At 48.5% G+C, this 103,972-nt stretch carries 75 protein-coding genes, 5 tRNA genes and 3 riboswitches (1 of these 83 running past the window's edge); of the genes, 63 read left to right on the top strand and 17 right to left on the bottom strand.

Annotated features, from left to right (window positions below; all coding sequences use genetic code 11):
* The first annotated feature begins 105 nt into the window (after positions 1 to 105).
* The 3 genes from SPSPH_RS14125 to SPSPH_RS14115 all read left to right on the top strand — a co-directional run bounded on the left by SPSPH_RS14125 (position 106) and on the right by SPSPH_RS14115 (position 453).
* Positions 106 to 181 (top strand) — tRNA-Asn (locus tag SPSPH_RS14125).
* A 114-nt stretch (positions 182 to 295) separates the two neighbouring features.
* Positions 296 to 371 (top strand) — tRNA-Met (locus tag SPSPH_RS14120).
* A gap of 6 nt (positions 372 to 377) precedes the next feature.
* Positions 378 to 453: transfer RNA gene (locus SPSPH_RS14115), tRNA-His, on the top strand.
* A 202-nt stretch (positions 454 to 655) separates the two neighbouring features.
* Here the strand turns inward: SPSPH_RS14115 and SPSPH_RS14110 are convergent.
* A complete protein-coding gene (locus SPSPH_RS14110; RefSeq protein ID WP_075756570.1) occupies positions 656 to 1,372 on the bottom strand; it encodes a response regulator transcription factor in 717 nt (238 codons plus the stop codon).
* 127 nt (positions 1,373 to 1,499) lie between these two features.
* On the opposite strand from SPSPH_RS14110, the gene SPSPH_RS14105 reads away from it, so the two are divergent.
* From SPSPH_RS14105 to SPSPH_RS14055, 11 genes are all read left to right on the top strand, one after another.
* Positions 1,500 to 3,140, top strand: coding sequence for an ATP-binding protein (locus tag SPSPH_RS14105; RefSeq protein WP_075756571.1), 1,641 nt, complete (start codon positions 1,500 to 1,502; stop codon positions 3,138 to 3,140).
* 328 nt (positions 3,141 to 3,468) lie between these two features.
* Positions 3,469 to 3,849: a hypothetical protein gene (locus SPSPH_RS14100; RefSeq protein ID WP_083945604.1), complete on the top strand. Its 381-nt coding sequence runs from the start codon at positions 3,469 to 3,471 to the stop codon at positions 3,847 to 3,849.
* Positions 3,850 to 3,894: 45 nt separating this feature from the next.
* Positions 3,895 to 4,875 (top strand): helix-turn-helix transcriptional regulator, encoded by a 981-nt coding sequence (locus tag SPSPH_RS14095; protein WP_075756572.1) that lies wholly within the window; start codon positions 3,895 to 3,897, stop codon positions 4,873 to 4,875.
* Positions 4,876 to 5,165: 290 nt separating this feature from the next.
* On the top strand, positions 5,166 to 6,806 hold the full coding sequence (locus tag SPSPH_RS14090; protein ID WP_075756574.1) for a ShlB/FhaC/HecB family hemolysin secretion/activation protein: 1,641 nt from the start codon (positions 5,166 to 5,168) through the stop codon (positions 6,804 to 6,806).
* 21 nt (positions 6,807 to 6,827) lie between these two features.
* Complete coding sequence (locus SPSPH_RS14085) at positions 6,828 to 22,259, top strand: leukotoxin LktA family filamentous adhesin (protein ID WP_075756575.1); 15,432 nt, start codon at positions 6,828 to 6,830, stop codon at positions 22,257 to 22,259.
* A 74-nt stretch (positions 22,260 to 22,333) separates the two neighbouring features.
* Positions 22,334 to 22,765: a YbjN domain-containing protein gene (locus SPSPH_RS14080; RefSeq protein WP_075756576.1), complete on the top strand. Its 432-nt coding sequence runs from the start codon at positions 22,334 to 22,336 to the stop codon at positions 22,763 to 22,765.
* Positions 22,766 to 22,943: 178 nt separating this feature from the next.
* Entirely contained in the window at positions 22,944 to 23,150 is a 207-nt protein-coding gene (locus tag SPSPH_RS14075; protein WP_075756577.1) for a hypothetical protein, read from the top strand.
* Positions 23,151 to 23,230: 80 nt separating this feature from the next.
* Positions 23,231 to 24,385 (top strand): acyltransferase family protein, encoded by a 1,155-nt coding sequence (locus SPSPH_RS14070; RefSeq protein ID WP_075756578.1) that lies wholly within the window; start codon positions 23,231 to 23,233, stop codon positions 24,383 to 24,385.
* A 44-nt stretch (positions 24,386 to 24,429) separates the two neighbouring features.
* Positions 24,430 to 24,604: riboswitch (Lysine riboswitch) on the top strand.
* A 183-nt stretch (positions 24,605 to 24,787) separates the two neighbouring features.
* Complete coding sequence (gene lysA / locus SPSPH_RS14065) at positions 24,788 to 26,047, top strand: diaminopimelate decarboxylase (RefSeq protein WP_075756579.1); 1,260 nt, start codon at positions 24,788 to 24,790, stop codon at positions 26,045 to 26,047.
* A 101-nt stretch (positions 26,048 to 26,148) separates the two neighbouring features.
* The gene (locus SPSPH_RS14060; RefSeq protein WP_075756580.1) at positions 26,149 to 27,480 is read left to right on the top strand and encodes a hypothetical protein; all 1,332 of its coding nucleotides are present in this window, start codon (positions 26,149 to 26,151) and stop codon (positions 27,478 to 27,480) included.
* 87 nt (positions 27,481 to 27,567) lie between these two features.
* Positions 27,568 to 27,644 (top strand) — tRNA-Arg (locus tag SPSPH_RS14055).
* A 110-nt stretch (positions 27,645 to 27,754) separates the two neighbouring features.
* Here SPSPH_RS14055 and SPSPH_RS14050 read toward each other — a convergent pair.
* From SPSPH_RS14050 to SPSPH_RS14040, 3 genes are all read right to left on the bottom strand, one after another.
* The gene (locus tag SPSPH_RS14050; RefSeq protein WP_054261054.1) at positions 27,755 to 28,930 is read right to left on the bottom strand and encodes a tyrosine-type recombinase/integrase; all 1,176 of its coding nucleotides are present in this window, start codon (positions 28,928 to 28,930) and stop codon (positions 27,755 to 27,757) included.
* 104 nt (positions 28,931 to 29,034) lie between these two features.
* Complete coding sequence (locus tag SPSPH_RS14045; RefSeq protein WP_075756581.1) at positions 29,035 to 29,250, bottom strand: hypothetical protein; 216 nt, start codon at positions 29,248 to 29,250, stop codon at positions 29,035 to 29,037.
* A 223-nt stretch (positions 29,251 to 29,473) separates the two neighbouring features.
* Positions 29,474 to 29,818 (bottom strand): helix-turn-helix transcriptional regulator, encoded by a 345-nt coding sequence (locus SPSPH_RS14040; RefSeq protein ID WP_075756582.1) that lies wholly within the window; start codon positions 29,816 to 29,818, stop codon positions 29,474 to 29,476.
* Between the two features lie 193 nt (positions 29,819 to 30,011).
* On the opposite strand from SPSPH_RS14040, the gene SPSPH_RS14035 reads away from it, so the two are divergent.
* From SPSPH_RS14035 to SPSPH_RS13955, 17 genes are all read left to right on the top strand, one after another.
* Positions 30,012 to 30,233 (top strand): helix-turn-helix domain-containing protein, encoded by a 222-nt coding sequence (locus SPSPH_RS14035; RefSeq protein ID WP_054261057.1) that lies wholly within the window; start codon positions 30,012 to 30,014, stop codon positions 30,231 to 30,233.
* 55 nt (positions 30,234 to 30,288) lie between these two features.
* Positions 30,289 to 30,648, top strand: a complete 360-nt coding sequence (locus tag SPSPH_RS14030; protein ID WP_109298254.1) for a hypothetical protein — start codon at positions 30,289 to 30,291, stop codon at positions 30,646 to 30,648.
* A gap of 151 nt (positions 30,649 to 30,799) precedes the next feature.
* Positions 30,800 to 31,126: a single-stranded DNA-binding protein gene (locus SPSPH_RS14025; RefSeq protein ID WP_054261059.1), complete on the top strand. Its 327-nt coding sequence runs from the start codon at positions 30,800 to 30,802 to the stop codon at positions 31,124 to 31,126.
* 29 nt (positions 31,127 to 31,155) lie between these two features.
* A complete protein-coding gene (locus SPSPH_RS14020) occupies positions 31,156 to 31,380 on the top strand; it encodes a hypothetical protein (protein ID WP_054261060.1) in 225 nt (74 codons plus the stop codon).
* 576 nt (positions 31,381 to 31,956) lie between these two features.
* Positions 31,957 to 32,493 carry an N-acetylmuramoyl-L-alanine amidase family protein gene (locus SPSPH_RS14015; protein WP_075756583.1) on the top strand — a complete coding sequence of 179 codons (537 nt, stop codon included), beginning with the start codon at positions 31,957 to 31,959 and terminating at the stop codon, positions 32,491 to 32,493.
* A gap of 282 nt (positions 32,494 to 32,775) precedes the next feature.
* A complete protein-coding gene (locus SPSPH_RS14010) occupies positions 32,776 to 32,997 on the top strand; it encodes a DUF1659 domain-containing protein (RefSeq protein ID WP_054261062.1) in 222 nt (73 codons plus the stop codon).
* A gap of 49 nt (positions 32,998 to 33,046) precedes the next feature.
* Complete coding sequence (locus SPSPH_RS14005; protein WP_054261063.1) at positions 33,047 to 33,271, top strand: DUF2922 domain-containing protein; 225 nt, start codon at positions 33,047 to 33,049, stop codon at positions 33,269 to 33,271.
* A gap of 22 nt (positions 33,272 to 33,293) precedes the next feature.
* Positions 33,294 to 33,449, top strand: coding sequence for a YvrJ family protein (locus SPSPH_RS14000; RefSeq protein WP_072169811.1), 156 nt, complete (start codon positions 33,294 to 33,296; stop codon positions 33,447 to 33,449).
* Entirely contained in the window at positions 33,446 to 33,628 is a 183-nt protein-coding gene (locus tag SPSPH_RS13995) for a hypothetical protein (protein ID WP_075756584.1), read from the top strand. Before SPSPH_RS14000 ends, SPSPH_RS13995 begins: the two co-directional genes overlap by 4 nt.
* The gene (locus tag SPSPH_RS13990; protein WP_158027093.1) at positions 33,612 to 33,764 is read left to right on the top strand and encodes a hypothetical protein; all 153 of its coding nucleotides are present in this window, start codon (positions 33,612 to 33,614) and stop codon (positions 33,762 to 33,764) included. The genes SPSPH_RS13995 and SPSPH_RS13990 overlap by 17 nt, the downstream gene beginning before the upstream one ends.
* Positions 33,765 to 33,972: 208 nt before the next feature.
* A riboswitch (cobalamin riboswitch) is annotated at positions 33,973 to 34,148 on the bottom strand.
* 250 nt (positions 34,149 to 34,398) lie between these two features.
* Positions 34,399 to 34,580: riboswitch (cobalamin riboswitch) on the top strand.
* Positions 34,581 to 34,874: 294 nt separating this feature from the next.
* On the top strand, positions 34,875 to 35,975 hold the full coding sequence (locus SPSPH_RS13985; RefSeq protein ID WP_075756585.1) for a hypothetical protein: 1,101 nt from the start codon (positions 34,875 to 34,877) through the stop codon (positions 35,973 to 35,975).
* Between the two features lie 165 nt (positions 35,976 to 36,140).
* Complete coding sequence (locus tag SPSPH_RS13980; RefSeq protein ID WP_075756586.1) at positions 36,141 to 36,992, top strand: nitrogenase iron protein NifH; 852 nt, start codon at positions 36,141 to 36,143, stop codon at positions 36,990 to 36,992.
* Between the two features lie 30 nt (positions 36,993 to 37,022).
* Positions 37,023 to 38,267 (top strand): nitrogenase component 1, encoded by a 1,245-nt coding sequence (locus SPSPH_RS13975; RefSeq protein ID WP_075756587.1) that lies wholly within the window; start codon positions 37,023 to 37,025, stop codon positions 38,265 to 38,267.
* Positions 38,264 to 39,463 (top strand): nitrogenase component 1, encoded by a 1,200-nt coding sequence (locus SPSPH_RS13970; protein WP_075756588.1) that lies wholly within the window; start codon positions 38,264 to 38,266, stop codon positions 39,461 to 39,463. The genes SPSPH_RS13975 and SPSPH_RS13970 overlap by 4 nt, the downstream gene beginning before the upstream one ends.
* Before the next feature lie 30 nt (positions 39,464 to 39,493).
* Positions 39,494 to 40,612, top strand: a complete 1,119-nt coding sequence (locus tag SPSPH_RS13965; protein WP_069972833.1) for an ABC transporter substrate-binding protein — start codon at positions 39,494 to 39,496, stop codon at positions 40,610 to 40,612.
* A 72-nt stretch (positions 40,613 to 40,684) separates the two neighbouring features.
* A complete protein-coding gene (locus SPSPH_RS13960; protein ID WP_109298256.1) occupies positions 40,685 to 41,698 on the top strand; it encodes a FecCD family ABC transporter permease in 1,014 nt (337 codons plus the stop codon).
* A complete protein-coding gene (locus SPSPH_RS13955) occupies positions 41,695 to 42,510 on the top strand; it encodes an ABC transporter ATP-binding protein (protein ID WP_075756590.1) in 816 nt (271 codons plus the stop codon). The genes SPSPH_RS13960 and SPSPH_RS13955 overlap by 4 nt, the downstream gene beginning before the upstream one ends.
* A gap of 989 nt (positions 42,511 to 43,499) precedes the next feature.
* Here SPSPH_RS13955 and SPSPH_RS13950 read toward each other — a convergent pair.
* Positions 43,500 to 43,622 carry a hypothetical protein gene (locus SPSPH_RS13950; protein WP_269147945.1) on the bottom strand — a complete coding sequence of 41 codons (123 nt, stop codon included), beginning with the start codon at positions 43,620 to 43,622 and terminating at the stop codon, positions 43,500 to 43,502.
* Between the two features lie 369 nt (positions 43,623 to 43,991).
* Here SPSPH_RS13950 and SPSPH_RS13945 point away from each other — a divergent pair, with 369 nt between their 5' ends.
* The 21 genes from SPSPH_RS13945 to SPSPH_RS13845 all read left to right on the top strand — a co-directional run bounded on the left by SPSPH_RS13945 (position 43,992) and on the right by SPSPH_RS13845 (position 72,005).
* The gene (locus tag SPSPH_RS13945) at positions 43,992 to 45,608 is read left to right on the top strand and encodes a site-specific DNA-methyltransferase (protein WP_075756592.1); all 1,617 of its coding nucleotides are present in this window, start codon (positions 43,992 to 43,994) and stop codon (positions 45,606 to 45,608) included.
* Entirely contained in the window at positions 45,601 to 48,288 is a 2,688-nt protein-coding gene (locus tag SPSPH_RS13940) for a DEAD/DEAH box helicase family protein (protein WP_075756593.1), read from the top strand. The genes SPSPH_RS13945 and SPSPH_RS13940 overlap by 8 nt, the downstream gene beginning before the upstream one ends.
* Positions 48,289 to 48,315: 27 nt before the next feature.
* The gene (locus SPSPH_RS13935; RefSeq protein WP_075756594.1) at positions 48,316 to 49,728 is read left to right on the top strand and encodes an ATP-binding protein; all 1,413 of its coding nucleotides are present in this window, start codon (positions 48,316 to 48,318) and stop codon (positions 49,726 to 49,728) included.
* A gap of 517 nt (positions 49,729 to 50,245) precedes the next feature.
* On the top strand, positions 50,246 to 50,704 hold the full coding sequence (locus SPSPH_RS13930) for a GIY-YIG nuclease family protein (RefSeq protein WP_054261075.1): 459 nt from the start codon (positions 50,246 to 50,248) through the stop codon (positions 50,702 to 50,704).
* Positions 50,705 to 50,708: 4 nt separating this feature from the next.
* Positions 50,709 to 50,897 (top strand): hypothetical protein, encoded by a 189-nt coding sequence (locus SPSPH_RS13925; RefSeq protein WP_075756595.1) that lies wholly within the window; start codon positions 50,709 to 50,711, stop codon positions 50,895 to 50,897.
* Complete coding sequence (locus SPSPH_RS13920; RefSeq protein WP_075756596.1) at positions 50,890 to 53,325, top strand: AAA family ATPase; 2,436 nt, start codon at positions 50,890 to 50,892, stop codon at positions 53,323 to 53,325. The genes SPSPH_RS13925 and SPSPH_RS13920 overlap by 8 nt, the downstream gene beginning before the upstream one ends.
* A gap of 577 nt (positions 53,326 to 53,902) precedes the next feature.
* A complete protein-coding gene (locus SPSPH_RS13915) occupies positions 53,903 to 54,124 on the top strand; it encodes a SymE family type I addiction module toxin (protein WP_075756597.1) in 222 nt (73 codons plus the stop codon).
* Positions 54,125 to 54,329: 205 nt separating this feature from the next.
* Positions 54,330 to 54,521 carry a hypothetical protein gene (locus SPSPH_RS13910; RefSeq protein WP_146196591.1) on the top strand — a complete coding sequence of 64 codons (192 nt, stop codon included), beginning with the start codon at positions 54,330 to 54,332 and terminating at the stop codon, positions 54,519 to 54,521.
* A gap of 195 nt (positions 54,522 to 54,716) precedes the next feature.
* Complete coding sequence (locus SPSPH_RS13905; protein ID WP_075756598.1) at positions 54,717 to 58,484, top strand: hypothetical protein; 3,768 nt, start codon at positions 54,717 to 54,719, stop codon at positions 58,482 to 58,484.
* A 213-nt stretch (positions 58,485 to 58,697) separates the two neighbouring features.
* Positions 58,698 to 59,540 (top strand): hypothetical protein, encoded by an 843-nt coding sequence (locus SPSPH_RS13900; protein WP_054261081.1) that lies wholly within the window; start codon positions 58,698 to 58,700, stop codon positions 59,538 to 59,540.
* 351 nt (positions 59,541 to 59,891) lie between these two features.
* Positions 59,892 to 59,972 (top strand) — tRNA-Ser (locus SPSPH_RS13895).
* 760 nt (positions 59,973 to 60,732) lie between these two features.
* Positions 60,733 to 60,951 (top strand): SymE family type I addiction module toxin, encoded by a 219-nt coding sequence (locus tag SPSPH_RS13890; protein WP_198930939.1) that lies wholly within the window; start codon positions 60,733 to 60,735, stop codon positions 60,949 to 60,951.
* Complete coding sequence (locus tag SPSPH_RS13885) at positions 60,938 to 61,159, top strand: hypothetical protein (protein WP_075756600.1); 222 nt, start codon at positions 60,938 to 60,940, stop codon at positions 61,157 to 61,159. Before SPSPH_RS13890 ends, SPSPH_RS13885 begins: the two co-directional genes overlap by 14 nt.
* Positions 61,160 to 61,182: 23 nt before the next feature.
* Entirely contained in the window at positions 61,183 to 61,491 is a 309-nt protein-coding gene (locus SPSPH_RS13880; RefSeq protein WP_143559006.1) for a hypothetical protein, read from the top strand.
* A 192-nt stretch (positions 61,492 to 61,683) separates the two neighbouring features.
* On the top strand, positions 61,684 to 62,154 hold the full coding sequence (locus tag SPSPH_RS13875; protein WP_075756602.1) for a hypothetical protein: 471 nt from the start codon (positions 61,684 to 61,686) through the stop codon (positions 62,152 to 62,154).
* A 34-nt stretch (positions 62,155 to 62,188) separates the two neighbouring features.
* Positions 62,189 to 62,479, top strand: a complete 291-nt coding sequence (locus SPSPH_RS13870) for a transposase (RefSeq protein ID WP_075754101.1) — start codon at positions 62,189 to 62,191, stop codon at positions 62,477 to 62,479.
* Positions 62,455 to 63,354, top strand: a complete 900-nt coding sequence (locus SPSPH_RS13865; RefSeq protein ID WP_109298282.1) for an IS3 family transposase — start codon at positions 62,455 to 62,457, stop codon at positions 63,352 to 63,354. The genes SPSPH_RS13870 and SPSPH_RS13865 overlap by 25 nt, the downstream gene beginning before the upstream one ends.
* A gap of 60 nt (positions 63,355 to 63,414) precedes the next feature.
* Positions 63,415 to 64,728, top strand: a complete 1,314-nt coding sequence (locus SPSPH_RS13860) for a DUF4209 domain-containing protein (protein ID WP_158027094.1) — start codon at positions 63,415 to 63,417, stop codon at positions 64,726 to 64,728.
* Between the two features lie 31 nt (positions 64,729 to 64,759).
* Complete coding sequence (locus tag SPSPH_RS13855; protein ID WP_075756604.1) at positions 64,760 to 68,269, top strand: SIR2 family protein; 3,510 nt, start codon at positions 64,760 to 64,762, stop codon at positions 68,267 to 68,269.
* Between the two features lie 60 nt (positions 68,270 to 68,329).
* On the top strand, positions 68,330 to 69,934 hold the full coding sequence (locus tag SPSPH_RS13850) for a VPA1262 family N-terminal domain-containing protein (protein ID WP_075756605.1): 1,605 nt from the start codon (positions 68,330 to 68,332) through the stop codon (positions 69,932 to 69,934).
* Entirely contained in the window at positions 69,927 to 72,005 is a 2,079-nt protein-coding gene (locus tag SPSPH_RS13845) for a hypothetical protein (RefSeq protein ID WP_075756606.1), read from the top strand. The genes SPSPH_RS13850 and SPSPH_RS13845 overlap by 8 nt, the downstream gene beginning before the upstream one ends.
* Here the strand turns inward: SPSPH_RS13845 and SPSPH_RS13840 are convergent.
* Positions 71,958 to 72,821 (bottom strand): IS3 family transposase, encoded by an 864-nt coding sequence (locus tag SPSPH_RS13840; protein WP_233138889.1) that lies wholly within the window; start codon positions 72,819 to 72,821, stop codon positions 71,958 to 71,960. The genes SPSPH_RS13845 and SPSPH_RS13840 overlap by 48 nt on opposite strands.
* Before the next feature lie 11 nt (positions 72,822 to 72,832).
* Complete coding sequence (locus SPSPH_RS13835; protein ID WP_075754101.1) at positions 72,833 to 73,123, bottom strand: transposase; 291 nt, start codon at positions 73,121 to 73,123, stop codon at positions 72,833 to 72,835.
* 314 nt (positions 73,124 to 73,437) lie between these two features.
* Between SPSPH_RS13835 and SPSPH_RS13830 the strand changes: the two genes are divergently transcribed.
* Together SPSPH_RS13830 and SPSPH_RS13825 are read left to right on the top strand one after the other, a co-directional pair.
* On the top strand, positions 73,438 to 74,511 hold the full coding sequence (locus tag SPSPH_RS13830) for a Fic family protein (protein ID WP_075756607.1): 1,074 nt from the start codon (positions 73,438 to 73,440) through the stop codon (positions 74,509 to 74,511).
* A gap of 210 nt (positions 74,512 to 74,721) precedes the next feature.
* The gene (locus SPSPH_RS13825; RefSeq protein WP_075756608.1) at positions 74,722 to 77,478 is read left to right on the top strand and encodes an AAA domain-containing protein; all 2,757 of its coding nucleotides are present in this window, start codon (positions 74,722 to 74,724) and stop codon (positions 77,476 to 77,478) included.
* A gap of 341 nt (positions 77,479 to 77,819) precedes the next feature.
* Here the strand turns inward: SPSPH_RS13825 and SPSPH_RS13820 are convergent, their stop codons facing one another.
* Complete coding sequence (locus tag SPSPH_RS13820) at positions 77,820 to 79,238, bottom strand: PLP-dependent aminotransferase family protein (protein ID WP_075756609.1); 1,419 nt, start codon at positions 79,236 to 79,238, stop codon at positions 77,820 to 77,822.
* Positions 79,239 to 79,346: 108 nt separating this feature from the next.
* Here SPSPH_RS13820 and SPSPH_RS13815 point away from each other — a divergent pair, with 108 nt between their 5' ends.
* Positions 79,347 to 79,820, top strand: coding sequence for a pyridoxamine 5'-phosphate oxidase family protein (locus tag SPSPH_RS13815; RefSeq protein ID WP_075756610.1), 474 nt, complete (start codon positions 79,347 to 79,349; stop codon positions 79,818 to 79,820).
* Between the two features lie 170 nt (positions 79,821 to 79,990).
* Here the strand turns inward: SPSPH_RS13815 and SPSPH_RS13810 are convergent, their stop codons facing one another.
* The 6 genes from SPSPH_RS13810 to SPSPH_RS13785 all read right to left on the bottom strand — a co-directional run bounded on the left by SPSPH_RS13810 (position 79,991) and on the right by SPSPH_RS13785 (position 88,397).
* Positions 79,991 to 81,340 carry an MFS transporter gene (locus tag SPSPH_RS13810; RefSeq protein ID WP_075756611.1) on the bottom strand — a complete coding sequence of 450 codons (1,350 nt, stop codon included), beginning with the start codon at positions 81,338 to 81,340 and terminating at the stop codon, positions 79,991 to 79,993.
* Positions 81,333 to 83,969, bottom strand: coding sequence for a phosphoenolpyruvate synthase (locus SPSPH_RS13805; RefSeq protein WP_075756612.1), 2,637 nt, complete (start codon positions 83,967 to 83,969; stop codon positions 81,333 to 81,335). The genes SPSPH_RS13810 and SPSPH_RS13805 overlap by 8 nt, the downstream gene beginning before the upstream one ends.
* Before the next feature lie 291 nt (positions 83,970 to 84,260).
* Positions 84,261 to 85,427, bottom strand: coding sequence for an ABC transporter permease (locus SPSPH_RS13800; RefSeq protein ID WP_075756613.1), 1,167 nt, complete (start codon positions 85,425 to 85,427; stop codon positions 84,261 to 84,263).
* Positions 85,424 to 86,590, bottom strand: coding sequence for an ABC transporter permease (locus tag SPSPH_RS13795; RefSeq protein ID WP_075756614.1), 1,167 nt, complete (start codon positions 86,588 to 86,590; stop codon positions 85,424 to 85,426). The genes SPSPH_RS13800 and SPSPH_RS13795 overlap by 4 nt, the downstream gene beginning before the upstream one ends.
* Positions 86,587 to 87,618, bottom strand: coding sequence for an HlyD family secretion protein (locus tag SPSPH_RS13790; RefSeq protein ID WP_075756615.1), 1,032 nt, complete (start codon positions 87,616 to 87,618; stop codon positions 86,587 to 86,589). Before SPSPH_RS13790 ends, SPSPH_RS13795 begins: the two co-directional genes overlap by 4 nt.
* A 224-nt stretch (positions 87,619 to 87,842) precedes the next feature.
* Positions 87,843 to 88,397: a TetR/AcrR family transcriptional regulator gene (locus tag SPSPH_RS13785; RefSeq protein WP_075756616.1), complete on the bottom strand. Its 555-nt coding sequence runs from the start codon at positions 88,395 to 88,397 to the stop codon at positions 87,843 to 87,845.
* Between the two features lie 320 nt (positions 88,398 to 88,717).
* Here SPSPH_RS13785 and SPSPH_RS13780 point away from each other — a divergent pair, with 320 nt between their 5' ends.
* Genes SPSPH_RS13780 through SPSPH_RS13765 form a run of 4 tightly spaced genes read left to right on the top strand, consistent with a single transcriptional unit; the run spans position 88,718 to position 95,920 of the window.
* A complete protein-coding gene (locus tag SPSPH_RS13780) occupies positions 88,718 to 89,887 on the top strand; it encodes an efflux RND transporter periplasmic adaptor subunit (protein WP_075756617.1) in 1,170 nt (389 codons plus the stop codon).
* 16 nt (positions 89,888 to 89,903) lie between these two features.
* Positions 89,904 to 90,875, top strand: coding sequence for an NHLP bacteriocin system secretion protein (locus tag SPSPH_RS13775; RefSeq protein ID WP_075756618.1), 972 nt, complete (start codon positions 89,904 to 89,906; stop codon positions 90,873 to 90,875).
* Between the two features lie 2 nt (positions 90,876 to 90,877).
* The gene (locus SPSPH_RS13770) at positions 90,878 to 93,097 is read left to right on the top strand and encodes an NHLP family bacteriocin export ABC transporter peptidase/permease/ATPase subunit (protein WP_075756619.1); all 2,220 of its coding nucleotides are present in this window, start codon (positions 90,878 to 90,880) and stop codon (positions 93,095 to 93,097) included.
* A 21-nt stretch (positions 93,098 to 93,118) separates the two neighbouring features.
* Positions 93,119 to 95,920, top strand: a complete 2,802-nt coding sequence (locus SPSPH_RS13765; RefSeq protein WP_075756620.1) for an NHLP bacteriocin export ABC transporter permease/ATPase subunit — start codon at positions 93,119 to 93,121, stop codon at positions 95,918 to 95,920.
* 144 nt (positions 95,921 to 96,064) lie between these two features.
* Here the strand turns inward: SPSPH_RS13765 and SPSPH_RS13760 are convergent, their stop codons facing one another.
* Positions 96,065 to 99,178: a hypothetical protein gene (locus tag SPSPH_RS13760; RefSeq protein WP_198930940.1), complete on the bottom strand. Its 3,114-nt coding sequence runs from the start codon at positions 99,176 to 99,178 to the stop codon at positions 96,065 to 96,067.
* A gap of 303 nt (positions 99,179 to 99,481) precedes the next feature.
* Here SPSPH_RS13760 and SPSPH_RS13755 point away from each other — a divergent pair, with 303 nt between their 5' ends.
* From SPSPH_RS13755 to SPSPH_RS13740, 4 genes are all read left to right on the top strand, one after another.
* On the top strand, positions 99,482 to 100,042 hold the full coding sequence (locus SPSPH_RS13755) for an RNA polymerase sigma factor (RefSeq protein ID WP_075756621.1): 561 nt from the start codon (positions 99,482 to 99,484) through the stop codon (positions 100,040 to 100,042).
* A complete protein-coding gene (locus SPSPH_RS13750) occupies positions 100,039 to 100,413 on the top strand; it encodes a hypothetical protein (protein WP_143559008.1) in 375 nt (124 codons plus the stop codon). Before SPSPH_RS13755 ends, SPSPH_RS13750 begins: the two co-directional genes overlap by 4 nt.
* Positions 100,414 to 100,612: 199 nt before the next feature.
* Positions 100,613 to 100,849, top strand: a complete 237-nt coding sequence (locus tag SPSPH_RS13745) for a Nif11-like leader peptide family RiPP precursor (protein ID WP_075756623.1) — start codon at positions 100,613 to 100,615, stop codon at positions 100,847 to 100,849.
* 89 nt (positions 100,850 to 100,938) lie between these two features.
* Positions 100,939 to 102,351, top strand: a complete 1,413-nt coding sequence (locus SPSPH_RS13740) for a radical SAM family RiPP maturation amino acid epimerase (protein ID WP_075756624.1) — start codon at positions 100,939 to 100,941, stop codon at positions 102,349 to 102,351.
* A gap of 81 nt (positions 102,352 to 102,432) precedes the next feature.
* Here SPSPH_RS13740 and SPSPH_RS13735 read toward each other — a convergent pair whose 3' ends face one another.
* Together SPSPH_RS13735 and SPSPH_RS13730 are read right to left on the bottom strand one after the other, a co-directional pair.
* A complete protein-coding gene (locus SPSPH_RS13735) occupies positions 102,433 to 103,404 on the bottom strand; it encodes an alpha/beta hydrolase (RefSeq protein WP_075756625.1) in 972 nt (323 codons plus the stop codon).
* Between the two features lie 264 nt (positions 103,405 to 103,668).
* Positions 103,669 to 103,972 carry the 3' portion of a PepSY domain-containing protein gene (locus SPSPH_RS13730; RefSeq protein WP_075756626.1) on the bottom strand. The gene runs 185 nt beyond the window's last position, so only the last 304 of its 489 coding nucleotides appear in the window; the start codon falls outside the window, past its right edge; it ends in the stop codon at positions 103,669 to 103,671.

Here is a 103,972-nt window from a genome sequence, read left to right as displayed (position 1 = left end):
TCCTCGTTTGCACAAGTGCAAACATCAATAAAACCTAATGCGTAGTCTTTCTTTTGTGAAGTTTTTAGGGAACATGCATTCACGAGATGTTTACCTAAAAAACATTCCTCGATAGCTCAGTTGGTAGAGCAATCGGCTGTTAACCGATCGGTCGTAGGTTCGAGTCCTACTCGAGGAGCCATATTTAGTTTTGGAGAATGATAATTAGGAAGTTCTTCGCTACCGCTCAGAACTAAGCGATTCACGCAAGTTCTAGCGTCGCGTTGCTCCTAATAACTTGGTTCTCTGCTTATATCGCGGGATGGAGCAGTTGGTAGCTCGTCGGGCTCATAACCCGAAGGTCGTAGGTTCAAGTCCTACTCCCGCAACCAATTATGGTGGCTGTGGTGAAGTGGTTAACACGCCGGATTGTGGCTCCGGTATTCGAGGGTTCGATCCCCTCCAGTCACCCCATATAAGGAATGTGACACATAGAACATTTAATTTGCGTCATCCTTTAGGATGATGCAAATTTTTGCGTAAGCAAAAAGGTTTAAGACCTAAAATTAGAATGTATTTCAATACGCGGCCCAAACGCCCCCTGTTGTAGTTTCTATCCTACAACAGGGGGCGTTTTGTCATGAGAAGTCAGCCGAGGGTATTGGTTTAAAAAGAATCAGTTATACCTTTGATCAAGAAATACATAGCCGCGTTTTTTCATTGTTTTTATGTACTTTCGAGTATCATTCTTTTCCAGCTTTTTTCGCAAATTACTGACGTGAACCATAACGGTTCGTATATCTCCCAGACTTTCGCTCTGCCATACCTGTTGATAAAGCTCTTCGCATGAAATGGGTTTGCAGGGGTGCTTTAACATATATAGCAAAATATTAAATTCAATTGGAGAGAGCGGAAGCTCCTGCTGGTGTTTGTAAATAATTTTTTTTTCCATATTGACAACAAAATCTCCGGTGGATAATTCCGCTGCAGCAGTATTGACGGTGCGGCGTTCCAGTTCCACCCGCCGCAGCATGGCTCTGACACGAGCGACCAGCTCCTTGGGATAAAAGGGCTTACGGATATAATCATCCCCGCCAACGGTAAGCGCGCGAAGGACTTGTTCTTCCTCATCAAGGCAACTGACGAACAGAATGGGGCAGGAACGGGTTTTGCGTATGTGCAGACAAAGCTCAGTTCCGCTTTGATCGGGAAGCATGATATCCAGCAGTATCAAATCAATGTCAGTGCATTCCAGTTGGCGGATAGCCTCGGCTCCGTCAGCGGCAGCGCTTACGCAATAACCGGCATTGCCGAGGTATAGGCTGATAATTTCAACGATATCAGGATCGTCATCGACAACAAGTATAGCATTCGTTTTTACGCCGTTAGCCATGGCAACTGGTTACCACCCTTTCATGATTGTTATTTTTATTGTATCATGTTCATGCCGGTAAAAAAAGGTGGGCATGGGCCGTTTCTTCTGATATGGTATAAACAGTGAAATTGAGAGGAGCAGGAGCATGAAAAAACTGCTGATAATGATAGTCTTGTGCTTGTTGCTTGCCGTCAGTCTGGTCCCGGCATCGGCACTTGCGGCTGTCCAGGAGGTACAAAGCGATAAGATAGAATTGAAACTTTCACTGTTCACCCGTGAGGAGCAGGATTGGATCCGGGCTCAGCAGAACAAGGTGTTTTATGTGGGAGTGGCCCAGGATTATATTCCGATTGAATACCTGGATGAACGGGGACGACCGCGCGGTATGGGAGTGGAATTGCTACGCAAGATACATCAGTTGACCGGGTTGAGGTTCAGGCTGTATCAAAACAGCGCGAAAGAAACCTGGGAGGAAATATTACAAAGCACGGTGGAAAAACGGATAGACATACTTTCTACCGTATCGGTTACCCCGGAGCGTCAGGAATACCTGGAGTTCTCTGTTCCTTATATGGAGACAACTCAGGTTATCGTCGGTGATGTGGATACAAACCGGCTCTTTCGGGATGTTGCCCAGATTGAGGAAAACAGTACATTTGCCGTGCCCAGAGGCTATTGGTTTGTAGACATTATTAAGAAAGATATTCCCCAAGCAGGCATCATCTACGTGGATAATATGGAGGAAGCCCTGGAGTATGTGAGCAAAAAAAAGGCGGATTATACCATCTGTGAAATTCCGGTGTTTACCTATTACAAGGATCAGGGCATGTATCAAGAAATAAAAATAGTAGGTGAACTGAACGAAAAAAATCAAATATTTATTGGAACACGAAAAGATCTTAAAGAATTGATCCCCATTATAAATAAAGTCATACTACATATTAATTATGATGAAATATACGAAGCTTCCATGGTAATTCCGCGGAATAACAGGAAGGAAAGACGGCTTACGGCACTTGTCGTCTTACTGGGGATACTGCTCATCATTGTCATATATTATCTTTGGAGAACCATCCGGAAGCTGGTCCGGTCCAAGCAAGCAGCCGAAGAAGCTAACAATGATAAAACACGGCTAATGACCAATATTGCCCACGATTTGCGAACACCGCTGACGGTGATTCTGGGTTATGCGCAGGCTATGATGGAAGGGCAGGTGCAAAAGGAGGCTGATAAGGAGCGGTATATCCGGAAGATAAGTGAAAAGGTAACATATTTAAGTGCGGTCGTGGATGATTTTTTTCTTTTGGCAAGGCTGGAAGACAATAATCTGGCACTAAGGCAGGAACCGGTCAGACTGGACTGTTTCCTGCGTCAAATTGTCGAAGACGCGGAACTGAAGGCTCAGGCCAAACAAATACAAATTTCACTGCACGTGGCGGATGGAGCCGCCGTCTTTAAAAATGTCGATGGAGTCAAACTGTATCGGGCTATTGAAAATATTATGACCAATGCGATTGCCTATACTGGGCGAGGGGGGCGGATTGAGGTATCCGCTATACCGACAGTGGAGGGAAAGGTGGAGATTGCAATCAAAGATAATGGGCAAGGCATTGTTCCGGAAGAGCTTCCTCATATTTTTGAACGGTATTATAAAGGCGGGCAGGCCAGAAAAGAGGCAATTGGCCTGGGTCTCTACATTGCACGGGAAATTATACATAGGCATCAGGGTGAAATCAGAGCGGAAAGCGAACTTGGCAGAGGTAGCGTATTTTATGTGGTGCTGTAACAGGACCGCTTAATCTTTAAGATTTTTTTAGGTTTGTTTCGCAAGATCCTTTGTATAATATAAAGATAGGAGTGTATCGTAACCCGTGTAAATGGAATAATCAACCAGATTATTTAGGAAACTAAGGATGCATTTACTCATACTCAGGATAGTAGGGCAGTGCAGAGGTGCGGCCTGAGGGGGTATGCGGTTACGCGAAGCGGCGATACTTATTAGAGTGTCGCCTTTTTCATTGCCGCCTTGAAAAACCAAAACGATAAACCTTGTGGGTTGGGGCAGCGCCCCAATGACAGTTTAGGAAGCTTTGTTCTCAGGCATCAAAGGACTTATGGTAAAAGGAGCTATTGGTGCTATTATCGCATTGGCGCAATCGTCCGGGTTTGGTGCAATCGGCATGATTCTTGTAGTGATAGGTATTGTTGTTATTGCTGCGATTGTTATGGGTTCAGGCAATGCTCCCTTCTTTGCTGTTGCGGCCTTAATTCTCACTATAGCGGCAAAAATGTCGGTAGAGCCTGCGGTTATGCTGTTGCCCATGCATTTTGCCGCAAGTGTGGCCAGGGCTATTTTCCCGATTACACCTGTCATTGTAGTTTCTTCCGGTATGGTCGGGGTATCGCCTTTTGCTTTGGTGAAACGTACGGTCATTCCCATGGCCGGAGCCTTGCTGGTGATTATAGTTGCTAATTTTGTGCTTTTTTACAGATAGGCACCACCGATATTGACGTTCACATCTTTTAAGGAGGAAGATGCTGTGTCTGGTACAAAACCGTCAGAAAAGGATTCTTGTGTAGACATACTGTATAAACTGGCCGTTTCTTTAGCCGGTCAACTGGATTTGGACAAGTTGTTTTCAACCATTGTCAGTATCGGTTGTGAACTGGCAAAGACCTCCCATGTTTTTATCTACGCAGTTGACCGGGAAAAAGAAGTGCTTGAGCTGAGGGCCGGCACCGGTATCTATACCCATTATCAGGGCGTATTGCGCACCAAAGTCGAACCGTCTGTTTCCAGTGTTGTTTGGAATACGGGACAAATGCTGACAGTAAATAATCTGAGTCAATGGGCCGGCCGGGCTCAAGACCGGCCATACGGCTGGGACAGTGTCAAATCGATTTTGGGACTGCCGGTATATGCGGGGCATGAGGTCATTGCTGTCCTGGGGCTGGGTTTTGAGCAGGAAAAGCCGGAGCTTAGTGCTGGAAAAATTGAACTGTTACGCCATTTTGCCGTCCTGGCATCATTGGCGTTAAATAATGCCCGACTGTACGGTGAAGTGAAAACACAGCTTTCGGTGCAAAAGCAGATCAACAAGGAGCAGCAGGCCGTTATTGAGCAACAACTTAAGCTGTATCCGCGTGTTATCCAGGAAATAAATTTGGTGGTGAAAAACACACAAGGACTGCTTGGGAATATATTTAGGGGAGCGGAGCATTCCGGGTTGAATCACCGCCTGCGCCGGACTACACGGCACCATTTGACCGAAAATCGCCTTCAAGCCGACCAGGGGAAGGAGCAGAACCAACGGGGCAGACAGCAGGCGGAACCCCTTACCAGCCGTGAGCAAACCGTTCTTAGCCTGATCGCGGCCGGCTTATCCAATCAAGAGATCGCTGCTGAGATGAAAGTTACGGTTAATACGGTTAAAACCCATGTCAGCCGAATTCTGGCAAAACTGGGTGTGAGAAGCCGGGTTCAAGCTTTGGCTAAGGCCAGGGAAACGGGCTTGCTATAGCGGGTGTGTGGCAAGTATACCGGAAATCGAGCGATGATGGCGCATACAAAAAAAGCCTCCTTCCTGGTTGCGGAGGTATTTTTTGCCATACAGCAAAAATAACTGGAACCGGAGCACTGATTGGTTGTTGCGCTGCCGGTATGAATCATAAAGCTGCAGTAAAACCAGGATCATTTAGCCTGTTCATTGTAAAAAAGATACATTTTATCATTCTTTAGTGTGATGAAAATTTGCCAGCTTTTTGTCATACTGTAAATTATAGCAATAAAATATTTAAACCGGAGGCAGCTATGAAACAACGTATCCTACCAGTTATGGTTATTTTTATCGGATTTTCCCTGGCAAACTGCGCTTATGCCACATCTCTTGACAAGGGTAGTGATGCCGGCGTTATTCTCAATCAAAGCCGGGATTTTTTTCGCCGGCAGGAAATTAATCAGGAGTTGGAGGCGGAAAAAAACCGCCAGCGGGATGGAGCGGAGGTTGAAGACAGGAAGCCGGTTGAGGACAGCGGCGAGGAATTGCATTTTGAGTTAAAAGGCATTGAGTTCACGCCGTCAAAAATCCTGACATCCGAACAACTTACCGCCATCATCGAGCCCTATCTCGGAAAATCCATTTCCCTCAAAGACCTGTATGCCATTGTCGACGCGGTCAATGCCGTGTACCGGGATCAGGGCTATGTCACCTGCCGGGCGGGCTTGCCGCCGCAGACCGTTACCGGCGGCGTGGTCAAAATTGAACTCCTGGAAGGCAGTGTCGGTCAGGTGGAGATACAAAACAACGCCGATACTGCCGAACAATACATAAAAAACCGGCTGCCGCTGACGTCTGGCGACATTGTCAGCCTGCATGAGTTAAACCGGTCACTGCTGTGGTTTAACGGCACCAACGACGTGCAGCTGCGCATCCGGCTCAAGGCAGGCGCTGAACCGGGGACAACCGATTATGTCATTACCGCCTATGAACCGCGGCGCGAGCAAGTTTCCCTGTTTGCCGACAACGCCGGTTCTGAGACCAGCGGCCTGTGGCGGCAAGGCGCAAGCTACAGCAACCGGAGCGTAAGCGGTCAGCGCGATCAACTGGTTTTAGGCTATATGCGCAGCAAGGGAACCGATTCCGGCAGCTTCAGCTACAGCCTGCCTGTCAGCGACAAGGGAACCCGGCTGGGAGTAAGCTACAGCGCCAACAGCGTTAAAATAGTCAAAGGCGCATTACGTGAGCTGGATACGCGCGGCCACTCCAGCTTCTACGGTCTCAGCTTGAGCCAGCCCCTCAGCGTCAGCAAGGAACGCAAGGTGGAAGCAGGCCTGGACTTGAGCCGGCAAAACTCACAGACTGATTTTTTGGGACAGCGTTGGGTGGACGATGATATCGAGCGGTACAATCTCTCGCTGACGGTGACCGATTACGGTCAGCGTCAGGTGTTGTATCAACGGCATAACTACAGTTTCGGTACCTGGCGGGATATCAGCGATGCGGAGAAGCATTACGGGAAATATCAATTCAGCGGCATCGGCCAGATGGTGTATGGCGGTGGACAAATCCTGACAATCAGGCTCAGCGCCCAACTCAGCGGCTCCAATTATTTGCCGTCAGCCGAGCAGTTTTACCTTGGCGGCGTATACAGCGTCCGAGGCTACCGGGAAAATCTCATCGGCGCCGATAACGGTTATTCTTTGAGTCTGGAGTATGCCATACCGGAGCAGCGCAACCGGGAAATCTTTGTGTTCCTGGATGGCGGCCGGGTCAGCGGCGATAACGCTTTTGACGATCATATACTGGCTGCAGCAGGTTGCGGCTACCGGATTAATTTTGACAAAGACCTGTCGGCATCACTGACTCTGGGGCTGCCGCTTAGAAAAAGTATCAATGGCGAGCAGATTAGTAAAACCCGGCTGCATGTGATGATGAACGGACAGTTTAAATAGTACGGGAGAGGAGTGTGCGATATGAAATTTGCAAGAGCATTACTGCGGCTGGAGAAAAGAAAGGAAGCAGCGGAATTACGGCAAACTGAAACCAGGCAACGCCGGTTTTGGAGGAAAACGGCGGCTGTGACGACGGCTTTTACCTTTCTGGCCAATCCGTTGTCGGCGTTGGCAGCGGTTGTGTCGGGAGACGCCATTACGAAGGTTACCCAGAACGGCAACCGTTATGATGTGGAAACCAGCCGCCGCTACGGTCAGAATAATCAAAACGCTGTTAACGTATTCAATGAGTTCGGCCTGAACGCCAATGAAATCGCCAACCTCTACTTCGGCACGAAAGCTGATAACAGCGCCAATAATTTATTTAACTTTGTCAACGCCCGAATCGATGTCAACGGTACGGTCAATGCCATCAAAAACAATAAGATCGGCGGCAACCTGTACTTCCTCAGCAAGGAAGGCATGTTTGTCGGCGGCACGGGCGTCATCAACACCGGCTCGCTGTATGTCATGACACCGGCCGGCATGCTGGGCGATCCGCTGCATCCCGAGTATGGCTATAACTATGAAGCGCTGAAAGGCCAGTTTGCACAAGGGTTCGCGACAGAAGGCACGGAAGCCTATAAACGGGTTGTCGCCGCCAATATCCCACTAAATGCCGATGCTACCATCAGTGTGCTCGGCAAGATCAACGCGGTTAATAATATTGGTTTGTACGCACCCAAAATCGCCGTTGGCAAAAATCTGCTCGATGCGAATGCCGCTATAGCAACCGGCGCGGCTTTAAAAACAGGTGTTATTGATTTTACGGGGCTGGTCAATACCAACGGTTCGTCCGGCCTGACAGGCTCTGCTTTAACAGCCAGCCGCGATGCGGACAGCGGCGACATTGTCCTGGCGGCCAAGGCCGAGTACGCCAATACCCTGGATCAGGTATTTAATAACCTGGGCAATGTTCTGGGAGTTCCTGATATTAACGTGCCTAAGACGATCACCGCTTCCGTGGAAACCCATGGAACGATAGACGCCGCCCGTCACGCCAGGTTGACGGCTGAAGCGACCAACGGCAACTGGGATCTGGTACAGGAAAAGACCGCAGGCAGTCCCGCGGCGGACGCGGGCAATTTTGCTCAGACTGTGGCGAAAGTAAACGTCGCGGGTGTGATAAAAAGCGGTGGTGACACCGTGTTAAAAGCCGGTGCGAACAATACCTATGTGGATCAGGGAGCGGCTCTGAATACCCTCCTGCCCGCCCTGGGATATGTTACGAGTCCGCTGGGCGCCACTGTCATGATCCTTGGCAGCGAGGCTGACGTCACTATCGGTGCCTCAGGCAGCGTGACAGCGGCTGGCAATGTCGACATCGCCGCCGAGTCCAAGCTGGACGGAACGGCGGGTCTGAGCATGGACGGGCTCCAGCTTGTCAGCATCAGCGGCAAGATCCCTTCAGCCGGCGTAGCTTATGCCAAAACCGAAAATAGAGCCGGTATCACCGTAGATGGCGCGGTAAAATCCACCGCCGGTGATGTCAGTATTGCCGCGACGGCGGAGGAACTGGTCCGTACAACCGGAGCAGTCACCGCCAAAAAAGCCTTGTTTGCCGGCGATGCTCCCGGTCTGGTCACCGGCATTGCCATTACCGACAGTGAAAATCACGCTGTTGTCAACATTAACAACACCATCGATGCCGCCGGCGACGCAACGGTGACCGCCGACGCGCGCAATACGCTGGTTACCGCCGCTTCGGCGGGAGCCCCTGACGGCAGTATGGCGTCCGCGGCCGTTAATATCCTGTTGCACGACAGCTCGGCCCAGGTCAACGTCAACAAGACAATCACGGCCGGTAACGATCTGACCATCGACGCGACCAATACAATTCTTGAAAACACCGCGACGGCCAGCAACACCCATGGTGCGTCCAAGCTGAAGGCGGAAGTGATGCAAGCCGCCGATATTGGCGGCATTGGCAATGCCGCCAAAGGACTGATTCCGACCCCTATCATGGATTTTTTCGCGAACTTGAAAGGCGATAAGCCGCCGTCCGAACCGTCGCCGCTCGACAATCTGTTTTCAGCCGGGGCGGCTGCCGTCGTAGCTAAGGAGACGAACACAGCCGGTGTCAAAATTGCTAAAACCGCCGGCCTGCAAGCAACCGGCGATCTCAAGCTCAATGCCTCCGTATTGGTAGAGGATACGCACATGAGCTCCAGCGCCAAGACCAGCTCGTATAAGGAAGGCGCTACGAAGGATGTTGCCATTGCCGCCGCTGTGGTCTATGCCGGCATCGATAACAGCGCGACAGTGGAGATTGAAAGCCGTGACGCCAAAAGCGACGCGGTGAAGCTCAGCGGCAAAAATGTCAATATTACCAGCAGCACCCTGATGGAGTACAACCGGGTGGAACGGATGATACGGGATATAGAGCGGAGCGTTGACACCCTGGAAGAGGCCATTGCTGCGGTGAAAAAAATTGATTTAGACCAAATGGCGGAAGATAAAAAGCAGCAATGCCAGGCCCTGATCAGTGAGCTGGAAACGCTGAAGGACAGCCTATCAAGCTGTGCCGGTGCCTATACCGACGATTTTAAACAGGCGGTGAACAATCCTGATTCTGTCACCAAAGACAGTGTGATGGACGAAATCTTCAATACCGCAGCCGTTGGTCTGGGGGTTCTCAATCAGATCACCCAATTGCAGAACAGTTACACAGAACTGCTGAATGTGACCGACCCGGTTGTCGAGCCGTTCGCTAACGTCGTCAGCGGTGCTTTGGACATAGCGAGCAACGCGCTGGCCTTCGCCGAGCCCAATAACTATGCCAACTTTTCCGCCGGAGCCCGCGCCGCCGGCCAGACCGAGGCGTCAATCGCCGGTTCGGTCACCATTACCGACATTGGCCATACCAGCCGTGTCCTGATCGGCCGCAACGCCGAACTGCAAGCGACGAACAAGCTGGAGCTGGCGTCGGAAAACAAAATCGGCGATGTCAACATCACCGGCAAGACCCAGTTTTGGAAACCGGACGCTTCAGGCCCGGGCGTTGGTGTCGGCGGCAGTCTCAACTACCAGGACTTTGACACCAATTCGCTGGTGGCTGTAGCTGAAGGCGCATCGCTAAAAGGCGGTGATATCAAGCTAAGCTCCGACAATGAGATTTTCCATGTGGGCGCGATGCTGTCCGCCGGCAAGAGCGACGGCTCCGCCATTTCCGGCATGGTTTCCTTTACCAATGGAGAAAGCATCAACATGGTATCGGTCGATGACGAGGCGACTATAACGGCGGTAAAAGATGCGGCTGCAGGTAATCAGGGTGCCGTTCAAATCGCCGCTAACAATAACACCAGCGTAACCAATGCCATTCTGTCCTTCAGCGCTGCCGGCGGCAGCGCCGGTGTAGGCATGGGCGTAGCCGTCAATGACCTGGATGTGCGCAATATTGCCGCCGTTGCCGACAACGACGCCAAAAAAGCCGGCGGCATCGAGGTTGGCGAGCTTTTCGGCAGCAATTGGAGCGATTCGCTGAATGAATCCGGCAAAATTACGGCACATAGCTTTTCCATTGGCGCTGAAACGACCGGCCTGATCAATGCCATCAGCATGGCTGGCGGCATGACCTCAAGCGGCCAGGATGAACCCAAGGAAGAGCCCGGGTTTTTTGACAAATTAAAAACGCCAATTACGAAGATAGGAAATCTAAAGGATAAGGCGCTGGGCGGTATCAACCAGGTATCCAACAAGCTGCAGGGCGCTCTGAACAGCTTCAGCGGCAACTCGGCGCAGGGCGGCGGCGCCACCCCGCCGGCAGGAGCGGCAGCCGGTGTGCCATCGTTTAGTGTGGCTGGAGCGGGCAGTGTATCGCTCAACTTTATTGACAGCCAAACCAAGGCTGTGGCCGATGGCGCCAATATCGAGCTGTCCGGCGGTACAGCCAGTATTGAGGCGCGGGATTCCGCCTTTATCGGTGCCTGGAGCGGTGCTGCCGCCATCTCAAACCGCAAGCCGGACCCGAATGCGGGTGGCGGCAGTACAACCAGCGTGGCGTTCGCCGGTGCGGTCGGCGTCAACGATATTACCAGCAATACCGAAGCCCTGCTGGCCAACAGCAAGGTTGACGGAGCCGGCGCTATTGACGTGACGGCTGTCAGTGGCGGCACGCAGGCGGCAGCCGGTATTGCCGCTACGGTGACTAAAAACTCTCAGGGCATGAATAACTCCAACTATCAGGGTGGCGCTGCCGTGTCGGTTAACCTGCTTGAGCGCAGCGTCAATGCTAATATGAATAATGTCGAGGTCAATCAGCAGGCGGCTTCCGGCGGCACGGATATCGATGTGACCGCCTATGCCAGCGATGTGCAGGTTACCGGCGGCGTGAACGCCAATCTGGCCTTAAGCGGCGGCCAGGTGGCCGGCGGTTCGGTGACGGTAGCCGATATTAAAAATACTCTGAACGCCGGTATCAGCGGCGGCAAGTATGCGCATAGTGATGATGTCCAGGTGCAGAGCCTGCTGGCCACTACTCAGGTAACGGCGGCAATTGCTGCCGGTGTGGCAGCCGGCGGCAGCCAGACAAATAATGTATTCAGCGGTGCCGTAGTCTACAATGGACTGCATAACAAAGCCGCCGCCGTTATTGACGGGGCGGAGATCACCGCGAACGGTTCTGTCAATGTTCTGGCGCATGACGCTAAAGCAAATTCACTTGCCGCGAAAAAATACCAGGATAAGCTGGGCAGCTATTCGGATCATCAGCAGACAGCCGCTGCCCGCGGCCTGGATACCGATGGCAGCAGCTACTATAAGGATTTAGACACTAGCGCTGCCGATTCGGCCTTGGATCTCAATAACAACAAGCAAGACGGCAGCATGATTGTGACGGCGGCGCTGACTGTAGCCGGTTCAAGCGACAACGCCGTGGGTGCGGCGGTTAATGTCGGCAATATCAATAATGATTTCGGTGCTTCGATTAAAAATGCGAACATTGCAGCCGAATCCGTCGGCGCGACTGCTAACGCGGATACGCTGACCGTCAGTGCGGTCGGCGGCGTGGCCGCAGGAGCCAAAAACTTTGGCGGTATGGGCAGTGTGTCCTGGCAGACACTGACAAATGACGTGAAAGCGACAATCGAGCAGGGGACGCTGACAGCGGATTCGGTGAAGGTTAACGCCCGCAACGGCGCGCTGGCGGTCAACGCCGCCGGTCAGGTAACTGTCGGCAAAGGTGCCGCCGTTGGTGCGACGCTGGTTTATACCGGCATGGACAATACCACAGGCGCCTATATTAAGGGTAGTCAACTGGCGGCAGCCGATGCCGCGCAGGGGATTGACGTGACCGTCAATGCCGCCGGTACGGCGGCAATCTATGGCGTGGGTGCCAGCGTGGCAGCTTCACCGGACACTGCCGCTATCAGCGGCACAGTAGTCATCAATAGCGGCGGCAACAATACCGAAGCCGCTATCGAAAAAGACGGCGATACGCGCACCACACTGATAAACGCGGACGACATTACCGTCCATGCGGCAGATAAAACGAATGTAATGGCGGTAGTGGCGAATGTAAACGCTGCTGGTAAGGTTGCGGTTGGTGCGGGCGTTGCCTACAACGACATCGGCGGCGCTTCGTCCAATCCCGCTTCAGCCAAGCAAAAGGTTTCGGCGCGTCTCGAGCATGCCGATATTACCACTGTGCCGGATAGTGTGATTAAGGTAACCGCAGATGACCAGTCTAAGCTGCTGACCATGGCTGTCGGCGTTGGCGGCAGCGGCAAGGTCGCGGTGCAGGGTGCGGCGGCTACGGCGCTTGTCAATAAGAGTCTCAGTGCCGCGATGACTGATGTCAATATCGACAAGGATGCCGACGGCGCCGACCGGGCGACGGTCAAGGTCGCAGCCGACAACCAAAGCGATATTACCACCGGCGCTTATGTCGTCGCAGCCGCCGGGACAGCGGCAGTCGGCGCGGGTGTCAGCGTCAGCCGTATCCTGCAGGATACCGAAGCCGAGGTGAGTGGCGGCAAGCAAAATATTGCCGATCTGCTGGTTAGTTCCAAAGCGGCGCCGTCCATTTTCACGGTGGGCGTGGGCGGAGGCGCAGCCGGCACCGCCGGCATTGCCGGTTCCGTGGCTGTCAATACGATTGAAAACAATAACCGGGCCAAAATTAGCGGCGATGCCGTGATTACGGCCCAGAACAATATCGGCCTGCTGGCTGAGAGCGATGAACTGATCAGCAACTACGCGGGCGTGCTGACCATCGGCGGCACTGCGGCTGTTGGCGCGGCCGTCAGCGTCAATGACATTCAGGGCGATACCGTGGCTATGATTGAAGGCAATGGTACGGGCAAAACCAGGATTACGGCTCTGGGCAAAGCCGGTTCTGTCGACACGTACAGCCAAATCAAGGACGACGCAATTGTCGACGCGGTAATCACGGGCGAAACCTTTGATCCGACCGACAACCTAAAAGGGAAACGGCAGAAGGAGAGCAAAACCGGCATTGTTGTCGATGCTTCCGCTGCCCGCAATATCCGTTCCGCTCTGGCTAACCTGTCCGGCGCCGGTAACGTGGCCGCGGCTGTCACCGCCAATGTGAACACGATCGGCGGCAGCACCAAAGCCGGCATCAGCGATACGCTGATCAACGGCGGCTCCGGCTCATCTGCGGGCGGAAACGTCAGCGTCAGAGCCAGCGACTATACCAACAGCACCGGCTTTGTCGGCACAGCGGCCGGCGCCGGCAATGTGGCGGCAGGACTTTCTTCCGATACGAACATCGTTGACCGCGAGACCGTGGCGAAAGTCAGCGGTAGCGACATCAAAGCCGTTGACCTGGAGCTTGCAGCGATTGGAAAACAGGGGATATCCTCCTTTGGCGCCGGCGTAGCTGTGGCCGGACAGGGTGCGGGTATTGCCGGCACGGTGGGAGTGAGCGCCCTCAATGCGCGGACTGCCGCCGAACTGACGGACAGTACGGTGAAGGCAGGGGACGTGTCCGTCCGGGCCGAGCATCTGGGCCGCGTTAATCTGGGAACAGCGTCTGTCGGCGGCGCGGGCGTCGGGGCGGGTGTTGGCCTGGCGGTCGGCGTGACCAGCGATAAATCGGTCACTGAAGCCCTGGTCAGCAACAGCACAGTGACGAGCTCAGACAATATTGATGTCAGTGCTGACAACACTACTGAACTTAATACTTTAATCACCTCCTTCGGTGTGGCGGGACTGGGGGCCGGTGTGTCCGGCTCGGTATCGGTCAACAATATTGACAGCCGGGTGAAGGCTGGTGTAAACAATGCGTCTCTGACAGCAGCCAACGGTGACATTGATGTGGGCGCTGACAATACGATTCGCATCGATGCCAACACCGGCGGTGTAGCCGCCGGCGCGGCAGGTGTCGGCGCCAGCGTCAGTGTCAACACCATCGACAGCCAGGTGGAGGCCATGACAAACAATGCCAGCCTGACTGCAACTAACGGCAATATCGGCATCACTGCCGATGAAACACGCGACATCAGCCAGTTCGCCGTCAACGCGGCGGCAGGTATCGGCGCTCTGTCTGCAAATATCATGGTTACTAACGTTGGTAAGCAGTTGTCCACCGCCGGCGGCAGTGATGATGCAGCCAAAGCGGAAAAAGACGCCGCCGGGCAGGTTGACCGGGCTAATTCGGTTTACGGCAGCGGTGATATTCTGGCAGGTGATTTCGGCGCCAGAAATACCGGTGGCTCTGCTGTAAAGCAGAGTGATCTCGCCGTCAACGCCGGCAAAGGAAAAGACAACGGTTCCATGATCAAGGCCGGGGTCAGCGGCGGTTCACTCACTGCCGGCGGCGACATTGTGGTCAAAGCAATAGAAACTGATGACATCGACATTAACAGCGGTAACATCGCAATCGGCGGCATCAGCGTCAACGCCTCTGTCGGCATTTTGAACGTGCACCGTAACACCCGGGTTGAAATCGATGACGCGGCGCTGACAGCGGCCCGAAATATCCATGCCCAGGCACTGGTACAGGACGGAGGCGCCGGCACCAGGATGAATATGCTTCAGGGTACGGCAGGCGTCTTTGGTGTGAGCGCCGGTTATGCGAAGCTGGCTACTCATGGCTCGGGCAGTGTCGACATCCGTAACAGCAGCCTGCAGGCTAACGGTCAGGACGGCATCACGGTGGAAGCAAAAGATCAGGGCAGCACCGAAATCAACGCTTTGGGCCTGACGGCCGGCCTGGTCGGCGCCGGTGTCATCATTACCGACGCTGCCAACGACAGTAGCGTAGCCGTCAATATTGACAAAAGCAGTTTTACCGCAAAAAATACGAGCGTTACCGCCGACAAAGCCAACTCCGTTACGGCCAATGCCGTCGGCGGCGTGGTCGGCTATACGGGCGCGCTGTCCGGCGTCGTCGCCATGGCTGATGATAAAGGTGTCAGCAGTGTAACCGTGAAGAACGGATCAGAATTTAGCGGCGACTCGGTGGCGCTGACTGCGCAAAACGCGCCGGCGGTTAAGGCCAATGCCGGCAGTGCGGCTGTTTCTCTCGCCGGGGCGGGCGGTGCTTCTGTGGCTGTCGCCAAGGCGGCCGGCGGCGCCAATCTGCACGTCCTGGGCGCCAACAGCTTCCAAAATGATACAGTCAGCTTTAATGCCGGCATTGGCACCCAGACAGGCAAAGCCACAGCTCAGGCCGATGCGGCCGGTCTGGCGGCAGCCGGTCTCCTCGGCGTCGGTGTCAACAGCAGTTATGCCGGGAGCGCCATGAATGTCGAGGTAACGGTAGATAAGCAGGACTATAAAAACAATACGGTATTGACAATTTCCGGTCATAACGAGACCAAACAAAAGGCAGAGACCAAGGGTCTCACCATTGGCGGCGTGCTGGCTGCCGGCAGCAACAAAGCCGAGACTGTCAGTTCCGGTTTGACGGTGGTTAACGCCAAGGGTGCAACCGCCGGCAGTGTGACGGTGAACGCCTTCGGTACGGCCGACAACACCGCTGTTGCCGGCGGCAGCGGCGGCGGCTTGATCAGCGCGGGGGCAACATTCGCCGACAACACCATGACAAGCGATACTATTGTCAATCTGAGCGGCGACTGGACGGTTGCCGGCAGTCTGTCAGCCAACGCGGTACAGCAGGATAGAGCTAACCTCAACGCCGATTCGGTGCAGGCCGGCTTGGCGGCGATCAACGGCGCGCAAGCTACGAACACGATCGGCAACAAGAGCAAGGGGACCGCGGTTAACGTCCTGGATGGAGCGAAACTGACCGCCGGTGACATCGGCCTGACGGCCAGAAATAATATGACCGTTAATGACCGCTATGCGTATATGGTCGAGGGAGCGGGTTATGGCGGCATTGCCGTTCAGAACGCGACTGCTGAGAATACCATCACTAGAAGCGCGGCAGTCAATGTCGGCAGCGCCGCTCTCGCGGCCCGGACCGGCGGCCTGACGCTTGCGGCGCTGACAGAAGGAAACGTCAACAGCAAGGCCAGCATGAAGACCGGCGGCCTGGTCGCTGTTGTTACGGCGAAGAATACCAATACCATGAACGTAGATAATGCGGTGAATCTGGCAGCCGGTTCTCAGACGGAAACCAAGAAATTTGGCGAGAGCGTGACACTGGCGGCCAGCGATTCATTAGACGTCACGGCTGCAGCCATTGCCGACAATGAAGGCGGAGCGGCCGGCGGCAGCGCCGCCAACATGACCAATACCCTCAAGCGGGCCAACACGGTTCAGGTGGCCGGTGCCATTCGCAGCATGGGCGACACCAACCTGTACGCCGGCACCCGGACGGACGGAACCAAGGGTGTGCTGAATCTGGACGTGGCAGCCGAGGCGTATAATAAGAGCGTTATTCCGGTCGCCGTACCCAGCCTCACGAACATAAACAGGCAGCAAAACCGTGTTCTGGTCACCGGCAGCGGTATAGTCGACAGTGTACGGCACATCAATCTGGCCGCCAATCAAGGCAAGGAATATGTGGCGGAAACGACAGCCACCTATACCTGGTATGAAGGTGAGGACACTGAAAAATCGTTTACTGGTACAGCGGCCGGCAAGGACAGCCGGAGCAAGCAGAGCGATAATTACGTCCAGCTCGACGGCAAGCTGACCGCCGGCACGCAGAACAAGCTGACCGTCACCGTTGATGGCAGGGTGGCACCGCCGGGCGGCACAATCAGCGGCGGTGATGTCGGTCTGAATATTACCGTAGACAGCGGCAACGCTGAACAGGATGCGGCGATTCAGGCGCAGATCAAACAAGGCACGCTTGATTACGGTAAGGAATTGTATGCGCGCTATCAAGCGCTAAGTCAGTTGATAACGGAATATGAAGGCAAGATCAATGGCGGCGGCGACGACCTTGCCGCATATGTCGGCTATACGGCGGAACAAACGCGCATTTTCAACCAAATGAAGGATTTAGGACTGGTCAGTAAGGAAACGGTCACGGTGAACGGCCAGACGGTAACAGTGGAAAAGGTCCGGGAGAATTTTACCGTTAATGCAGTGGAATTACCTGACCTGGCGGCCTCCGGCGGTAATATCGTGATCGACGCCGACAATATGACCGGCACCGGCAGCCTGGCGGCACAGGGATCGCCGCAGATCGACATTACCAATAATTCGACCTATTATATGAAGATCAATGATGTGATCATCGGCGAAAAGGGCGGCGAAATCAAATTCAATAACAACAGCATTACTGCCAATGCCAACGCGTCGATCCAGGCTTTGAACAAGGATCGGACGAAACAGGTGGCTTATGGCGGCGTACAGGCTGATGGTCCCAGCGGTGAGGCGGGTATCTCGATTAAGAGCAACTGGAACACTAATCTGAACGTTACTTATATCGATCCTGATGATCATACCAGCGAGACCATATCCGTAAAACCGCTGACAACAATCGAAGTCAACGGTGCGGTCGAGAATATGTACGGACGGGTTACGATTGATAACGCCGGCGGCGACATTCTGATTCAGGGCAAGACAGAAAAAGACAACGCATCGGTGCAGGGCAGGGAAATTGTGCTGTCTGCTGCCAACGGCTCGATCACACAGGGGTATATTGACGGTATCGTCAATATCGGCAGCTCGCCGGAAGCCGACTGGAAGAGCACCTATGAGGGCCTCCGGGCAAAATACCTGGCTGACGGCTATGACCTGACCAATCCAAAGCATGAGGTGCAAACGAACAACACTGCTAAAGGCGGTGGGGGAAGCTGGGTTGCGGGCGACGCGGTATATATCAATGCCGCCAGTATCAATGTGAACGGCACTATTCAAAGTGGTTATGACACCTATCAGGCGACGATTAATCAGGCAGAGCTGAACGCCGCTAAAAACGCCAGCCCGACCGGTTCCAAAGCGGTAGTCATCAACGGTGAGACCCTGATAAAGATCAATAACGGCAACCGCTCGGTCTATGACTCCGTCAGCGGCAAATATATCTATGAAGTGCAGGCATACTACAATCCCCGCACCGGCAAGATTGTCGTCGACGATATTGCGACCAAGGGCGGGCAGGTGCATCTGACCGGCCGCATTGCCAGTACCGGCAACGGCAAGATTACGGCGCTGGACGGTGGTGCAACAATCAATATCGTCAATAACGCCAATGCTGATCTGCAGGTAGGCAATGTCCTGAATAATAATATCGAAGGACTTATTAAGATCACCGATCTGAATACCAATAAGGTGACGGAATATACCCGGACACAAACCAAGGTCAGCGACCTGTTCGGCAAAAATTCTCAAACCAGCGGTGCGTCTTCCACCTACCAGGTCAAGAACGGGCTGCGCTACAACTGGACGGAAGGCTCGGCCACACAAACTGAAAAGACCTATCAGCGCGATATCAAAGCCGGCTTGTGGGGACTGGTGGAGGTCGGTGACTATACGGCATTGGCGGAATACGAAAAGGAATCGAATTTAAAAGCTGAAAAACCCGGCACCAAGCGGAATAAACTTACCGGCGCATTCATTGAGACCGTCCCGGAAGCAGGCAATACTGAATACGCGTTGATCTTTGACAATGTCATTACCAACCAGAGCCGTTCGAAAGTGGAATCGTGGAAGTCTAGCAGCGGTTTTTTGGGCTGGTTCAAATGGAACCACTACCGCTGGTCGGTAAAGACCGGTTCATCGCAGACGTACCTGAACAGTGTTAAAGCCGACAAGGCCATCAATATCGGCTTCATCGGGGAAACCGACGGCAAAATCAATATCACCGGCAAGCAGAACGTCGAACTGATGGGCGATATCCGCAATAACAGCTCTGCTGCTACGATGGAAATCATATCCGGCAAGAACAATGCGTTTGGCGCGATTACCCAGAGTAATGGCACCCTCTTTGGCGACAACATCAGGCTGGGTGCTGACAACGGTATTAACAACATACACATTACCTCGCTGAGCGACACGGTTCGGCTGGATGCGAATAATACCACAACCGGCAATATTGATATCCGCGTTGACGGCGGCTGGCTCAATAACCAGCAGTTTAAGGGCAATATCGATCTGGCGCGGGCCATCAACACCGGCAGCGGCGATGTCAGTCTGACAGCCCGCGGCGATATCACGCAGCAGGGCACAAACCTGACGGTGCAGGGCAATCGCATCGACTTGGCCAGCGACAACGGACAGATTGGCACAGACACCCGGGCGCTTGTCATCCGGGGCGGGCAGAACGCTCACGGCGGCGACAGCCTGTCAGCCAGCGTTAACGTGGCGGCCCAGGGGGACATCAATTTGATTCAGGATCAGGGCAACCTGCGTGTCGGTATCATCGACTCCACCGCAGGTGATGTGACGCTGACAGTCAATGACGGCAGCTTTGTCGACGCGCTGCCGTCCGGCGCGGCGGTCAGCCAGACGGCAGCCGACAAGAAGATTCAGAAATGGAAGGACCTTGGCCTGATCGCGGGCGACGGCGCCTTCACGGAGAAACGGGTACAGCAGGCTGCCGGGTATAAGAGCGGCGTTGAAGCTGATTACCGGACATACCAGGAGCAAAAAGCCTATTACGCCAGCCATGCGGACCAGCAAGCCGGCCCTGCCTATGCGGCGTATCTGGAACTGGATGCGAGATTTCAGGACTTCGCTTCCGCCGATGCGTATCTGGCGGCCGATGCCAAGTATCAGGATATGAGCAGAGCCTTGACCGCCGCCGATTATCAGTGGACGCAAGACCAACTGCTGTACGCGCTGCAGGACGCTATGATCAACAAGGAGGGCGGCAGTACCCAGACCGAAATCAAAGCCGCCAATATCAATGGCAACAATGTTACTCTGACGGCGCATCAGGGAGGCATCGGCATTGATACAGGCGCGGTAACGATCACGGATTTCACGAATGTCGATAATTTGAAACAGTTGGTCAACGCCGACGCCAGCGATGTGACCTGGACGAAAAATGCCGACGGCAAATTTACGTCAGCCACGATCAACGGCAAAAGCCCGCTGGGCGTCCACACCAGAAACAACGGTGTCCTCAACGCTGTCGCCAGTGATAATGTCTATTTGGCCGGCCGCACCGAAGGGCAGGACACTCCGCTCTTCATCGATAAGGTAACGACCGGCGGTAATATCCGTGTGCTGGGTAAAGCCGGTGTCTACAGCGTCAATACCGATCCGGCTTCGCCGAATTTCAACGGCAAGGATTTAATCCTGGAGGGTGGCACCGCTGACATTGGCATGGTTGACAACGCGATCCGGACGGTCTTGTCCGGCCAGCTCACGGCTCGCACCGACGGCTCGGCCTATATCCGTGATTTGTCCGGCGGCGGTTTTACCATCGGCTCTATATATACGGGCCAAAACTTATGGCTGCGTTCAAATGGTTCTATCACCAGCTTCTACAATACGCTTGATCCAAGCGATCCTCTGAACCTGGGGCGCATCACCGCGCAAAACATTGACATTATTTCAGGTGGTGATGTGGGTACGGCTGCGCACGGCCTGCGCATCACCAATTTCGCGGCTGATAAGGCTGATACGGCACAAATCAGTGTCACCGGCAGCAATGTATATCTGGAAGGCACTACCGCCCACGGCGAGGCGGACGGCGTACTTGTTCTGACTGACGTGACTGCTACCGCTGCCGATGGTGTTGTTAGTGCGACTAGCACGGACAATATCGTCCTTGCCGGCGATCTCACGGCAGATCATCAGGTTGTGCTGCAGGCAGGCCGCAAGGTGTCGCCGAATCTAGTTGTTACCCAGGGCGAAGGAGATATCCGGCAGACAGGCGGTACAGTGACAACAGACATTCTCGCCGCAACGGCAGGAACCGGCATTGATATTAGCGCTGCCGGCAATACGATGAACCGTTTGATTGCCGAAAATGACCGGAATGACATCTCTGTTCGCAATTCCGGCGCTAATGGCCTGACTGTTGATGTGAATAAAGCCAACGCCGGCTCGATCGTCATTGAAAATCAAACCGGTATGCTGAAGGTGAATACGGCGCTTGAGGCCACCGGCGCCGACAGCGATATCAGACTCGCCAACCGAAACGGCGGCATTGTGTTTGAGGATGTAACCGCTGACCGGAAAGTTGATATTCAGGTTACGCAAGAGGGCGATATTACCGGCAAGGATGTCAAGGCAGTCAATGATACGCTGACCGTTCATACGATCAAGGGCGATATTGACCTTGGCAATGTCTACGCCGGCAAGACTGCCGCGGTTGGATCGGATGACGGTTCGGTTACCATGTTCAGCATTGACGGTGAAAACGTTGTGATCCGCGTGAAAAATAAAAACCAGAATCTGCATGTACCCAAGATTACTGCTGCCAAAGATATCATCATCAGCAGCAACGCGATTGATATTGACCAGCTTACCCAGCGCGAGGGCTATGACAATATGCTGCTGTTCCGGCCGCAGGCAGCTGATCCCAATTCGCCGATGGAATACTTTAATATCGGTGAGATCAGTACCCGCAACGGTCTGCAGATTGATCAGCTTTGGGCGAAGCGGGCTGATATGCATGTCGATTCCAACCGTTTTTATATTGACAAACTCAGCATCATCGATGTCGGGCATTTCAGTAATGCTAATACGACGGTCACGGTGTACGGCTCCAGACCGGTTTTCGACAACGCCAATGTCCATTTCTGGTACAATCCGGAGCGGCGTGATCCCTGGATGTATCTGAATTTTATGCGGGATAACCACACTCTGGAGAGCAATGGCGTTCTGCTTCGCGGTGACAATTCCTTTTATACCTACTGGCAGCGTCCCAGCAGTGTGGAAGAAATGACCGACCGGATGCAGCGGCAGATGAGCCGGGACAACTGGCTGCTGCTGCAGTATATGCGCGAACCGGCGTCAGTCTATGGTCATTATGGGAGGTTTAATCTGCTGGATATCAACCTGAGCGGTTTGCCGCAAACGCGGCCGCTGACTCTGCAACCGGGCAGTGAAGACGGCGAAATTCAACTTAGCTTGTTCTAATTTATGGTCAAATGCCGGCCGGGGAATTTTTCTCAGCCGGTAAATCCTAATCCTGAGAAGAGAGGAAGAAAAAAATGAACAGACGGGCGCAGATATTTCAAGAGTATTTGCAGGAAAACAACATCGACTGCTTTAACGCCGAAGAAATTAACGATGAACTGAATACCACAGCTTTCCGTTCGCATATGGAGATCGCAGGCCAGAGAATTCCTCTTGTGGTCATCCTGGATGACAGCATTTACGGCATGCTGCGTCTCCAAATCGCGCCAAAGGCACTTAAAGAGACAAATAAACAGGCGATCTTGGAATACATTAATGAATTAAACCGTCAGTACAAGGTTTTTAAGTATTATGTGACAACCGATGGCGATTTGTGCCTGGATTGTTGTGTTTTGTGCGAGGCAGAACAGGCTAATGGATCGATGGTGTATACTATCATGAACGTAATCTTAACGCATTTGGCAGAAGAATATCCTGTCTTAATGCGCAAAGTATGGGCAGAATAAAATTTCAAGGCGGAAACCTATTGTCGAAGATAGGTTTCCGCCTTCTTGCTGGAATGATAGCAATTTGTTTCCCGGGATACTGTAAGTGTGATGTTAGTCACTGCATTTCTCCGCCGGTTATTTTATACTAATGCCAGAAGGTATGCGGCACATAGTATGGATACTGGGAGTTGATAGTATGTCGATTTGGCAATGGTTTTGCACATTAGGAAATAAGGCACCAAGGCAAGAAATATCTTTTTGGCGGGAAAGAAAAAAGGGTGGCAAAGCAGAGCCGGTGTCAGGCGTTGAGATTTGTACCCGCTTGTGTGGGCAAGCCGGCTGCCGCTGTGGTGCTACGATGCGCGGATTACATTGTGTCTGGTCTTATTACCGGGATAAATAAGGTTTGGAAATAGCAGGAAACTAGTATTACAAATGGAATATGTACCTTATGGCAAACAATGCTATAAGGAGGCGGAAGATATGCAAAGCGCAGGCAGTGAAAAGCGTGTTTACTTTCTTGATAATTTACGCTCATTTATAGTGCTGCTGGTGGTAGTATTCCATGCGGCTATGGCTTACATGCCTCATGCTCCGTGGTGGTGGTATGTTCTTGACTCGCAGCGGCATGCTCTCTTTGATTGGTTTGTGCTAGGGAATGATGTGTTTATAATGCCTGTTATGTTTTTTATTGCCGGGTATTTTGCCATTAAGTCGCTAGCTAAACGTAGTGTAGCTGAATTTGTCCGCGATAAAGTCACCCGGTTAATGATCCCCTGGGTCATCGGTGTTGTTTTTCTAGCTCCGGCGGTTACTTATTTTATTTTTGTTACCCGCTCTCAGACGCCGCCAGCATATTTATATTACTGGTTTAATTTGTTTTTTGGCAGTTCCTATCAGCAGGCGCATTACTGGTTTTTGGGAGTATTGACATTGTTTTGTCTGGTATTGGCCCTAGTTTACAGCCGTGGTTGGATAAAGGCCACACCGCTCAAAGCCACCAAGCCATCAGCCGCTTTTTTAGCATTATTTGTGCTTGGGGGGAGCGCCGGATTTTTTGCCGTGAATACGGTGGTCAATGATTACGACTGGGTAAACGTTAAATACATTTTGATGATTCAGCCTACGAGATTTGTTTTGTACGTCCTATATTTTATGCTGGGCATATATGCTTGTCGCCGTCAATGGTTTACTGCCGATGGCTATAGTCCCTGTCCGGTACGTTGGCCAGTGGCAGCAATAGTTGCCGGTGGGCTGTTTTTCGGCGGTAAAGTTGTGCTGGCAAACAATATGGCTTTACCAGGCTTGGCAGCAAATGCTTTTTTACACACCCTATTTTGTTTATGTGCTGTATTTGCGCTCCTAGCTGTCTTTCAACGCTGGGTAAATAGCGGGAACTACCTCTGGCGGCGTTTGGCCGTTAATTCATATGCCATCTATTTTATTCATCAATTTCCGGTTTTTTCTCTAAATTATGCTTTACTTAATTTACATACCGGTCCATTTGTAAAGTTTTTTCTGTCAGCCGGTCTGGCGGTAATCCTCAGCTATCTTATCTCCGAAGTATTGCTAAGGCGAATTCCCGCCTTTGGCGGCAATGTCAGGCAGGATAGTAAGATTTCGTCTCCGAGATATTGACATTGCCTGAGTGTACTGATATTATAGACATATTCGAATAATGTTTTTCCGATAGAGGTGCGGCAGACCAAGAGTAAGTATCGAGAGCTGGCAGCAATGATGATACTGAAAGGGGCTGACCGCCGAAGTGAAAGTTTTGGCCGGGAACTTTTGCTGGTCTTGCATTTAAGAAATGCCTGACTGTCACCTGAATGTTTCAGGTGGAGTGCTATCTTGCACAGCTGACAAGAACAATGTCGTCTCTTTAGGCAGTTTGCGGGATTTAGCGCAGGCTGCCTTTTATGTCTTAACAGAGATTCTTAAGAACAGGCTAAGAGCAATATCGGTTTTCACCGTTGCCAAAGGCTTGGCGCAAAACCGTGTTTTCTTTATACTTTATTTATTGAAGGGTAGGCGAAACAATTGGCTGAAAAAAAATTACCGTTTACAAAAGAACAATTATCGGGAGTGATTAAGCAATATCCCACACCGTTTCACATTTATGATGAGGAGGCCATCAGGCAGAATGTCCGCACGCTGATAAAGGCGTTTGCCTGGGCGCCTGATTTTAAGGAATATTTTGCTGTAAAAGCTACTCCTAATCCTTATATCTTAAAAGTGCTGCGGGAAGAGGGGCTGGGGGCTGACTGCAGCTCACTGCCTGAACTAATTTTAGCGGAAAAGGCCGGAATGAAGGGTGAGGAGATTATATTAACCTCCAACGATACGCCGGCGACTGAGTTTAAAAAAGCACGCGAACTTGGCGCAATCATTAACCTTGATGATATTAGTCACATCGACTATTTAGATAAACATGCCGGTATTCCGGAAATGATTTCTTTCCGTTATAATCCCGGCCCGTTGCGTGAGGGTGGCAACTCCATCATTGGTAATCCCGAAGAATCCAAATATGGTTTAACCCGCAAGCAGCTCATGGATGCTTATCGCGTTATGAAGGCTCGGGGGGTAAAACGTTTTGGTATTCACACCATGATTATTTCCAATGAGCTGGATCCGCAATTTTTTATTGAAACTGCCAATATGATGTTTGACCTTATTCTTGAAATTCACCGTACCTTGGATATTAAGATCGAATTTGTTAACTTCGGTGGCGGTATCGGTATTCCTTACAAGCCTGAGCAGGAGCCTGTTGATCTTTTTGCCGTCAGCCAAGGTATTAAAAAGGCATATGAAACAAAAATCGCCGCCAATGGTCTGGCGCCGCTTAAAATTGCTATGGAATGCGGCCGGATGATTACCGGTCCTTACGGCTATCTGGTATCAACTGTGCTTCATAAAAAAGAAATTTATAAAAACTATGTCGGCTTGGATGCTTGTATGGCTAACCTGATGCGTCCTGCTTTATACGGAGCCTATCATCATATTACTGTGATGGGTAAAGAAGATTGGCCGGCAGGTTATATTTATGATGTTACCGGCTCACTGTGCGAGAATAATGACAAGTTTGCCGTTAACCGCAAGCTGCCGATGATTGACATTGGTGATGTCGTGGTTATCCATGATGCCGGGGCGCATGGTCATGCTATGGGCTTTAATTATAATGGCAAGCTGCGTTCCGCAGAACTTATGCTGAAACAGGATGGCAGTGTAGAAATTATCCGCCGGGCTGAAACCATTGAGGATTATTTTGCTACCCTGGATTTTGCGGCATTGGAAAAATAGGAATTTATCTGACAAACTTCACTTGGCTATTGCCGGGTGAAGTTTTGTTTAAGCCTGTGTTGGCGGGGAGCATACTGTTACTATCCTTGGAGGTGACTAGTTTGGAACGTTTGTACACAGCAGTAGCTAGGCTTGAGAAGGAACTAGCTGTATCTGCCATTTTACTGCAGGACATAGCTTCACGGTTTCAAGAAGCTATGTCCGAGGGATTGGCTGGCAGGTCCAGTTCTCTCAAGATGCTGCCGTCCTTTATCGGCAGTCCTACGGGTCAGGAACAGGGGCAGGTTATTGCCGTTGATTTTGGCGGGACCAATGTGCGTGTGTTGCTGGTTGAACTGGCTGGAACAGGCCGGAGCCGTATTGCTGCGAGACGCACTTTTCCCCTCAAAGACAAGCTGGGCTATTATGACTATACGGCTGTGTCAGCGTCCGGGCCTGAGCTATTTGACTTTATCGCCGGCAAGATTAGTGAGATCGTATCAGACGGCGGTATATATCCGCTGGGATATACATTTTCTTTTCCCTGCCGTCAACAAGGGGTAGATAAAGCTGTATTGATCAATTGGACCAAAGAAATCAAGACAGTCGGAGTGGAAGGCCGGGATGTGGGCCAAATGCTGCAGGCTGCGTTAGAAAATAGGGGACTGGAGCGGGTTAGATTACAAGCTGTTATTAATGATACTACCGGTACGTTACTCACTGGGGCTTATAGTGATCCTGCCACTACGATTGGCGCTATTTGCGGTACCGGACACAATACTTGTTATTTGGAGTCTTGCCAGCCGGTGACCAAGCGTCCGATGATTGTTAATATGGAGTCAGGCAATTTTGACGGGGTGCAGCAGACAAAATATGATATTCTTTTGGACCAGGCCAGCGAAAAGCCGGGCGCCCAGCGATTGGAAAAAATGGTTTCAGGCCAGTACTTAGGGGAACTGGTGCGGCTTATTGTCGGTTCGCTCGCGGCAGATGGACATATTTCCAGCGGCTCTGAGAGATTGTCGGTTCCTTATTCACTGCCTACTGAGGATATTTCCGCAATACTTGGTGATACATCACCAGAGCTGGAGGTTGTAGCTGCTGTTGCAGCCGCCCGCTGGGGGATTACCGGGTTAAAGGTAAGTGAATACAAGGCAATTCAGACGATTGCCAGGTTGGTGGCGATGCGTTCCGCCCGTTTAGTGACAGCCACCTGGGCAGGAGTATTGAGTAAAATTGACCCCGGTTTCGTCCGCCAGCATACGATTGCCGTTGATGGGGCTTTGTATGAAAAAATGCCCGGATATGCCGAGCAATTGGCTAACACCATGGTGGAGATGTTTGGCGACAAAGCCAAGAAAATTACTATCAGGCTTAGTAAAGACGGTTCAGGTATCGGCGCCGCCATTGCGGCCGCAACTGTATATAAGGGAAAGTATTGCAATGAGAGATAGGGTGTTATTGAAACATAAAAAAGTTTACTTGCTGATGTTGACAATATTCGATTCGCGTAATATAATAGTCAAGTAGCAAGTTCACATGACTCCGTAGCTCAGCTGGATAGAGCGTTTGACTACGAATCAAAAGGTCGCAGGTTCGAATCCTGCCGGGGTCGCCATTGATATTTCAAGGGTTTTACGAGGTTTTCGTAAAGCTCTTTTTTTCGTTTTCATAGCAGTTTTACAACAACCGTACAACAACGCGGCAGAAACTGCATTTTCTAAACGGTTACTGTAGTGGTGTCTCATGATTGATCGATGCGACCGGAAAGGAAGAGTTGAGCCATGAGGCAATTTTTTCCTGGCCGCCGGATATCCTGTGGGTGTAGACATTGAGTAGCATTTGCGTGGTACTGTGGCCCAGTCTGTACTGGGCATCTTTGATGCTGACGCCATTGGCCGAAAGGCGGCTGGCGTGGTCGTGCCGGAGTTTGTGAAAGGTAATATCAATGCTGGCCGCTTTGGCCATGCGCTTAAATTGTTTGGACCAGCTGCGCGGGTCCTGGAGTTTGCCGAAGGGGTCGGGGAATACCAGGTCATTGTCTTCCCAGGGCAGGCCTGTGGCCTTATGGGCGGCGATGGTTGCCGTCTGACGGCCCTGGTGCTGCTTCATCTGCAGTATCGTAATTTCCGGCAGCGGCAAGACGCGCTGGCGGGCGATGGTTTTGGTGTCGTCGAGCGTGAGGCCCTCGTCGGTGATGATGACGGCCCGCTGGATGCTGACGCTGTCGGCGGTGAAATTGAAGTCTATCCACTTCAGTCCCAATAGTTCGGAACGGCTGATGCCGGTTGCCCATTCGAGGAGCAAAGCGGTATACATTTCGGCGTCGGCTTCGGCGGCTGTGAACAGGCGTGCCCACTCTATGCTGCTGAGTGGTATGAATTCCTTGCGCCTCTTCTTGGGCAGCGATACCGTTTTAAACGGCAGCCGGTGCAGTATTTCCTCGTTAAAGGCTTTGTTTAAGGCGATGCGCAGCACCGAAAAGGCCAGTTCGGCCAGGCGCGGTCCGCCGCCGTTGTCTTTGATGGTGTTCACCATGTTTTGAATATCAATCCCCCTGAGTTTTTGCAGTTTAATCTCGCCTAACAGCGGCAGAATATGGTTATTGACCACCGAACGGTAGCCAATGTAGGTATTGCCCCGGACGCTGGCCCGGGCGTAGATGGTCAGCCACTTTTCCACCCACTGGCCAACAGTGATTTTATCGGCGTCAATGAAGACCGGTCCCTTGCTCCGTTCGAGCAGGGCGTCTTTTTTCTGTTGGACTTCGCCTTTGGTTTTGCCGTAGCAATATTTGCGGACGGGTTTTCCCGTCTCGGCGTCGCGGCCGATGATGACGGCCGTCATCCAGAGGCCGTCTTTGCGTTTGCAAATAGTTCCTTCGCCATTGGCCCGTTTAGCCATGAGCACACACCACCTTTTTGATGTCGGTGGCAAGGGCGGCTGCACGCTGTTGTTGTATAACCCGTTGCCACCGCATGCGGTTTGCAACGAATTACAGGCGCAGCCTAGCTGTGAGAGGCAGTCAGGCCGGAAGGGGCAGGGAGTTCTTTGTTTTTCGCAAGGAGCTCCATTTTTTTCTGCAGCGCTTCCTGTTTGGTTCTAACGTAGAAATAGGTACGGACGGTTTTACCGGTCACAGGGTCGCGGCTGCAGACGGCAGCCACCCAGCGGCCGTCCTGACGTCGATAGATACTGCCATTGCCGTATTTGCGTTGTTCCATGGTCACACACCTCCTTTATTGGCTGATTGCTCCGGGTAAAGCCGTTGAACTTGTCCCTGCCTACGGCGGGGCCCCGGAGGCACGCAGGCATTTCACCTTATGCGCCATATACACACACCATCCTTTATGTAGAGTCTTACATCGGCGGCCGCCACTCGGCCGCCTGTTTTATTGCCGGCGCTTGCGCTTACCGCCGGGATACAACATATTTCGAATCCACCGGTCAACCAGGGACAACCTTGTCCTTATCTTCGGCTTTTAAGGCCGCCACAATTTTTTCAATGACGGCGCGTTCAGAGGGCGGCAGGTCGGCAATGTCGCGGGCCAGGTCGGTCACGTCGACAGGCAGCGACAACACGCCGGCATCGACGCCTAACAGATGGTCGGTCGAAACCTTTAATATAACGGCCAGCCGGGCCAGTGTTTCGCCGTCGGGTTCGGTGCGGCCCCGCTCCCAGCCGGCCACCGTGGACTGATTGCCCGCCCCGATAATGTCCGCTAGGGCGGCCTGGGACATATGGAGCCGTTCGCGGGCAGCGCGGATGCGTTTTCCTATTTCTTTGCTCATGTTTTTTCACACACCATCACGTTTAATTTGCACACACTGTAAAAAGTAGTTGCTACCCACATTGTAATTCTTCAATTGCGATTTGTAAATATAAAAGTGAGAAATGTATTGAAAAAATAGTAAACCACTGCTATGATTATTACATAATGCAATATCAAATTGCGTTAATTCACTTAAAGGGAGAAGATGAATTATGACAAACACCAAGCTAGTGGTCACGGTCAAGGAGTTTGCGGCCATGACTGGCATTGGGCAGAACCGGGTGCGGGAGTTTTGCTATCTGTCGGATTTTCCGGCATCGAAAGAAGGCAATCGTTTTTTAATTCATGTGGAGGCCGCCAATGAGTGGCTGCGGCGGCGGACCAGTGCTAAGACGGGCGTGAATACGGCCGGGTTGAAGCGTATTCTGCCGTGAGTCAGAAGCGCCGGCGATACAAAGAAGCCTTTTACCGGTGGAAGTGGGCGGGGCCATGAATTACATTGCCGAGCTCAATGCGTTTTATGCCCGGCTGCTGGTGCGGCCGCTGTCAAGTGAAGCCCAGGCCCTGTGGGGTGTCTTAATGCACCTCTTTAACCGGGCCGGCTGGCCGCCCCAGCTGACGGTGGCTGCCAGTACTCTGTTAGGTTTTTTGGGCTACAGCTATGCGACGCTGTCGCGGGCCAGAGGCGAACTGGTGGCGGCCGGACTCTTAGTTCATACGCCCCGCCCGGGGCGACTGGCGCCGTATTATGAACTGCAGCCGTTTAATGGTAAAACTGTGGATAAATCTGTTGATAACCCTGTGGATAAACCGCGACTGGCATTGGTAAAGCCAATTTGCCAATCATAATGAATGGCAAGTGGAATGACAAAACCGGATTTGCCAATCATTATGATTGGCAACCTGAATACATTATTTAAACGTAAACTTTATATATAAACGTAAACCAATAATAGTAGTAGAGCCTGTGACTATGTGGACAACAAGGGGGAGGGCTGGCATGAATAAGGTCTTTCTGGTGGGAAGCTTGTCCCCGGACCTGGACATGCGCTATACAATGAACGGCAAGGCAGTTTGTTCTTTTTCATTAACGGTAAATTTTAAGACCAAGGTACGCGAGGAAACTGACGCCATTGATTGCGTGGCCTGGGATAACCTGGCGGAGCAGATTGGGCAGGCGGGGGAAGGCGGCCGCCGGGTGGCGATTGAAGGGCGGCTGCATACGCGGCAGTTTGATGGAGCGGACGGTCAGCGAAAGAAAGTGACCGAAGTAGTGGTCCGGGATATCGAATTTTTGGACAAGCCGGGGCTGGCCCGGCCAGGATAGCGAAATTCGGGCAGAGGGGTGTGGTGTCGGTGGCAGGGAAAACGGTGACGGTGGTTATGACGGAGCGGATGTACGGACAACTGGCGAAGTGTGCTGCCGTCTTGTCGGCCAAGCCGCGGCGGAATGGCAAAACGCGGGAGGTTAGTGTGGAGGACGCGCTGCTGCTGGCGGCCATGCTGTACATTGAGGAGTATCTGTACCGGCAGGAAGACGGTCGGTCGGGCCCAGCCGTTTCTTGTTCCCCTCCCGGTTGACGGGAGGGGTTAGGGGTGGGTTCATATACCCTGAGCCAGGGCAAAGGTCTGCGACAGCAGCGGTGGACGTCCGCTAATGTCCTCTTTATGTCCAGCGGCAGCGGTAGCCCGGCGAAGCGGACCCAAGGGGCGGGCGTGGACATAAAAGCCATTAGCGGATGGCCGCCTCCCCTTCCCTAAGACAGGGAAGGGTTAGGGATAGGTGGACGTTCCCCTGGTTACTCCCGGCAGGCCGGAGTGCGAGTGATAAGGAGCGTTCGGGCCTGCTCCCCCTGCCTAGTCTGCCGAGTTGTCGCCCAGCAGGATACGGCTCTAAGCGTTAGCGGTGGCCGGACGGGAGCGGATGAGGAGAGTGGAGCGTTAGCGAAACGCCGCAAGGAGCGGACGGCCGGACATAGAGCGGTATCCGTTTTATTGGCACTGAGCGGAGCAGCCCGAGGACGGCAGGCGGAAGACGCGTCAGCGGCTGCAGCGCCGCCCGCAGGGATGCGGAGCGGGCTTACGTGTGTGGAGGTGTTATCCTACTTGGCAGCGGGTGGAATTGTGAAGACGATACGACAACGGGAGGGGATTTTTATGAAAATTGTCATTGACCCCGGCCATTCCGGGCCGGTGGAACCAGGGGCCTGCGCCACCGGCGTGCGGGAGTGCGATGTGGCGCTGGCCATTGCCAAGCTGCTAACCGAACTGTTGTATGAGGCAGGCCATGATGTTTTACTGACCCGGACCGGCAATATTGCAAATGACGGGTTGGCGTTCCGGGCAGAGCTGGCCAATGCTAACGAGGCGGACGTGTTTATCAGCCTTCACGCCAACAGCGTCGAGAGCCCGGCCGCCCATGGCACGGAGGTCTATCATTATCCGGGCAGCGTGCGGGGCAAGCGACTGGCGTCCTGCCTGCAGAGCCGGCTGGTGGCCGAAATGGGGACGGCCGACCGGGGCGTCAAGGAGGCCAATTTCCAGGTGCTTAGGGAAACGGACTGCCCGGCGGCACTAGTGGAGGTAGCCTTTATCTCAAATGAGGCTGACCGGCGGCTGTTGACCGGTTATGCCGGCCAACTGGCGGCGGCGGTAGCCATAGCTGCTGGGCTGGCGGACTATTTTGCCAGCTAATAGCCGCCCGGGTTGGGCACTGCGCTGGTCCTGCCGCTATGGGATGGTCTGTTCTGTCGGCTGCAGCCGACCAGGGGCGTTGCAAGAAGGTACTTTACAACATTGCAGAATGAATGTATAATAATTACAAAATACAATAATCGCTCCTGGAACGGGCGAAACGTGGTGACCCGCGCGAGTTTTACCCCGCGCTTGTCATAATCCGTTCCAGGCGCAGACAGGCACACCTCCCGGGGTGTGCCTTTTGCGTTGGAAATCGTAGAAGAAAGGAGGCACACAATAATGGCTGTAGTAAAAATGCCGCAGAGCAGCACCATTGCCATTAAGTTGCAAAAGGGCGTAACAACCTCCGGCAGTCCGGCGTATGTAACCCGGAATTACACCGGCAAGGCAACGGCGACTGACCAGGATTTGTTCGATGTGGCGCAAGCGCTGATGGGGCTGCAGTCCTATCCGGTGGCGGATATTGCCCGGGTGGATAATGCCTATCTGGTTAATCAGTAAGGATAAGGACGCTTAAACAGCAACAAGAAAAGGAAAGGAGGACAGACCGATGGCTGATACTAATACGAAGACGCTAGAAATGGTTTTTACGACAGCTGGCGCTAAGGAAGTGACAGTGGTTGTGAAAGATCCGAAGGACGGTCTGACACTAGCTGCCGTGCAGGCAGTGATGGCCACTATCATTGCCAAAAACGTGTTTTCCAGCACCAGCGGCGATCTGATGGCTGCCAAGGAAGCGCAAATTCGCCAGTTGGCCATTACCGAGTTAACCTAAAACAGGAGAGGAGGCCCTGCAAATGGAAGAGCTGGCCCGCCTGACGGCGACCTATGGTTTTCCTATGGTAGTGGCCTTCTATCTTTTGGTCAGACTGGAAAAGCGCCTGACCGAACTGACCAGCGCGATCAACAAAATGTGTTATTGCGTCGAAAGGATGGAGGTCATGAAAAAATGATGCTGAAAACAGTCTATGGTCCGCCACCGGTTGATGCGGAACGGATTGAGGCGGCAGAAGCAGAGTTGGAGAGCGCTTTGGTGCGCGAGGAGGATTTAACAGCTGAGGCAATGACTGCATCTCTAAAAAGACGAACAAACGCAAACCCGGACAAGGAGGCGCGTGCTCAAGACGCTTGACGTCCTGCTTACTACCATTGATGCGGTGTTGGAAGCTTTGCCGGAGGATATCGATAAAGAACATCCCGAACGGCTGAAAATTATCCGGGATATTCTCGGACTAGTGATTACCGCCCGAAAACTGCATGCCTTATAAACGACGGAAGCACGCCGAAACGGTGTGCTTCTATATTTTTAATTGCAGCAGTAGTAAAGTGAGTGATTGGTACGACAAAACCCTCCCTGAACTTGCAAAGGGAGGGTTACGCTATAAGAGGACTCAGTCCGAATAAAAATCCCGGCATAAATAATAGCCGGGAAAAATGATTACTCTCATAATCGCCTTCCCATCGCTCGTGGGTCAAACGGTGACTTTTAAATAGGCAGTTCTTCTGACTTAGGGTCATTGCTTACCTGCGCCTTCCCGGGATATCCAGTGGCATTATGCAGGTTTGCTCTCCGTCACAGCGGCGGGACCGTGTTGGTTTTACACCAAACTTCCCTATTAAGCCCGTAGGGCACCTATTTCGATCATATGCAATTGTATTTTCTAAATTGCAATCATAATAGCACTTTTGTTTATTGAATGTCAATTGTTGAAGATTTTGGCGATTATTGATCTTTAAAATGTAAATTGATGCGGCATCAGGATTTATACCGGTTGAATCAGTACATAAGCATCAGTACTTAAGCGACGCTCAAAAAATGTAAAAACTACAAAAGAAATTGACACATCATTACAAAAAATGCTATTATGAAACGAATAATGGAGTATTAACCTTTCAGGATAATTAAATAGCGTTAAGATAGGTGCCCGCAAGGGCTTAATAGGGAAGACCGGTGTAACGCCGGCGCGGTCCCGCCACTGTAATAGGGAGCGAATCCAAAGTATGCCACTGAGACACGCGTCTTGGGAAGGTTTGGACAAGCGATGATCTAGAGCCAGGAGAACTGCCTGTCTGTCAATCACCGTTTTACCTACGAGCGATAGGGAGGGGGTTAAGTACATACATGTTGTATGGTATTTCTTCCCGGCGTTTTGCGCCGGGATTTTTTAATACAACAAGGGGTACTCTTTCTATCTCCCGCCGATGGCCGGGAGATTTTTTTATTCGTAGTAGGTATGGACGTTGTCCAGTTAAGGTGGAAGGTTTAAGAGAGGTGAGTTATTGACACAAGAAAGGCGCTCACGCAAAACTGTAGTTACGTCTGAGGGGAATATGGCTTGTTATAGCAGTATCAAGAAACAAGGGAGAGAAATAGCAGAATGAAAAAAAGTATTTTGTTGTTGACGTTGATGGTTGCCTTAGGGACAGGAGCCACGGCTTTTGCAGCGGAAAATGATTCTTTAACTGTAAATGGCGACATCAGGTTACGGTTTGATAAACAAACGAACTATAATCAACCAGACTTTAACGCGAATAAATACCGTATCCGTTTAAATTTAGGATATAAGCTAAGCCCGGAATGGTCATTCAATACAAGGGTGGTAGCTGGTGATTCACTGTTTGGAGATGCTCCGCCTAATGTCGATGACGTGCAGATTTCCGTTGCCAGCTTAACATACAAGCAACCGGACTGGAATGCTACGATTGGTCGCCAGGTGTTTAGTATGTTTGAAGGACTTGCGGTTAGCATGGATGATGGCCACACGCCTGGCGATGCTGGTTATCCAGCGGCGGGAAACCGCCCGGATGGTGGTAACGCAAAGAATTTCCCGTCTTTACAAGGGGCTAAATTCCAAAACAAAATTGGTAAAACAAACGTGACTTCTTTTTATGGGAATTTAAACGCTCGTACTGACGATGGCGCGAATTACAATGTAAAAGGGATTGCGGCTATTGGACCGGTTGGCGCTTTCAAAGTCGGGGGAATGGTCTATACTACCGATTCTTATGTATCTGCTGCTGATGTAAGCAAGTATGGTGTGAAAAACGGCAGCAAAACGGGTTATTCCGTGACAGCCAACACGAAATTATTCAATAATTATTTATATACCGGCGCTGAGTATATCTGGGGTCTTGCCGATACGCACGATAAAGCCTATAAACTGATTGCTAAGACTCCGGAAACAAAAAAGGTCGGCGATATGCAGTATGCGGTCGAGTATCGAAATATAGAGCAAAATGCGCTGGACTATAACTCTTGCACGAATACGGCGCGTGGAATATCGATGATGCGTACCAAAAATATTAATATCGGCGACTTTACCTACTGGGCTCTTAGCGCCAAGCGCCAGTTAACTCCCGAGCTAACAGCAACGTTATTCTATGAAAAATATAATCCGCAAAACCATGGGAAAACAACCCCGTCAAGCGCACAAGTGGAAGATCAGGTCTATCGTCTGCAATTAGATTATAAATTCTAACAGGAAATTACCGGATGTAAACGTGTAATTTTGCAAGCAAAAATTTCTAGTTGATGCGTAGTTTGCGTTGTCAGTGATATTGTTTGTACGCAATGAATTCCGGCTGCAGTGGGGGTTGCCAAAAGGCTGACTGTTGCAGCCGTTTGGCAATAGAAAGGAATGTGCATGAATCCACAAAATGAGAAAGACTGTTTAAAGATTGCGTTTTATGGCAAAGGCGGAATTGGCAAATCCACAGTTTCCGCCAATGTTTCCGCAGCGCTGGCGAGCCAAGGCTGTAAGACTTTACATATCGGGTGCGATCCAAAGGCGGATTCCGCACGTTGCCTGGTGGGGCGTAAAATTCCTACCGTGTTGCAACAATTGCAGATAAAACCAGAGGGGATTGACAGGAACGATATTGTTTTTCCGGGTTTCGGCGGTGTTGACTGCATCGAGGCGGGAGGGCCTGAGGCTGGCATTGGCTGCGCCGGCAGGGGAATCATCACCATGATGGAGGAATTGAAGTACCTGGAGCTCTGGCGTGAGGGCTGGGACGCTGTTATCTATGACGTGTTGGGCGATGTTGTGTGTGGCGGCTTTTCAGTTCCGATGCGCGAAAGATATGCAGATACCGTTTATATTGTGACATCAGCGGAGTTCATGTCGCTATATGCTGCCAATAACATCATGAAAGCGATTAGCAGAAGCCAGGGGGCACGGTCCGTGACGCTGGGGGGATTAATTCACAATTGTAGAACCGGTGAGTCGAAGCGCGAGGCAGTGGAGCAGTTTGCCTTATTGACAGGTACGCAGGTAGTGGCCGATGTCCCATTCAGCCGGGAAATAACCCTGTCAGAACTGGCAGGCAAAACCGTGCTGGAAAAGTATCCGGATTCAGAAGCCGCTGGTTTCTTTAAAGAACTGGCGGGGGTCATTGCTAAACATCAGGGTCAAACGCACATAAAAGCGCTGAATGATGATGAACTGGAAAAATTCAGTCACTATATGCTTGATCTGGAATTGGCAAAAGCATAATAGCGGGGCCGGAAATGGGAGGAAATGAATTTGTCTTGTGCGGGTTATAAACAGGGAAGCAACAGTATTGAAAAAATCAGTCTTTCGGCTGTGACGGATACAATACCGCTCGATAGCTTTTTTGACCGGGGCATAGCGGATGATGACTGTGGAGAACTGGTTAATCTGGCCTTGGCTGTGCCGGGCATTGACGTAGTAGCGGCAGGCCCTGCCTCTTGTTCGCGGGTGCTATACTTCAGAGCTGCGAAAAAAAGGTTGGAAGAACGCTTGTTTTTGCACCCTATATCCAGCAATGATTTTACTGCCGGCAATCATCTGCAAAATTTGGAAGAATCGCTTACAGACCTGGCGGCTTCGCGCCGATCAAGAGCGATCATTGTGTATGTTACTTGTGCCGATATTCTTGCAGGCACTGATTTTGCCAGTATAACCGGACGCGTAGAATGTCAACACGGGATACCGGTGAAGGTCTTTGAGCGGGGGCCGCTTTCCCGGCGACGGACGCTTCCCAAAGAGCGGCTGTGTGATATTTTTATCGATTTGCTGCAACGAGGCAACCGGAGTGGAAGCAATAACTGCATTCACTTGTTGGGAGACGCCGGGAAGCTTGCTGAAACTTCCGGACTAAGAAAGATGCTTATGCACTACTGTTCCGACGGGGAAATCAGAGAATTTGCCGCGCTGGACTCTTACGAACAATTTGAGGAAATGACAACAGGCAAACTGAACATTGCCTTGGATCGCTTTGGTTATGACTTGGCAGTGGGCATACAGAAAAATTGGAACATACCTTTCGTATTTCTGCCTGCCTGCTACAATATGAAAGAGATCAAAGGCAGCTATGGGGCATTGATGAAGGCGCTACATACAACCTGGGATTTCAGCCAGGATTCGAAAGCGTATCATCAGTTGGCAGCACAAACTGCTGCGACATTAGCAGGCAAACAAATTGCGGTGGGAATTGGCGCAAGGTCTTTCGAACTCGCCTATGCTCTGACGTTGGCTGGCTTTTCTGTTTCCACAATATTTGCGGATACCGTGAATAAAAACGATAGGGCGTACATCAATGCGCTTCTCGCCATAGGAAGCCAGGCGCAGGTATATCTGATTTCAAACGTGACCAGCGAAACGCAGGCGGGCGGGTTTGCTGAAATCGATGTCGCCATTGGCGAAAAAGCAGCGTTTTACTGTGCGAAAGCAAAAGAAATTCTGGTGAGTGCCGACTATCGTTTCGGTTATGAGGGAATCACGGAAATTATGGAGGCGATGAGATGACAATGAAATTAACTCGCCTTCCTTCGCTGGCAAGCGACTATTCAGGCGCATGTTCGGTTCTGTATGCGATGCAGGCGCTTACCCTTTTGTACTCGCCAGGCGGATGCAGCAGCGCAATCATCGAATGCGATGAGATCAGGGATTTGCGGCAGACCTTGTTTTTCTGTTCCAAGCTGGGGGAGTTGGAAGCCGTCATGGGCGCGGCGGATGAATTCCTGCTGCAGGCACAAACTCTTTGTGCGCACAACCGCCAGACGGAATTTACCGCTATTATTGGTACGCCTGTACCGGCGTTGACCGGGATCGACATTGCGGCAGTTGCCGATGAGTTGAGCCGGCAGACAGGCTTGCCGGCCATGGCGCTTTCTACGGAGGGATTCAAGGACTACTACTCCGGTGTTCATCAGACGCTGTTGGACTTGGGGAAGCGTTTTCTGGAGAAACGGGAGAAAAAGAATAACCAGGTCAATATCATCGGGTATACGCCGCTCAGTCTTGGCAGCCCGGCGCATCTAGCCGAACTGATGGATGAACTGGAAGCGTGCGGTCTTACCATCAACGGTTCGCCGCTGGCAAAGAAGAATTTGGGCGACTTTAAGAACATGTCCGCCGCCGCGTTGAATATTGTCGTATCGCATGAAGGCGCGGGGCTGGCTCAATATATGCAGCAAGAATATGCAATTCCTTACGTTTTACATGTGCCAATAGGAATGTGGGGTATGCGGCGGTTGTTTAAAACATTGGAGGCGGTGACAGACATCTCGCTCGGCCGTACAAGCCGGAACCAATATGACCAAACTGGCAAGGCACTGTCGGCACGACGCGCCGTGGTGATCGGCGAACCGCTGTTTGCTTCTTGTATAGCCGCCTGTTTGCAAAATGATTTTGGGCTTGCCTCTGTTGAACCAGTCAGCCTGATAAAAACCGATAGGCGTATGAAAAGTGTCTATCAAGAAGAATCGCTTTCCAGTGTCCGCTTTTTTACATGCGAGCATTCACTGGCTCAGTGGCTAGGGGAAGGGCAGCCGGATATAGTTATTGGGGACCCTTTGTATCAAACACTGGTACGCCAAAAGAATATCCAGTATGTGCCGCTGCCGCATGTCGGCTTGAGCGGTTCAATGCACGCTGATTTGAATTATGAGTTCATTGGTAAGAAAGGCTATGATTATTTAGCAGGATTTATCGGGTCATGACATTCAAGTAACATAACGGAGGGGATTTTTATGCTGGAGCATCGTAAAAAATGGTTGCAAGGGGTAGCACTGCTGTTGGCTGTGTTCTTTATGTTAAGTCTCGCAGGCTGTCAATCCGGGGGGAGCGGAAAGAAACCGCCAACCGGACAAACGTCTGAAACAAAAATTGTCACCGACTTAGTGGGAAACCAAGTGAAACTCAAGGCTAATGTGGAAAAAATCGCCGTTGTGCCTGTTCCTTGGGCTACGATTGTTTATGCGGTAGATGGGACGGGTAAAAAAATCGCTGGCATGCATCCGTCGGCGATGAAGGCCTATCAGAGTAACATATTGAAGGCTATGGCACCGGAAATGGCTAACGCGAATTCGACGTTTGTAGACAACAATTTCAACGTGAATTATGAAGAAGTCGCCAAGCTGAAGCCGGATGTGGTCGTTATCTGGGATTATCAGCCGGAGATTGGCAAAAAGCTGGCAGAACTCGGCATTCCGTCTGTAGCGATCAAATATGGCACGCTTGAGGATGTACAGAAAGGCATCAAGCTGGTCGGGGAAATCATTAATCAGCAAGAGCGGGCCAATGCGCTGATTCAGTATCATCAGGATACAAACGGCTATCTCAAGTCCAAGGAGAGCGCACTGGCGGGCAAGAACAAGCCTAAAGTGTTATATTTACGGGATGAGCAACTGCAAGTCGCGGTAGGCGACTCGGTGAACCGAATCATGATTGAAACGGCAGGCGGTACAAATGTCGCTAATGAGGGTAGCGGCCAATGGTCAAAAATAACCATGGAGCAGGTTATGGCGTCGAACCCAGATGTCATTGTTATCAGTAATTTCTCCAATGTGTTGCCGGAAGATTTGTACACGAATAAGTTTCCCGGGCAGGATTGGAGTAAAATTGACGCCGTAAAAAATAAACGAGTGTATAAAGCGCCGATGGGAATTTATCGCTGGGATGCACCCTGCGTGGAAACGCCTTTAATGATAAAGTGGCTCGGCAAAGTTCTTCAGCCGGCAGTTTTCAACGATTACGACATGAGGGCTGATCTGAAAAGCTTTTACCAGACATTCTTCAACTATAAGCTCAGTGATGCGGAACTTGATCAAATCCTAAACAGTAAGCAGAACCCTGGCCTGAAAATCTAACACTAAAGAGTGTGATTGATGAATAAATAAGGTCAGTTGTTGTTTTGATTGGAGGAGCGAGGGAAGCGAAGCATGATGTGTAAACAACAGAATTTGAAGTTTGTGTGGATGGCTGTATTGGCTGTGCTGCTGATTGCCTTTTTCGTATCTCTTTTTGGGGGCCGTTATGTAATTCCTCCCCATGAGGTCGGCAGCATACTGCTTGATGGAATGCGCGGTGAAGAAGGGGACGGCATGGCGTTTTCCGTTGTCTGGAATCTCCGGCTGCCACGGACCTTGTTGAATAGTTTTGTCGGTGCGGGACTGGCTGTTGCCGGAGCAGCGTTCCAGGGGATTTTTAGAAATCCCCTGGTCAGCCCTGATGTGCTGGGCGTCAGTTCGGGAGCGGCCTTTGGGGCGGCGTTCGGTATCTTGCTCTCAGGAATGAATCATCTTGCTACAGCTATGGCGCTCTTTTTTGGCATTGTGAGTGTTTTTATGACCTATACGCTTTCCAAGCTGCGCGGCGAATCGTCTACGTTGTCCCTGGTGCTGTCCGGCATGATCATTTCTGCGGTATTCAGCGCACTCATCTCTTTGATTAAATACGTCGCCGATCCCTATGACAAGCTGCCAGCTATTACGTATTGGCTGATGGGCAGCTTTGCCAGCGCCTCGTACAGCAATTTACAATTGGTCGGGGTTCCCATTTTACTGGGGACGATTGCGCTGCTCATGCTGAGGTGGCGTATCAACATTCTGTCATTGGGGGATGAAGATGCCTATTCTTTGGGAGTTAATCCAGTAAAGACCCGGCTGGTTATTATTGTCATGGCGACGCTGATTACCGCCGCCTGTGTGACCGTTACGGGTGTGATCGGCTGGGTCGGTTTGGTCATACCGCATATCTGCCGTATGCTGAGCGGAGTGGATCATAAAAATCTGCTGCCTGTTTCCTGTGTTGTCGGGGCAGCGTTTATGATTCTTGTTGATATGATGGCCCGGACGGTAACTGCGGCGGAAATCCCCATTGGCATATTGACAGCCCTGGTCGGTGCGCCGTTTTTTGCCTTACTATTTAAGCAAGCGAAAGGTGATTGGCAATGATACTGGAAGTGAAGCACGGCTATTTCGGATATACAAAAGACAATGACATACTGAGGGATATCTCTTTTGTTCTTGGGGAACAAGAGATTATGACCATACTCGGTCCCAATGGTATCGGCAAAACGACTATGTTAAAGTGTATGACAGGAATCTTGCAATGGACCCAGGGGCAGACGCTGATCAACGGAACCCCTATGGGAACTTCGCGGGAGGTGCAAAAGCATTATCCTATCGGGTATGTGCCGCAGGCCCACAGTCTTTCTTTTCCCTATACGGTCAGGGAAGTAGTAACCATGGGACGCGCACGTCATATCGGCGTTTGCTCCGTGCCCTCCCGGTATGACAAGGAAATTGTGGATAAGGCAATGGAGCAGGTAGGCATAGTCCCTATTCGGGACAAGCCCTGCACGCAATTAAGCGGCGGTCAATTGCAACTGGTATTTATTGCGAGAGCTCTAGCCGGTGAGCCTAAGGTGCTGGTGCTTGATGAACCTGAGTCTCATCTTGATTTCAAAAACCAGTTCATGATGCTGCATCTCATTAAAACGCTGGTAAAGGAACGCGGCATATCCTGCATTATGAATACCCATTACCCGGAACATGCGCTGCGCCTGGCGGATACGACGCTGCTGCTTGGGAAGAATTCATATCTGTTCGGAAAAACGCAGGAGATTATTACCGAACAGCGGGTTAAAGAGTATTTTGATATCGAGGCTAAAATTTTATCGGTTCCCTATCATGACGAGAGTATCAAAGCTTTTGTTGTGCTAGAAAGCTTTGATCGTGCAGAAGAAGCATACAGTAGTTCTTAATAATTTTTGCTCGCGATTGTATTTCGCGGGCTTTGTTTTTTGTGGAGACTGATTTAGGCGCAAGGAAAATTGTCGTGCAAAGCCCGCTCCGCATCCCTGCGGGCGGCGCTGCAGCCGCTGCCGCGTCTTCCGCCTGCCGTCAGCCTTGCATAATTCGGCTAACGAAAAAGAAAACCATTTTTTCGAGCCTCATTGATCAGGCTGCTCCGCTCAGTGCCGGTACAACGGATACCACTCTATGGCTGCCCGTCCGCTCCTTGCGGCGTTCCGCTGACGCTGCACTCTCCTCATCCGCTCCCGTTCGGCCACCGCTGCGCTTAGAGCCGTATCCTGCCAGGCGGCTGTCATTAGTCCGGGCAAGGGGACGCAGACCGGAGCACTCCCTAGCGCTCGCACTCGGACTGCCGGGGGAACGGGGTACCGTCGGCTGGCCCCGCACGCTGCGCGGGGCCTCGGCAGGACACTCCGGCCGGACCGCCCGCAAAACCACCGGCCGACCCAGCCGGGCGCCCTGCCGACCGCCGGGAACGACAAACAAAGCCCGAACCGCTCCACCGGGCCACCTGCCGCCACTCGTCTGGCTTGATGCGAGCAAACCGTTCGTGCCCTGCCGCGGCCGCGCCCGTCCCGCCCCGTGGACACGAAAAGCATGTGTCCACTCTCCGTCCTCCCTTCCCCCCGAGCCCCCCATCCCACCGGAATGGCGTCGCCGTCAAGCGGTGGGCCGCGATTGAAATTCGGGGGGAAGGGAGGACTCCGGGCGCCCTAACGGGAAGGACTACCCCCCAAACCCCCCGCTAAGGAGCGGCCGAACAAATTGGGGGGTACGCGGCCGCGGCAGGGCCCTTCACTAGTCGGGAGGCAATCAAACGGCGGCGGCACCAGACGGCCCGGTTACGCTCCAGGGGACCCACCCCCTTAATCCCCCTCCCGAACGAACAAACGGGAGGGGGAAGCGGCAGCCCGGTGCCTACAGCCTAATCAACGGCTTACCATGAGCAGCCGCCAAAACCACGCGGCCGCACATCGTAAGCCTGTTTTGTTTGCTGTAAGTTACCTGGCAGGGGGAGCGCACCGGCCACGGCGGCCAAACCCGCGCCGCCGCGCCCCATGCGAACGGGCCTGCCGGCAGCAAGGGAGCCGCGAACTGCGCGGCGAAGAAATAAAAAGGCCGCATTTGAAACCGCGGGGACAGGTACTGACAATTAGACTACTGTAAGATATAAACACACAAAGCATCAGCATTCTTGTCAATATCCAAAAGTGGTGATAAAATTTAATATATTGAAATATAAAATGGTTTTGCATAGCTTGATTAGATAAAGTGAGGTCTCACTCATTTTTGATAAATTAGTGCACAGTGAAGATGTTCGCTCATTTATGACTGTGGCCTTGATAGTTATTTGGGGAACCAATGGCCTCTCGGTTAGTATCACCGGGAGGTTTTTTACTAGTATTAGTGATTAGGAAGGAATGGAATCATGAGTAAACAAAAACTGGAGCTAACCTGGGTTGGTAAAGAGGAACAGCCACGACTGGAACCTCGCATTTTGCTGGAAGACCCGGAAAAATCCTATCATGCGAAGTTTCGGGTAAGTGGTAACGATATTTTTGATAACCGGCTGATTTTTGGCGATAATTTATTGGCGTTAAAGGCACTGGAGCAGGAGTTTACAGGTAAGGTAAAGTGTGTATTCATTGACCCGCCATATAATACGGGGAGTGCATTTGAGCATTATGACGATGGGATGGAGCACTCTTTGTGGCTATCCATGATGAGAGATCGGTTAGTACTTTTGCATAAACTTTTATCAGCAGATGGATCGTTATGGATTACTATCGATGATAATGAAGCGCATTATTTAAAAGTGCTGTGTGACGAAATATTTAGTCGAACTAATTTTGTAGCTAATGTAGTATGGCAAAAAAGAACTTCACCTGATATGCGTGCAACTCTTGGCGCCGGGCATGATCATATCATTATTTATGCAAAAAATTATGAAATTTTTCGACAGGTTATAAATAAACTACCTAAAACAGAGGAACAAGTAAAAACATACAAAAATCCTGATCATGATCCTCGTGGACCATGGGTATCTTCCGACTATACAGCGCAAGGCTATAGACCAAATCAAATGTATAAAATCGTGACTCCTGGCGGGGTAACGTACGATCCTCCAACAGGACGGTGTTGGAAAAATATAGAGTCCGTTTTCCTTCAATTAGTATCTGAAGGGCGAATTTGGTTTGGTAAAGACGGCAAAGGAGTACCTCGTCGAAAGACGTATCTAAATGAATCTGAGGGACAAACGGCTTGGACGTGGTGGCCAAATTCTGAAGTCGGACATACGCAAGAAGCAAAAAAAGAAATTATCGGTCTTTTTGGAGCGGATAATGTATTTGATACTCCAAAGCCAGAACGGTTAATCTATCGAATATTAAGTTTAGCCACTCAACCAGGTGACCTCGTCCTCGACTCCTTTGCTGGTTCCGGCACCACCGGCGCAGTTGCTCACAAAATGGGCCGCCGGTGGATTATGATTGAATTGGGAGAACATTGCCACACCCATATCATACCGCGCCTGCAAAAAGTGATTGACGGTACCGATCAAGGCGGCATATCGAAGGCTGTCAACTGGCAGGGCGGTGGGGGATTCCGTTATTATAAGCTGGCTCCCAGCCTTTTACAAAAGGACAAGTACGGTAATTGGATCATTAGCAAGGAATATAATGCCGAGATGCTGGCGGAGGCAATGTGCAAGCACGAAGGCTTTACGTACGCTCCTAATGAGACAGTATTCTGGAAACAAGGGCAGTCGACAGAACATGATTTTATTTATACGACCACCGTTCCGGTCACGGCGGCGTTGTTGGAAAGAATCGCTGATCAAATGGGCGGCCGGGAAACAGTACTGATTTGCTGCACCGCGTTTCTGTGCCGGGAAGAAGACTATCCCCAGATTACGTTGAAACGGATTCCTGCTGCGGTACTGGCCCGCTGTGAATTTGGCCGCGACGATTACAGCTTGCAGGTCAGTCAGCTGGAATACCAGGCGGAAACCGGCCAGACTGAATTGTGGGGTGGAGAAGATGAATGAGAAGTTAGTTCGATCCATTAGTGCCCGTATGAGTCTTAGAACACCGCAGGCAGAATCATTAGGCATACTGGCAGATATTGCGGATACAGTAACGTTGGATAAGACGACTGACGTAGCGGCGGCACTGGAGCAAATCAAAGCGCTTTACCCCCATGTTGAAGAGTTTGAGCGGGAGTTCCCTTCGCTTTGTTTCGCCCTGGCTACCGGGGTTGGCAAAACACGTCTGATGGGAGCCTTTATTGCGTATTTGCATTTGGCCAAGGGTATGAATAATTTTTTTGTACTGGCCCCGAATCTAACCATTTACAATAAATTGATTACCGATTTTACACCAAATACCGCCAAATACGTGTTTCAAGGCATTGGGGAGTTTGTCCATCAATATCCGAACATTATTACCGGTGATAACTACAATCTAGGACAGCATCTGCAAAGCGGCGCATTATTTGAAGGCATCAACGTGAATATTTTTAACATATCCAAGATCAATTCAGAAGTCCGGGGCGGCAAAACGCCACGCATCAAGCGGCTTTCGGAATACATCGGTCAGAGCTACTTCGATTATTTGGTATCTTTGCCTGATTTGACCTTGATTATGGATGAATCTCATCGTTACCGGGCGACAGCGGGTGTGCGGGTTCTTAACGAACTCAAGCCGGTACTGGGACTGGAACTTACCGCCACGCCTCAAGTGGAAGCGGGAGCAAAGTCCGTGCCCTTTAAAAATGTAATTTACAGTTATCCTTTATACCAGGCTATGCAGGACGGATTTGTCAAAGAACCGGCAGTTGCGACACGGGAAAACTTTAATGCCGATAATTACACCGAGACGCAGTTGGAGCGGCTAAAACTGGAAGACGGCATTCTGGTGCATGAAGAGACTAAAGTAGAACTGGAAGTGTACGCCCGCGAGCATCATTTGCCGATAGTCAAGCCCTTTGTACTTGTTGTTGCGGTTGATACCGAACAGGCTAATGCCTTGCTGGCAACGATGGAAGATGCCGCCTTTTTTGGCGGCAAGTATAAGGGTAAGGTGATTACAGTCCATTCCAATCAACGCGGGGAGGAAAAAGACGAAACGATTGAGCAGCTCATGAGCGTGGAAAAGGCGGACAATCCGGTGGAGATTGTTATTCATGTCAACATGCTGAAAGAGGGCTGGGATGTCACTAATTTGTATACCATTATTCCCCTGCGGGCGGCCAATTCCCGGACTTTGGTGGAACAGTCCATTGGGCGGGGGTTGCGTTTGCCTTATGGCAAGCGCACAGGCGTAGAAGCGGTAGACCGTTTGACAATTATTGCTCACGATCATTTCCAGGCGATTATTGATGAGGCCCGTGATCCAAATTCCATTATCCGTCGGGGAGTATTGATCGGCCGGGATGTGGCACGCGCAGCGAAGCAGGTGGTTACAGCCCCGCCGGTGATCTTACAAACCCTTGCCGGTAGCGTGGGCAACGAAGCAAATAGTGCAGGAACTACCCGTCCGGCTGCAACACCACTGTTTCAGCCGGAGGAAACGCAAACGGCTCAGGTTGTGTACGATATTGTCCGGGAGTTGGAACATTTGCCTTCATCCAGACAACTGGCCAAGGAAGAGGTTCGTCAATATATTGTAACAAGAGCGACTGACATAACCCATGCGTCACCACAGGGTACATTAATTGATGATCCCAATGCATTGACAATGGAGAAAGAGCAGTTGGAAAGTGTCGTGGAGCGAGTGGTACAAGCGGTCATTGAGAAAACCATTGACATTCCGCGTATTGTCGTTCAGCCCAAGGGAGAAGTAACCTGGGGGTATGAAGATTTTGAGCTTGAAGTCAGCGGCATTCAATTACAACCGGTATCGGAAGAATTGTTAGTCCAGCATTTACGCACCGATCAGCGCTTGCGTATTCATCTGGGCTCAGGTGTTACGGCCGTTCAAAGATTGGAAGATTATTTAGTATTTGCCCTAATGGAGTATCCTGATATATCTTACGATGACCACGCGGATTTGTTGTACAAGCTATCCGGAGAGGTGGTGCGGCATTTACAGTCGTATTTGTCTACTCCGGAAGATGTGGCCAATGTCTTGCAATATAACCAACAGCGACTGGCGGAACTCATTCACACCCAGATGAAGCAGCACTATTATGAACGGGCTACCGAATATGAGGTGCGTATAACCAAAGGGTTTACTACGCTAAAGAGCAATACCTATGCTGCCAGCGAAGCCGTGCGGGATTTTCGCCAGCCGCCGGCAGATTTGCGAAACATGAGTAGTCTGGTGTTTGGTGGTTTCCTGAAATGTTTGTACCCGCAGCAGAAATTTGATTCCGATGCCGAACGGCGTTTCGCCGTCATTTGTGAAAACGATCCATCAGCCAGGAAATGGTTCAAGCCTGCTAAAGGGCAATTGCAAATTCACTATCGCAGTGACCAATCCTATGAGCCGGATTTCGTTGTCGAAACGGAAACTGAAAAAATCTTAGCCGAAACCAAGGCGGCCAATGAAGTAGCATCCCAGAATGTGCAGGACAAAGCTGCTGCCGCTATACAGTGGTGTAAACATGCCACTGCCCATGAATTGGCGGTGGGGGGGAAACCGTGGCGGTATATTCTTGTACCTCATACTAGTGTGCAGGAGAATATGACGATACAAGGGTTAGCGGCAACGTTTACGGTGAAGTAACATGTATTTGACTGGGGGTGAGACTTAATGACGCTTGATGAGATACATAACCTTATTAAAAATGGCGAGTCTGAAGTTTTAGAGTTAAAAAAATCTACCGGCCAACTCACCAGGGCCGCTGAATCGTTATGTGCATTCTTGAACGGTCATGGAGGCAAGGTTATTATCGGTGTGACGCCCGAAGGAAAGATGGTTGGACAGAATATAACGGACAAAACTCTTCAGGATATTGCTAATACCATCCGTAATATAGAGCCAACAACTCATATTGCAATGACTCAGGTGGCACTAGAAAATTCTTCTCTGGAAATATTAGTTTTAGAAGCCATACCGGTGCCGGAAGCACGTCCCTACATTTTTGACGGCCGGCCTTATTATCGTACGGGAACAACTACTGCTGTTATGCCGCAAGATATGTATCAGCAGCTATTATTGAACCGGGCTCATAGCCAAAATCGCTGGGAAAATGCAGCGGCTGCCGGAGTTGATTTAATGGATCTGGATCGGGAAGAGATCCTTAAAACGGTTCGGACGGGAATCGCCGCTGGCCGGCTTCCGGAAAGTACGGGCATTGATCCTGCCGATATTTTGGATCGGCTAGGCCTACGTTCAAACGGTACGATTATCAATGCCGCCGTTGTATTGTTTGGCAAAGTTTTTCTGCCCAATTATACACAATGCCAGATTCGATTGGCCCGGTTTAAAGGGACGAATAAAACCGAGTTTCTGGATAACAAGCAGCTTTATGGGCATGCGTTTAGTCTTTTGGATGAAGCGATGTTTTTTATTCAACGGCATTTACCTGTTGCCGGTAAGATTACACCAGGTGTGATTGAGCGGATTGATGAACCGATCTTCCCGCCACTGGCGTTACGCGAGGCATTGGTAAATGCCTTTTGCCACCGGGATTATGCTAACCCTGGCGGAGCAGTCAGTGTGGCCATATTTGATGATCGGCTGGAAATCTGGAGCGAAGGGATATTGCCTTTTGGGCTAAAGGTTGAAGATTTAAAGCGTGACCATCCTTCCCGTCCACGCAATCCGCTTATTGCGGATGTGTTTTTCCGTCGTGGATTGGTGGAACGATGGGGCAGAGGCACGCAGACGATTGTTGAACTTTGTGTGAAGGCAGGGCATCCGGAGCCTGAGTTTATCGAGCAAGCCGGGTCGGTAGGAGTCAGGTTTCTTCCCCGAGCGTATGTTGCACCGCACCGTATTGGCCATGATTTGACGACACGGCAGCGAGAAATCTTGCAGATATTGGCGGAGGATTCATTGCCGTTACGGAAAATTATGGCGAGAATGACGAAGCCGCCTGCTGAGACTACGGTGCGTGATGATTTATATCATCTGAAAAAATTGGGAATGGTCGTGCTAGAAGGTTATGGACGCGGTGCAAAATGGTTTCTTATGCGTGAAGAAAATAATGAGCCGGAATAAGCCGAAAAATAAGCCGGAATAAGCCGGAAAATAAGCTGGCAGTGTGCAAATAAAAATTATGTAGAATTTAGATTTATATGGAGTTTCAGCAATGACATTGGTGCTCCTATAATTATCAAATGTCCTGAAACAAGAAAATTTTGTCAACCATTATAGCCATATCGACGGTTCCGCTTTAGGAACCCACCCTGTCCCCCTCCCGAAGAACAAACGGGAGGGGAAGTCGCCACTACAATGCCGAGCGGCAAATAAGACGGCTTACCATGAGCAGCCACAAAACCCGTGTGGCCGCACATCGTAAGCCTGTTTTATTTGCAACAGTCTGCCTGGCAGGGGAGCGCACCGGCCACGGCGGCCAAACCCGCGCCGTCGCGTCCCGTGCAGACGGGCCTGCCGGCAGCAAGGAAGCCGCGAACTGCGCGGCTTTAACAATATTGATATGGAAGAAAAATGCAGGATTATGGCGATGCGATGCGGAACGTATCAATAAAAACAACGCGAGGAGAAAATTTTTCTCATGGGTCAAGTTCAAATCTATTTTGAAAAATGCAATCGGTTCGAGCCGTTTTATATCCGGCCGCTTAGCGGCATCGTCGGCCTGTACTTCATCGCGCTCACGTCCGGCGACATCATGTACCCGTTTAACCGGTCGCGCCTGCTTTATATCGGCATGAGCGAAAAAAAGACCAATAGCATAGGCAGCCGCCTGCAAGGGCATTACGACGGACAATCCGGCAACGCCGGGCTGTTCAATTATCGCTCCGCGCAGCCGCTAGAGTTTACCTTTATTAATTTTGAAATGGTGAAGTCGATGTGGCCGCATAGGATTGAAGACTTAGAAAGCTATTTCATTTTGGACTTTGTCGCCAAATTTGGGGTTTACCCCATTTGCAACAATAAAACCGGCTTTGAAATCCAACAAAAAGAGGTTGACGTTGAGTTTCAAATCGACTGGAAACATTTTGGAGGAGGATGAGCAAATGAGTGACAGCCCATTGAGCGGAGACGCGATCGTCGATGCGTTCTTCGCGGAATTGCAGGACATGGAAGGCGTGGACAAGGCATTGGCGGAGAAGCTGGCGTCTTTGCATCGAGACAAAAAGTTCACACAGAAGGAAGTGGCTGCTTCGCTGCAGTCGCTACGGGAGGAGGCGCTGAAAAATGGTTAAGATTGAAACCATGACCATCGCCGGCCTTCGCGGGGTGAAAGAGCCGATGACGCTGCAGTTCGGCGGCAAGTCGGCCATCGTCTACGGCGACAACGGCTCGGGCAAAAGCAGCCTCGCCGACGCGCTGGAGTGGTACTACTCCGATAAAATCGAGCGGCTAAGCTGTCAGGAGATCGGGAACAACGGCATCGACGCCTTGCGCAATGTGCGCATAGACAAGAACGAAAGGGCGTTTATGACGCTGGCCATGACCGATAAGTCCTTAAATGCGGAAAAGGAAATCATTTATAAGAAAGACAGGCTGACGGCGAAATTCAGCAACGCCGCTGCGGAGTTTCAAGAATACATCAAAGCTTCACAAGGGGAAAATTTTATTGTCCGGCACGACAAGCTGACGAAGTTCGTATTGGATACGAAAACCGATAAATTAAAGTCGTTGTCTGAGATTATCGGCTTTTCTTCCGTTACAGCGGTGCGCGACACGCTGAAAAAGGCGGTCAACGAATTAGGCCGGGAAGTGAAAAACAAGGGATATGAAAACCAGATCGCCCAGTTTCAACGCAGTCTGCTGGAGTACCTAGGGCGCAACGTTCCCGACGATGAAAAGTTCATTGAAGCCGTTCGCGAGCAGTTGGCCCCTTTTGGCTTAGGGGAGGCGGTCAAGAGCGTCGGCGACGCGCCGACCGCGCTGGCGTCGCTGCAAGCGTCCGGCGACGAAAAGGCCATTGCCGTGTTGGCGGCGTTGGAGAAGATTAAAGGCGTTACAGCGGGAATGGATGGGAAGATTGACTTGCTGGCCGCCGATTACCAGTCCTACGCTTCGCAGTTTGCGCAATTGCTCGCCGATACGGGCAATATTGCCAAGCTTGCGCTTTTGGATTTGCTGAAAGCCGGAGCTGGTGTACTTACGGGCGGCTCGTACGCCGAGCCTAAATGCCCGTTGTGCCTGCAAGACAAAAATCTTAACGATTTGCAGAATGAATTGCTAGGCCGCATAGCCAGCCTGTCCGAACTGCAGGGCAAACTGTCGAAGCTGGAAGCGAGCCGAGCTAAGGCGAAGCAGTCGGCGGCAAGCTTGCGGCAAACGCTGGCCGCGCTGTTGAGCGACGCTGTTTTCAAAGGCGAAGGCGAAGAAAAGGTTTTCAGCGAACTGAAAAAGCGATTGGAAGACTGGGCGGCGGGGATTAATCCCTTCGAAGCCGAAACCAGCAAGGCTGTAATTGACGGCGCGGCTCCCGACGCTTCGCTTGCATTGGATAAAAAAGCGTTAGTTGAAATATCCGGACAATGCGACGAACGCATCCAGGCGATTAGAGCGGCGGAGGCGGGCAACGCCAGGACTGCCGCGCACACCAATCTTTCCATGGCTGTCAAAGCGTACGAACAGCTTACAGCTATGAAAAAAGAGCGCGACGTCATTGTCGAGCAACAGGCCGCGTTAAGCAAGATTTACGACGCATTCGTCCAACGCCAGAAGGAAGGGCTGGAGGCTTTCCTCGCCGGCTTTTCGAACGCTATCGACGAATATTATGAATATATGAACCCGGGAGAGCCCATAAAGGACTTGCGCATTGTGCCGATGACCGACGACGACGAATTGAAGGGCCTAGCCATTGAATATCAATTTAACGGCCAAGTGCTTGGCGCGCCGCTGCGCTGCTTCAGCGAATCGCATCTGAACTGCTTCGGGCTGGCGTTTTTTCTCGCTTCAGTCCGGGCGTTCAACCCGCGCAACGGCTTCATTGTGTTGGATGACGTCATTTCGAGCTTCGACAGCAATCATCGGACACGTTTCGCCAACTTGTTGATCGACAAGTTGAAAGACTATCAAATCATCGCTTTGACCCATGAAAAACAATGGTTCGAGTATTTTTCCAAAGCTGTCAAGGGAAATCCACATTGGGCGGTTAAAAATATTTATTGGGACGATAACAAGGGTACGTACGCCGACGAGGCTCACGAGGACAAGCGCGCGAAGATCGAGACGCTGCTGGCCGCGGGCAAGCTGGAGGGGCTGGGCAACGAAATGCGCGTGTACCTGGAACAGTTTCTGAAAGAAATCGCCGAGCGGCTGGAAGTTCCGGTGAAATTTATGTTCAACGACAGAAACGAGGATAGGATGGCACCGGAATTATTAGCCGCCTTGAAAGCTCGGGTCGATAAAAAAAGCAAAGACGACTTCGCGGCGGCTCACGGCGACTTGTTCAACAGCTTGCAGCGTTCCAACTTTATTGGCAACAAAGGTTCGCACGACAGCTCCTACGTTCCGACAAGAGGCGATTTGAATGGGCTCTGGGACGAGATTAAAAGTTTGGAAAACGCGCTGTATTGCAGCGGCTGCAAGCAGTCGATAGCGACGAGATATGCATCGGAGACGGAGAAAAAAATATCTTGCCGCTGCGGGGCCCTGTCTTACGCGTGGAAGTAGGCGCGCCGATCAGCCACGCACTTTATTGCGAACTTATCGAGGATGCCGGAGAAAAAGTATTTTCCTTTAAGCCATCGGCTTGCAATTCGTTTGAAATGAGCTATAATTAGAAATAGGTGGAAATTAAAAAGTCGCCGTGACCTGAAAGTGTTGGAGCACTTCCAGGCTCGCGCAGGTAAACACACTACCTACACGTAACAGCTAAGCTGTCCACGACGACATTTCTATTATACAATGCCGCCCGCTTGAACACAAGCGAGGCACTGCGTGTAACGGAGATGCCGGCAGGAGATGCGCAGGCTGTGCGACTTCATGTAGCAGGAGACTAAGCCTATTTCCGATACACTGTCAACGGAAGGGCAAGCGTTCGCTTACATATTTCTTGACCGCTTTTCTGTTGAGGCCGGTTATGTTCCGGTTTATTGGTGTTGGGATTTAGCAGACGATGAAGCAAAGCGCATGTGTAGGGTATAAAAACCTCGCATGCGCTTTTTAATTTCCCCCTATAAAAAAGCTGCCCGGCAAGTGCTTGCCATGATCAAGGGCCTTGCTGCAGCTTGCGATAGGGGGTATATACTTGTCCAGTGAAAGGGAAACCTCACGTATTTTGACTGTCTATTATACATACCTCAATGGTAAAGACCGGCGGCCGCTCATTCGTTTGCAAGGCAAATGGCTCCAGGACCTTGGCTTTCAGAGCGGTGATAAAGTGGTGATCGAAGAACACAGCGGAGCTTTGCTCATAAAAGCTGTAACCGACGAAATAACCGAAAAGGAAAAGGAGAGGTCTAGCCGCTGAAACGCCCCGCCGCCGGTCTTATGATTGTATCACACCGGTCAAGGCTGCGCCTGCTCCGCTCTCGCTGCGCCCCTGCGGGTGACGCGGTGTGCCGCGCCGGAATCTTAGCACAATAGGAAGTTTACTCCCGCGCTCTTTTGGAGAGTGACGGCGGCGGGGAGCCGCTGCCGATGAGCGGGAGGTGTGGGGTATGTGGGACTTTCTGGTGAGACGGTGGCGGGTGGAAGCTGCACTGTGGGTGTGCTACTGGAACGCGATAGGCCGGGATGACCGGCCGAGCATCCGGTACTGTGCCGATCATAGCCTGCTGCTGTCGGTCTTCTGGCTGATGGCGCTGGTCGGCGGGTTGATGGCTTTGGGTACGGTTGTACAGTTCTTGCAGGGAGGCTGCCGGTGATGCCGGCGGCTTTTTTTGCCAATAGAATAACATAATTTAATGTATTTATAGTTTGCACCTAGAAGCCCAAAGGATAATTGTTGGTTAATATTGAAAATTAAATTTATATGTCGAATACAATAGAAAATATCAATAAATCAAGTCTTTTAGCATCTTGAGAAATTAACTTGAGAAATTAACTTATTGGAGGAAATAATGAACGAGGATTATCATGATTTTTTGGACATGCTTGCTTCAATGACCCCAAGCCGAGAAATTTCTCACACCATACAAGATCGGCCAAGTATCAAAAAGAAGCTTAGGCCATTTCATCCAATTAAAGCAGCAGCATTAATTTCAGGTTTGTTAACTTTACCGGCGTTGCAGGCAAATACTCTTCGCCTTGAAATGTTAATTCATCTTATTCTATCACATTCCTTGGGAAAGAAAGAACCGATGGCACAGCACCTTCACTTATGGTTGAATAAGGAATTAGGTGCGACTTCTTTCGTTCATTTAGAAGATCCGGTGGAGGATGTGTTTATATCTAATGTGATTACTGACATCGGTAACATCCGAATTTTTGAAGGAATTTGGGAAAGTAGTGACTTTTATCTTCAAAGGATGTTGAACATAATTAAAACACTACCGGATGGTCCGAGCACACGGCAATTGAAACGTGAGGTATACGGAATCTTAATGCTTAGTGAAGAAATTGCCGAGCGACGCCATCTTAACCGCTTTTTGCCAGGAGGAGGTAATGACAAAGCCGCTGTCAGAATCCCTTCTGATAAGGAATTGAAAGCGCTTAGTAAAACTATCGTATTTACATTAGAGGATTTGCAACGTCTTGAAATCTTGCCTGCAGATATTGAGCCTTTTATTTTTGATTTGCAACATACAAATAAATTGAAGGAGCAGTCCTTAGAGGAGAGTGATCTTCAGCAGCACCCAATAGTAAAGAATTGTGATAAGTGGTTTATTCTATTACCTAATAGCATAAGCTTTGCTGTGCGGACGCATATTTTAAATTGGATGATACAGCATGGTTGTCAAGAGAGTTTTGATAAACACCTTGTTATGGAATATCAAGAATTTTTGCAGGAGAATCCTATTATGGGAGCGTCCTTTCCTCGGCAGAGTATTCCAGTACAAGATGTCCAGGATAAATATTTGATGACTCTTACCAGAGAATTTGATACAGGCCGTTATATACAGGTCATTGTAATAATTGATCGCATTTCCGGGTATCAGCAACATGGCCTTTTGTCATTTGAATCTGAAATCATGGATGAATATAATGACCAAATTAATATACATATCAAAGATGCTCGTTCCTATTTCCGAAAGCAAGAAGGTTTTAAGCAAGGTTTAACATTGGTGGTTGGGTGTGGCTATGGGCGTCCGAATGGATTTCGAGCAGTACAAGAAACGCCGGATTGGTTGGTTGAATTCATATCCGCGCCAGACTTTCAAACGCTTGCGTGGACATCTGAAACTTCGCCTTTATTTTTATGGAAACTAATTAATCAGGTAAGGCACCTAAAAAAACAAGGTGTGTCAATTGCTAACGCTAACGGTTTATTGAACCTTTATGGTTGGTGGGTAGATACAAACTATTTAATGATACCGGCAGACGTTGAGTTTGGTGATAAACCAATTCATATGATGATTCCCACCGATTCTCTTGCTGAGATCCGGAGAAAAATTCGTCAAGGTTGGGATTTGCATGTTTTACCATTACCTAATGGCAAGTTGGTTCGAGTGCGGAGAAAAGATATTGATAGTTATTTTCCCGATGATGTCAATCAACCTCTTTATGCTTGTATAGATGCCGTACGCCAAGGGCAGTTATTGGGAGCATGGGTCGGTAAACAATCTATTTGGTGGGTTTCAACTGAGAGTGGAGAAACAGGACTATCGCGTGATATGGTTTTCAAAGTCTGGGATGCTGTCCACAACTGGCTCGGACGAGCCGTCCCCGTTTTTGAACGTCGCTTACATAAGGTTGCCAATAAAGTAGTACAAGTTATTTTGAATTTCGATGATGTGAAGCAAGAATATACAAACGTTTTTACAAAACAAGTGCTTCCTTCGCGCAATGCAATTTTGATAGAACAATCAGAAGATACTATACGTATTAATTTCCAAGATTCATTTTTTGCAAACTTTCACAATCCCCAAAATATTGCTGAGCGTATGCTTATGCGAGCCGTTGCAAACGGAGCGCTTCAGCTTACAGGTGAAATACCCTGCGAGGAGTTATTAGATATATTTGAAAACGAAATAGTTCCTAACGATGACGCTCGATATTTTCATATGTTTGAGGCAATTCGTTTTCGTGATAACATTAATTACTATGACCGGTCAAGTAAGCTATTTATTGATGGTGCAGATGAAGCAATGAGCAAATTAGGCTTAGGTTGGTTAGTGCAGGATCGGAGTAAAGGAGAAAGATTTAGTACAGCAGAAGAAAGTACTCGTTTTTTGAATAAAGTTATAGAGAAACTTTGGGAACGGATGCAAGCAAATCTTCATACTTTAAATCGTGTACAGTTCATTGAACAAGCACTTCGATATATAGAAGGTGTTGAAAATCAAAGATTACTGTGGCAACGTACCATTAGAGCGGTGATCGCATTGCGCGATAACCCGGAATCTACCAAGGCAGTAGCGGTTGAACAGCTTGCACGTTGTAACGCCTCAACGATAGCTTTGCGGTTACTGGTAGAAATGGCCATTTCAGAATGTCCTTTAGATGGTGGAGAACATGTTGGTATACTTGATCTGACGCCTCTGATGAGTGACATGCTTTTTATATTCAATTTTGGCGGGCTATCAGATGCCATTATAAAAGGGGTAATGAAGCCGGAAATTAAAATCGCACCTAATGGGGATATTTTGTCCCATACCGGTTTTCGCGATGAAGTGGTTGATCCATTTGGTCAAGAGTTTGAGTCGGTACGACTCGATCATGAGAATGCTCGATATGAGAAACATTTTGAATCTTCTCAGCCACTACCTACTGTACAAGGAGTATTTCCTGCTGATTTTTTAACCGCATTCAAGGCTGAATTTGGTTTATCAATTGATTCAATGCGCGGGACACGGGATGCGTTAGAAAACTTAGCAATTGAAAAAGAACGTTGTGTTTTTATCGCATATAAGGATGAACTTCTTGCTTATTGCGGCAATAGTGAATTTACAACTCAAGAAGACACTCAGATATTTTTGGAACGTTTTTCGCTTTGGCCCCGTGAAGCTTGGGATAAAGCACCGAAAGGTTTTACCAATAGGGATTGGTATCCTTGGCTATTTGGGCGAGCATTGTCTTTAGTTGCGCGACCTGTCATTCAATTGGAAAATAGCGATAATCCCCGATACGTCATCTCGCCTGGTTTGATATCAGATGGAACTACACATACAATTTCCCAATACTATGAGGCTGAAATTGCTACCTCTAAATGTAAATCATTAGCAATGAAACGTTGGATAGATGATGAGAAGGCTCGACAGAGTCACGCATTTGTTACCGAAGTTGCGGATGTTATGAAAGGGGCAGGCTATGAAATTCGTATTGAAATACAAGTAACTGAATTGCTGAACGAAAAGACTCCTGATAGAGATTATGGTGATGTTGATGTCCTTGCGTGGAAACCAGGACAAGATGACATTTTAGCTATCGAATGCAAGGATCTAAAGCTTACTAAAACCCCAAATGAAATTGCAGAGCAGATGAATCATTTTAGCGGCCAGATATTACCGAGCGGGAAGAGGGATGAATTGAGAAAACATTTGGATCGTTGTGCATTTTTAAATGAAAAGGCTCAACGGGTTGCCAAAACTCTCGGGATAGGTGATCGCAATATTCATATTCGAAATATTGTTTGTTTCAGTAAACCGAACCCAACGAAGTATATGGCAAGTCGATTCCCGGATGTCACGTTTCTAACAATAGAAGAGTTATCTCGGTCAGTAAAATAGGGAAGCTTTAAAATCAGATTTAGAAAGAGGTGCGCTAGTATCCACACTCTATTTTAAGTTAAGGGATACTTTCAAGCTTTTTTCTAAAGACTTGCAAATAAGTTAGAACAATGTCTCAGGGGAAAGTAGTCAATCTAATCTATAGGTCTTTTCAAGTTCAGTTAAAAAGAGAAAGGAAAACTTATTTGAAAATATTGGAGTGAATTCTAAAATATGAAAAATAAGCCTCTATTGTCCCTGAATGATATGGAAAAGGAGATTTTAATTTTAAAAGCTTCTTTAGATATTATTGATTCGATTGTGAACTATAACGTCTTAGATATTCATCATTATGAGTATGGTTCAGTTGTGAGCTTTAAAACAAGCATTCATCAAGAATATTTTAGTATTTATCTTGTTGATTTTTTATCGGCCCCAGCAAGCGACTTTGGGCTGAAAAGAGGAAGCTATATTTCATTATTAAAAGACGTTTGTTCATCACCAGTGTTTGACAAAGATAATTCAATAGCCTATCTTATAAAACCCGTTACGGAATTCTGCAATTGGCTTGAAACTGAGGTTACGATAAAGCAATTGTGGTTTCCATCAATTCATCTAAATATTGACTTAAAGGTTACATATTCAGATTTCTTGTACATAGGCGGAAATATCTCAAAACATAATTTTACTCGTCTCTCAGCTTGTGCAACAAAGATGCAAAGAATTTTCAAAGATAATAATGTGCACAAAGAAACAATGGAATGCCTTTTAGCTTTGGAAGATTACCAAAACTGGTTTCATGGAGATGGAAATATACTGGGGTATCTTAGTAGTTCAATTGCAGAATTTCTAAACAACATTAGGTGGGGAATTCATCGTTATTTACAAACAGAGTTTTCTCGCTCATATACTATCGGCAAAGAGAACACATACAGCTATGAATACCCAAGTACGATTTCTAATCCAACGATTAAATTTTACTATTGGGATTTAATGAATAGCATAAGAAGTACCCCTTATATTCCAGAGTTTGAAGTTTCGAGACACTTTAGAAATCATCCATTGCTCGCCCAATAAAAGAGCTATATTGTAAAGAAGCTATACACGATTAAATGCGAATATGATGATTAATACTTCATTTCCAGAGAATGACGAATCCGACTTTTAAATAAATCTATAAAAAAACCACCACAGCAAGGTGGTGGTAAATGGCAGACCTTCCAGAATGTTTTTTGTCGGAAGACACTTGCAAAGTTGCCCGGATTGCGTTATACTAACTAAGCGTCCGGTGAGCGGCTCCCAAAACGGAGCAGGAAGCGTAAGCTCACTAGTACCCAGCCGTTACCGTACTACAACAACCGTACAACAACGCGGCGAAAAAGTTCTGTGACGGTCTGTGATGAAAATCCAGTATTATCAAGCATTCATGACATTTTGAAAACGAAAAATGATGGCGAAATTTGACTACGAATCAAAAGGTCGCAGGTTCGAATCCTGCCGGGGTCGCCATTAAGGATATAGATATGTCGCAGGTTAATAGCCTGCGACATTTTTTAATTTATGTAACTGTCCCTTATGTTGCTCCTTGGTACGTTTTTAAAATTCTTTTTCCAGTCTGGAAGATTATGCTATAATAAGCGTAACAGGCTGTCGGGGAACGGTTGGCTCCTTCCTTCCAGGAAGGGGGTGGTATGGTGTCAACATTTGAGGCAATGTACTTAATGGTCGCATTCGCAACACTTGTTGTGTTCATCATAAAACAGAAATAACCGCTCCCACGCCATGGTTTGCGGTTATTTCTCAATAACGTAATCCGGGCTAACCGTTCGGTTAGACAGTCTGTTGGGCTGGCGTGTGTCGAGCACGTCAGTCCTTTTCTTATATTATACCCATAGATTGTAAAATATGCAATCAGTCAATAAAAAATCCTGGTCTGTCCGTCTCGCTTGATTTGCAATACACTCAGAAAGGGCTATATTAGCAATAGGTGGAAATTAAAGAGTCGCCGTGACCCGGAAGTGTTGGAGCACTTCCAGACTCGCGCAGGTGAAAAGGTAATAGTTCGCATACATATTTTACTGACTGCTTTTCTGTTGACAGCCGGTTCTGTTCCGGTTTATTGGATTTGGATTTTAGCAAACCGACGAAACAAAGCGCATGTGTAGGGTAAAAACCTCGCATGCGCTTTTTAATTTCCCCCTATAAAAAGCAATGGCAGGGCCGTTCAATTAGGAGGGCTTTGCTGCAGCTTGCGATAGGGGGTATAGATTTGTCCAGTGAAAGGGAAAGTTCACGCATTCTGACTGTCTACTATACATACCTCAATCAGGGGAAAGACAGGCGGCTTCTTATCCGGCTGCAGGGTAAATGGCTCCAGGACCTTGGTTTTTCAAGCGGGGCAAAGATCGAAGTAACCGAAAGCAATGGCGGTCTGTTCATTAAGGCCCGGCGGCGAGAAACGGGAGACGACAGTCATGCTGGCCATTGAACAGGTCAGAAAGAAGATAAAACGTGGCAAAGGATTATGGGGCCGTCTGGTGACCAGCCCTGACGGCTCTGAATGGATATGGATGCAGTTAACACCGGCTGCTCTGAAATACTACCAGGAACGGGTGACCTGTTACGGCTTCATCCCGGATGAAGGAATTGGGGCTTTAGGTGCGGCAATGACCGTATTCAGGAAAAGACGGTACTAGGCCTCCCCGCCGCCGGTCTTCTCATGGTATCACACCGGTCAAGGCTGCGCCTGCTCCGCTTTCGCTGCGCCCCTCCGGGTGACGGCGGCGGGAGAGCCGCTGCTGACGAACGGAGGTGCAGCGGTATGTGGGACGAGATCGTAAGAGGGTGGCGGGTGGAGGCCGCACTGTGGGTTTGCTACTGGAACGCACTGGACTGGAAGGACCAGGCGAGTGTCCGGTACTGTGCCGATCACAGCTTGCTGCTGTCGGTGTTCTGGCTGGTGGTGCTGGCCGGCGGGGTATTGACGCTGGGGATGGTTGTTCAGTTTTTGCAGGGAGGCTGCCGGTGAATGCCGGTGGCTTTTTTTTATGGCAGTAATCTACAATTTATTCTTTTAAAGACTTATAAATCTCTAGGTTCCTCTAATAAAGGAATATTATGGTATAATTAATCATAAATCTATTAGGTTTAGAGGAGCCTTACATGGTGAAGAATTAACTTTTATGACTAAAAATTAAAAGTCAGAGAGGCGGTAGTTAAAGTGGAATTAGAAAATCGTTTTAAAAATGTTATCCAAGACATGGATGAGCATTGTTTTGTACTGGAATTATCCACTCTAAGCAATCCGCTGAGAAGTTTGAGAGGTGAGGCTAATGCTGAGAAAAACAATAAAATTGTAGATTTACTTCAATACGAATTGGATGCTTTAGAGTTATATACACGAAGCTTTGTTATAAATCCACAGACATATAAACGGCGAATGCCCGATTTTATTGATGAATATTCACAAGAAAAGCTGGACTATTATGCAGAACGATTTTCAAAAAGTTTAAATCCACAATTGAAGAGCCGGTATGGCGATATATTGCTTGACTATCAAGGTGAAAAGAAGTTTAAAAATAAGTATGATATTTTTTGTAATCTAGTTCCGGCCTTATTGCAAGTTGCCAGACTGGCAACGAAAGAAAAGCGTGATGAATATGAACCGTATTGCCTTTTGCGGACACCATGAATGGCTGGTACAATAAAACCAGGAGGTGTCCATAATGAAAGGAAAACGATTTGATTCAGAATTTAAGAAAGATATTGTAAAACTATATATAAATGGAGAGCGCACCTGCCCCAGCTTAGCTGAAGAGTTAGGCCTGCATGAAAATACAATTTATAAATGGATTCAGCAGTATAAAGAAAATCCAGAGCAAGCTTTCCCCGGCTCTGGGAACCTTAAGCCCGATGCTGACGAGCTGCGGAAAGCACAACGTAAAATCAAAGAATTAGAAAATGAGGTAGCCATTTTAAAGCAAGCGGCGGTATACTTCGCAAAGAACAGCAAGTAATCTATCAATTCATTTATGACCACCGCTCGAAATTTGCTGTTCGAGAATTATGCCGCGTACTATCAATTTCCAAGAGCAGTTATTATAACTGGGTCAAAGCGGGCTGTCCAAAACCTTTTGCAAAAGATGCTGTTTTAGTGGCACATATACAGCAAATTGAACGTGAGAATGATCATAACTATGGCGTTCAGAAGGTGTATGAAGAATTAAACGGAAAAGGAGTTTCCGTAGGCCGCAGCCGGGTGCAGCGTATCATGCATCAACATGGGATCAAAGCTCAGATTAAAAGTAAATATAAGCCACAAACAACTAAAGCCGATCCAAATGAACAGGCGTTTCCCAATCTTCTAAATCAAAAATTCGATGTGACCGATTTTAATGCCGTGTGGCTTGCTGATCTTACTTATGTTAGAGTTGGCGGTAAATGGTGCTATTTGGCGGCTGTATTAGATCTTGCAAGAAGAAAACTAGTAGGCTGGGCATTAGGAAATCGGCCAACGGCAGAATTAGCTGCTAAAGCACTGAATATGGCTATTTTGCGGGAGCGGCCGCCTAAAGGCCTTATGCATCATTCAGACATGGGCAGTCAGTACACCTCTAAAAAATACAAAGACATATTAAAGGAAAACGGCATGATCGGCAGTATGAGCCGCAAAGGTAATCCGTACGACAATGCACCTATGGAATCTTTTTTCCACTTGTTTAAAGGTGAACATGTTAAAAAACGCTATTTTGCCACAATTGGCCAAGCCGCTGCAAGCTTCAAAAGTTGGTTTGATTATTACAATACCAAAAGACGTCATAGTGCATTAGGTGGCATTTCTCCGCTAATGTACGAAATCAGGAGATACTCGCCATTTAACCTGTCCGCGTAGCCCAATATGGTTCAATACCTTTACACAATTGATCAATTATCTAGGGCTACCGAACTTTGTTTGCGCTATAAAAAAGAAGATTTGCTTAAACAATCTATCGAAGAAATAGCAGACTTTTTATCTGGAATAGGCTCAATCTATTCCTACCGATGGGTTATTGAGCCTTCAGATATTTTGCTTAAAGTTATGGATAATAGCAAAATGAACTTAATGATTGATAGGGAAATAACACAGTTAGCCTTAAGAAAATTAGATGAAGCGCGTGATTTTTGGTTAAAAGAAAAAAATCTCCAATTGCATCGCTGGGTGTGTTCCTGTTTGGTTGCCTGGAACAAGAAATTACAGCAGCCGATAAATGATCTGAATTTGGAGATTGGTTTGTCGTTTGAACTAGAAGCAGAGCATCAGCAAGGAAGAGTGGAAAAAACAGAAGGTGTCAAAGCTGGTTTTTTGCAAATGGCCCTCCGCCACTATCTCAACGTTGGCGCAACCAACAAAGTCAATGAATTGAAAGTTAAGTTAAAAAAAGCATATTTGGCGGAACAAGAAAATGAATTTAAAGCGGTTATGACACCTATGACTATACCGGAAGAGTTTCGGCAGCATATAGAACGAGTTCTCACTTGGTATCGAGAATTGGGAAATGTAGAGAGAATATTAGAAGCTCTTACACGTGACCCAAATTTAATTATTGATGTCTCTGAGTTATATTTAAATATCGAAGAAAATTTTAAAGAGTTTATATTAGGGGCAAGAATACCTACTTCGGTTATAGCAGATGGTAGGAGGATCGCTCAAGCAACGGAGTATGAGGAGCAGAAAGAACTGGAATTTAAGCGAAAGTACTGCTGGCGCTTAGAATTACAATCCATATTTCTTTTAATGCCGATTTTTGGCATCTTAAAAGAAAAGGGCTTATCTGCGGACTCATTGCTTCAGAAATACCTTGATTGGGATTTTTATGAACCAAAACGAGAAAACCTGATTAGAACCGGTTTTGAAAGATTTTTTGCAGAGGACTATATTAGTGCATTACATATTTTGGTTCCACAATTTGAAGCGTGTTTACGTGATATGTTTTTTGCAATTAATATTCCGACTACGGTTATAAAAGAGGGAGAGTTCCAGCATGAACAGGTCTTTGGGGAATTCTTAAGTCGGCCAGAAGTGGAGGAAACGCTAGGGATTGATATTCACAAGTACATAGAGACTGTCATGGTAGCACAAACCGGTTGGAACATAAGAAATAATATTGCTCACGGATTGGCTTCGCCGGTTATATTTACTCTTAAGTACGCTATGATTATACTTCAGTTGTTCTGTATGCTTTTGAATTTTAAAATGGTTAGAGCTGATTTGGGCGAGAACAGTTAAGGGATATTTAGGAAATGGAGAGTCCGACGGTATGAGAATGACAGAGTATGGTGTGAACGTTCCTGATGATTTATTGAAGCAACTGGAAGAAGAGCAGGTAGTGTTGTTTCTTGGAGCTGGGATCTCTAAACTTGCCCCTTCAAATTTACCGGATTTCGTAAAACTAACAAAAGACATTTGTAAAGAAGCCGGTGTGCCTTTTTCAAATAAGCTGTCGCTAGACTACAATTTAAGTAAAGTTGTGAAAGCAGGCTATGATGTACATCAGCGAGTACTTGAGAAAATAAATCCACCAGATTCTAAGCCGAATGAATGGCATGAAAATCTACTTCGTTGGTTTGGAAGCGACAATAGCGTGCGAATTGTTACAACAAATTTTGACCCCCATCTTAGTACTATTGCTAAGCAATTAGGTTGGACAGTACCGGAGTATGTGGCTCCTGCCGTACCTTTAGGAGATAAGTTTCAGGGCATCGTATATTTACATGGCCGGGTTGATAATAAAGAAAGTATCGTTGTGACTGGTGAGGATTTCGGCAAAGCTTATTTGAATTATGCCTGGGCAGCACGATTTCTTCAAGCTATGTTTGCAAAATACACTGTCTTATTCATCGGCTATAGTAATCGCGATCCGTTGGTCCGTTATCTTACCAGCGGGTTATCGGTGTGTGCCAATAAACATTATGCATTTACAGGAAACGATGCTCGCCGCGAATGGGACGAACTGGACATTGTACCCATATTATTTGAGCAATCTGGTAGCGAAAAATATAAAGCCATGTTGTATGTGGCTAAGGATATTGCTCAGCAATATTGCATGAGCGAATTGGAGCATGAAGTCCGCATGCGTGACCTTCTGACAACAAAGAAGGAAACATTACTTACTCCTCAAGACCAGGACTATTTGTTAAGGAGTTTGTCAAAAGTAAATCGTCAAAGACATTTTTGTCGTTACGCTGCGGGTGAATTATGGTTTCAATGGGCAATTAAGCATATTAAAGAAGTTAAATTGTTATTTGATCCTTTTACTAAGACTGAAGATTCCTCTAGAGAATACATTGCATGGATAGCCGAATCATGCCTTGAAAAGGCAAATGGTCTGTTACTGCAGGAACTTACGAAACAAAAACTTAGCTATGGTTTATGGTACGAGATTGGTTCAACCATTTGCTATCGAGGGATAAATTTTTCTACTGAGCAGTTGGTTACCTGGATTTATATATTGCTGCGAGATGCAACACTGCCTGCGCATTGGGAATTGTTGCAGAACATGTTAATAGATAAAAAAGTGCCTTTCTCTAGCTACTTGGAGTGGGCGATTTTTTCTCGGCTAGTCAAACCAATGCTTCAATTTGATAGAAGTATATATATTGAAGAAGGCGAAAAAGAAAGACCGGTGCATGCGTCGATTGTTATCCGGTCAAATGATCCGAAAGAATTGTGTGAGTACTGGCAGAGCGTATTACGGAACCGTTTGCCAGACATTCACGATCAAGTACAGAGCTTAGTTACCACGTGTCTAACGGAAGCTTACTATATGTTGATTGAACAGGGTGGATGGTCGCGTGAGCTCGACGAAGTTTCTTGTCATAGAGAAACCATTGTTAAGAAACTAGGCGATGAAGATTTTACTCATATTAGGCCGATGGACCCACTGCTTGATGCAGCAGTTGACTTGATCCAATGGTATGCTGAGCACCACCAGGCATCCTTAGAACAGTTGATTGTTGGGTGGAATGATTCAAAAATACCGATGTTACAGCGTCTGTCGCTTTATGCAGTTTCCCTAGCCAACTGGAGTGAAGATAAAAAGTGCCAATGGCTACTCCGCAAACAAATATTGCATTGGACTGTTTTCTATAGGGAGTCATATCAATTACTTGGTTCAATTTTTATAAACTTGTCACCGGCAATAAAAGAAGAGGTGATCAGCACCTTATTACAGCTAGTATATCATGATCCGGATGATGGAAAATTAAATCATAATCGCAGCCTACGAACGTATTACTTATTAAAAAGTATGGCAGAGAAACATAGCGAAAGTAAGCAGTTAACTGCAGCAGTAGAGAGCGTTAAAACATTATTAGAAAATGCTGGTATTGAATATCAAACAACAGATTCAGATAAAGAAACAGTAACAATAGATATTTCCGCACTTTTAGACGGCAATGTTATATCGGCTTTACAGTGGTATGATGAAATTGCTCTATCTGATGATTTCTTTAGCAAAAACAGCAATAAGGAAAAGTTTGAAATAGCTTTTAGGGAAAAAGCCGCAAAAGAGTTGGCGTGGGCAATATCTATCGCAGATATTCTTTGGCAGCAAGACAATAAGAATGCCCACTATTTAAGTAGAACCCTATTGGGTATTTTGGGTGATGCAGAGTTAACCCATGAGCAACAGGAGTTATTATTCAAAAAAATACAGAACATTGTAATGCTGGAGCATTTAGGTAATGCAGTTGCTTCATTTCTAAAAAGCAGGTCTAAGAGAGGATTTGATGAGTACGCGCATCAGGTAGTCGATGAACTACTAAATTGTGTTGATTACACATTATCTTGGGCTATAGCTGTTCCGTTTGAGAAAGATCCTTCACGACGCTGGTTAGATGCGGCAATTAATCATCCAGTAAGTGATCTTACCCTGGTGTTATTAGAAGTTCTCAGTGCCCAAGGAAAAGATGAAAAATATATCGTTGCTGTTACAGAACGCTTATCAAAGTTGCTAGACGACAATAGAAACATAGCGCAAATTACAGAAGTGATTTGTGCTAGTCAAGCCCACTTTTTATATGCAATGGCGCCAGACTGGGCAATAACGAAGATATTACCTCTTTTTGATTGGTGTAAATCAATAGAACAGGCGGAGCGTGCATGGGATGGCTTTTTATTTTGGGGGCAAATTTCTCGAAGACTTATCGCCCCGTTGTTGCGGCATTTTGTTATCTCCGTAGATTTCATAGACCAGATTGATGCAGAGCGATATTGTGAGTATTTGGCTTGGCTTACCATGAGCCGGTATATAGAAAAACCATTAGCAGCAAAAGCATTGGGGAAGGTAATACTGAAACTCAATGATCAACAGAGGGCGAGATATTTTAGTTGTATACGTTTATCGGGTATAAAAGATAAGCGTTATAGTCACTGGGTATGGAATAATATATTGTTACCTTTGTTAGATATGCGAAGTCGCATGATCATAGAGTTAACAGCAGGAGAACTCTTAGCAATGCTGCGGTGGATAGTTGAATTTACGGATTATAGTGCTCAGTTAATTGAGAAAATTATTGGCTTTTCAACAGATAAAATTAAAGAATGCTACCAGCTTAATCGTTTTGAAAGAGTTGACATTTGTGAGAAATATCCGGAGGATGCGGCAAAGTTATGGATTTGGTTAGCGAATAGTCTCACAACAGGCGAATTCTCCAATGGTATATATGGCAAAATTGCTGAGAAGTTATTAGGTGATAAAAATATATCGGATAAGTCCAAACAGCAGTTGAAAGAAGCGCTTAGTAGGTTAGGATTATCTGTAACCTGAAGTAGTGGGGCGAATAAAGGTTAATTAACTAATGGACTACTAGGGGACAGGAGTGGAAATATGAAAAGAATACAGATATTCGCTGTTGGCAAGAAAGATATCTTTGACAATGTTTTTACTTTAATAAGGAGTGTTGATGAAATATATCAACAGGAAGTGTGGAAACAGAGTTCAGGTTCAAAGAGCTTGAAGTTGTTTGAAGCATACCTTACTGATGACAGGTTTGCAGTCTTTATTGATACTATTGAGACAAAAGGAGAATACCGTATTGATATTGGTGAGGCGCCAAAGTTAATTAAATTCGGCCAGTTTCGAAAGAGACCAGAGGTATTTTTGCCACATATACCGGCTTCTTCTACAGGAAGCGAATGGTGGCCGGGAACGTTGAACCATGGTTTTTCTTTAAAACAATGGTATCGTAACGGCTTTAAAGTATTGACGGCTAATGAGGAAGCTTTGGACAAGTTGTTTACGTTTATTAGAAGTCGTACAGGCATCACCATTGAAAAGCTCCAAGATTTTTTAGGGTGCATGATTTCTCTGTCCTCTTCTTTTGATACACAACCTAGAATTTGTTATAATCCCGATAACGGTAAAATAGTGTTCTATCTGCCGGATGGTGTGGCGCCAAGTAAACGTAGAGTAGTCATCGAAGCCTGGGAAGGCAAGGAATGTTGTTATAAGCAAATGATTGATCTGACAGAGGAAAAAGACTGGGGAGCTATTGATATATCATTTAAACCGGTGCAACTAGGATATGAACTATATGAGAAAAATCAGGATGAAAACTGGGTAATTATTGCCGCTAATCGGAATTATCTAATGCGAAGAATTCAAATCGACATGGGCCTTGTGGTGGGGAAGTTGAACGTGAAAAAAGAAGCTGACGAGGAAGAACTAGATATCGTTGTGCGCGATAATACTATAAACATAGGACATGAAGACGGGGAACAGCCCTGGATGGACGCAGAACAAACGCGGTATAAAATCAATCGTGGACAGGAACTCAGATCTCTGGGGAGTATATTTACTCGTTTTGCCGAAAAAACCAGCAAAGAAAAACTGCGGCAAAATATTAATGATCATATATATATAAACGCTGTCAAAGAACTGTGGATTTGGGATCCTTATATTGATATATCAATTCTATCTCCATTACTTGTACTAGGTTTAACAAATCCTAGTCTTGACGTAAGGCTATTGTTGAGTGAATGCTCAGGTGAAAGGCTTAACCCTGCAGATGAGGCATCTTCTAGTGGCAATGCTTCTTCAACAGGGAGTGGTGGGCAAATTGAAGACATATTGGACACAATGACACGATGCAGCGCCATTTACAAGAAGCTTCATACGCGAGAGGCAGGGATGCAGAGACTCAAGGAGACGAAAAACTTTAGTGTACGCAACTGGTTTCGTTCAGGTAAACATGCATTCCATGACCGCTTTATCATTACCGAGAAAGCAGTTTGGCAAATCGGCAGTTCACTCAAAGATTTAGGTGATTACCATAGTACAATTTATCGGTTGGAAGGTGATATTGCCGATGCCATTCGTGGTGAGTTTGAAAGGGCTTGGAACGGAAACTTTGATCCGATGAATCCGGATGGGATGGAAGTATTTCCAGAACTGCACTGGATTAAGCGAAAGGCGGGGACGGTGAATGTCTGAACCATTACAGCAAGAACGGAAAAATCGAGCTGAAATCCTCGCGGAACAGGTGCTAAGCCTGGTAGAGGAATTCCAGTGTATAGGAGAAAGAGAGTATGAAACCATTTGGCGAAAGGAACGTTACCGGGAATGTACTGACTTTGTTTCAGGGTATGAGACGTATCATTTATATCAGCCGCCTACGCTATTATTTGAAACAGAGCGGGTACTATCCGAGCGTCTTATGCAATGTCTTGATGCCTTACTAGAAAGTGATATTGCCGTATTTGGACGTGTATGTCATCAGTCGGGTAGCACCACCTGGCCACTCAGGATTATTGACCGTTTTGGATATAAGCATTGGGATGATAAGGGATATAGTGACATAGTAGAATTGATGGGCTTGCTTCATCCAGGTCAGCAAGGAGTATTAATGGCTCATGCCTGGGACAGGTTGACAGATGGTACAGAGACAAAAGACAGATCTTTATTAAACAACCTCTGGGCAAGGCTTCCGATTGCGACTACGTTAACGATATCAGCCCTAATCATATCTGATATGATACCTGGAGCATTCTTGTCTAGCTTTAGTAATAATGCGCGATGGCAAGAAAGACAGGTGCGAATCCACTGGGTATTGGATTGGTTGATTTCCTGGATGCAAATAGTTAGGCCTTCAGCAGATGACGTTGTCGGCAAGTTTGTGGATTATCTATATACTCCAGTCAATAAAGAGCCGCTATGGGCCGGATATATACTGGCAAAAAAGTTAGGAGAGAATCCCGATCCGGTTATACGCCAAATCTCAGAGAATGTTCAGCTTTATTTGTTGAATCTGTATCCGACATATTGGGTTACTGATTCAGGCGGTTTACATTTCTGCGGTAGTCTGACTGTTGAGCTAATAGAGGAAACGGCATTAGCTGCGGCAAAACTTCCGCAGAGCGAGTTGACTGCTATCTTTGAGCATGCAGATATTCCTTCTCCGCAAAGACTGTGGCGGCTAAGGGACGTACATGATTATCAGACATATTTTAATGATATCCGGAAAGCGCTGTTTCATGAGTTGCTGAAAATTAGCATCTTAAACAGAATAGATGAAACATGCAGGCAGGGTTATATAGATAAAGCTCTCTTTGCGCTTATACAATTTGGTCGTCAGGCGCGTTATGAGCATCTTTCTTACGATGATAAAGTATTATGGAGAATGCTGTTCAAAGAGATTAGCTTGTTTTTAGTTATTCTAAATGAAGATGAGCAACAAGAATTTGTCAACGCATTTATTTTGTATATTGATGATTTATGGCTATTAATTGAACTAGAAAGAAATATGCAAGAGGTAGGCTTGGCAATCAAAAACAACAGAATACTATCAAAGCAGGTAAGCAAGCGACAATACCTATTAAGTAATTTAGAGTTAACTGAAGTAGGCGAATTACTTTACAGTATTGGCGAATATCAGTTAGCCATTCAACTTTTAGGTATGGTGGATCTATGTAAATTCGACGGATGGAAAATTGCATATTGGAAGAGGAATAAAGCACTTTGTCATATTCAATGTGCGATGCTTTCTCAAGATAATGCCGGCCAAATTAATGAATTACGAAGTGCTTTAAGCATTCTTCAAAAATCATATCAACAAGAGCATAGTGCAAGTAAAAATATGTACACACCACTTTTGCTTCACGTTATTGGAATGCTCTTTGACCGGGATGCGTTTGAATCAACTCGATTAGCTCATATTTTTCAGTCATTGCGTACACTTGAAAACATGTCCCAAGAGCATTGGCTGGCTAATGCTGTTACTTTGTTGCGTTTAGCTAAAGCCGATGACCAGAGTACGTCTTCTTGGTACCAGGAATTAGACATGTTATGTAGAAATAGAGGAATTTATAAAGATATTAATTTTACGCAAAATTTACTTATGGCTTGGTATTTTACGAACAGGGCTAATCGGGCTTTAACATTTGAGGAAAAGGCAGTACTTAATGTGTGTTGGGAGAAGGAGACGCAAGCAAAACAGTGGCTACTGAACCATATTGGGCTACGCGGACAGGTTAAATGGCGAGTATCTCCTGATTTCGTACATTAGCGGAGAAATGCCACCTAATGCACTATGACGTCTTTTGGTATTGTAATAATCAAACCAACTTTTGAAGCTTGCAGCGGCTTGGCCAATTGTGGCAAAATAGCGTTTTTTAACATGTTCACCTTTAAACAAGTGGAAAAAAGATTCCATAGGTGCATTGTCGTACGGATTACCTTTGCGGCTCATACTGCCGATCATGCCGTTTTCCTTTAATATGTCTTTGTATTTTTTAGAGGTGTACTGACTGCCCATGTCTGAATGATGCATAAGGCCTTTAGGCGGCCGCTCCCGCAAAATAGCCATATTCAGTGCTTTAGCAGCTAATTCTGCCGTTGGCCGATTTCCTAATGCCCAGCCTACTAGTTTTCTTCTTGCAAGATCTAATACAGCCGCCAAATAGCACCATTTACCGCCAACTCTAACATAAGTAAGATCAGCAAGCCACACGGCATTAAAATCGGTCACATCGAATTTTTGATTTAGAAGATTGGGAAACGCCTGTTCATTTGGATCGGCTTTAGTTGTTTGTGGCTTATATTTACTTTTAATCTGAGCTTTGATCCCATGTTGATGCATGATACGCTGCACCCGGCTGCGGCCTACGGAAACTCCTTTTCCGTTTAATTCTTCATACACCTTCTGAACGCCATAGTTATGATCATTCTCACGTTCAATTTGCTGTATATGTGCCACTAAAACAGCATCTTTTGCAAAAGGTTTTGGACAGCCCGCTTTGACCCAGTTATAATAACTGCTCTTGGAAATTGATAGTACGCGGCATAATTCTCGAACAGCAAATTTCGAGCGGTGGTCATAAATGAATTGATAGATTACTTGCTGTTCTTTGCGAAGTATACCGCCGCTTGCTTTAAAATGGCTACCTCATTTTCTAATTCTTTGATTTTACGTTGTGCTTTCCGCAGCTCGTCAGCATCGGGCTTAAGGTTCCCAGAGCCGGGGAAAGCTTGCTCTGGATTTTCTTTATACTGCTGAATCCATTTATAAATTGTATTTTCATGCAGGCCTAACTCTTCAGCTAAGCTGGGGCAGGTGCGCTCTCCATTTATATATAGTTTTACAATATCTTTCTTAAATTCTGAATCAAATCGTTTTCCTTTCATTATGGACACCTCCTGGTTTTATTGTACCAGCCATTCATGGTGTCCGCAAAAGGCAATACGGTTCATACCATACCAGTTGATCAATTATATTGAAGGACATACAAAATAGATATTTACTGCAGTACTCGATGATACGTTACTCCATATATCGTGCGGATTTGCAACAAAGAAATGATGGGAGTCCAAAAATACAATGTATATAGGTAACGCTTACCCATGTTTTAAAAACGTGGGTAATTTTTTTTATTTTCTACTCACGTTATATTGATATGGGAAGGTATTACCCATATAATGGAATAAAAGGGGGCGATACGATGCAAGATAGCACGTTGAAATGTTTACCGCCTGATATTGACCTTGAGACTAAGAAAGTATTAAAACAGTTGGTCAGATCCCACAGAGCACTGGCGGAGCTAAAAGGCTTTGCCGACACGATGCCCAATAAGAACATTTTGCTCAATGCAGTGACCATCAATGAGGCGAAGGATAGTTCCGAAATAGAAAACATCATAACCACTCACGATGAATTGTTCAAGGCTATGTCCCAAGCAAATTATCATAACCCTGCGGCCAAGGAAGTTGTAAACTACCGGACGGCTCTCTGGAAAGGGTATGAACTCGTCAAAGCAAATAAGATGATGACCACAAATATGGTTGTTGAAATCCAACAAGACATTGAGAAAAACCGGGCCGGTATCAGAAAGTTACCGGGAACGATTTTGCAAAACCAGACAACGGGTGAAGTGATTTATACACCACCCAGTAGTGAACAAGAAATTCTTGCACTTATGTCAAACCTGGAAAGATATATCAATGATGATTATGATGCGATTGACCCGCTGATCAAACTGGCAGTCATTCATTACCAGTTTGAATCGATCCACCCTTTTTATGATGGGAATGGACGCACCGGGAGAATTATAAACGTTTTATACCTGGTTCTTAAAGAATTGTTAGACAGTCCGATTTTATATCTTAGTAAATACATCATACGCAACAAAAGCGCCTATTATCGGCTGCTACAGGAAGTGCGAACGAAAGAAGCTTGGGAGGAATGGGTTCTCTTTATCCTGGATGGCATTGAGCAAACCGCCGAAGAGACATTATTGTTGGTGAAAAGAATTAATGCAGTGGTGGACAAGACCACAGAAGACATAAAAAATACGCTACCACGGGTTTATTCCAAAGAACTGGTGGAGATGTTATTCTATGAGTTTTATACTAAAACGGCTTACATAGAAACAGGTCTTGGTGTCTCGCGCAAGACAGCGGCCGGTTATTTGTCGGCGCTAGAAGAAGCTGGTTTCCTTGTATCGCAGAAAATTGGCAAGGAGAGAATTTATCTCAACAAGCAATTATTTGAGGTGGTTCAGGCGGCAGGGACCTGAAGAGCGCTCAGGTAATTTTGCAATTCGGAATGATGGACTGTAGTACTGGATAAAATTCTCAATTTACTTGAGATATAAACAGAGATGGCAGAAAAAGATACAGGAAATGTTTTTAGCTTTGCACTCTAATTTATATGATAGTTGATAGGTAACACTTACTCCTTCTGCCCGTCAAGTTATAAAAATACTTGGACTAAAGGACATAAGCACATGGATGAAACTAAATATTTAATCTTGATTAGAGGACAAGATGAAACTTCAAATGTTTTATCGTATACCCGTCATGGTACAAAAGTGAATGTCATGTTTAAAAGCTTAAAGTCGTTTCCATATAGCCGCCAAAACGTAGTGATTGAAGAAAACCCAACAGTAATTGATGTCATAGATCAAGTGATATATTACAACAACATTCTTTTAACCGGCGTAAACCAAATATTACAGTTTAATGGAAAAGTAAAAATAATATTTGATAAACAGAAAAGTGAAGTATATAATTCAGACGCTATACGGGTAGATGATAACAGTTTAAATCATAATGTTGCACAAGATATCTTAAACTATTGGAAGGAAATTGCTCCGTACACTAAAAGCGACGATGATGAAGAAGCTTTCTTGAAGAGGGAGTATGATCGTTTAACCTGTATAAATCTTGAAAGTGTATTAGGCTGTTATATAACTAAGGAGCCTTTACAGTGTTTGAATCAGGATACTAATGATGTAATCTTTCCTTTCAGTTTTAATTTGAGCCAAAAGCAAGCGTTGGAAAACGCCTTACGAGCGAATGTTTCAGTCATTGAAGGTCCCCCTGGGACAGGAAAAACGCAAAGCATCTTAAATATCATTGCGAATCTTGCCATTATGCAGGGCAAGTCGGTGGCGGTGGTGTCTGGCAATAACGCAGCTGTACAAAACGTTAAAGATAAGCTGGAAAAAGAGCAATATGGTTTTTTGCTGGCTTTTCTCGGCAATAAGAAAAATCGGAAGGCTTTCTTTGAGAAGCTGCCCCTGTATGATGTAACCGATTGGAAAAGCGAGATTGAGGAAAGTGTATTACTTGAGAAGATTAGTAGTTTGAATGGCAGAATCAATTATTTGTTGAATTTAAATAATGAGCAGGCAAAAGTTCAACAAGAATTAGCGGCTTATTATATGGAAAGACAACATTTCAATCGATACTATGACAATCAAGATATTGAAGAAATTAAACGATTGTTGTTTTATCGTAAAACGCCGGAACGGGTTATATCTTTTTTATCCGATCATTATTTTGCAACGGAAGAACACAAATCCCATAAGCTTACATACAAATTAAAATTGCTGATAAAATATGGCTTTACTGATTTTAAGAAGCTAAAAGAGAATGAAATCGCTATTATTTTAAACTTACAAAAAGAGTATTACAATTTAAAAATAGCAGGTCTTGAGCAGCGCAAGAAGGCCTTAGAGCAAGAATTGGCTAATGCGGAGTTTGAGCAGTTGCTGGCTCAGCACAAGGAATATTCGACAAGCTTATTCAAACAGAAATTATATGGTCGCTATCATGATAAAAAAGTGGAACAATTTACGGGTACTTCTTATAAGGGGCATTTCGATAAATTCATTGAACGGTTTCCGGTTGTACTCAGTACTACGCACTCTTTACGTAATTGCGTACCTGATAACTATCTATTTGATTATCTAATTATTGATGAATCATCACAGGTTGATCTGCTGTCAGGGGCCCTAGCCTTGTCTTGCTGTAAACGTGCAATTATTGTAGGCGATACAAAACAATTACCGCATATCGTGGATGAGAAGATAAAGGACAAAATACAAACAGCGAATGTGGAAAATATTTATGACTATTTTCAGCACAATATTCTTTCTTCCATGCTTGCTCTCTACCCGGAGCTGCCCAGAGTTATTCTCAAAGAGCATTACCGGTGTCACCCTAAAATCATTGGGTTTTGTAACCAGAAATATTACCGTGGTACATTGATTCCATTTACTCGGGAAGATACAAATGACACTCCATTTATTTTCTATCGTACCGTTAAGGGAAACCATATGAGGGAAGTGACAAAAGGAGAAAGCCGGGGGAAATATAATCAACGGGAACTGGATGTTATCGAAGAAGTTTTACAAAATCCTCATATTGTTACAAAAGATATTACTGAGATTGGTTTTACCACGCCTTACAGAAACCAGGCGGACAGGGCGGGAAAGGCTTATGATAATGGTATGGAATGCGATACCGTACATAAATATCAAGGCAGAGAGAAGAAACTTATGATTATGTCGACAGTTCTGGATAATACTTTTCCCGGTAAGAAGGGACTTGCTTTTGTGGATGATCCTTGTAAAATAAACGTTGCTGTTTCAAGAGCACAAGATCAGTTTGTATTGGTAACCGATCACTCGTTTTTTGAAAAAGCGGGAAAAGAAGTAAGTGATCTGATTCGCTACATCGAATACCATACATTAGATGAACATCTAATTGAGAGTGAAGTGGTTTCTGTATTCGATTTACTGTACAAGGAGTATTCATGTAAATTGATGGCATTCAAAAAGCGTTTGCCCAATATTTCAAAGTATCAATCGGAAAACATAATGTGGCAATTGCTGGACGACATTATTAGCGAAGACAAATATAATTGTTTTGAGTTTACCATGCAAGTATTGTTGCGGAACCTACTTAAAAATGACGATAAGCTAACGCCGGAAGAAGTACGCTATGTAAATCATAATGCTTCTGTAGATTTTGTAGTTTATTACAAGCTGAATAGGAAGCCGGTGTTGATAATCGAAGTTGATGGCTTTGCCTTTCATGAAAACAACCCGGCGCAATTGGAGAGAGATGCATTGAAAAATAGTATTTTAGATAAACATGAACTACGTCTTTTACGGCTTGCGACAAATGGCAGCAGGGAGGAATTTAAAATAAAGAATGAGATAGAACAAGTGCTGAATGGTATACTAGGCGTTTAGGTCAAAAAATAAGACCCGCCAAAAAAGGTATGGCGGGTATCTTGGTAGAATTTATGATTTTATTTATCGGACTAACGTACAGCATTGTCGCTGAAAAGTTCTGTAACGGTCTGTGACGAAATATGACGACTTTCCATATCCGTGGCGTTTTGAAGCGTAATATGGAGCCTTTGCGCGACTACGAATCAAAAGATAGCAGGTTCGAATCCTACGGGATCGCCATTAGGGATATAGCTATGTCGCAGGTTAATAGCCGGCGGCATAGCTATATTTATGTAAACTTCGCTTATGTTGTTCCTTGCGGGTTCAAAAAAATAAAATTCATAAATAGAGGGAGCAGCCTACAACCAAGCTAAAGACAGTTGTTTGATACCCAAAACGATTTCTTCCTCTGATAGACTGCTATACCCGATCAGAACCATATTATTCGAGTAGTTTTGTACGTTCATCCAATAATCAGATACCGGGTAAACTTTCACATCCGCTTTTTGGGCTGATTCGATTAGTTCCTTTTCTGACATTCCATTATTGACTTCCAACAGAATATGCAAACCGGCGTTTTTTCCATATATTTTTACATGCTCGCCCAGTTGTTCGCTAATGGTATTGATGAGTGTATCATGTTTTCTTTTATTGGATACAGATATTTTATTAAGAAGTCTGTTCCAGTGTCCTTGCTGGATAAAATAATACATTACCTTCTGCTCAAGCCAAGGAATAGAACAATGGTAATTTGCAAAATTGGCATGGTATTTATCCAGCAATACTTCCGGTACAACAACAAACCCCATTCGTAAGCCGGGAGCAAGTGCCTTGGAAAAACTGTTTATATAAATAACACGGTTTTTTTTATCAAGTGAATGGATAGAAGGAATGGGTCTGCTATTATAGCGCAGCTCGCTGTCATAATCGTCTTCAATAATGTAAGTATGATTGGTATAGGCCCATTCTAACAGCTGGAGTCTTTTATTGATAGGCATTACAATACCGGTCGGAAACTGATGTGAAGGAGTGGTGTAGAGCATTTTGGCGTTGGAGTTTTGTAATTGATCCAGATGAAGGCCATCGCTCTGTAGCCCAATAGGAACAACCTGATAGTTATGATTTATTAAAATTTCTCTGGCACTATCGTAGCAGGGTTCTTCCACAGCGGCAGTTTTTATATCTTGCATTAGTAATTGACAAACTAAGCGCAAGGCTGACATAGCCCCAGAGCAAAGAATGATTTGTTCTGGTTTGCAAACCACACCTCTTGATTCAGCAAGATAGTTCATAATTTGTATCCTAAGCTCCCAATCTCCCTTTTTCTCGTTATAAGCAGTTATACGGACAATATCATCGGACAATAATACCTGATTCAGTAATTTGCGCCATATACGGAGCGGAAAGTTTGAAAAATCCAGTCTGCCATACTGAAAATTGTACCGTTCTATATGAGCTGCCTCTTGTCTATGCGCCTGTTCCTGAGAAGTCGTTTGTTTAAAATCAGTACGGTTTAAATACGGCTTAATACCATTTTTCACCTCTACCTTCTGTACTTTATAACCACTGCCCATCCTGGCCTCTACATATCCTTCTGAGCAAAGCTGCTGATAGGCACTTTCAACAGTGTTTCTTGCAACCAGCAGTGTTTTTGCCAGTATTCTTATTGGTGGAAGTACACTTCCTTCACCCAACTCGCCAGATACTATTCTATTTTTAAATTGATTATAAATTTGCATATATAATGGCGTATCTGTGTTTTTATCTAGCAGTAGCATCTATTCACCTCTAAATTGTACCCATTAATATATAAATAATTGACACTTTTGACAGAAGCAATTATAACGTATAATGCATACCAAAGTAAACAATTAGAGGAGGAAATTATGCAATACAGAATGAAAACGCATATGCTGACAGAGGTCGCAATCAAGGAACTACTGGTTCGAACAGCAATGGGGAGTCTTGCTACTCTTAATGATGACGGGACACCTTATGTTATCCCTGTTCACTACCTGTATTATAACGGTTCCATTTATGTTCACGGTCTGCCGAAAGGTCAGAAAATAGGCAATATCAAGGCCAATCCCTGTGTATGCATGACCGTTTATGAAATGGATAGTTTGCGGCTTGATCCAGAGGGAAAGCCTTGCGACACAAACACAAAATATCAAAGTGTGATTCTTTCCGGCAAAGCCAGCTTAGTTGAAGATATCGAGCATAAGCGAGAAGTTCTTATAGAGATCGTAAAAAAATACACGCCGCAGCTTGCCCAAAAGGCCTTGCCGGAAAATATGGTTAATGGAACAGCAGTCATTCAGATACAGATACTTGATATTACGGGAAAATACTATGAATAAGGTTATTATTAAGAACAGATAAAAATTGAACAATTGTAAAATGTACATAAATATATAGATTCACATTTTTAGCGTAAACATACAAAACTGTTCAACTTTACTTTGCTGTAGGTTGAACGGTTTTGTATGTTTACGAAGCAAAATTTACGTCCCCATGCTTACTTTATAATTTACACTTTAAGCTTGCTGCCTACAGCAAAGCCAAGACAACTTAACAATGCCAGTGTGAAAAATACAATACCGTACTGCAAGGCTTCCTGCTGCAAACTTCGGGTAAATACCAGGAGGCTTGTCAATAAAGGAATACCGATTGTTCCGCCAATGTTGCGGCTGATCTGGATTAGTCCGCTGACAGTTGCCTGCTGGTTTTCCTTTACGGCATTTTGTGCCGGCAAAAGGAAGGTGGGCATCAAACTGCCAATGCCGCAGCCAATGCTGACGGCAAAGAGAAAGGACCAAAAAACAGGCAGGGTTAACGCACCTGCCAAGCCAATTCCACTAAAGCCTGCTATAGCAAAGCACCAGCTTATTTGCGCCAGAGACTGATAGGAAATCTTCTGCAGCAGGAAGCCTGATGCTATGGCTCCGATACTCACGCCAACGGTAAAAGGCAGTAAGAAGTAAGAACTTTTCGCAGGATCATTGGCAAAGGTGGCAACCGAAAATAGCGGCAAAATGAAAATGGTGCCAAAGTTTAATATTCCTGCCAGTAAGGCACTCAGACTGGACAGGGAAACTTGTGGAATACGCAGCATGGCTTGCGAGAGAATGGGATCAGGATGTCTTTTTTCTTGCCGCACGAGGAGAATGATCATGATCACACTGGTTGCTAACAGGAGGGTTGTGGTGAATGTCCAGCCCGTTTGCTCAAACAGGCTCCAGGTTTGAGTAAAAGCGGCAATGGCACCACCAAGCAGAAAAGCTCCGGCATAATCCACTCTCGGTTTCGTTTCCCCTCGTCCGGGCACGGGGCCGAACTGACAAAAATAAATAATGACAAACGAAATCACACATAAAGGAGCAACCATGAAAAAAGCGACAGACCAACCTAAGGTTGCGGCGATCACACCACCTAGTATCGGGCCCAGGACATTTGACAACATCTGTACGGCCGCAAACAAACTCATGGCTTTGGCGCGCTCTTTCGTGAGTGGAAACAACATACTGATCAGCGCCATGGTAACAGGCGCGATCATGCCGGCGCCAATCCCCTGTACCAACCGGGCGCCCACAAGAAAAGCCAGTGACGAGGCCAGGCCGCACAGCAGTGATGCAAACAGAAACAATAGCAAGCCCAGCAAGAAAGACAATTTATAGCCATAGAGGTCGGCGAGCTTAGAGAATAAAGGAACTGTAATCGTCGACATGAGTAAGTAGCCGGTAAATACCCAGCTGTATAAATGAGAGTCGCCTAATTGTGCCGAGATAGCCGGCAGAATGGTTGCCACAAGTGTTTGCATGGTCATATGCGCAGTTACGCCCAACAGCACGCCTGTGAAAACAAACCAGCGGTTATTCATTTGGCGTGCTTAGAAATTCAATCAGGCCCTGCGTACCGTCAACCCGTATGCGTTCACCGTTTTTAATCAGCGTTGTTGCCTCATCAACTCCCACTACGGCCGGAATACCATATTCCCTGGCCACAACCGCCCCGTGGGTCATTAATCCGCCAACCTCCGTAACAATGGCAATGGCTGACTGAAATAAAGGTGTCCAGCCCGGGTCGGTATGGGGGGCGACAAGAATTTCACCGGCCTTTAACACGGCCTCCTCCGGTCTGAGAATGACGCGGGCTATCCCTTCGGCGACCCCGGCCGATACCGGGCTGCCCAGCAAGGCTCCTAACGGAATATGATCTCTGCGTGGCGGAACTACGACAATTTCGCCCTCGCTTGTCATAACGCGCGGTGGTTTTAACTCCTGATACCGCTGGTATTGCGCTTTGCGCCGGGCAACCAATTCAGTAACCGGTTTAGCCATATTGCCTTGTAAAAGCTGGTACAATTCGTCCAAAGTTAGATAATAGCTATCTTCCGCCTGCTCCAGAATACCTGTTGCTGCCATTTGCCGGGCTTCCGCCAAAATGGCTTGTTTGCATTCTCCCATGACACTAATCAGCAGGAATTTGTGATGTTCCCTGAGTCCGCCTAAATTCCGGTATACGTTAATCAGCCGGGAAACCGGTTTCGATGTTAATCTTCCTGTTTCGGCCTGCAAAATCCGCCGGGCGGCTTCTGCCGCTTCCTTTTCCCCCCGCGCAAACCGCTCTCTATGTTCACCGGGCTTTAGGCTTTGGATATTGCTGAAAATAGCGGAGGTCAGGCGTGTCGGGGTTTCATACCAGCGAGGTGTGGTAATGTCAATTTCGCCGGGACATCTCATGCCATATTTATCAATAAATGCTGCAAACTCGGCTTTGCATTGTCTGCCGCCCGGCACCTCATCCAGTCTGCTGAAAAAGCTCTGATCCTCGGCCACCTTAAGATATTCCTGAACATCCGGCAAGTCCCGCACTTTGTCGGCCAGGTCCCCAAGCGCCAGTCCCATTTCGCTTGTGACATTGCCGGGAAGCGATTTATTTAATAGATCCACCTCAGTCTGATTGCCAAACTTACGGATGCATATTTTTTTCAGCAAGACATTGGCAAGAAGGCCTGCCAGCAGATAAGGCCCAATGTTGGGAATAAGCTCTGTGAAAATAGAATCACATTGTTTTTTTACCGCTTTAATCCGTTCTGCCCCCTGGACTCCGCATAGCGCCTGACGAGTCTGGGCCATATGCTGTTGCATGAATTTGTCAACATGCTCTCTGCCTGCTTTCGGGTCGCCGCTGCGAAGGATTATCCAAACCTGCTTCATGACCGGCATCAATATTTTTCCCACAGTGGAAGCGTTCACTGCATCTGCCTCCCGCAGCTGTCTTCCTTTAAGAAACTCGGGACGTTTAATGACAACATCAATTGCACGGCTCATGGCTTCATCGGCATTGCTCAATACCTTCGGGAAAATCAGACGGGCCAGTTTATTGTGAAGAATATCCGACAGATCAAGGAAGATTCTGCCGCCCGCAGCTTTGAAGAGCCGCTGTGAGACCATGTTTTGTAATACCGACAGCCCCAACGGCTTAAAGGCATCGGTCATCATTTGGGCATGGCCGAAGGACAGCATAACACGTACCGGCTGCTGGGGCATATCCGGCAAGGGATACAGCGTGGTAATGGGCCGGCTTTGCACGATATAACACTCATTTTGGGCAACACAGAATTCGATATCCTGCGGCTGGCCATAGTGCTTTTCAATTTTTTTGCCTAATCCGGCCATGTCAATGATTTGACTATCTGTCAGTACTTGCTGTTCTTGTTGTGCGGCTGGCAGTTCCTGCGTGACTGTGCCGCCCTCCGGCACGGCATAAATGGCCAATTTTTTCCGCGCTATTTTCTTGTTGAGAATGACATGATCTTTTACTTTGTATAAATCGGCCGTTACCAAGCCGGACACCAGCGCTTCGCCTAAGCCAAAACTTGCGTCGATGGAAACAACGGTTCGATTGCCGTTCACTGGGTCAGCGGTGAACATGATCCCGGAAACTTCCGGAATCACCATTTGTTGAATGACAATCGACAGATAGACTTCCCGGTGGTCAAAGCCATTTTTGGTCCGGTAAACAATGGCCCGGTCGGTAAATAACGAGGCCCAGCATTTGCGGACATGTGTCAGCAGTTCTTCCTGACCTTTAATGTTCAAATAAGTATCCTGCTGTCCGGCAAAAGAGGCATTGGGCAAATCTTCGGCTGTCGCACTGGAACGGACGGCATAGTAATTTTCTGTCCCTGTTTTTTCCCAGGCATGGAGAATTTCAGCCGTAATTTTCCCCGGGATTGCTACTTGCTGCAAATGCTCCCGTATACCTTGGCCTATTTCCCTGACCTGATGTAAGTCAGAAGTGTCGATATTGCTTAATTTCGCAAAAAACGCCTCCATTGCCGAGCTGGTAGCAACAAAGTCCCGGTATGCAAGTGTGGTAACACAAAAACCACTGGGAACAGGAAAGCCAGCCTGCGTCATCTCGCCTAAATTCGCTCCCTTTCCACCAACTAAAGGCAGACTCGAACGGTTAATCTGGTTAAAGAAGATTACATATTGCTGCATAGCTAATCATCCTTTGCCAAAGTTCATATTTTATAAAGCTCAGTAGTTGTAGTAATTCTTTTCTTTAGACATCATTTCCCACGTAATTGAACAATGGTTCAGTTTGCTTTAGTTTGCTATATAACCTTGCGTTCTAATCAGAGTAAAAAACACTATAATAATGTTGGTCTGTACTCGCCTTTGCCACGTTGCCGGAACCCAGTTGGGCAGTAAAAAGTATATAAATATGAAGCACAGCGAGAGAAATAAAAAAGCCGCCTTCGGCTGGTGAAGGCGGCTGTGCGCGCATGACTACGCTTGATACGGCTTGCCAGCTTCCATGTTATGACAATGCCTGATTCTCCGGCTGTGACATACCACTGCCATAGCAATGAAAAATGCTCCGCCTAGCAATAAAATAAGGCTGTTCCGGTAGAGCAGGGGTGAATAGCCGGCAAGCATTAGCTCGCGGACAACATTGGAAAAATAAGACAGGGGGAAGGCATAATATAGAACGGTCCCGATCCTGTCCATGGCTTCCAGCGGCCAGGTGTAGCCGGACAATACGAAAGCCGGAACGGTATAGGCTATCGATAATCTGGTAAAGGTTAGTTCAGAATTGCAGATGGAGGCAAGCAAAGCGCTAAAGGCAACGGCTGCAAAAGTGAAGGTCACCGCTAGCAGAAGCAAGCTAAATATAGAGGCTTTGCCGGGAATGCCAAATAGTTGGGTGGCAGCGGCTAAGGTAATAAAGAAAGCGAGTGTACCCGAAAGCCAGTAAGGAAAAAGCTTGATGACAATTGTCCAGGGATGGGTGTAGCTTACTTCGCCTGGAGGCTGATATTCATTTTGGATACTGGCACCGACTGCCAGGAAAATACCCTGCTGCAGGGCAGCCATGGCTAATCCCAGGACAAAGAAGGACAGATAGCTTTGCGTCGGGTTGTTGAGCACCCGTAAACGAAGCTCGACAGGAGCTGTTTTGTTGGCTGCCATCGTGGGCATTTGCCCAGTGTTTATTTCAGCCAGTTTTGCGCCGGTTTCTCTGGCAAAGCCGGCCAAAATTTCCTGAGCGGCTGTAGTTACCGTATTGGCAATGAGAATGTTGGCGCCATCGGTTAGTAAGAGAACCGTAGCAGACCGTCCCGACTTGGCGTCCTGGGCAAACTTTTTCGGAATGTGCACGGCTGCGTACACTGCTTTTTCGCGCAGGGTCTGTTCCATATCATCCTGTGATACGACATAGTCAACAATCCGGAACCGTTCGGAGTCATCAAAGGCTTGGATAAGCGTACGGCTGAACTGCGTCTGATCCTCATCATAGATAACCAGGGGAACCGCTTTTATGGTATGTGTGCCATAGAGTAAGCTGAATAAGAGCAGGTAAGCCAAAGGCGCTCCGAAAAGCAGGATGGCTCGCCTGCAGTCCGCAAGGAACATCTGGCGAATTTCCCGTTTCCATATTTGCCGCCAGCTCATAGGGCTGCCTCCTTTACGGTCTTGAACCGGAGCTTTTTCCGGCGGTGGTTAAAGACCAGCATGGTAATTAGGTTGAGGACACTGCCGCCGGCAAACATAATCAGGATATTTTGCAGCAGGGCCGGTGAATAGCCTGCCAGCAGCAAATCGCGCAGGCTGTCTGCCATGTAGGTGAGCGGCATGAAGGCGGAAAAGACCCGGGCAAAATCACCCATCGCCCAAGCGGGCCAACTGAGGCCGCTGTACAACAGTCCGGGCATAATATACAGTAACGGCATCTGCAAGGCTTCCACTTCATTGCGGACAATGGCGGAAAAGAAAAGACTGATGCTGACAACGAGAAAGGTAAAGGCAGCGCCCAAAAAGAATAGGTCGAAGAAAACTCCTCCCCGGTACGATACATTGAAAAAGAGGATGATAACAGCTAAGTATGCCAGAAAGGAACCGATCGCGCACAGCCAGCAGGGCAGTAGCTTACCGATAACGATTGTCGTCGACGAAGTTCCTTGCCAGCGGGAAAGGTTCCCGTATTCTTTAACGATCAAAGTGCCTGCTACTAATAGAATTGCGATTTGCAGGCCATTTGCCACTAAGCCGGGCAGCATAAAATTAGTGTAGGCAATGGTCGGATTGTTGAGAATTCTTATTCCCAATTTGACCGGGGCAGCGGTGTGCAGGGCCTGAGCCGGCATTTGATTGAGCGCTTCCAATAGCTTTTGGCCGGTCGCCGCCGAAAATGTCTGGATAATCTCCTGACTGGAGGAGATTGCGGCATTGGCAAACATGACATTGGTCGAGTTCGTTTGGATCAGAATTTCGGAAGCCATACCCAGTTTGATATTTTGCGCAAATTTGGGCGGAATGGAGACGGCAACCAGCGCTTTGTTTTCATGCAGCAACTGCTCCAGCTCTTCCTGGGTCCTTACCTGAGCGACCACCTCATATTTCTCCGAATCAATATAGGCTTGGATTAATGTCCGGCTGGCTGTTGTCTGGTCCTGATCGTAAATGACGGTGGGCACATATTTTACGACATTGCTGCTATAGGCGCACCCAAAAAAAATACTATAGAGTATGGGTATGCCAAACAGCAGCACGGCGGCAGGCGATTTGGAGCCAAACAGCGCCCGCAGCTCAGACCGTATAATGTCACTGAGCTTCATCGATTTACACCATCCATCAGCTTGAAGCGCATGCCGGGACGGAGCTTATCGGAATTGACCTGAATTTTGACATTGAAAGTAATAATATCGTTGTCACCGCGTTCGTTCGTGGCCCGGTAGGTGGCAAATTCCGCTTTTTTGCTAATATCAATAATCGTTCCGTCTAAGACGAGCTTGCTGTCCCTTCCCTGGATTTTGACCTGCTGCTGAAGTGAATAGCGTGAAAGCTCAGTCTCCTTGACTTTGAGATTAACCCAGTTGTCTACCGGGTTCTGAATGGCTACCAGCGGCATGCCTTGAGAGACCATGGCGCCTTCTTCCACATATTTGGCGGTGATAATACCGTCAAACGGAGCACGTATTTCGGTTTCATCCAGCGATACTTCCACCTGCTGCAAAGCCGCCTGAGCCTGAGCCACTTTACTGCGTACAGCTTCTTCGTTGGCGGCATTCACATTGGTTTGCAGCAGACCGGCCTGCGCTGTTGCCACACCGGCCTGTGCCTGGCTGTATGCCGCCTGAGCCGCTTGGTATTTAGTACGGTAGGTATCAAATAATTGTCTGGAGATGGCCTCTGAGGTCAGCAGTTCGCTGTAGCGGTTATAATCGCTTTCCGCCAGGGCTAAATCAGACCGGGCTTTTTCTAATTGTGCCTGGGCAGTATGTAGGGCGGCTTTGGCGGTTTGGTCCTGCAGCACAGTAACCGTAGCCGCCTGAACGGCTTGGGCGTTAAAGGCATTGATATTGGCTTTGGCCTGATTTACCTGGGCGACAATGTCCCGGTTGTCAATATGGGCCAATACCTGCCCTTGCGTCACACGGTCGCCCTCTTTGACGAGCAGGCTGACGATCCTCCCCGGTATTTTGGAATTAATATCGACTTCCTTGGCTTCGGCCCGGCCCCATACTTCAGGAGTTGTCTCGCGGCTGCCACAGCCGGCAAACAGAGTGACAGACATAATCAACAGCAAGGTATAGGCTAAACCGCGCATAAAGCGTTTGGTAACATTTTTTTTTATTGTAAGCATTTTCTTTCCTCCCAACAGGATTGTTAGTATTTACTGTTTTTTAGCCCGCCAGCTCGACTGGTGGGTATTTCTTTTGCGGGTTTGTACGAAAAGAATAGGGAGAACGGTGCAAGCAAGGGAAACTTGATACTTATAAGTACCAAAAATGTACCTATTGGTACAAACAGGTACAAGTAAAGCGCGCCGATAGCGCGTTTACTTAGAGAAGGCTTATTACTTATAATTTATTCTTTAACCATGATTCCATGGATCATTACATCCAGCATTGCTGTCACAGCATCCGGATAGGTCATATTATGATCGGCGAGAAAGCGGTAGCTGATCAAGTCGTTTATGGTGCTAATAATCATTTGTTGAAGGACCCCTAAATGCACGTGCCGGATAGTACCTGCCTTCATATTCTCACTCAGCAGGTTGGCCAGGCGGTCCATACGCTCCTGGCGAAACAGAGTCACCTTTTTCCATTCGTTGGGATAGGTCAGACGAAGATCATCGTACACACGGTTATGAAAGGGTTCGAAGGTTTCTGGTGTGATGGTCAGCGCCGCCTTCAGTTTTTCCGTAATCGGTAAATGTGAAGTATAGATTTTTTCCTCTTGTTTGCGGAAATCATTCAACACGATAGCTACTATTGTAGCAATTAGTTCGTCTTTGGAGGAGAAATGCTCATACAGCGATGATTTACTGATGCTGAGACGCTTGGTAAGATCACTCATGGTGAATTTGAAACCCCGCAAATTAATTTCTTCAACGGTTGCCATAATAATTCGGTTACGCAAATATATCACCTCATTAATATTGTACCAATAAGTACAATATTGGTACAATAGTTACAATTGCATATTATGCCATTTGGTTTCACTTGTCAATAATAAATTTATCTCGCTACTCTCGTTAGCCGCTTTTGTTCAATATTTTTCCTTTCTCAAAGGTTGAGGCATGGTGAGCCTTACCGGATTTGCAAATTTATATAAATATTGGAGAAGCGTGTAATAGAAACAAAGTGTCAACGTATTAACCTTATGATTAATGCTTAACGCGGGACGACGCACCGTGGCGGAAAAGATAAACCGGCAATATTCTATAGGGAGAGAGGGCCGTGACGAAACGATACGCTTATGCGTTTTTTGGTAGTGCAATTGTCTTAATTGGCTTATTGGCAGGGTATGGTATTTATGTCAATGCCAGCAGCAATATTCATGTGGCGAAAATGGCGGCTTCCCAGTATGTCCGGGTGAAAGGCGCCCCGGCTACGTTCCGGGATATTGTGCCGGTAGTCTATTTTCCGGTTGTCAATATCTATTCCTCAAAAATGCAGGACGTACATTTCGAGATTGACGGCACTCTGGCCCAAGTCTTTGTCAATCCGGGTGAACGGGTACGGACCGGGCAGCTGCTGGGTGAGATTATTAATGATGTGTTGCCGTCGGCAGTGCTGCAGGCGGAAGGCAAGATTCGCTCCTGTGAGGCTAATGTTGTGAAATGGGATAATACCTTGCGGCGATATCAGACCCTGGCGGCCCAGAATGCTATTTCTCAGCAGCAGTTGGATGAAGCGTCCACCAGCCTGAGGGTTGCCGAAGGGGAACTGGCCTCAGCCCGGGCATATCACGGAGAACTGATTACCCGGCTGGGGAAGCAGCAAATCGTGGCGCCCTGTGACGGCGATGTTATGCAAGTGTATTATTCTCCGGGAGCGGTGGTGCGTACCGAGGACTCGCTGGTGATGCTTAGCGAACAGACATCCCTGTATTTTCGCAAGCATGTTGCCAGCGAGGTCATGGAACAATTGCAGCCGCTTGCAGGGACCCTTAAGCTGGCGGTGAAAAAAAGCGAAGTGATGGAGATGGCCTATGTTTCGCAGATAAAAGGCAGGCATGCCGGTGGGGACAATGATTTTGAACTGCGGCTTGCGAAAGTATCGCCGCCGCTAGACACGCCGGCCCAGTACCGTACCGTGGAGTATCAAATAGATAATTCCGCCGGCTTGCTGGAGACAGGCATGTATTATCAAGTCAAAATTTATGGCACAGACAAACGGCAGGTATTGTCTGTGCCGCAGGAGGCCGTAATCGGGGATAGGGAGCCTTTTGTTTTGGTGGTCGGCCCGGACAGCCGGCTGGAACGACGGCAGATCAAAACCGGGATTCAGGATGACGAATATGTGGAAGTGGAAGCTGGGTTAGCGGAAAACGAGACGGTTGTGGTGGTCGGCAAATACGCCGAGTTCACATCAGGCATGAAAGTGCAGGTAATACAGCAGCCGTAGAAAGGACAACCGAACGATGCGGAAAGAACAAACTGAGGGATTATTCCGGCAGGAAGCGCTGGAAAAGTTGCGTTCACCGGAGCAATTGGATAAGTTATTTGCGCCGGTCACACCTGTGGCCTGGATCGCTCTAGCCACGGTGTTGCTGCTGGTATTTTCCGCCCTGATGTGGTCGGTTTTCGGTGTGATGGCCACCAAAGTTAACGGGAGTGGTTTGATCATTGATGCTGATGGTCTGGTCAATATCAGCTCCGATGCCGGTGGACGGCTGGCGGAAATACGGGTGAAAGTCGGTGACCGGGTACAGCGCGGGCAGGTTGTGGCTACGGTGGAGCAGCCGGATTTAGAGGCGCAGATTGCCCGGATAAATCAGGAGATTAATATCGCTATGTCCCGCAAGGAAATGGCGAATCTGGCAGCCAGTTTAAATGAGCTCCAGGATAAACTGAGACGGAGTAGTCAGGTGCTCAGCCCGGTGGAAGGAATTGTTGCCGATTGGATAGCAGATGGGGTAGGCGATGTGTTGACGCCAGGAACGCCGCTGTTGAGTGTGCGTATCGACGAAGCCGCACGGGGTGAAATGATAGTTTTGCTGTATGTGCCAGTGCTGGAGGGCAAGAAAATCAAGCCGGGGATGATGGCGCAGATTGTACCCGGTTCCGTGGACGCTGCGGAATATGGCAGTCTGATCGGCCAGGTGCGTACAGTATCCAACTATCCTGTTCTGGCTGACAGTATGACCAACTGGACAGGCAATAAGGAGCTGACCGCCTGGGTGTTGCAGCAAACTGGCGGTGCAGCCATGGAGGTACAGATTGATTTGATCAAGGACAATGATACCGAGACGGGGTATTTGTGGTCTTCCATTCATGGTGCGCCGGAGAAGATTACGGCAGGAACAGCTTGCACCGGCAATATTGTGGTGAAACGACAGGCACCGATTGCCAAAGCTTTTTTGAAATTAAACCAATGGCTGCGGAGTGATTGACTATGGCGGCAACACGACGCGTCAAAACCCCGGCGGTTTTGCAAATGGAGGCGGTGGAATGCGGGGCTGCGTCTTTGGGGATAGTCCTCGCTTATTACGGACTGTTCCTGCCCCTGGAGCAGCTGCGACTGGAATGCGGCGTGTCCCGTGACGGCAGTAAGGCCAGCAATATTTTGAAAGCCGCCCGGCATCTGGGAATGGAGGGTGTCGGTTTCCGTGACAGCGCGGAGGGATTGCAGGACAGGGAATTACCGCTGATCATTCACTGGAATTTTAACCATTTTCTAGTATTGGAAGGTTTTACAGACAGACTTGTTTATCTGAATGATCCGGCAGCCGGCCACAGGACTGTAACCTGGGAGGAATTTGCCGCGTCCTTTACCGGCATAGTGCTCCAGTTGAAGCCCGGACCGGGTTTTCAAAAGGGTGGAGCAACGCGGGGGATTATTCCGGTTTTGGCCAGACGGCTTTATGGCCAGGAGAAAACGCTGGCTTTTGCGTTGTTGACAGGTGCCGGGCTGATTGTTCCCGGGCTGGCTATCCCGGTGTTCAGTCAGGTATTTTTGGATGATGTCCTGTCGCTTAAACATACGGACTGGCTTGCCGGTTTGCTGCTGGCTATGGGACTGGCGGCGGTGCTGCAAGGGGCGCTGACCTGGCTGCGTTCCTGGTGTCTTACCCGTTGGCAGGGCGCGCTTACCATCGGGGAGTCCAGCCGCTTTTTCTGGCATCTGCTCCGGCTGCCGATGGAGTTTTTTCAACAGCGTTACGGGGGCGAAGTGGCTTCACGGGTGCAGTTTAATGAAACGGTGGCGTCGATATTGACCGGCCAGGCGGCCACCGTGTTCCTGGATGTGCTGATAGCGCTGTTTTATTTGAGTCTGCTGTTTCAATATAATGCTACCCTGACCCTTATCGGCATGGTGTTCAGCCTGATTAATGCGGGCATTCTCCTGCTGATGTTTCGCTGGATGACCGAGCAGCAGATGAAAATCCAGCAGGATGCGGCCAAAGCCTATGGTATGGCCATCGCCGGTATTCAGACCATCGAAACCTTAAAGGCCAGCGGCAATGAGGGCGATTTTTTCAATAAATGGGCGGGTTATCAGAGTAAATTGCTGGAGACGCAGCAGAAAATTGAGCTTTCCTCCCAAACGATGATGCTTGCGCCGGCATTTCTGACCAGCTTGAATACCGCCGTTATTATGGCGGTAGGCGGCTTTCAAATCATGGACGGCTTGATGACCGCCGGTATTTTTATGGCTTTTCAGAATTTGATGGGTAAATTTCAGGAACCGCTGAACAATCTGCTCAATCTGGGCCAGTCATTGCAGACGACTCAAATGCAGATGCAGCGTCTTGATGATGTGTCGCGCTATCCAATTGATCAGGCTAACTACTCTGATGAGTCTTCGTGGAGTAGTGGCAAGACCAAGCTGTCCGGCCATGTGGAGTTGAGGCAGGTAACCTTCGGCTACAGCCGGTCGGAAGCGCCCCTGGTTGAAGATTTCAGCCTGACGATTGAACCGGGGCGCTGGGTGGCGCTGGTCGGCGGCTCAGGCAGTGGCAAGTCCACGGTGGCCAAGCTGGTATGCGGCCTGTATCAGCCGTGGCTGGGGGAGGTATTGTTTGATGGTCTGCCGCGCCGGCACATTCCCCGGGAAGTGGTTGTTAACTCCGTCGGGGCGGTGGATCAGGAGATTGTTCTGTTCGCCGGTACGGTGGCGGATAATATCTCCTTGTTTGATGCTACGCTTTCGCGGCATGAGCTTGTGCGGGCCGCCAAGGATGTCGCGATTCACGACGATATTGCCGTATTACAGAACGGGTACGAGGCAAATGTGGCAGAGGGAGGACGGAATTTCAGCGGAGGGCAGCGGCAGCGGCTGGAGCTTGCCCGGGCGTTGGCCGTGAACCCTTCTGTGCTTGTGCTTGACGAAGCCACCAGCGCCTTAGACCCGCTGACAGAGCAAACGGTCGTGGGTAATATCCGCCGCCGCGGCTGCGCCTGCCTGGTGGTTGCCCATCGATTGAGTACGATCAGGGACTGTGATGAAATTATCGTTATGCAGCACGGTAAAGTCGTACAGCGTGGCAGGCATGAAGAAATGATGGCAGTCGACGGACCTTATCGGCAGCTGGTTGCACAGGATGCCGCTGACAGGACTGAATTTCCTTCGGCGGCACAGCAGGAGCCCGAAGGGGTGAAAGGCTGGCTTTAATAGTGACCGTGGAGGTTAAGCATGGACAGGGAAACGAATAGGACCGGTGAGCCGCGAATAATAGTAAATAACAGTCAGATTGTGTGGCTGGATGATCCGGACAGGGTATGGTGGGTGAGTGAAGGCGTGGTGGATGTCTATGCCGTCACTGCCGCGGATAGCCAGCACTGCCGGCGGCTTTTTCTGGATCAGGCCGGGGAAGGGCAGCTCCTGTTCGGTTTGCCTCCGGACGGTGGGGTCCGGCTTATAGTGAGCGCCGCGAGAGAGGCCGGACTATATTGCCTGTCGCGGGCGGAGTTTCTGCAAAGGGCTGGTGACACCGGCGAATCCGGGCAGAAGAATATAGTATCCGGGATTAAGACCTGGTTGGAGATATTGCTGGCCGGACCGGAAATGCAGGCAGGACCAAGGAGCTTTTCGCTGTCAGCGCCGGGAGAAGCTGTGTCGCTGGCGGTAGAAACCGCTGCCGTACTCCAGGGATTGTCCACAGCAGATATTTTCTCTTCGGCGGGCAGGGAGAAGCCACAGCTGTTTTGGCAGCCATTGGAGCGCTGTCATCAATTGTTCGCAGCCTCGATGGCCGATTGGTTTGCCGGCGAGGAATTGCGCGATAGCGAGCGGTTGATGACCAGAAGGCAGTTGCGGGAACGGCTATTGTACGGTGCCGCCAATCAGCTGCTGCGTACCGATATGCCCGAATTGTCGCCTGTAGCGGCAATGGATGGCACATACTCTCCTGTATTGGCGGTGGTAAGGGCTGTGGCCTGCTGGTTGGGCATCGCAGAACGGCGGGTGCGTCTGCCGGCGGGAGCCGACCCGCTCAGGCAGGATATTGCCATGCTGAGAAGAGTTGTCCGCTTGTCCGGGATGCAGGTGCGTCAGGTATGTCTGGAACCGGGCTGGCAAAGGCGGGACAATGGTCCACTGATTGGTTTCCGGGGACCGGAACGGCGGCTGGTAGCGTTGTTGCCGGGGTCGCCGTCCCAATACCGCCTGTTTGATCCCGACAGCAAGGAAATGACAGTGATCGGGGAAGAGACCACCTGCAGCCTTGACCTTATTGCTTATACAATATATGCCGGGTTGCCCGGGAAATCACTTGGTTTATCCGGCTTGCTGAGCTTCATGTTCAAAAAGTGCTGGTCCAGTGATGTATGGTCGATTGTCCTTATCAGTATGATAGCTAGTGTTGTTCCGGTATTGCTACCTTTTGTTACGCAGACTATTTTTGAACATATTATCCCCGTTAATGACCGCCAGGGCCTGGTAATGGTTGTACAGGTTATGGTAGTGGCCGCTTTTGCCACAGCCGGCGTTGCTTTCGCCCGGAGTATTGCTGTGTTGAGATGTAAAAGTCGGGCGCGGCTGGTTGTCGAGGCAGCTTTGTGGCTGCGTCTTTTGTCCTTACCGGTTGCTTTTTTCCGGCAGTATGAGGCCGGTGATTTAGCTCAGCGCATGAATAGTATCACGCAATGGTTCACCTTGCTTTCCAACTCGGCGGTGTCGGCTTTATTTAATGCGGTTTTCTCTTTTTGGATACTGCTGGTCATGCTGTATTACAGCTGGAAGCTGACCCTGGCGGCGGGGGCGGTATGGTTTGTTTACCTTGGTGTGAGTACCTTGCTCCAATGGCAGATGGTGATAGCCAAGCGCCGGATGATAGAAGCGGCGGGCGAAACAGCCGGTCAAATACTCCAGATATTTAACGGTTTGAGCAAATTCCGGATGCAAGGGGCGGAAGCCCAGGCTTTTTATTTATGGTCCCGGAAGTTTGGCGAGCAATGGAAATGGAACAGGGATTTTCGCTGGAAGTCCAATTGGCTGGAAATCGTCAACACCCTGCAGCCGGTGTTGTTAACCATGCTGGTTTTCTGGCTGACGCTGGACTGGCTTGAGCAAGGAATCGGAACGCAAGCAGCCTTCATAACCTTTCCTCAATTTATGGCTTTTCATGCGGCGCTGGCCGGATGTAACGCCACCTTGACAGGACTGGTATCAGTGAGCACCAATCTGCTTGAATTTGTGCCCCAAATGGAACGGCTGCGCCCTGTTCTGGAGACTGAACCCGAAACAAGCGAGGATAAGGCTGAGGCCGGCGAATTGAGCGGCCGAATTGAGATCAGCAATGTCTCGTTCCGCTATGCCCCCGACCTGCCTCCGGTACTGCATAATATATCCATGAATGTGCGTCCGGGACAATGTATTGCCCTTGTGGGGTCTTCCGGCAGTGGCAAATCTACACTGCTGCGTCTTTTGCTGGGGTTTGAAAAACCAGAGACAGGCTCCATTTACTATGATGGCCAGGAACTGGCGGAAGTGGACGTAGCCTCTGTGCGGGCGCAGATGGGAGTTGTGCTGCAAAATGGCCAGTTGATGGCTGGTGATATTCTCACCAATATTATCGGTTCGTTACCGCTGACTACCGATGATGCCTGGCAGGCGGCGGAAATGGTGGGGCTGGCTGAGGATATCCGTACTATGCCAATGGGGATGCACACCATAATCAGCGAAGGGGCTTCGAATATTTCCGGCGGTCAACGGCAGCGAATCCTGATAGCCCGTTCCATTGTCCACCGGCCGCGGATTATCCTGTTTGACGAGGCTACCAGCGCGCTAGATAACAGGACGCAGGCCATGGTAACAGAAAGCCTTAGCAGGTTGAAAGCCACTCGCATTGTTGTGGCACACCGTCTGAGCACGGTGATCAACGCTGATGTTATTTATGTATTGGATAAGGGCGAGATTGTGGAGCATGGGACGTATGCTGAACTGATGACAGAAAAAGGCTTATTTTCCGCGCTGGCTCACCGGCAGATGGCGTAGAACTTTATACTATGCAGTAAGAAAAAGGAACATCCCTTCGAAGGAGTTCCTTTTTTTATAGTTTTTTTACCTGTTCTTGCCGTTATAAAGACCGGTAGCTCGCCAAAGCCAAAGTCATAGGATGGGGTACGGCTTGGCGGATTATTAAAGTACTGTATGTCCGTGGTAGCTCAAGGCCGTACAGCGTCGGAGCAGTTCCATGGCCTTGCCCTTTTTCCCCGCTGCCCGATAACTTGCCAGCAGGGTTTCGGCCGCCTCCAGAAAGCTGTCCTCGCACTCCAGCCTGGTACTTTCGGCCCATAGCGCTTCCATATCGTCCAGATATCGGCCGGTATAAGCGTCAACCACCTTTAGGGCAGTTTCAGGTCCGGGCTGTTGCCGGAATTTTGCCGCTGCCTGCCGGAAACGATCAAGATCGCAGATAATTTCCTCCGGGTTCAGGCGATATATGCCCTTTTCATACACAACCGGATTGGTTGCTTCCAGGCTTTCGAAAGCCTGCCGGATTTCGCCCCGGCGGGTGTGGAACAGGTTGGCGGCATTGGCCTCGCTATTTTCCCATACATCCCGGCAAATCTGCTCCCTGGTAACCCCCTCGCGGTATTCCAGTAAATAGGCCAGAAGCTCACGCGCTTTTTGCGTACGGATTTTAACCCGGCTTGTCCTGTCATAGGCGGGGGCGATGTGGAAAGTGCCAAGGGTATGCAGATAAACCCGTTCCACGGTATAGCCGCCATAGGACAGCATTTCCTGCGTGAATTCAGGTGTAATGCCACATTCAGCAGCCAGTTTGAGGACCGGAGCAAACAGGGGTTTGAAGCGCAGGTAATAGCGGTGAGCATTTTTGCGGGACAGTTCTAAAAAGTGCCGGGTGCATTCTTTGGCTGTCTCCGGCTTACCTTCCCGCAGGTAAATTGCCGCCAGTCTTCCATAGGCGATGGCAGCGTAGGCATAGCTGCCAATATCTTCGCCAATCCGGATGGATTGATGGAAAAAGTGCTTGCACTGCTCACTATCCAGCCCCAGCGTGTCCAGCGCATTGGCCATGCGCCCATAGGCCAGCGACTGGAAAAAAGGCGTAGTCTTTTCCAGGAGAGTGAGAATTTCACTGATCGACTGACCGGCCTTTTCCGGTTGTGCCAGCAAGCCGGCGCAAAGCTTCCAGATATTTATGAACAGATAATGATCGCGGGTGCTGCGGTTTAGCACGGCATATTCCTTCGCCAGGCTGAGAGGCTGGTCAATAATGGAAAAATCAAAAGGCAGACCGCAATAACATTTCAACAGCTCTTCTGCATGGAGGACTTCCACATAAAGGAGATAATGTATGCTGTACTCTTCATACAATCCCAGCTGTTTTAAACGTGTCAATTCTGCGTCCAGCAAGGGCAGCGCCTTCTCTTCCCGGCCAGTAATCTGGTAAGCCTTGGCCGCATAGGCGCCTACACTGTGGCGCAATAGCCAGTCCTGCTCCTCACGGGGAATGGAGAGCGATTTTTCATAAACCTGCAGACAGCTTTTGTAATCCCCAAGATAAAAATAAACTGTTGTCAGATAGCGTTCAAACCATGCCTTCACTCCGAGTTCTCCCCTGCTCAGGCATTGCTCCACCATGCTCATGGTCAGTTCCAGCGCCTCGGTAAGCCGGGAAGTCATGGTCAGATTGTAGATTTTTTCAATGACCACAGCGTACCAATCCTGCATGGGTGCGTCCGGCGGCAAAGGCAGTAGGCTGTCAAGGCAGCGGGTGCTTTCCCCGAAAGAAACCTTGTTGCGGAGCACTCTGGCCATATGGGTCATAGCGTACCGGTAGAGGCTTTGCTCATTGCCGCTTAAACGGTCAATAGCGGTTCGTAAATATTTTTCTGCCTGATGAAAATCTCCCAGATCGGATAAAACCATGCCTTTAGCCAGCATAACCCGGGGGGACAATTCGGCGGCGTGTTTTTCGAGAAAGTCAAAATATTTTCTCAGGCCTTGGTTATGGTTCCAGGCAAAAGGCAGGGCCAGCATGGCGCCGAGGCAATTCTGAACTGCCCGGCTGTCCTCAAGCAGCAGGGCATACTCGGCGGCCTGCGCGTAATCCCCGCTTTCGTAACAGAAAGTCTGGGCTTTCTTCAGGGTTTCTTGGTCCAGTCCCTCGCTAATTTGTTGCAAAAAAGCCCGGAAAAAGGCGTGGTGGCGGTAGGTTGAGCCAGCATGGCGCTCTGTGAAGATATTGCGCAGGACAAGGCCCTCGAATAGCTCCCGGCTGTTGCCGAGGCCAAGGAGGATATCGCAGAAGGCAGGGTCCAGCACAGGCAGACCGGCGGTAGCTTTCAAAAAAAACTGGGTCTCGGCAGGCAGCTGCGCTATGATCTCCTGCAAGAGATAGCGGTAGAGGTCTTGTTCGGCATAGAGCCTTGCTGCGGGAAGGGACCTGCCGCCCTTTGCAGCCAGACGGTAGGATTGGAGGCCTAGCGTCCAGCCTTCGGTGGCCCTATAGATGGCATCATCCCCAAAACCTAAAAGCTGTTCAGCCTCTTCACTGCTGAAGCATAAATCCTGCTGGGAAAATTCGGCCATTTTGCCGGTCAGCTTCAAGGGAAGCAGCCCATCCCACGGTTCATGGCGGCTGGCCATGATCAGGGAGAGCGTGGGCGGGCAGGCCATTGCCCAGGCCGTGAGTAAGACGGTGATGGCAGGGTTATGAATCATATGCACATCATCCATGAGGATTGACACTCTTCGCTGGCCGATGGCCGCCAACAGGGCAGGCAACAGGATGGAGGCTAACCGCTCACTGTGAACAAAGGGAATATAGTCGGCGGCATAAAATTCGAATTTCCCCAGCTTTTCCCGCAGGGATGACTCCAAATGGCCCAGGAAATATGGCGCATCACTGTCCCTGTCATCCAGGGGCAGCCAGACCACATCATTCCGGCCCTGAGCGTATTGCAGCATCAGCGTGGTTTTGCCATACCCTGCGCCGGCATGAATATAGGTAAGTTTGCTGCCGGAAGGACGGACTTTCTCTACCAGGCGCGAACGAAAAATGATGCCGTCACCTGCCGGCAAAAGCGGCAGCTTATTTTTTTGTCTGACATAACGGCCTAATTTGATTCTGGCATCGTTTGGCTTGGTTGCTGTTTCGGGAAGCAGCCATGTCCAGCCATGACGTTCCGCACCCCTGATCCTGCCTTCCTGGCAGAGAGTATGGACCCGGCGCTGGGATATCCCCCACTTTGCTGCGGCCTCTTTGGGAGTGATATATTGCAAACTTGTTTGCCTCCTTCACGGCCTGCGCGGCCTTTTTCCGGGGTAACTTCTTTTTTCATTATAAGCGAAGTTTCGAATAATATCGAGCCGAATTCCGGTTGGCAAGACAAATTTCCCGCTTCTTTGCAGCGGACAATACAGACTGAGTCGAAATCTGGCGGTGATTGTTGAGGAAATGGCGACTGGCGGCAGTTTTGGTGGTAGCCACTTTTTTATAATTAATACAGTAAGGCAAGGCGTTTTCCGGATGAGTAAACCGGTGCGGCAGGCTGGGAATATTGGTTGGGGGAGGACTGTGGGAGGATGGTCAGGCTGACGCAAATGGAGGAGGGGGCATGGCTTACACCGGATAATGATAGTCACCGGTTTTTTGACGAAATTTACCGGGAGTACTTCCCGCGGATATACCATTATGTCCTTTACCGGGTGAGCAACTATCATGACGCAGACGATTTGAGCAATGAGATCTTTGTCAAGCTTTTTACCAGCCTGAACCGCTATCAGAGGGAAAAGGCTTCTTTGCCGGTATGGATCTTCACTATAGCCCGCAACACCGTGATTGATTATTATCGGCGGAACTCACGGCCAGTCACCTCTCTGGAGGCAATCCCCGACTTTTCCGACTCCCGGCCGGGGCCTGAAGACAAGGCGGTTACCCGTGAACTTCGGCAGCATTTGCGGGAGGCTTTGGCCTCGTTATCTCAGCGGGAACGGGAAATTATTGCCCTCAAGTTTTGGAGCGAATTTTCTAACCGGGAAATTGCCGGATTTATCGGCATCAGCGAAAGCCATACAGGCGTTATTCTGTTCCGGGCTATGCGGCGGCTGCGCCTGATTCTGGAAAGCCAGGGGGTTGAGTATTGATGACGGAAGGGACTAAGGCTGAACTGTTCTTGTCCTATCTGGACCGGATCCTGGCAGGGGAAACAGACCTCGGGCCGGTAGCAGACGGTGAGCTAGCCGGGCTCATCAGGCTGGCCCAAAGTATGGTTGCCGCTGATCTCAGCAGCAACAGCAAAATCAGGGAGAGTTTGCGGCAACAGCTCTTGGGCAGGCTGTCGCCGACAGATACCGTCAGCCTGGCCGCTGTGGCTGACGACGGCAGGCCGGAGGGCGAATTGACAGAAGCAGAGCTGGAGCTTGTGACTGCCGCCGGAGCGGGAGTGGGAACTGTTTGTCCCCGCTGTGGGGCGAGTGAGGGTGGGAGGCAGGGGAAGTGCCCCTGCTGCCGCTAACAGTGTAACAAGCTAGCTAATCCTCCGAGGGGAGGCTGCGCTTGTTTTTGCACACGAAAAATATTGGTCAGCCTGTGTAATAGAATTTGCACTGCAACGTATTTACTGGTAGAGATGGCTGCTTCCCTGGTTCGCTATTTCCTGGCAGGGTCTTGGGGAAGGGCATCCCTTAACCAAATATAAAGGAGGAGAATGAATAATGAGTGAAATCCAACGCTTTAACAAAGACCTTAAGGAGAACAAGGAAATGTTGGAAGAGGTAACGAAAGCCGGTAATGATTTGGCGAAAATTGTGGCCTATGCCAATGCCAAGGGCTATAATTTTACGGTTGCTGAGCTGGAAGCCGGTGTCAAATCGGCTGAACTGTCTGAGGAACAGCTGGACAAGGTGGCTGGCGGTGTCTCTCTGGTATTAGGAAAGGTAATTGTGATTTAAAAGACCTTGATTTTTGCGGCCCGGGCGCTATCAGCACCCGGGCCGGTTTGCAGATAAACGGCGACTTATCAGGGGGATGGTGATGTAGTATGCACGAACTGCACTTTTGCGGAGATTTTAATTCCCAAATCAACGCGGCCGAAAAAAGGCTGATTCCTCATATCAAACGCTTCTTTGAGTGTGTCGTTGGGGATCCGGAATTTTACGTGGCGCTGCAGGAGAACGCCGCCGGGTGTGAAGCCCTGTTGCGGGCAAGGGGAATAGCCGGTGTGGAGCCAGAGCAACTGGCGGTATTGTTCCCGGAACTGTTTATGCTGAAGGAAGTTTCAACCGCGGAATTGGCGGACAAGCCGCAGGCGCTGTTGTGGCGGCGTTATTGCGAGGCGGCCGCCGGGGTACGGGAGCTTTTGCGTCAGCGGGGAGGAGAAAGCCCCAGCCACCGGTTTAATGCCTGGCGCCAGCGTCAGGTAAACCGCTGCCAAAGCCAGCTGGGCCAGGAAACTAATGCGGCCATTGTTCATGCGACCGCCGCATTTGAATTGAGCAAGGGGTGTTCCATGGGCTGCTCTTTTTGCGGTCTTGCGGCTGAACCCCTGCAGGCAGTGTTTATGTATACTGACGAGAATGCCCGGCTGTGGCAGACTGTCCTTGATGTAGTGGCAGCGCGCCTCGGTACTACAGTCGGGATTGGGCTGTGTTATTGGGCGACCGAGCCAAGTGATAACTCTGATTATTTCAAGTTTCTGGGCGATTATTGGAAGAAAACAGGTAGTTGTCCGCAGACCACCACGGCAGCCCCGCTGCGCAAGCTTGACTGGACGCGGGAATTGCTGCGGTTCCGCCGTGAACATGTCACGTCAGCGGATCGCTTTTCCATTCATTCAACCGAGCTTCTGCGCCGGGTGCATCAGGAGTTTTCCGCCGAGGATTTGGCTTTGACAGAGCTTATCCTGCAGCATTCGGACACCTGGTCCCGGCTTATGGCCCGTTCGGGCCGTAACCGCCGGGCCGTTCCGGCCGATTCTCAGGCCAAATTCGTTACTACCCATACCATTTGCTGTCTGTCCGGTTATCTGATAAACATGGTAGAGCGCTCGGTACGCCTGATCAGTCCCTGCCCGCCGTCGGAGCGCTGGCCTTTGGGCTACCGTGTCCACGCTGAAGGCAGTTTTGCGACTGCGGCGGAACTGGATGGTTTTATTGTCAAGACCATAGAAACCTGTATGCCTGAGCATATGACGCCGGCGGACACGCTGGCCTTTCGGCAAGACCTGGTGCTTACCTCTTTGCCGGAAGGGTTCGAGCTTCACAGCGCTTATCGGCTGCATAAGCTGACAGGCGCTCCTCAACTGGTTCAGCTTGGCCGGTTCATCGCACAGGGAAACCTGACCGTAGGAGATGTACTGGAGGAAATTGCAGCTCAACGCCAGGATGTTCTGGCGGTAGCGTCTTCGATTCACAGGTTGTTTGAACAAGGCCTGCTGGAAGAAAATCTGCTATAAGTGGCCAGACTAAAAAAAGGAGCCCTGTTGAAACGTAATCCACGTCACTATTCATCCTGCGGCTTTAGACTTGGCAGACTACTAGCCAGGCTGCTCAATTGTTTGGACAAACTTCCGAACTATTCCGCCATACTGATAGCGGTCATTAAAAATGGCCGTTACATGCCCGGCGTTTGCAAACAAATATATTTGCCGGGGCCCTTTGGTGGCATGATAAAGCTCCAGCGACATGGAAGCAGGAACCAGCTTGTCAGCTTCACCATGAATATAGAGAACCGGCGTGGTTATATTACGTACTGACCGGATCGGGGATGCCTGACGGAAAGTAAAGCGGGCATCGAAATAGGCAACAACATTTGCGTATGGCAGTAACAGTTTTGTCAGCACTTTTCCCGGAAGATTCAGCCGCCGCTCCATTTGTAACGCTAATAACGTCTCAAAATCAGAGTAGGGACTATCGGCAATATAGAAAGCCACGCGCTTATTGGCTTCATTGAGCTCAGCATGCATGAGTGCGGTCGCTGCGCCCATGGAAATTCCATGAACACCGATCATGCCTTGGGGACGGTTGCCAACCCAATCCACCCACTGATCAAGATCATATTTTTCATAATTGCCCCAGGTGACCGAATTACCGCCGCTTTCGCCATGAGCCCGCAAGTCAATAAGCAGAAGATTAAAGCCGTAATTGAGATAAATATCCAAATAGTTTAGACCGACAGCGCGACTTTCGCTAAAGCCATGCAGGAAGATAAGGGTTTTATCTGTAGTTTGGGGATTGGGAATATATGTGGCAGACAATGGATAGCCAAAGCGGGATACAATGGTGGTATCTTCCCACTTACTCTCTTGTTTGCCAGTTTCTAAGATTTGTTTGAGCGTGCCGTTATTTCCATTAAGATGGGAATGTAAGACACTTGTTTCTTTATAAATGATATTTCCGATATAGAGGCCAGCTCCGTTTATCCCAAGAAAAACGACTGCAATACTGAGCAGGACCCAGCGCCGCCAGCTCCCTTTTTTCGATAGTTGGTACTTTGTATTCGATTGCATAATATATCTACCTCATGAAATTTTCTGGCTGATGATTCTGGAAGTATTGTTTCACATTTTACAATACAACTTTAAGTTACCTCTAAGTCAATAGGTTTTATATATTTCCGCCGACTCCAAGGGTGCTGACCTTATTATTAGCTTTTGGTATTTTTCGATATTCCAAATAGTACCTCTTTTTTAAAAAATATATTAGCCTGGGAAAATCGTTGTAACAGGTATACTAAAAAAAGGAAACTTTGCCGTAGCAAAGCTTCCTTTTTTCTAATACTTTAATTTTCTTTCCAGAATGACGCCGGTCTCCGGATTAATTTCCAGCTCTCCCCGCATAGTGTCTGTAGTGAATTTTACTTCATATACCTGGTAGCCGTCGTCGGAAGACAGGCGCATCTTACGGATTATCGCATCCGGGAATTCTTTTAACGTAATTTCGGTAATATCGTTTCTGCTCAGGCTGATGGTGTTGCTGCCATGGCTGTTTGTCAGTTTTGTTTTTACCTCGGTAACTTTCTCGGTCAGTTTGTCGATTTCAATTTCATATTTTATTTTAGCGGCATTATCAAAAAAG

The sequence above is a fragment of the Sporomusa sphaeroides DSM 2875 genome (assembly GCF_001941975.2).
Lineage (GTDB): Bacteria > Bacillota > Negativicutes > Sporomusales > Sporomusaceae > Sporomusa > Sporomusa sphaeroides.
This window is presented reverse-complemented; position numbering and strand designations above follow the sequence as displayed.

Coding starts and splice junctions, on each gene's coding strand:
- SPSPH_RS14085 (WP_075756575.1), top strand. CDS start 6,828: ATGAAATTTGCAAGAGCATTACTGCGGCTGGAGAAAAGAAAGGAAGCA.
- SPSPH_RS14050 (WP_054261054.1), bottom strand. CDS start 28,930: ATGGCTAAACGGGCCAATGGCGAAGGAACTATTTGCAAACGCAAAGAC.
- SPSPH_RS13920 (WP_075756596.1), top strand. CDS start 50,890: ATGGTTAAGATTGAAACCATGACCATCGCCGGCCTTCGCGGGGTGAAA.
- SPSPH_RS13740 (WP_075756624.1), top strand. CDS start 100,939: ATGCACGAACTGCACTTTTGCGGAGATTTTAATTCCCAAATCAACGCG.
- SPSPH_RS13905 (WP_075756598.1), top strand. CDS start 54,717: ATGAACGAGGATTATCATGATTTTTTGGACATGCTTGCTTCAATGACC.
- SPSPH_RS13935 (WP_075756594.1), top strand. CDS start 48,316: ATGACGCTTGATGAGATACATAACCTTATTAAAAATGGCGAGTCTGAA.
- SPSPH_RS14105 (WP_075756571.1), top strand. CDS start 1,500: ATGAAAAAACTGCTGATAATGATAGTCTTGTGCTTGTTGCTTGCCGTC.
- SPSPH_RS13955 (WP_075756590.1), top strand. CDS start 41,695: ATGATACTGGAAGTGAAGCACGGCTATTTCGGATATACAAAAGACAAT.
- SPSPH_RS13800 (WP_075756613.1), bottom strand. CDS start 85,427: ATGAGCTGGCGGCAAATATGGAAACGGGAAATTCGCCAGATGTTCCTT.
- SPSPH_RS13970 (WP_075756588.1), top strand. CDS start 38,264: ATGACAATGAAATTAACTCGCCTTCCTTCGCTGGCAAGCGACTATTCA.
- SPSPH_RS13900 (WP_054261081.1), top strand. CDS start 58,698: ATGAAAAATAAGCCTCTATTGTCCCTGAATGATATGGAAAAGGAGATT.
- SPSPH_RS13810 (WP_075756611.1), bottom strand. CDS start 81,340: ATGAATAACCGCTGGTTTGTTTTCACAGGCGTGCTGTTGGGCGTAACT.
- SPSPH_RS14045 (WP_075756581.1), bottom strand. CDS start 29,250: ATGGAACAACGCAAATACGGCAATGGCAGTATCTATCGACGTCAGGAC.
- SPSPH_RS14080 (WP_075756576.1), top strand. CDS start 22,334: ATGAACAGACGGGCGCAGATATTTCAAGAGTATTTGCAGGAAAACAAC.
- SPSPH_RS13755 (WP_075756621.1), top strand. CDS start 99,482: ATGGTCAGGCTGACGCAAATGGAGGAGGGGGCATGGCTTACACCGGAT.
- SPSPH_RS13980 (WP_075756586.1), top strand. CDS start 36,141: ATGAATCCACAAAATGAGAAAGACTGTTTAAAGATTGCGTTTTATGGC.
- SPSPH_RS13815 (WP_075756610.1), top strand. CDS start 79,347: ATGCAATACAGAATGAAAACGCATATGCTGACAGAGGTCGCAATCAAG.
- SPSPH_RS13825 (WP_075756608.1), top strand. CDS start 74,722: ATGGATGAAACTAAATATTTAATCTTGATTAGAGGACAAGATGAAACT.
- SPSPH_RS13820 (WP_075756609.1), bottom strand. CDS start 79,238: ATGCTACTGCTAGATAAAAACACAGATACGCCATTATATATGCAAATT.
- SPSPH_RS13930 (WP_054261075.1), top strand. CDS start 50,246: ATGGGTCAAGTTCAAATCTATTTTGAAAAATGCAATCGGTTCGAGCCG.
- SPSPH_RS13985 (WP_075756585.1), top strand. CDS start 34,875: ATGAAAAAAAGTATTTTGTTGTTGACGTTGATGGTTGCCTTAGGGACA.
- SPSPH_RS13965 (WP_069972833.1), top strand. CDS start 39,494: ATGCTGGAGCATCGTAAAAAATGGTTGCAAGGGGTAGCACTGCTGTTG.
- SPSPH_RS14070 (WP_075756578.1), top strand. CDS start 23,231: ATGCAAAGCGCAGGCAGTGAAAAGCGTGTTTACTTTCTTGATAATTTA.
- SPSPH_RS13850 (WP_075756605.1), top strand. CDS start 68,330: ATGAAAAGAATACAGATATTCGCTGTTGGCAAGAAAGATATCTTTGAC.
- SPSPH_RS13735 (WP_075756625.1), bottom strand. CDS start 103,404: ATGCAATCGAATACAAAGTACCAACTATCGAAAAAAGGGAGCTGGCGG.
- SPSPH_RS13805 (WP_075756612.1), bottom strand. CDS start 83,969: ATGCAGCAATATGTAATCTTCTTTAACCAGATTAACCGTTCGAGTCTG.
- SPSPH_RS14030 (WP_109298254.1), top strand. CDS start 30,289: ATGAATTACATTGCCGAGCTCAATGCGTTTTATGCCCGGCTGCTGGTG.
- SPSPH_RS13845 (WP_075756606.1), top strand. CDS start 69,927: ATGTCTGAACCATTACAGCAAGAACGGAAAAATCGAGCTGAAATCCTC.
- SPSPH_RS14010 (WP_054261062.1), top strand. CDS start 32,776: ATGGCTGTAGTAAAAATGCCGCAGAGCAGCACCATTGCCATTAAGTTG.
- SPSPH_RS13885 (WP_075756600.1), top strand. CDS start 60,938: ATGCTGGCCATTGAACAGGTCAGAAAGAAGATAAAACGTGGCAAAGGA.
- SPSPH_RS13770 (WP_075756619.1), top strand. CDS start 90,878: ATGGCGGCAACACGACGCGTCAAAACCCCGGCGGTTTTGCAAATGGAG.
- SPSPH_RS13790 (WP_075756615.1), bottom strand. CDS start 87,618: ATGCTTACAATAAAAAAAAATGTTACCAAACGCTTTATGCGCGGTTTA.
- SPSPH_RS14090 (WP_075756574.1), top strand. CDS start 5,166: ATGAAACAACGTATCCTACCAGTTATGGTTATTTTTATCGGATTTTCC.
- SPSPH_RS13995 (WP_075756584.1), top strand. CDS start 33,446: ATGATGCTGAAAACAGTCTATGGTCCGCCACCGGTTGATGCGGAACGG.
- SPSPH_RS14040 (WP_075756582.1), bottom strand. CDS start 29,818: ATGAGCAAAGAAATAGGAAAACGCATCCGCGCTGCCCGCGAACGGCTC.
- SPSPH_RS14035 (WP_054261057.1), top strand. CDS start 30,012: ATGACAAACACCAAGCTAGTGGTCACGGTCAAGGAGTTTGCGGCCATG.
- SPSPH_RS13960 (WP_109298256.1), top strand. CDS start 40,685: ATGATGTGTAAACAACAGAATTTGAAGTTTGTGTGGATGGCTGTATTG.
- SPSPH_RS14000 (WP_072169811.1), top strand. CDS start 33,294: ATGGAAGAGCTGGCCCGCCTGACGGCGACCTATGGTTTTCCTATGGTA.
- SPSPH_RS13795 (WP_075756614.1), bottom strand. CDS start 86,590: ATGAAGCTCAGTGACATTATACGGTCTGAGCTGCGGGCGCTGTTTGGC.
- SPSPH_RS13925 (WP_075756595.1), top strand. CDS start 50,709: ATGAGTGACAGCCCATTGAGCGGAGACGCGATCGTCGATGCGTTCTTC.
- SPSPH_RS13835 (WP_075754101.1), bottom strand. CDS start 73,123: ATGAAAGGAAAACGATTTGATTCAGAATTTAAGAAAGATATTGTAAAA.
- SPSPH_RS13765 (WP_075756620.1), top strand. CDS start 93,119: ATGGACAGGGAAACGAATAGGACCGGTGAGCCGCGAATAATAGTAAAT.
- SPSPH_RS13950 (WP_269147945.1), bottom strand. CDS start 43,622: ATGGGGCGCGGCGGCGCGGGTTTGGCCGCCGTGGCCGGTGCGCTCCCC.
- SPSPH_RS13870 (WP_075754101.1), top strand. CDS start 62,189: ATGAAAGGAAAACGATTTGATTCAGAATTTAAGAAAGATATTGTAAAA.
- SPSPH_RS14005 (WP_054261063.1), top strand. CDS start 33,047: ATGGCTGATACTAATACGAAGACGCTAGAAATGGTTTTTACGACAGCT.
- SPSPH_RS14075 (WP_075756577.1), top strand. CDS start 22,944: ATGTCGATTTGGCAATGGTTTTGCACATTAGGAAATAAGGCACCAAGG.
- SPSPH_RS13880 (WP_143559006.1), top strand. CDS start 61,183: ATGGTATCACACCGGTCAAGGCTGCGCCTGCTCCGCTTTCGCTGCGCC.
- SPSPH_RS13745 (WP_075756623.1), top strand. CDS start 100,613: ATGAGTGAAATCCAACGCTTTAACAAAGACCTTAAGGAGAACAAGGAA.
- SPSPH_RS14100 (WP_083945604.1), top strand. CDS start 3,469: ATGGTAAAAGGAGCTATTGGTGCTATTATCGCATTGGCGCAATCGTCC.
- SPSPH_RS13775 (WP_075756618.1), top strand. CDS start 89,904: ATGCGGAAAGAACAAACTGAGGGATTATTCCGGCAGGAAGCGCTGGAA.
- SPSPH_RS13830 (WP_075756607.1), top strand. CDS start 73,438: ATGCAAGATAGCACGTTGAAATGTTTACCGCCTGATATTGACCTTGAG.
- SPSPH_RS14025 (WP_054261059.1), top strand. CDS start 30,800: ATGAATAAGGTCTTTCTGGTGGGAAGCTTGTCCCCGGACCTGGACATG.
- SPSPH_RS13940 (WP_075756593.1), top strand. CDS start 45,601: ATGAATGAGAAGTTAGTTCGATCCATTAGTGCCCGTATGAGTCTTAGA.
- SPSPH_RS13945 (WP_075756592.1), top strand. CDS start 43,992: ATGAGTAAACAAAAACTGGAGCTAACCTGGGTTGGTAAAGAGGAACAG.
- SPSPH_RS13855 (WP_075756604.1), top strand. CDS start 64,760: ATGAGAATGACAGAGTATGGTGTGAACGTTCCTGATGATTTATTGAAG.
- SPSPH_RS14015 (WP_075756583.1), top strand. CDS start 31,957: ATGAAAATTGTCATTGACCCCGGCCATTCCGGGCCGGTGGAACCAGGG.
- SPSPH_RS14110 (WP_075756570.1), bottom strand. CDS start 1,372: ATGGCTAACGGCGTAAAAACGAATGCTATACTTGTTGTCGATGACGAT.